Annotated in this window: 99 protein-coding genes and 2 pseudogenes (2 of these 101 cut by a window edge); 57 read left to right on the top strand and 44 right to left on the bottom strand. The window is 62.1% G+C overall.

What is annotated here, in order from left to right; all coding sequences use genetic code 11:
- Both A3AC_RS0112920 and A3AC_RS0112910 read left to right on the top strand, forming a co-directional pair.
- Nucleotides 1–1214 carry the 3' portion of a DHA2 family efflux MFS transporter permease subunit gene (locus A3AC_RS0112920; protein WP_025599317.1) on the top strand. Its footprint begins 298 nt before the window's first position, so the window shows 1214 of its 1512 coding nt (coding positions 299–1512); its start codon lies off the left edge, out of view; its stop codon occupies nt 1212–1214.
- A gap of 181 nt (nt 1215–1395) precedes the next feature.
- Nucleotides 1396–2229, top strand: coding sequence for an AraC family transcriptional regulator (locus A3AC_RS0112910; RefSeq protein ID WP_025599316.1), 834 nt, complete (start codon nt 1396–1398; stop codon nt 2227–2229).
- 109 nt (nt 2230–2338) lie between these two features.
- Here A3AC_RS0112910 and A3AC_RS0112905 read toward each other — a convergent pair whose 3' ends face one another.
- The 3 genes from A3AC_RS0112905 to A3AC_RS0112895 form a co-directional block, all read right to left on the bottom strand.
- Entirely contained in the window at nt 2339–2806 is a 468-nt protein-coding gene (locus A3AC_RS0112905) for a hypothetical protein (protein ID WP_025599315.1), read from the bottom strand.
- A 603-nt stretch (nt 2807–3409) separates the two neighbouring features.
- Nucleotides 3410–3877, bottom strand: a complete 468-nt coding sequence (locus A3AC_RS29950) for a hypothetical protein (RefSeq protein WP_156924606.1) — start codon at nt 3875–3877, stop codon at nt 3410–3412.
- Between the two features lie 8 nt (nt 3878–3885).
- A complete protein-coding gene (locus A3AC_RS0112895) occupies nt 3886–5292 on the bottom strand; it encodes an AAA family ATPase (RefSeq protein ID WP_025599313.1) in 1407 nt (468 codons plus the stop codon).
- 430 nt (nt 5293–5722) lie between these two features.
- Here A3AC_RS0112895 and A3AC_RS0112890 point away from each other — a divergent pair, with 430 nt between their 5' ends.
- A complete protein-coding gene (locus A3AC_RS0112890) occupies nt 5723–6250 on the top strand; it encodes a GNAT family N-acetyltransferase (protein ID WP_025599312.1) in 528 nt (175 codons plus the stop codon).
- Here the strand turns inward: A3AC_RS0112890 and A3AC_RS0112885 are convergent.
- The 3 genes from A3AC_RS0112885 to pdxR all read right to left on the bottom strand — a co-directional run bounded on the left by A3AC_RS0112885 (nt 6157) and on the right by pdxR (nt 8939).
- Complete coding sequence (locus tag A3AC_RS0112885) at nt 6157–6756, bottom strand: flavin reductase family protein (protein ID WP_025599311.1); 600 nt, start codon at nt 6754–6756, stop codon at nt 6157–6159. The two genes, A3AC_RS0112890 and A3AC_RS0112885, sit on opposite strands and share 94 nt — an antisense overlap.
- Nucleotides 6757–6824: 68 nt before the next feature.
- Nucleotides 6825–7220 carry a hypothetical protein gene (locus tag A3AC_RS0112880; RefSeq protein ID WP_025599309.1) on the bottom strand — a complete coding sequence of 132 codons (396 nt, stop codon included), beginning with the start codon at nt 7218–7220 and terminating at the stop codon, nt 6825–6827.
- Between the two features lie 198 nt (nt 7221–7418).
- Entirely contained in the window at nt 7419–8939 is a 1521-nt protein-coding gene (gene pdxR / locus A3AC_RS0112875) for a MocR-like pyridoxine biosynthesis transcription factor PdxR (RefSeq protein WP_025599307.1), read from the bottom strand.
- Between the two features lie 114 nt (nt 8940–9053).
- Here pdxR and A3AC_RS0112870 point away from each other — a divergent pair, with 114 nt between their 5' ends.
- Nucleotides 9054–9791, top strand: a complete 738-nt coding sequence (locus A3AC_RS0112870; protein WP_025599305.1) for a GNAT family N-acetyltransferase — start codon at nt 9054–9056, stop codon at nt 9789–9791.
- 56 nt (nt 9792–9847) lie between these two features.
- On the opposite strand, the gene A3AC_RS0112865 is transcribed toward A3AC_RS0112870, so the two are convergent.
- A complete protein-coding gene (locus A3AC_RS0112865; RefSeq protein WP_025599304.1) occupies nt 9848–10387 on the bottom strand; it encodes a GNAT family N-acetyltransferase in 540 nt (179 codons plus the stop codon).
- A gap of 286 nt (nt 10388–10673) precedes the next feature.
- Between A3AC_RS0112865 and A3AC_RS0112860 the strand changes: the two genes are divergently transcribed.
- Together A3AC_RS0112860 and A3AC_RS0112855 are read left to right on the top strand one after the other, a co-directional pair.
- Nucleotides 10674–12866, top strand: coding sequence for a GNAT family N-acetyltransferase (locus A3AC_RS0112860; RefSeq protein WP_035475070.1), 2193 nt, complete (start codon nt 10674–10676; stop codon nt 12864–12866).
- Nucleotides 12832–13269 (top strand): transcriptional regulator, encoded by a 438-nt coding sequence (locus A3AC_RS0112855; protein ID WP_025599301.1) that lies wholly within the window; start codon nt 12832–12834, stop codon nt 13267–13269. Before A3AC_RS0112860 ends, A3AC_RS0112855 begins: the two co-directional genes overlap by 35 nt.
- Nucleotides 13270–13306: 37 nt before the next feature.
- On the opposite strand, the gene A3AC_RS0112850 is transcribed toward A3AC_RS0112855, so the two are convergent.
- Nucleotides 13307–14173, bottom strand: coding sequence for a LysR family transcriptional regulator (locus A3AC_RS0112850; RefSeq protein ID WP_025599300.1), 867 nt, complete (start codon nt 14171–14173; stop codon nt 13307–13309).
- Between the two features lie 139 nt (nt 14174–14312).
- On the opposite strand from A3AC_RS0112850, the gene A3AC_RS0112845 reads away from it, so the two are divergent.
- From A3AC_RS0112845 to A3AC_RS0112835, 3 genes are all read left to right on the top strand, one after another.
- Nucleotides 14313–15257 carry an AEC family transporter gene (locus A3AC_RS0112845; RefSeq protein ID WP_025599299.1) on the top strand — a complete coding sequence of 315 codons (945 nt, stop codon included), beginning with the start codon at nt 14313–14315 and terminating at the stop codon, nt 15255–15257.
- A 127-nt stretch (nt 15258–15384) separates the two neighbouring features.
- Entirely contained in the window at nt 15385–15963 is a 579-nt protein-coding gene (locus A3AC_RS0112840; protein ID WP_025599298.1) for a DUF4337 domain-containing protein, read from the top strand.
- Between the two features lie 12 nt (nt 15964–15975).
- Complete coding sequence (locus A3AC_RS0112835; protein ID WP_025599297.1) at nt 15976–16593, top strand: LysE family translocator; 618 nt, start codon at nt 15976–15978, stop codon at nt 16591–16593.
- A gap of 89 nt (nt 16594–16682) precedes the next feature.
- Here A3AC_RS0112835 and A3AC_RS0112830 read toward each other — a convergent pair whose 3' ends face one another.
- The 4 genes from A3AC_RS0112830 to A3AC_RS0112815 form a co-directional block, all read right to left on the bottom strand.
- Nucleotides 16683–17957, bottom strand: a complete 1275-nt coding sequence (locus tag A3AC_RS0112830; RefSeq protein ID WP_025599296.1) for an RNA polymerase sigma factor — start codon at nt 17955–17957, stop codon at nt 16683–16685.
- 4 nt (nt 17958–17961) lie between these two features.
- Nucleotides 17962–18369, bottom strand: coding sequence for a VOC family protein (locus A3AC_RS0112825; protein ID WP_025599294.1), 408 nt, complete (start codon nt 18367–18369; stop codon nt 17962–17964).
- A gap of 30 nt (nt 18370–18399) precedes the next feature.
- Nucleotides 18400–18813, bottom strand: coding sequence for a YciI family protein (locus A3AC_RS0112820; protein WP_025599293.1), 414 nt, complete (start codon nt 18811–18813; stop codon nt 18400–18402).
- 142 nt (nt 18814–18955) lie between these two features.
- Nucleotides 18956–19309: a YciI family protein gene (locus A3AC_RS0112815; RefSeq protein WP_025599292.1), complete on the bottom strand. Its 354-nt coding sequence runs from the start codon at nt 19307–19309 to the stop codon at nt 18956–18958.
- Between the two features lie 407 nt (nt 19310–19716).
- Between A3AC_RS0112815 and A3AC_RS0112810 the strand changes: the two genes are divergently transcribed.
- A complete protein-coding gene (locus tag A3AC_RS0112810) occupies nt 19717–21642 on the top strand; it encodes a hypothetical protein (RefSeq protein WP_232231935.1) in 1926 nt (641 codons plus the stop codon).
- A 58-nt stretch (nt 21643–21700) separates the two neighbouring features.
- Here A3AC_RS0112810 and A3AC_RS0112805 read toward each other — a convergent pair whose 3' ends face one another.
- Nucleotides 21701–22174, bottom strand: coding sequence for a hypothetical protein (locus A3AC_RS0112805; RefSeq protein WP_025599289.1), 474 nt, complete (start codon nt 22172–22174; stop codon nt 21701–21703).
- 897 nt (nt 22175–23071) lie between these two features.
- Nucleotides 23072–23341: a DUF1488 domain-containing protein gene (locus A3AC_RS0112800; RefSeq protein ID WP_013342254.1), complete on the bottom strand. Its 270-nt coding sequence runs from the start codon at nt 23339–23341 to the stop codon at nt 23072–23074.
- 894 nt (nt 23342–24235) lie between these two features.
- On the opposite strand from A3AC_RS0112800, the gene A3AC_RS0112785 reads away from it, so the two are divergent.
- Together A3AC_RS0112785 and A3AC_RS0112780 are read left to right on the top strand one after the other, a co-directional pair.
- Nucleotides 24236–24709: a GNAT family N-acetyltransferase gene (locus A3AC_RS0112785; protein ID WP_025599285.1), complete on the top strand. Its 474-nt coding sequence runs from the start codon at nt 24236–24238 to the stop codon at nt 24707–24709.
- A gap of 35 nt (nt 24710–24744) precedes the next feature.
- Nucleotides 24745–25095: a DOPA 4,5-dioxygenase family protein gene (locus tag A3AC_RS0112780; protein ID WP_025599284.1), complete on the top strand. Its 351-nt coding sequence runs from the start codon at nt 24745–24747 to the stop codon at nt 25093–25095.
- A 19-nt stretch (nt 25096–25114) separates the two neighbouring features.
- Here A3AC_RS0112780 and A3AC_RS0112775 read toward each other — a convergent pair whose 3' ends face one another.
- Nucleotides 25115–25426, bottom strand: coding sequence for a high-potential iron-sulfur protein (locus tag A3AC_RS0112775; protein WP_025599283.1), 312 nt, complete (start codon nt 25424–25426; stop codon nt 25115–25117).
- Between the two features lie 65 nt (nt 25427–25491).
- A complete protein-coding gene (locus tag A3AC_RS0112770) occupies nt 25492–26205 on the bottom strand; it encodes a nitroreductase (protein ID WP_025599282.1) in 714 nt (237 codons plus the stop codon).
- Between the two features lie 206 nt (nt 26206–26411).
- Between A3AC_RS0112770 and A3AC_RS0112765 the strand changes: the two genes are divergently transcribed.
- Nucleotides 26412–27407 (top strand): aldo/keto reductase, encoded by a 996-nt coding sequence (locus A3AC_RS0112765; protein ID WP_025599280.1) that lies wholly within the window; start codon nt 26412–26414, stop codon nt 27405–27407.
- A gap of 49 nt (nt 27408–27456) precedes the next feature.
- On the opposite strand, the gene A3AC_RS0112760 is transcribed toward A3AC_RS0112765, so the two are convergent.
- From A3AC_RS0112760 to A3AC_RS0112730, 7 genes are all read right to left on the bottom strand, one after another.
- The gene (locus tag A3AC_RS0112760) at nt 27457–28026 is read right to left on the bottom strand and encodes a YbhB/YbcL family Raf kinase inhibitor-like protein (protein WP_025599278.1); all 570 of its coding nucleotides are present in this window, start codon (nt 28024–28026) and stop codon (nt 27457–27459) included.
- Between the two features lie 35 nt (nt 28027–28061).
- A complete protein-coding gene (locus A3AC_RS0112755) occupies nt 28062–28862 on the bottom strand; it encodes an ROK family protein (protein WP_025599277.1) in 801 nt (266 codons plus the stop codon).
- A gap of 35 nt (nt 28863–28897) precedes the next feature.
- Nucleotides 28898–30517, bottom strand: a complete 1620-nt coding sequence (gene zwf, locus A3AC_RS0112750; protein WP_025599276.1) for a glucose-6-phosphate dehydrogenase — start codon at nt 30515–30517, stop codon at nt 28898–28900.
- 100 nt (nt 30518–30617) lie between these two features.
- A complete protein-coding gene (locus A3AC_RS0112745) occupies nt 30618–33461 on the bottom strand; it encodes an MGH1-like glycoside hydrolase domain-containing protein (RefSeq protein WP_025599275.1) in 2844 nt (947 codons plus the stop codon).
- A 51-nt stretch (nt 33462–33512) separates the two neighbouring features.
- On the bottom strand, nt 33513–35492 hold the full coding sequence (locus A3AC_RS0112740; protein ID WP_025599273.1) for an amylo-alpha-1,6-glucosidase: 1980 nt from the start codon (nt 35490–35492) through the stop codon (nt 33513–33515).
- Nucleotides 35493–35568: 76 nt separating this feature from the next.
- The gene (locus A3AC_RS0112735) at nt 35569–36684 is read right to left on the bottom strand and encodes a succinylglutamate desuccinylase/aspartoacylase family protein (protein ID WP_025599272.1); all 1116 of its coding nucleotides are present in this window, start codon (nt 36682–36684) and stop codon (nt 35569–35571) included.
- Between the two features lie 40 nt (nt 36685–36724).
- Nucleotides 36725–37492 carry a transporter substrate-binding domain-containing protein gene (locus tag A3AC_RS0112730; protein ID WP_025599271.1) on the bottom strand — a complete coding sequence of 256 codons (768 nt, stop codon included), beginning with the start codon at nt 37490–37492 and terminating at the stop codon, nt 36725–36727.
- A 166-nt stretch (nt 37493–37658) separates the two neighbouring features.
- Between A3AC_RS0112730 and A3AC_RS0112725 the strand changes: the two genes are divergently transcribed.
- Nucleotides 37659–38579 carry a LysR family transcriptional regulator gene (locus A3AC_RS0112725; RefSeq protein ID WP_025599270.1) on the top strand — a complete coding sequence of 307 codons (921 nt, stop codon included), beginning with the start codon at nt 37659–37661 and terminating at the stop codon, nt 38577–38579.
- 235 nt (nt 38580–38814) lie between these two features.
- Nucleotides 38815–39663: an oxidoreductase gene (locus A3AC_RS0112720; RefSeq protein ID WP_025599268.1), complete on the top strand. Its 849-nt coding sequence runs from the start codon at nt 38815–38817 to the stop codon at nt 39661–39663.
- On the opposite strand, the gene A3AC_RS29940 is transcribed toward A3AC_RS0112720, so the two are convergent.
- The 4 genes from A3AC_RS29940 to A3AC_RS0112695 form a co-directional block, all read right to left on the bottom strand.
- Nucleotides 39660–40067 carry a rubredoxin gene (locus A3AC_RS29940; protein WP_025599267.1) on the bottom strand — a complete coding sequence of 136 codons (408 nt, stop codon included), beginning with the start codon at nt 40065–40067 and terminating at the stop codon, nt 39660–39662. The two genes, A3AC_RS0112720 and A3AC_RS29940, sit on opposite strands and share 4 nt — an antisense overlap.
- Before the next feature lie 325 nt (nt 40068–40392).
- The gene (locus A3AC_RS0112705; protein ID WP_025599266.1) at nt 40393–41601 is read right to left on the bottom strand and encodes an aromatic ring-hydroxylating oxygenase subunit alpha; all 1209 of its coding nucleotides are present in this window, start codon (nt 41599–41601) and stop codon (nt 40393–40395) included.
- 158 nt (nt 41602–41759) lie between these two features.
- A complete protein-coding gene (locus A3AC_RS0112700) occupies nt 41760–43211 on the bottom strand; it encodes a glycosyltransferase family 2 protein (protein WP_025599265.1) in 1452 nt (483 codons plus the stop codon).
- A 53-nt stretch (nt 43212–43264) separates the two neighbouring features.
- Nucleotides 43265–43864, bottom strand: coding sequence for a cytochrome b (locus A3AC_RS0112695; RefSeq protein WP_025599263.1), 600 nt, complete (start codon nt 43862–43864; stop codon nt 43265–43267).
- 351 nt (nt 43865–44215) lie between these two features.
- On the opposite strand from A3AC_RS0112695, the gene A3AC_RS0112690 reads away from it, so the two are divergent.
- Both A3AC_RS0112690 and A3AC_RS0112685 read left to right on the top strand, forming a co-directional pair.
- Nucleotides 44216–44419: a DUF3562 domain-containing protein gene (locus tag A3AC_RS0112690; protein ID WP_025599261.1), complete on the top strand. Its 204-nt coding sequence runs from the start codon at nt 44216–44218 to the stop codon at nt 44417–44419.
- 169 nt (nt 44420–44588) lie between these two features.
- Entirely contained in the window at nt 44589–45692 is a 1104-nt protein-coding gene (locus tag A3AC_RS0112685) for an NAD(P)/FAD-dependent oxidoreductase (RefSeq protein ID WP_025599259.1), read from the top strand.
- Between the two features lie 95 nt (nt 45693–45787).
- On the opposite strand, the gene A3AC_RS0112680 is transcribed toward A3AC_RS0112685, so the two are convergent.
- Nucleotides 45788–46138: a DUF4148 domain-containing protein gene (locus A3AC_RS0112680; RefSeq protein WP_025599258.1), complete on the bottom strand. Its 351-nt coding sequence runs from the start codon at nt 46136–46138 to the stop codon at nt 45788–45790.
- A gap of 451 nt (nt 46139–46589) precedes the next feature.
- On the opposite strand from A3AC_RS0112680, the gene A3AC_RS0112675 reads away from it, so the two are divergent.
- The gene (locus A3AC_RS0112675; protein ID WP_025599257.1) at nt 46590–47102 is read left to right on the top strand and encodes a GNAT family N-acetyltransferase; all 513 of its coding nucleotides are present in this window, start codon (nt 46590–46592) and stop codon (nt 47100–47102) included.
- Nucleotides 47103–47299: 197 nt separating this feature from the next.
- Here the strand turns inward: A3AC_RS0112675 and A3AC_RS0112670 are convergent, their stop codons facing one another.
- Nucleotides 47300–48268 (bottom strand): Tim44 domain-containing protein, encoded by a 969-nt coding sequence (locus tag A3AC_RS0112670; protein ID WP_025599255.1) that lies wholly within the window; start codon nt 48266–48268, stop codon nt 47300–47302.
- A 234-nt stretch (nt 48269–48502) separates the two neighbouring features.
- Between A3AC_RS0112670 and nhaR the strand changes: the two genes are divergently transcribed.
- The 3 genes from nhaR (at nt 48503) to A3AC_RS0112655 (ending at nt 51022) form a co-directional block, all read left to right on the top strand.
- Nucleotides 48503–49399 (top strand): transcriptional activator NhaR, encoded by an 897-nt coding sequence (gene nhaR, locus A3AC_RS0112665; protein WP_025599254.1) that lies wholly within the window; start codon nt 48503–48505, stop codon nt 49397–49399.
- An 848-nt stretch (nt 49400–50247) separates the two neighbouring features.
- Nucleotides 50248–50832 (top strand): RNA polymerase factor sigma-70, encoded by a 585-nt coding sequence (locus A3AC_RS0112660; RefSeq protein ID WP_035475065.1) that lies wholly within the window; start codon nt 50248–50250, stop codon nt 50830–50832.
- Complete coding sequence (locus tag A3AC_RS0112655; RefSeq protein WP_025599252.1) at nt 50819–51022, top strand: zf-HC2 domain-containing protein; 204 nt, start codon at nt 50819–50821, stop codon at nt 51020–51022. Before A3AC_RS0112660 ends, A3AC_RS0112655 begins: the two co-directional genes overlap by 14 nt.
- Nucleotides 51023–51065: 43 nt before the next feature.
- Here the strand turns inward: A3AC_RS0112655 and A3AC_RS0112650 are convergent, their stop codons facing one another.
- Both A3AC_RS0112650 and arsC read right to left on the bottom strand, forming a co-directional pair.
- Nucleotides 51066–51356: a DUF1272 domain-containing protein gene (locus tag A3AC_RS0112650; RefSeq protein WP_025599251.1), complete on the bottom strand. Its 291-nt coding sequence runs from the start codon at nt 51354–51356 to the stop codon at nt 51066–51068.
- Nucleotides 51357–51517: 161 nt separating this feature from the next.
- Nucleotides 51518–51877, bottom strand: coding sequence for an arsenate reductase (glutaredoxin) (arsC, locus tag A3AC_RS0112645; RefSeq protein ID WP_025599249.1), 360 nt, complete (start codon nt 51875–51877; stop codon nt 51518–51520).
- A gap of 1123 nt (nt 51878–53000) precedes the next feature.
- Between arsC and parA the strand changes: the two genes are divergently transcribed.
- The 3 genes and pseudogenes from parA to A3AC_RS0112630 all read left to right on the top strand — a co-directional run.
- Nucleotides 53001–53663 (top strand): ParA family partition ATPase, encoded by a 663-nt coding sequence (parA, locus tag A3AC_RS0112635; RefSeq protein ID WP_025599248.1) that lies wholly within the window; start codon nt 53001–53003, stop codon nt 53661–53663.
- Between the two features lie 24 nt (nt 53664–53687).
- A pseudogene (locus A3AC_RS31285) lies at nt 53688–53805 on the top strand (ParB/RepB/Spo0J family partition protein); the annotation flags it as partial.
- A 65-nt stretch (nt 53806–53870) separates the two neighbouring features.
- Nucleotides 53871–54746, top strand: a pseudogene (locus tag A3AC_RS0112630) (ParB/RepB/Spo0J family partition protein); the annotation flags it as partial.
- An 82-nt stretch (nt 54747–54828) separates the two neighbouring features.
- Here A3AC_RS0112630 and A3AC_RS0112625 read toward each other — a convergent pair.
- A complete protein-coding gene (locus A3AC_RS0112625) occupies nt 54829–56178 on the bottom strand; it encodes a replication initiation protein (RefSeq protein WP_025599246.1) in 1350 nt (449 codons plus the stop codon).
- A 1836-nt stretch (nt 56179–58014) separates the two neighbouring features.
- Between A3AC_RS0112625 and A3AC_RS0112615 the strand changes: the two genes are divergently transcribed.
- Nucleotides 58015–59220 carry a DNA-binding protein gene (locus A3AC_RS0112615; protein ID WP_025599244.1) on the top strand — a complete coding sequence of 402 codons (1206 nt, stop codon included), beginning with the start codon at nt 58015–58017 and terminating at the stop codon, nt 59218–59220.
- 59 nt (nt 59221–59279) lie between these two features.
- On the opposite strand, the gene A3AC_RS0112610 is transcribed toward A3AC_RS0112615, so the two are convergent.
- The 3 genes from A3AC_RS0112610 to A3AC_RS0112600 form a co-directional block, all read right to left on the bottom strand.
- Nucleotides 59280–60362, bottom strand: coding sequence for a tyrosine-type recombinase/integrase (locus tag A3AC_RS0112610; RefSeq protein WP_025599242.1), 1083 nt, complete (start codon nt 60360–60362; stop codon nt 59280–59282).
- 51 nt (nt 60363–60413) lie between these two features.
- Entirely contained in the window at nt 60414–60812 is a 399-nt protein-coding gene (locus tag A3AC_RS0112605; RefSeq protein WP_025599240.1) for a DUF2471 family protein, read from the bottom strand.
- A 122-nt stretch (nt 60813–60934) separates the two neighbouring features.
- The gene (locus A3AC_RS0112600) at nt 60935–61573 is read right to left on the bottom strand and encodes a helix-turn-helix domain-containing protein (RefSeq protein ID WP_035475062.1); all 639 of its coding nucleotides are present in this window, start codon (nt 61571–61573) and stop codon (nt 60935–60937) included.
- 129 nt (nt 61574–61702) lie between these two features.
- On the opposite strand from A3AC_RS0112600, the gene A3AC_RS0112595 reads away from it, so the two are divergent.
- Nucleotides 61703–62917 carry a glycine C-acetyltransferase gene (locus tag A3AC_RS0112595; RefSeq protein WP_025599238.1) on the top strand — a complete coding sequence of 405 codons (1215 nt, stop codon included), beginning with the start codon at nt 61703–61705 and terminating at the stop codon, nt 62915–62917.
- Nucleotides 62914–63945, top strand: a complete 1032-nt coding sequence (gene tdh / locus A3AC_RS0112590; RefSeq protein WP_025599237.1) for an L-threonine 3-dehydrogenase — start codon at nt 62914–62916, stop codon at nt 63943–63945. Before A3AC_RS0112595 ends, tdh begins: the two co-directional genes overlap by 4 nt.
- Before the next feature lie 40 nt (nt 63946–63985).
- On the opposite strand, the gene A3AC_RS0112585 is transcribed toward tdh, so the two are convergent.
- Nucleotides 63986–64636, bottom strand: a complete 651-nt coding sequence (locus tag A3AC_RS0112585) for a YceI family protein (RefSeq protein ID WP_025599235.1) — start codon at nt 64634–64636, stop codon at nt 63986–63988.
- A 132-nt stretch (nt 64637–64768) separates the two neighbouring features.
- On the opposite strand from A3AC_RS0112585, the gene A3AC_RS0112580 reads away from it, so the two are divergent.
- The 10 genes from A3AC_RS0112580 (at nt 64769) to A3AC_RS0112530 (ending at nt 79430) form a co-directional block, all read left to right on the top strand.
- Entirely contained in the window at nt 64769–65470 is a 702-nt protein-coding gene (locus tag A3AC_RS0112580) for a TetR/AcrR family transcriptional regulator (protein WP_025599234.1), read from the top strand.
- A gap of 30 nt (nt 65471–65500) precedes the next feature.
- Nucleotides 65501–65980, top strand: a complete 480-nt coding sequence (locus A3AC_RS0112575) for a nuclear transport factor 2 family protein (protein WP_025599233.1) — start codon at nt 65501–65503, stop codon at nt 65978–65980.
- Between the two features lie 219 nt (nt 65981–66199).
- Nucleotides 66200–66838, top strand: coding sequence for a hypothetical protein (locus A3AC_RS0112570; RefSeq protein WP_025599232.1), 639 nt, complete (start codon nt 66200–66202; stop codon nt 66836–66838).
- Between the two features lie 716 nt (nt 66839–67554).
- On the top strand, nt 67555–69267 hold the full coding sequence (locus A3AC_RS0112565) for a DUF1302 domain-containing protein (protein WP_198017990.1): 1713 nt from the start codon (nt 67555–67557) through the stop codon (nt 69265–69267).
- 31 nt (nt 69268–69298) lie between these two features.
- On the top strand, nt 69299–70675 hold the full coding sequence (locus A3AC_RS0112560; protein ID WP_025599230.1) for a DUF1329 domain-containing protein: 1377 nt from the start codon (nt 69299–69301) through the stop codon (nt 70673–70675).
- Between the two features lie 112 nt (nt 70676–70787).
- Entirely contained in the window at nt 70788–71966 is a 1179-nt protein-coding gene (locus A3AC_RS0112555; protein ID WP_025599229.1) for a WD40/YVTN/BNR-like repeat-containing protein, read from the top strand.
- 25 nt (nt 71967–71991) lie between these two features.
- Complete coding sequence (locus tag A3AC_RS0112550) at nt 71992–74424, top strand: efflux RND transporter permease subunit (RefSeq protein WP_025599228.1); 2433 nt, start codon at nt 71992–71994, stop codon at nt 74422–74424.
- 69 nt (nt 74425–74493) lie between these two features.
- The gene (locus A3AC_RS0112545; protein WP_025599227.1) at nt 74494–76182 is read left to right on the top strand and encodes an AMP-binding protein; all 1689 of its coding nucleotides are present in this window, start codon (nt 74494–74496) and stop codon (nt 76180–76182) included.
- A 387-nt stretch (nt 76183–76569) separates the two neighbouring features.
- Nucleotides 76570–78552, top strand: coding sequence for an acyl-CoA dehydrogenase (locus A3AC_RS0112535; protein ID WP_025599225.1), 1983 nt, complete (start codon nt 76570–76572; stop codon nt 78550–78552).
- Nucleotides 78553–78632: 80 nt separating this feature from the next.
- The gene (locus A3AC_RS0112530; protein ID WP_025599224.1) at nt 78633–79430 is read left to right on the top strand and encodes an SDR family oxidoreductase; all 798 of its coding nucleotides are present in this window, start codon (nt 78633–78635) and stop codon (nt 79428–79430) included.
- A 67-nt stretch (nt 79431–79497) separates the two neighbouring features.
- Here A3AC_RS0112530 and A3AC_RS0112525 read toward each other — a convergent pair whose 3' ends face one another.
- Nucleotides 79498–82200, bottom strand: a complete 2703-nt coding sequence (locus A3AC_RS0112525) for a LuxR C-terminal-related transcriptional regulator (RefSeq protein WP_025599223.1) — start codon at nt 82198–82200, stop codon at nt 79498–79500.
- A 185-nt stretch (nt 82201–82385) separates the two neighbouring features.
- On the opposite strand from A3AC_RS0112525, the gene A3AC_RS0112520 reads away from it, so the two are divergent.
- From A3AC_RS0112520 to A3AC_RS0112485, 8 genes are all read left to right on the top strand, one after another.
- Nucleotides 82386–83156, top strand: a complete 771-nt coding sequence (locus tag A3AC_RS0112520; RefSeq protein ID WP_025599222.1) for an enoyl-CoA hydratase/isomerase family protein — start codon at nt 82386–82388, stop codon at nt 83154–83156.
- A gap of 35 nt (nt 83157–83191) precedes the next feature.
- Nucleotides 83192–84433, top strand: coding sequence for a thiolase family protein (locus A3AC_RS0112515; protein ID WP_025599221.1), 1242 nt, complete (start codon nt 83192–83194; stop codon nt 84431–84433).
- A gap of 23 nt (nt 84434–84456) precedes the next feature.
- Entirely contained in the window at nt 84457–85599 is a 1143-nt protein-coding gene (locus tag A3AC_RS0112510) for an acyl-CoA dehydrogenase family protein (protein WP_025599219.1), read from the top strand.
- 170 nt (nt 85600–85769) lie between these two features.
- Nucleotides 85770–86951, top strand: a complete 1182-nt coding sequence (locus A3AC_RS0112505) for a lipid-transfer protein (RefSeq protein ID WP_025599218.1) — start codon at nt 85770–85772, stop codon at nt 86949–86951.
- A gap of 11 nt (nt 86952–86962) precedes the next feature.
- Complete coding sequence (locus tag A3AC_RS0112500; protein WP_025599217.1) at nt 86963–88162, top strand: acyl-CoA dehydrogenase; 1200 nt, start codon at nt 86963–86965, stop codon at nt 88160–88162.
- A gap of 14 nt (nt 88163–88176) precedes the next feature.
- Nucleotides 88177–89331 (top strand): acyl-CoA dehydrogenase family protein, encoded by a 1155-nt coding sequence (locus tag A3AC_RS0112495; RefSeq protein WP_025599216.1) that lies wholly within the window; start codon nt 88177–88179, stop codon nt 89329–89331.
- Nucleotides 89328–89783 carry a MaoC family dehydratase gene (locus tag A3AC_RS0112490; protein ID WP_025599215.1) on the top strand — a complete coding sequence of 152 codons (456 nt, stop codon included), beginning with the start codon at nt 89328–89330 and terminating at the stop codon, nt 89781–89783. Before A3AC_RS0112495 ends, A3AC_RS0112490 begins: the two co-directional genes overlap by 4 nt.
- Before the next feature lie 36 nt (nt 89784–89819).
- Nucleotides 89820–90722 carry an SDR family NAD(P)-dependent oxidoreductase gene (locus tag A3AC_RS0112485; RefSeq protein WP_025599213.1) on the top strand — a complete coding sequence of 301 codons (903 nt, stop codon included), beginning with the start codon at nt 89820–89822 and terminating at the stop codon, nt 90720–90722.
- 185 nt (nt 90723–90907) lie between these two features.
- On the opposite strand, the gene A3AC_RS0112480 is transcribed toward A3AC_RS0112485, so the two are convergent.
- A complete protein-coding gene (locus tag A3AC_RS0112480; protein ID WP_025599212.1) occupies nt 90908–92053 on the bottom strand; it encodes an acyl-CoA dehydrogenase family protein in 1146 nt (381 codons plus the stop codon).
- 49 nt (nt 92054–92102) lie between these two features.
- Nucleotides 92103–93215: a CaiB/BaiF CoA transferase family protein gene (locus tag A3AC_RS0112475; protein WP_025599211.1), complete on the bottom strand. Its 1113-nt coding sequence runs from the start codon at nt 93213–93215 to the stop codon at nt 92103–92105.
- 215 nt (nt 93216–93430) lie between these two features.
- Between A3AC_RS0112475 and A3AC_RS0112470 the strand changes: the two genes are divergently transcribed.
- The 3 genes from A3AC_RS0112470 to A3AC_RS30675 all read left to right on the top strand — a co-directional run bounded on the left by A3AC_RS0112470 (nt 93431) and on the right by A3AC_RS30675 (nt 96249).
- On the top strand, nt 93431–94177 hold the full coding sequence (locus A3AC_RS0112470; RefSeq protein WP_025599209.1) for an SDR family NAD(P)-dependent oxidoreductase: 747 nt from the start codon (nt 93431–93433) through the stop codon (nt 94175–94177).
- 358 nt (nt 94178–94535) lie between these two features.
- Nucleotides 94536–95687, top strand: coding sequence for a diguanylate cyclase domain-containing protein (locus A3AC_RS0112460; protein ID WP_232231934.1), 1152 nt, complete (start codon nt 94536–94538; stop codon nt 95685–95687).
- A 397-nt stretch (nt 95688–96084) separates the two neighbouring features.
- Nucleotides 96085–96249 carry a hypothetical protein gene (locus A3AC_RS30675; protein ID WP_198017989.1) on the top strand — a complete coding sequence of 55 codons (165 nt, stop codon included), beginning with the start codon at nt 96085–96087 and terminating at the stop codon, nt 96247–96249.
- 52 nt (nt 96250–96301) lie between these two features.
- Here the strand turns inward: A3AC_RS30675 and A3AC_RS0112450 are convergent, their stop codons facing one another.
- Together A3AC_RS0112450 and A3AC_RS0112445 are read right to left on the bottom strand one after the other, a co-directional pair.
- Nucleotides 96302–97549, bottom strand: a complete 1248-nt coding sequence (locus A3AC_RS0112450) for an ATP-binding protein (protein ID WP_025599207.1) — start codon at nt 97547–97549, stop codon at nt 96302–96304.
- Nucleotides 97533–98273 carry a response regulator gene (locus A3AC_RS0112445; RefSeq protein ID WP_025599206.1) on the bottom strand — a complete coding sequence of 247 codons (741 nt, stop codon included), beginning with the start codon at nt 98271–98273 and terminating at the stop codon, nt 97533–97535. The genes A3AC_RS0112450 and A3AC_RS0112445 overlap by 17 nt, the downstream gene beginning before the upstream one ends.
- A gap of 336 nt (nt 98274–98609) precedes the next feature.
- Here A3AC_RS0112445 and A3AC_RS0112440 point away from each other — a divergent pair, with 336 nt between their 5' ends.
- From A3AC_RS0112440 to A3AC_RS0112430, 3 genes are read left to right on the top strand one after another with little or no spacing between them, the layout of a single operon-like run.
- Nucleotides 98610–99875: an efflux RND transporter periplasmic adaptor subunit gene (locus A3AC_RS0112440; RefSeq protein WP_025599204.1), complete on the top strand. Its 1266-nt coding sequence runs from the start codon at nt 98610–98612 to the stop codon at nt 99873–99875.
- 12 nt (nt 99876–99887) lie between these two features.
- Nucleotides 99888–103079, top strand: coding sequence for an efflux RND transporter permease subunit (locus tag A3AC_RS0112435; RefSeq protein WP_025599203.1), 3192 nt, complete (start codon nt 99888–99890; stop codon nt 103077–103079).
- Nucleotides 103076–104521 carry an efflux transporter outer membrane subunit gene (locus tag A3AC_RS0112430; RefSeq protein WP_025599202.1) on the top strand — a complete coding sequence of 482 codons (1446 nt, stop codon included), beginning with the start codon at nt 103076–103078 and terminating at the stop codon, nt 104519–104521. The genes A3AC_RS0112435 and A3AC_RS0112430 overlap by 4 nt, the downstream gene beginning before the upstream one ends.
- A 128-nt stretch (nt 104522–104649) precedes the next feature.
- Here A3AC_RS0112430 and A3AC_RS0112425 read toward each other — a convergent pair whose 3' ends face one another.
- On the bottom strand, nt 104650–106422 hold the full coding sequence (locus A3AC_RS0112425; protein WP_025599201.1) for a phospholipase D-like domain-containing protein: 1773 nt from the start codon (nt 106420–106422) through the stop codon (nt 104650–104652).
- 289 nt (nt 106423–106711) lie between these two features.
- Between A3AC_RS0112425 and A3AC_RS0112420 the strand changes: the two genes are divergently transcribed.
- From A3AC_RS0112420 to A3AC_RS0112405, 4 genes are read left to right on the top strand one after another with little or no spacing between them, the layout of a single operon-like run.
- On the top strand, nt 106712–109102 hold the full coding sequence (locus tag A3AC_RS0112420; protein WP_025599200.1) for a HAMP domain-containing protein: 2391 nt from the start codon (nt 106712–106714) through the stop codon (nt 109100–109102).
- Between the two features lie 55 nt (nt 109103–109157).
- Nucleotides 109158–109892, top strand: a complete 735-nt coding sequence (locus A3AC_RS0112415) for a methyl-accepting chemotaxis protein (protein ID WP_025599198.1) — start codon at nt 109158–109160, stop codon at nt 109890–109892.
- Complete coding sequence (locus A3AC_RS0112410; protein WP_025599197.1) at nt 109889–110431, top strand: hypothetical protein; 543 nt, start codon at nt 109889–109891, stop codon at nt 110429–110431. The genes A3AC_RS0112415 and A3AC_RS0112410 overlap by 4 nt, the downstream gene beginning before the upstream one ends.
- Nucleotides 110432–110462: 31 nt before the next feature.
- A complete protein-coding gene (locus A3AC_RS0112405) occupies nt 110463–110828 on the top strand; it encodes a response regulator (RefSeq protein WP_007178665.1) in 366 nt (121 codons plus the stop codon).
- A 692-nt stretch (nt 110829–111520) separates the two neighbouring features.
- Here A3AC_RS0112405 and A3AC_RS0112400 read toward each other — a convergent pair.
- Entirely contained in the window at nt 111521–112279 is a 759-nt protein-coding gene (locus A3AC_RS0112400) for an SDR family oxidoreductase (protein ID WP_025599194.1), read from the bottom strand.
- A gap of 77 nt (nt 112280–112356) precedes the next feature.
- Nucleotides 112357–113319, bottom strand: a complete 963-nt coding sequence (locus tag A3AC_RS0112395) for a GlxA family transcriptional regulator (protein WP_025599193.1) — start codon at nt 113317–113319, stop codon at nt 112357–112359.
- Between the two features lie 245 nt (nt 113320–113564).
- On the opposite strand from A3AC_RS0112395, the gene A3AC_RS0112390 reads away from it, so the two are divergent.
- Both A3AC_RS0112390 and A3AC_RS0112385 read left to right on the top strand, forming a co-directional pair.
- On the top strand, nt 113565–114203 hold the full coding sequence (locus A3AC_RS0112390) for an HD domain-containing protein (RefSeq protein WP_025599192.1): 639 nt from the start codon (nt 113565–113567) through the stop codon (nt 114201–114203).
- Between the two features lie 72 nt (nt 114204–114275).
- Nucleotides 114276–114466: the 5' portion of a LysR family transcriptional regulator gene (locus tag A3AC_RS0112385; RefSeq protein ID WP_025599191.1), read on the top strand. The gene runs 748 nt beyond the window's last position; only the first 191 of its 939 coding nucleotides appear in the window; its start codon is at nt 114276–114278; the stop codon falls past the right edge of the window.

Genomic DNA, 114466 nt, shown 5'->3' with positions numbered 1-114466 from the left:
AGGTGCTGCTGGTGTGCGCGCGCGCCGTGCAGGGTCTTGGCGGCGCCATCGTGTCCGCGGTGTCACTCTCGCTCATCATGAATCTGTTCACCGAGCCGGGCGAGCGCGCCAAAGCGATGGGCGTGTATGGCTTTGTGTGCGCGGGCGGCGGCAGCATCGGCGTGTTGCTCGGTGGATTACTAACGAACCTGCTGAGCTGGCACTGGATCTTTCTCGTCAATCTGCCTATCGGCATTGCGGTGTATGCGCTGTGCGTCGCGCTGCTGCCGTCCGCGCGCGGTCATGCGCACGGCGAACGGCTCGACGTGGCCGGCGCCGTGTCGGTCACTGTTTCGTTGATGCTCGCCGTGTATGCCGTGGTCAACGGCAACGAAGCCGGCTGGACTTCGGCGCAAACGCTCGGCCTGCTGCTGATTGCGCTTGCGTTGCTCGCTGCGTTCCTCCTCATCGAGTCACGCGTTCAGCATCCGTTGATGCCGCTTGGCCTGTTCCGCCTGCGCAATGTGGCGACCGCAAATGTGGTCGGCGTGCTGTGGGCCGCTGCAATGTTCGCGTGGTTCTTCATATCGGCGCTGTATTTGCAGCGCGTGCTTGGATATCGGCCGCTGCAAGTGGGACTCGCGTTTTTGCCGGCGAACCTCATCATGGGATTCTTTTCGCTGGGACTGTCCGCGCGCGTGGTGATGCGCTTTGGGCTGCGTATTCCGCTCGCGGTGGGTTTGCTGGTTGCCGCGTGTGGACTTGCGCTCTTCGCGCGCGCGCCGGTGGGCGGTAGCTTCGTCGTCGACGTGCTGCCCGGCATGATGCTGCTCGGCTTCGGCGCGGGCATCGCGTTCAATCCGGTGCTGCTCGCGGCAATGAGCGATGTCGATCCTGCCGATTCCGGGCTCGCGTCGGGCATCGTCAATACATCGTTCATGATGGGTGGCGCGCTCGGCCTCGCGGTGCTCGCGAGTCTCGCGGCCGCGCGCAGCGGCGACATGCTGGCGACGCAAAACGCGCTCGCCGCGCTCAACAGCGGCTATCACGTGGCGTTTGCGTTCGGCGCGATCTTCGCGGCGGCGGCGGGCTTGATTGGCGGTCTGATGTTGCGCGCGGGGCGGCCAGGCGGTGCGGATGCGGCTGCTCACGCGGATGCGGACGATGGACACAGCGTGTCCGCCGCCGAGCGCCCTCGCCCGACGGGCAACACGGCGGCGACGGAGAACGTCTGATCGTTGCGCCGGACGCTCGTTGCTGGCGAGGAGCGCTGTCGCACATGCGTGCGCTTCTACGGAAGCGGTTACGCCGCGCGCATGAATTGCTTGCCTTGCGTCGATTGCAAAACCGCAAGCGCGATCAAACGCACGCGTTTGCGGCCGGCTATGCTGGCTTCGTGCTGACATGAGAGCCGTTATGAATCCGGTTAAAAAAGCGCTGTGGTTTATCGAAAGTCACTTTGCCGAAGAACTGACGCTCGACGACATCGCCAACTGCGGTTGCGTGTCGCGCTTTCACCTCGCGCGCGCTTTCCAGGCCGCGACCGGCATGCCGGTGATGCGCTATGTGCGCGGGCGTCGCCTGAGCGAGGCGGCCCGCAAGCTCGCGGCCGGCGCGCCGGACATACTGACGGTTGCGATCGACGCCGGTTACGGTTCTCACGAAGCATTCACGCGCGCGTTTCGCGAGCAATTCGGACTCACGCCCGAAGCGCTGCGCGCGCGTGGTCATCTCGACAACCTTGTCATCGTGGAGCCGATCAGAATGGACGAAACCCATCTCACGCAACTCGAGCCGCCGCGCTTTGAGGACGGCAGGCCGTTTCTCGTCGCCGGTCTGAGCGAGCGCTATACGATGGAGAGCACTGCCGCGATTCCATCGCAGTGGCAACGCTTTAACGAGTATTTCGGCAAAGTGCCCGGCCAGGTGGGCGAAGTGGCGTATGGCGTCTGCTACAACGCGGACGACGCCGGCAATATGGACTACCTGTGCGGCGTGGAAGTGAGCGACTTCTCGGCCTTGCCCCCCGAACTCAGCCGGTTGCGGATTGCCGCGCAGCGCTATGCGGTGTTTAGCCATCGCGAGCATGTGTCGACGGTGGGGCGCACGTGGAACGCAATCTGGAACACGTGGCTGCCGACATCGGGACACCTTCCCGCCGATGCGCCCAGCTTCGAGCGCTACGACGAGAAGTTCGATCCGCTTAGCGGGATGGGCGGGTTCGAGATCTGGTTGCCTTTGAAGGCGTGATTCTGGTTCAGTCGTGGGCGGGCGGGTCAGGCTGAGGCGGGCGCTTTTTGCTGCCCGCCTTTGTCTTTGTGGCTCGGTGCTGAGGTGGGTGTTCGGCTCGGTGTTTGGCTCAGTGTCGCGCGACGAGCGGGCGCGATGCGAGGTCCACTGTCAATGCCGCGGCGTTTTTCGCGGACGGACTTTTGCGGCGTTTGCCGTTTGCCATTGCCTGCGACGCGCCGCCTTTCTGCGATGCCTGGGCCAGCAGGTTCGCCGCGTGACGCGCGGTGATGCGGCTATGCGGGACGCCCTTTGCATCTAAAGCGATGACCTGGAATAGCTCGCGGTCGCATTCTAGTTCCTGCTGATATTGCTCGGCTGTGTCGACCAGCAATTCGAGCAGCTTCTGACGACGCTGCCGCTCGTCGCGTGTAATGGCAGGATTCCTACATATCGACGACGCGAGTGTGATCAGTGTGTCGAGTTGGGTCAGACTCCGGTCGCAGAGGTCGAACGCGGAGAGGGCGAGCTTTTCGTATTGAAGGGCGTCGACGGGCGGCCGTGAGGGCGTTGCTTCGGGCTTGGTTGACTTGGTCATGGTGCGATCTGCCTGTGGTTTGGTGGGTCGCCCGGGCACGCTTTTTTTGGGAAGGGTGAGCGGGCATGTGATGTGGTTGACAGACCGGCGTTCCAACAATCCGGCGAGCCTTGCGGCTCCCTCACCACCGCCCGCCCATTGATATATAGACGTGCAGAGATAGACGCACGACCCGCATGAGCGGGTGTGCGGTTGGAACGTCAGGCTGTCAAACCTGGTCGCGGGTGTCTCCCGACGACTCGATGATTATAAGGGAGGGGATTGAGAGTGCTGCAAGTGTCTCGGCTTGTGTTTTTTGATTTGGCCGAAGGGCATAGGACGGATGGAAGGCCGCCTCCCAAGCATGAGAAGCGAGTTTGTCAATGGGCACATTGTTGGGCGTCTCTTAATTGCCGCTGCGGGCAACGACGCGTTACGCGAGGATCATTCGGTTTGTTAGTCATATTAGTTGTCGGTCGGGAACTTTAGACGCCTGCGCCGCCTTATGAGCAGAGTTACCCGTCGAGGATGAATGATCTCTCACGGCCTCAAACGTCCAGCAATGCGCGCTCAGGCTACTATTCAGCCATTCATATCGGCCGATCTCCGTCGGGCCACCACGCCCTATTTGCAACACGGCGCAATATTATCCTTGCACAGTAAGTGGGAGTTTTTCGCCCGCGTGTACAAGCGCGGTCGAAGTTTGGCATTTTCATAAAATTTCTGATTTCTCAGAAAGCGATGTGCACGCGGGTCTCGGATACAGATCAATTTACATCCACTTAGGTTGACTAAAGCTACAAGATGAGGATCGTCAAAATCCTTGCATGGCTCGATCTTCTTAATTCGCTCAACGTCTCGATCGACATCGGCGTCATTTTTTTTGATAACCTTTCCTCTGCGCTCCAGTTCTTTGACAAACTGAATAACGCTAACGACATCTAAAAGTTCCTTCTTATACTGCTTGCCGCCAATAATTATTTTTCCCGGGCCATCGACGATCCACTTCCAAACTGGCAAGAATTTTCGATGTTCAATGTCACCATTTTTGAACATGGGAATCAAGGCCGGTGGGTCAATTACGATGCACATCTTCCACCTCACAGAAGAGAAAGACTTTCATGCAGGAAAAAGTCTCTGTAACTTTCGGGCTGGTCATCGCTTACCCGGCCATCTTTCAGAATGGGGATCGCGACGGCGTGATTGCCGTTCTGCACCCGCTCGAAGAAGACTATCTGGGCGAATCCGTCATCCATATCCTCGTTCGAGCTAGAAAGCGAAAGCTTTTCACCGAGACTATCTGCCGTACCGCCGTCCGCTGGAAGGTTAACCGCTGTGTCTTGTGGTGAGTTCGCGATAGCTTCAAATCGATTCCTGAGGTTTATGCGGAATCGATCAATAGTGAAGTCGCTGTGCGTCTCAACGAAGAAAATCTTATCTTCGTCTTTCGCCAGATTAGCGACGACGTCACCGAACGCGGCCTGCGCACGAGGATGAAGATGGACCTCCGGCTGCTGTATGGCAAATGCAAATTCATGTGGTCGCACGAAAGCTTCTACCAAAACCGGAAGCGCCTGAGATACTCCATAGCCAACGCTCGGTAAACCTAGCGCCACGTCGCCGAAATTCACTTTCACTTCGAATGGCGCGAGTTGTCCCGTGCCGAACTCATTGACGGTCACATTGTCAAACAGACCGCTGCTTTCACCGACTTGCTTCAAAAACTCCTTGAATTCTGCCTTATGTTTCGCGTTCGAGTGTGATAAGTTCTTTTTGAGCGTATACGGGATATGGTCGCCTTCCGGGCTAAATTCGGTTTGTGGTGCATCGTACGTGCGGCGCGGCTTCGACCGAATCGGGGCCAATTCCACAAAGTTTTTGGCGAATATACTCGGAACGGACACGGAGTTGCCGATGTTTTCGCCTTCTTGAAAAAAATCACCGAATTTCATAAAAAACGGCATTCGGCGCCGGTCTTCGGCGAGCGTAAACTCGGTAAAATCAGTTTGGTCATGGTGTCTTTCAGCGCATCGCGACAGGAAAATAGATGCGGTGATCCCATCTTCCCATCGGTGTTCAACGACGCGAGACTCGATTTTTTCATTCTTTGAGTCCGACGATAGGCCACCGACAAGCGTCCGCAATTTGTCGCCATCGAGAACAGAAACTCGGCTCGGCACGGGACGCCCGTCACGATTCACGTATGTAACTAACAGTCCGTCGACAGCGTCGCCCGTTCTGTCACCAATATCTACTGCGCCGATCGTGAACGATTCTTTATCGCTCGATGCGGCACTGACTAAGTCCAAGAAATGCTTTTGCGCTCCATTGGAGACACGAAAAGCCGGTATTAACATCCAAAACTGAAACTCGTAAAAGACGTTCACGAGATCTAGAAACGAACTCTTCCCCGTGCTGTTTTCCCCGACCAAAAAATTCACTTTGCGCAGCGGAATCCAGGCATCGGAAAATCCCCGATAATTATGCATGTAGACATTTGTTCTCATATTCGTTGTTCCATTCGAGATGCAAAGGGCGACTCTCTTTTTACCGGTCGCGTCGCAATCATAGACTACGTCAGTCAGACTTGCACGTCTGTCCTTCCGGGCGGAGTTTTGCTGAATCACGACCACACCATGTCAAGCCCGGAATCCAACAGGTGCGAAGCAAAGCGGCCACTGGAATGACGGTCTTTGAGGGGCGCGAACGACAACGATTGGCCAGACGCCGAACCACATGGCGAATCGCCATCTTGCTAGCAACCCGAAACCCGCACCGCGCCCTGCGACCAATCTCCACCAATCACGCTCGAATGAACCCCACTCGCGTCCCTGCTATGCTTAGGAACGTCACTCAGCCGAAACCGCGCCACCGGCTGCACACAAAACCCCGACCGACTCCCGCCCCCCAACGCCCAACCAACCGACCCAACCAGCCTTGACCACCCACCTCCGCCCCGCCACCGCCGCCGACGCCCCGCTCATCCTCCACTTCATCACCGAACTCGCGGTGTACGAGAAGGCCGAGCACGAAGTGGTCGCCACCGTCGCAGACATCGAAGCGAGCCTTTTCTCCGCTGCATCCACGGCAACGGCGCTCATCTGCGAAATGAACGGCGAGCCCATCGGCTTTTGCGTCTACTTCTTTTCTTACTCCACGTGGCTCGGCAAAAAAGGCCTGTATCTGGAAGACCTGTACGTGTCGCCCAAAGCGCGCGGCAGCGGCGCGGGCAAACAGATGCTGCGCCACCTCGCGGCCATCGCGTGCGAGACCGGCTGCGGCCGCTTCGAATGGAGCGTGCTCGACTGGAATGCGCCCGCCATCGGTTTCTATGAATCCATCGGCGCGAGCGCGCAAAGCGAATGGGTTCGCTACCGGCTCGCCGGCGAAGCGCTCAAGGCATTCGCCGCAGGCGACACCTCGAACGCTTCGCCCGTCGCAAAGAACGTCCCGCCCGCCACGTAATGGCAGGTGCGAAGGTCAGGGTCGTCGCCGAAATGCCAGCGGTTGTTCGAGTACACGCGGCTATCCGCGTACGCGGCCACCACCTCGCCGATAATGAGATCGTGCCGCTGGCTGTCATCCGGAATCACCTTGCATTCCATCCACGTGATACAGCCGGCCAGCATAGGCACGTCGATTTTTTCGGCGGCGAAAGTTTCCAGTTCGAAGGCCGAGAACTTGTCGATTTCCAGCCCCGCATTCGTGCCCACGGCCAGTGTCTGCGCGGCGAACTTGCGGCTCGGTAGTTGCAGGCCGAACACGCCGCTCGCTTCGATCAATTGCCGCGTCAGCGTGCGGCTGTCGACCACCACAACCACCTTCGGCGGATTGAAGTCGAGCGGCATAGCCCATGAAGCCGCCATCACGTTCGACCGCCCGCCGTGCGCGCTGGTAATGATCGTCACCGGCCCATGATTGAGTAACTGCGTGGCGCGCGGCAATGCCACGGGTTCGCGGGAAACCTGCATGCTTGATTTTTTGCCCGAAGGTCTGGTGTTGTGAGGGCGGCCGGCAAAACGCCGCCGCCCTTCATGCGTCAATGCGGCGCTTTTCCGTTGGGAACGGCGTCCACCGGTTTATGCTGCTCGTCCCCGAGGCCGGGGAAGAACGCGTTCCATGCGGCGCGTACGCCGTTCGCCGCGGTGGCTTCGGCATCGACAGGTTCGTCGGCGGCTTTCGCCTCAGTTGGGGCTTCCGCGCCGTCGCCGTCCACTTTCACTTCGTCTTGCGCCTTGCCCTCGCCCGCTTGCGATGGGTCGGCGGACAGCCCGCGCCAGTGCGTGAACGCGTCGTCCGGCTTCTCGGTCCACTCGCCATCGCCGTATTTCGCAAAGGCCGTGTCCCCGCTTGTCAGTTGCACCTCGTACCAGCCGTCGCGCGCGGGCGAGTGAGCGGCCAGTTCAAACCACGGGGTCGGTTCGATTTCCTTCATGTCATCTCCACTCGGATAAATCGTCATAGAAAACCACACCAAAGGGATGCTTCATGCCCGGACTGCGCAGCCATCCGGCAACGCGCACCAGGCAGCGCGCGGAACATGATGCGGGCAATCCGTCGACATGGCGTGTTCGGTCGCCGCGCATAAACGACACGATAGCGCGACATGCCCCGCGCGGACAAACGCAAAAACTTACGCGCGACGCCGACGCGGTTTTTCCATGCCGGCAGCCAGTTCGGCGAGCACTCCGACAGCCGGGGCGAGTTGCTCGGCAGCGGTGTTGCCATAGCCGATCACGAGGCCGTTCGTCCCGGCGCGCGGCGCGAGCGCGAAGCTCGACAGCGCGCGCGGACCGAGGCCTTTGTCGAACGCGCGCTCGGTCAGCGTCTGATCGTCGATGTGCGCGGCCAGGCGCAGCGTCAGGTGCATTCCGCAATCGCCGCCCAGAATCTCGGACGCGGCGAAGTCTGCGGTAAGCGCTTCGCGCAATGCCTGCTGCCGCTCGCGATAAAGCCGCCGCATGCGCCCGAGGTGCCGCCCGAATTCGCCGTTTTCCATGAAATGCGCGAGCGCGAGTTGTTCCAGCCGATGCCCGCCGCGCAGCATCTCGTACAGCGCCACTTCGGCATGCGCGGCGATGGCGCGCGGCAGCACCACGAAGCCGATGCGCAGCGCCGGAAACATCGTCTTGCTGAAGGAGCCGACGTAGAGAACCGGCGCGTCGTCCACGAGGCCCTGCATGCTCGCAATCGGCTCGCCGGAGTAGCGGAATTCGCCGTCATAATCGTCTTCGATCAGCCACGCGCCGGCGCGGCGCGCCTCGGCGATCAGCTCGAGCCGCCGCGCCACCGAAAGCACCGCGCCGGTCGGATACTGATGCGCGGGCGACGTGTAGACGAGCTTCGGCGGATGCGCGGCCCACGCGCCCGGCGGCACGCTGATGCCCTCGGCGTCGACGGGCATCGGCTGGATGGTCAGATCGCCCTGCCTGAAGGCCGCTTTTGCGCCGCGATAGCCGGGGTCCTCGATCCACGCGACATCGCCGGGATTGGTGAAAAGCCGCACGCACAGGTTGAGCGCCTCCTGCGCGCCCTCGGTGATTACCACCTGCGAGCCTTCGCAGCGCACGCCGCGCGCCATCCGCAGATGCGCGGCAATCGCGTCGCGCAACGCCGGTTCGCCGGCCGGCGTGCCGTAGCCGAGCGCGAGCGGCAGCGAGCGCTCCATCGCGCGTTCGAGTGCGCGCCGCCACGCGGCGAGCGGAAAGCGGTCGAGCGCGGGCGTGCCCGGCGTAAGCGGCAGCGCGTTATCGACGTGCGTGCGCGTCGCCGTGAACTGCCCGACGCGGGCCGCGTACGCCACTTCGGGCGCGGCGGGTTGGGCGGGCGGCTCGCCGCGCGCCGCCCGACTCGACAGCGGGCTTACGCGCGTGCCCTTCTTGTCCGCGACCACATAGCCGACCGCCGCAAGGTGCTCATACGCGATCACCACGGTGTTGCGCGACACGCCCATTTCCGCCGACAGCAATCGCGACGACGGCAGCAGGGATCCCGCCGGCAAGCGGCCGCCGAGAATGGCCTGCTGCAGGCGCTCGATCAACTGCTTTTGCAACGGCGCGGGTTTCTGCGCGCCGTCATGGGCGTCGGCGCTGGCGCGCTTCGCCTTGCCACGGTTCGCGGCCGTATGAACAAGCGGGCCTATGATCTCGATCATGACGGCTGGACCTATCGGATTTCGTTGTGGTGGATCTTTTTAACATACCACGATTGCCGTATCGTTCTTCAGATCCTGACCACTAACAATGACCACGACGCGAGGAGTAGAGACATGGAACCCCGACGCAACGCCTTCGGCCAGCCAATCGGCGTGCCGCTGCCCGACTGGAACGGCGCGAAGCCGCCCGGACGCGCGCAGCTTGCGGGCCGCTACTGCCGCATCGAGCCGGTCAACGTGGAAGCGCACGCGGCGGACCTATTCGACGCGTACGACTCGGCGGAGGATGGCCGCGACTGGACGTATCTGGGCGTCGGCCCGTTCGAGACCGCCGACGCCTATCGCGAGCATCTTGGGCGCCTCGCTGCATCGGCTGATCCGCTGCACTACGCGGTGATCGACAGCGCGAGCGGAAAGGCGGTCGGCACATTTGCGCTGATGCGCATCGACGCCGCCAACGGCGTGATCGAAGTGGGGCACGTGGTCTATTCGCCGCGTCTGAAACGCACACGCATCGCGACCGAGGCGATGTTCCTGCTGATGCAATATGTGTTCGATGAGCTCGGCTACCGGCGCTTCGAATGGAAATGCGATTCGCTGAACGAACCGTCGCGCGCGGCGGCGCTGCGTTATGGCTTCACGTTCGAAGGCGTGTTCCGGCAGGCGATTGTTTATCGTCAGCGTAATCGCGATACGGCGTGGTTTTCGATTATCGACAGTGAATGGCCGGCGCTGCGTGCAAGCTATCCTTTGTGGCTCGATGATACGAATTTTGATGCGGAAGGCCGGCAGGTTCACAAGCTCGCCGATCTGATCGCGCGACAGAGGGCGGAGTTTGAAGACGCGCGCTGACGCGAGCGTGTACGGTGACTGCAATTAGCCGGCTGGGCCAGGACTTGCCGGCTTTTTTATGTGGTCGCGGGTGGCGCGCGCCGCAACATGATGGTCGGCTGTCCTTTGTAGCTGGTGCGAACTTGCTCGCGATAGCCGGCCTTGTGCGCGACTCGCAGTGACGCTTCATTCTCGGGCGCGACGATGCAGGCCGTGGCCACGCCCGGCCACTTCTCGTCGGCCCAGGCCACAGCGGCGCGCACGGCTTCTGTCGCGTAGCCTTTGCCGTGCATGGCCGGATTCAAAGCCCAGCCGATTTCCGGCGTGCCGCTCAATGAAGGCTCGATCTCGCGCTGGAAATCGGCGAACCCGACTTCGCCGACAAAGCGCCCGCTGTCCGTTTCGCGCACGACCCAGTAGCCATAGCCGAGCAGCGACCAGTGACCGACGTAGCGCAGCAGACGCGCCCACACTTCTTCACGCGTGAAAATCTTGCCGCCGATAAAGCGGACTACCTCGGGATCGGACCACATGGTCAAGCTCTCGGGGAAATCGTCGCGAGTGTGGGCGCGGAGTGTGAGGCGGGCGGTGGTGAGGGTGGTGGGTTGTTTGGACATTGCAGAGGACATCTCGCTTGGGTGAAGTGCGTTCATTCAACCCCGTGACTTTCACTTATCATCGCTTGTCGTAAGAATTTTTCTACACGAGTCGCGGAATTCGTGTGTCGAGGCTTTGCTTCAGAAAAATATCCGTTGCCTCCAAAGTATTACGCTTACCTAAATGATAATATCTTTTCCGCTCATCGCGACCAATTGTATCGTCGCGTAAAGAGGGATGCGACTTTGTCTGTCCACGACAGTCGCGAGTTCGTTGACGGCGACGCTGTGGAGGCGAGGCACTGAGATGGTGGAAAATGAGCAAGCTATTCGCATATTGGACCGTTACGCGGACGTTGCGCCGTTCGTTGGCTCCGCCATCACAGCAGCGGATAGTGATAAAAACGCATTGGGCTTCTTCCCCGCAGGTGTCTTCGAAGACTTTGCTCGCAAAGAACAGCTTTTCATAGCCGTTGAGCGTAACACTGACGCGCTGTCGTACGTCGGCCATCTTCTCTTCGAGGCACGGCATCCGAAAGGGCGAGTACTACAGATGTTCGTCAGGCCGGCGTTCAGGAAGCGCGGCATCGCGACCCTTCTATTGAGCCATCTTAAGCAACACTTGACGGACCACGCTTTCATTTCACTGTATGCGCGGGTGGCGGAGGATCTGACAGGCGCAAACAGGTTCTGGGGAAGCCAAGGGTTTTATGTGCAAAGCATTGCACGCGGTGGGGAAACAAGAAACCGGACGATTCTAGTACGCAGCCATGAACTCGACACTCCACAGCTATTTGCGTCGAGCGGTGTCAGCGCCAGCGATCCGTTAGGCCTTTGCTCCACATCCCCGGCGGAGGTTCCGCTCTTTTTGCTCGACCTAAATGTGCTATTCGATCTCGGCCCTCGGAGAAGCCGAAACGAGCAAGTCTTGGATCTCTTCAAATCAGAGAGGGCTGGTTCTTGCCAACTGGCCCTGAGCACCGAAATTACAGCGGAACTCGAGCGGACCGCCACTGTGGGCGTGACTGATCCTATGTTGGCCTATGCCCGAATATTTCCTTCATTTCCCGCGCCGGTCACGGATGAGTCGGAAACACTGTCTGCTGACCTGGCAAGCATTGTGTTTCCTGAAAGACAGTGCGCCAATGCACTTAGCCGCAACGACCTTTCGGATCTGCGGCATTTAGCGACAGCCGTATATCATCGGCTAACCGGCCTCATCACCAACGACGGATCCATTCTCAACGCGGCGGCGGAACTGAGCGAGCGTTACGGCATTCAAGTAGTCTCGCCGGCCGCGTTTAAGACATTGAACACGGGGGCGGCGAAAGAGCAGTTACTCGATGCCGGTGAAACGATCTCGTTATCGCTCACGGCCATTTCGCGTTCAGAAGAACCTGCGGTACACCGTCTGTTATCCCAACTGGACGTTCCTGTCGCCGCCGTCGTTGAGGAGTGGGCCGCTGTCGATTCAAACGATAGAGTCAGCAATCGATACGGAGTATGGTCAAAGGACAGCTTAATCGGATATGTCACGTGGTCAAGGGCGTTCAGCCCTGGCATCGTCAACGTACGAGCCGCTGTGGACGAAAGGCAGGCCGCCGCGGCAAGTGCCGCGAGGCTTCTCCTGGGGTGTGTCGTGGAACAGGCTACGGTAGCGACCACTTCGCAGATCAGGCTCAACTTTCCCAAGAAGCAGGCCCAGATTCGGGAAATTGCAGCGGAACTCGGATTTGGCGGGTTAGCTGACGACACATGGTTGACCAAGCTTGCTGTCCCCGACATCATCACGCCGGCAAATTGGACGGAACGGGCTGCGGAAATCTTCACAATTGGCCGAGTGCGCCTTCCGGACAGTGCCCCAGCCTACCGTAGCATCGATCAACAGATTCGCGTAGTCAGGCCTGACGGCAATGTGACATATGTTCCCCTGATGGCGCTCGAAACGTTGCTCTCGCCTAGTCTCTTTTGTCTACCCGGCCGACCGGCCGTAGTCACGCCTGTGCGGAGGGCTTTCGCCGAGCACCTGCTGGCGCATTCCCCCCAGAAAAGCCTGCTTCCACACGCCCGAGCACAGTTGTATAACGAGCGGCATTACGTGAGCGGCGCCGCGACCTTGAAGCAATTTAAGCGTGGTAACCTCATCCTGTTTTACGAATCTGGCAAGGGCGGAGGGATAGGAGCGATTGTCGCCATCGCGCGCGTAAAACACGCGTATCTGAAGTCGCAAGATGCCATGAAAAACGCCGACCTGGATCCCTCGGTGCTCGACACAGCGGGACTGCAAGCGATAGGAGAATCGATCGTGAAAACAGTGGCCGCGTTCGACAATATTGTGTGTCTCGAACGTCCCGTGCCCCGTGCGACGCTTGAAAAGCTAGGCTGCGGCAGTGCCACTCAACTCCTTACAACCCGGGCAATTAACGAAACACAGCTTATGGGAATCATTCAAGAAGGGTTTGCTTATGGAACAGCCAGAACATATACTGATCTCTCTTGAAGAGCGCCACGCTGACAATATTTTTGCCGGGACCAAGCACGTAGAGCTTCGCCGGAGGTCGATGAACGTCAAGGCGGGCACGGTGGTGTGGATTTACGTGAAGCTTCCCGTTGGCCGTGTCGTCGGTTACGCCAAGGTAAGCGCCGCACACACGCTCGCACCCGCAACATTGTGGCGACGGTTCGCGAACGTGTCCGGAATTACACGCAAAGAGTTTTTTCAGTACTTTGATGGAATTTCGACGGGCTTTGCCTTGGGTTTGCACGATGCGCGCCGTCTTGCCGGCACCGTTTCCCTCACGGAACTAAGAGCAGTATCAGCGGGGTTCCAACCGCCTCAATTCTTCATCCGTATAGCGCCTGACAGTCCATTGTTACGCGCGATCGAAGGTAAGCAAACGTAATTGCGCGATGGCGCGAATGAGACTCGCGCGCGCCGCCCTACGCCAACTCCAAAAACCGCATCAAACAAGGATTCCGATTCGCCGGCGACCACGCCAGCACCTGCTCGATCAAAGGTGCGTCGACGAGTGGCTTGAACACCACGCCCGCAAGCTGCGCCTTGCTCATTGACGCAGGCACGAGCGCGACGCCCACACCTTCGTCGACGAGATTCAGCACCGTCTGTTGCAATTGCACTTCGAAGCGAATGTCGGGCTCGAAGCCGCCCGAGCGGCAATGATCGAGAATCGTCGCGCGCAAGGTGGGCGCCACTTCCTCGGATGCCAGCACGAACGGCTCACCGGCCAGTTGCGCGATTTCGAGCCGCCGCGCGCGGGCTCGCGGATGCGAGCGCGATAACGCGACGCACAGCGGCTCGCGCAGAATGGTGCGCATGTTGAGCCCCTTGTCCGGCAGATGCGGAAACATGATGGCGGCGTCGATGTGCCCCGCCACCACTTGCGCGGCGAGATCGTTCGAGACGACCTCGCGCAGATTCAAAGCAACCTCGGGATATGCGGCACCGAACGCCCGCGCATAACCCGGCACGACGCTGTACGCGGCGCACATCGTGAAGCCGATGGCGAGCTTGCCCGCGTCGCCGGACGCCGCTGCTTGTGCATTGTTCACGGCCTGCTCGACTGAAGCAAGGATCGCCTTGGCATCCACGTAAAAGCGCTCGCCGGCGGCAGTCAGCGTGACGCTGCGAGGACTGCGCTCGACCAGCGTTACGCCGAGACTTGCTTCAAGTGCGGCGAGTTGCCGGCTCAACGGAGGCTGCGACAGATTCAGGCGCGCCGCCGCGCGGCCAAAATGTCGCGTCTCGGCCAGCGTCACGAAGTAGCGCAGCGGCTTGATGTCGATCACGGTTGAGTCCACCCTTTTCGACGATGCACAAAAAGTATCGACGAAGCTATAAAACGGTATTGGATTGTATCAACGCAAATCACTACGCTGACGGGTCGCCATTCCTCCGCGCGCCGTGTTGCCGGCGCGTTTCATACCGATGTTAGCCACTTTCGAGATTCTGCTTCCCGTCTTCGGCCTCATATTCGCGGGCTTTGCTTGCCGTCGGCGCGGCGTGCTGGGGCCGAACTCGGCATCGGAACTCAATCGCTTCGTGGTCTGGCTGGCGCTGCCCGCGCTGCTCTTCGACACCATGGCGCGCGCCACGTGGGAGCAGTTGTATCAGCCGGCGTTTGTCGTCACGTTTTCGCTGGCGTGCGCGGGGATCTTCGCGCTGATTCTCGTCCTGCGCCTGCTCAACGGACGCCATCTCGCCGACGCAAGTGTCGACGCCATCGCCGCGTCCTATCCGAATACGGGCTACATCGGCTTTCCGCTCGGCATGATCGCGTTCGGTCAGGCGAGCCTCACGCCCACCACCATCGCGACAATACTGGTGGCGTGCGTGCTGTTCGCGGGCGCCATTGTGTTGATCGAAATCGGCCTGCAGACGGAACGCGCCCCGCACAAGCTCGGCCTGAAAGTGCTGGGCTCGCTGGCGCGCAATCCGCTGATCGTGTCGCCCATTGCAGGCGCGCTGTTTGCAAGCACGCACGTGGCGCTGCCAGCTAGCGCGGAGACGTTTCTGAAGCTGCTGAGCGGCGCCGCCAGTCCGTGCGCGTTGGTGAGCCTCGGCCTATTTCTCGCGGAAAAGCGTCCGTCCGAGTCCGGCACGCGCGGCATTGCGTGGCTGCTAACGTTCGTCAAGCTGATCGTGCAGCCGGCGCTGACATGGTGGCTCGCCGCGCGCGTCTTCGGGCTGTCGCCGGCGCTCGTCGAAATGGCCGTGGTGCTGGCCGCGCTTCCGACCGGCACGGGCCCGTTCATGCTGGCCGAGTTCTATGAGCGCGAAGCGCACATCACGTCGCGGACCATTTTGCTGTCGACGCTCGGCTCCGTCGTCACGCTCTCGCTCCTCTTGCTATGGATGGGCCATCGCACCTGAATCGAAGCGCCGTCGCGCCCCGCCGAACTCACGCTTTTTCAGGCACACCGCATCACACGCTAATATTGAGGCCACCGGGCACACGCGACGCCCGGACACGACAAGAGAGTTTGCCTCGGAGAATCTGATGTCTGAAGAGTATGAAGTGCATGGTCCGCACGACCACGCGGTGCAGCACGCCGGCCACCACGACGCGGACTCCTTCGGGAGCCGCATGGCCGTCATCACGGCAGTGCTCGCGACAATCGGCGCGCTGTGCGCCTATCAAAGCGGGAATAGCGAAAACCTCGCGCTCTACTACAAGAACGAGGCCGCGATCAAAAAGACCGAAGCGGCGAATCAATGGAGCTACTACCAGGCCAAGGGCGAGAAACAGAACCTTGCCGAACTCGGCGCGGCGCTGTCTACCGATAATTCCGAGGCGCACGCAAAATTTGTCGCCGACGTGGACAAATACAAGCAGCAGAAAGAGCCGATTCGCGCGAAAGCCGAAGCAATCGAAAAAGAAGTGCTCGACAACGACGGGAAAAGCGAAGCGCTGCTGCATGGTCACCATCGCTGGGCGCAGGCCACCACGCTGATTCAGGTCGCCATTGCGTTGTGCGCAATCACCTTGCTGACGCGCAAGAAGTGGCTTCGCAACGTTTCTTTTGTGGTCGCGCTGGCGGGCGTCGCGACCGGCGCACTCGCCTTTTTCTCAGCTTGATAGGAGCCTGGCGTGGTTGATAGTGCAGCCGTTCTCGGCGTGTTGTCCGTATATGTGGCCGGCGTGGTGATTCCCGGCCCGAACTTCGTCGCGGTCGCGCACAAGGCGGCGTCGGCCACGCGCGTCGAAGCGCTCGGGGTAGTGGCGGGCATTGTGCTCGTCAATCTCTTTTGGGCGAGTTGCGCGATTCTGGGTGTCGGCATTGTGTTTGCAGCGTTCCCCTGGCTCGCGTTTGCCGTGAAGGTGGCAGGCGCGGCTTATCTGCTGTGGTTCGGCGGGCGGCTGATCTTCAAAGCTTCGGCAGGCAAGCCCCAGCAGACAATTCAAGCACCCGCCGGCAGCATCCGTCAGGCGTTTGCGCAAGGCTTCGCGACCAATATTGCGAATCCGAAGTCGGTTGCCTTTTTTGCCGCAGTGTTTTCGTCGGCGGCGCCGCCGCATGAGAGCGTCGGCACCTTTCTCGCGATGCTCGGCATGGTGTTCGTCGTGGCAAGCAGCTGGTATGGCTTTGTCGCGCTAACCTTGTCGCATGTGCGCATCGCGTCGGCATATCGGCGCAGCAAGGCATGGGTCGACCGCGTGTGCGGCGGCGTGATTATCGCGCTGGGTGTGCGCCAACTCGTTCGGTAACGGCTTTCGCAGGACGCTCGCTGGTCCATGCCGGTTGCCGCGCGCCAGCCCGGCGCGCGGCGAGTTTATGCGCACAAACTGGCCGGGGCCTACTGCATCACTGACCGCGCGCGTTCAAGCAGCAACTCGCGTTCGCGTGCATTGCGCGTCATCGCGGCAGCGCGTTGGAACTCCGCACGCGCTTCATCCATGCGACCGAGCTTGGCGAGCAGATCGCCACGCACGCTCGGCAGCCAGTGATAGTTCGCGAGCGTGGCATCGGCGGCGAGTGCATCCACGATTTCAAGTCCAGCCGCCGGCCCGAATGCCATGCCCACCGCGACCGCGCGGTTCAATTCGACAACCGGCGAAGGCGCCACCTGCGCCAGCGCGTCGTACAGCGCGACAATCTGCGCCCAATCCGTCTCTTCCGCCTGATGCGCGCGTGCATGACACGCAGCCAGCGCCGCTTGCAACGCATACGGCCCGCTCGCGCCGCCCAACGCGTGCGCCGTGCTGAGCGCGGCCAGCCCGCGGCGAATCAGAAGCGGGTTCCACCGGCTACGATCCTGGTCGAGCAACAGCACCGGGCGCCCCTGCGCGTCGGTGCGCGCGTGCATGCGCGAAGCCTGAATCTCCATTAACGCGACGAGGCCGTGCACTTCGCTTTCGTCGGGCACCAGGCCGCTCAGCACGCGCCCAAGCCGCAGCGCTTCCTCGCAGAGCGCCGGACGCATCCAGTCGTCGCCGGCCGTTGCGGAATATCCTTCGTTGAAAATCAGATAGATCACTTGCAACACCGACGCGAGCCTCGGCGCGCGCGCCTCGGCCTGCGGCACCTCGAACGGCACCTTCGCCGCCGACAGCGTGCGCTTCGCCCGCACGATTCGTTGCGCGATGGTCGGCTCGGGCACGAGGAACGCGCGCGCGATTTCGTCGGTCGTCAGGCCGCCGAGCAGGCGCAGCGTGAGCGCGACGCGGGCGTCCGTCGACAACACCGGATGACAGGCGGTGAACACGAGCCGCAGCAGGTCGTCGCCGATGTCGTCGGCACGCGCGGCGTCGAGTGCATCCACGAAATCGGGCACGAGATGGGCCTCGAGCGCGTCCATGTCGTGGCCGAGTTCCTGGCGCTTACGTGCGTGCAGCGCTTCCTGCCGCAAGCGGTCGAGCGCGCGATTTTTTGCGGTCGCCATCAGCCACGCTCCGGGATTGTCGGGTACGCCCGCGTCGGGCCAGTGCTCGAGCGCCGAGACCAGCGCGTCTTGCGCCAGTTCTTCGGCAAGCCCGACGTCGCGCACCATCCGCGCGACGTGGGCGATGACCTTGGCGGACTCGATCCGCCAGACAGCCTCGATAGCACGATGAGTGGCCAGTTTCGTCACAGGGTCAGCCCGCCGCCTTGGCGTTCGGGTCCATATAGATCAGTTCCCAGATATGGCCGTCGATGTCTTCAAACCCGTGGCCGTACATGAAGCCGTAGTCCTGCGGCGCGCGCGGCACGCTGCCGCCCGCGGCGACCGCTTTTGCGACCAGCGCGTCGACTTCGCCGCGGCTTTCGCAAGACAGGCCTACGAGCGCTTCCGTACTTTCCTTCGGATCACAAAGCGATTTGCGCGTGAACGACTTGAAGAGATCTTTCACCAGCAGCATCGCGTAAAGATTCTCACCGAGGACCAAACACGCCGCCTGCTCGTTAGTGAATTGCGGATCGAAGCGGAAACCGAGCGAGCTGAAAAATGCCTTCGATCGTTCGAGATTGCCGACGGCGAGATTCACGAAGATTTGTTTGTGCATGATTAAATCCAATAATCGGTTGGCGGCAAATCAGCGACGACCCGCTTCAAGCTCGCGGAAACGCTCCAGTTCCGGGCTCGGCTCAAAGTCCTCCAGTTCGAAGAGTTGCCGCACTTCGATTTCGCCATCGGCGTATTCGCCGAACGGCGCGGGAAAACGCCGCGCCCATTCCATCGCTTCTTCGCGCGATCGCACCTGGATCAGCGTGTAACCGGCGATCAGCTCCTTGGTTTCCGCGAACGGGCCGTCGATCACCGAGCGCTGGCCGCCGCTGTAGCGAACGCGCCATCCTTTCGAGCTCGGCTGCAAGCCGGTGGCGTCGAGCAAGACGCCGGCTTTCGCGAGTTCTTCGTGATATGCGCCCATTGCGGCCATCAAGGACGCTTCGGGCATTTCGCCCGCTTCGCTTGCGGCAGTCGCTTTAACCAGGATCATGAATCGCATCGCCGTTACTCCGTTTGTCGTGAGTGTTGAGATTGAGCGCGGCGCGTTGGCCGCTCTTACTCACACGACGGGCAATGCAGAAGCGATTCGACAAATAGGTCGCGCCGCCTGGGGAAAACCCCGAGCAAAAAGAATCCCTCGCTTACATGAAGCACGGGCCGAGCTTGCGTACTTCGACGGTGCACCATGTCGCCGCCGGACAGGCTTGCGCAATGGCCACGGCTTCTTCGCGTGAATCGCAGTTGAGCAGGTAGAAGCCGCCGATCATTTCTTTTGCTTCGGCGAACGGCCCGTCGAGCAGTTTCGGCTGGCCGCCGCGGACCTGGACGCGCACGGCGTCGTTTGATGAAGTCAGCGCCTCGGCCGCCAGCAGTTTGCCGCGCTCCTTGAGGTCGGCGGCGAAGCGCACCATCTGGTCGTAGACTTCGCGGCCCTTTGCCTCGCCACGCTCGGCGCGTTGTTCCGGGGGCTCGACGATCAGCAGCATATAAGACATGGTGTCTCCAATCATTACGCTGCGGACCGGTAGCCCGGCAGTCGTACAGCAGGGATTGATGGCGCCCAGCGTGGGCGCGAAAAGCCAGTCTAACAAGCGCAGATCGGTCCGGTAAAGCTGCTGCGGCGATTAATCCGCGCTTAGTCACGCGGTTTTACGAGGACTCGTAACCGCTTCGCGGCATGCGGATTTCCATTTGACGCGCGGCACAATTGCGCGGATTCAAGTATTCTCCCAACGCGCCGAGAGCCGCGATAAAACACAGAAGACTTGCACGATTCATCGGGGCAGAAACGCGAATTCAAAAACTCATACCGGCATAACCAGCCGGTTTCAAAACAAAACAAATCACATCATCGGGGAAATACATGCATCGAGTGTCAGCGCGCAGCGCCATTGCGGCCGCCGTGGCTTTTGCTTTCCTTCAACTGGGCGGGTGCGGCGGCGGCGGTTCGGGCTCAGCGTCCGGCTCGTCGACCACGCAAACTGTGACGCCGACTTCCGTGACCGGCACGGTGGCGAGCGGCAGTGCGTGGGTCGGCGCGAGCGTGACCTTGATGGACGCCACCGGGGCGCAAGCCACTGCTACCACGGACGCGCAGGGCGCCTACACGCTCGCAATCAAAGGCATGACCGCGCCGTTCCTGCTCAGCGCAACCGACGCTAGCGGCCTTTCGAGCCCGCTCGTCTCGGTGCTCGCGAAGCTGCCCAACGGAACCGCGCCCGCCGTCGCCAACATCACCACGCTGACCACCGCAATCGCCGCGATGCTGACGGCCTCGGGTAATCCGTCCGATCTCGCATCGAGCACCGCGCTCGCGAAAGTCACACTGTCGTCGGTTCAGATTGCGATCATCACGCTCGACGCAATCCTCGCGGACGTCCTTGCGGCGAACGGCGTTCAGGCAGCCGGCTTCAATCCTGTCGGCACGGCGTTCACGCCGAATCACACGGGCGCCGACGCGGTCATCGACACCGTGTCGCTCGTCGCCGGCGCCAACGGCGGCTTGCTGCTCGTTTCGAATGCCGCGCCGGGCATGACCATCGCATTGAACAAGCAGACCGGGCTATCGACGAAACTCGCCGCGCCATCGGCCGCGGCCAATTATCTGGAACCGCTCGCGTCGCTGCTGACGGCGTGCGCCGCGACGGGCACGCTGAATACGTCGTGCTCGCCCGCCATCGATGCAACTTTTCTCGAGAACGGTTCGAGCGACCTTGCAGTCGGCCACGGCTTGTCCGACGCATGGCTGACCGGCGCGCGTTTCGGTTCGCCAAAAACCCTCGCCTTCTTCACGCGCAACGGCAAGCAGCAAGCGCTCGTGCAGATTCCGTTCACGCTCGCGGACGGCACGGCAGCCGCTGTCTACAGCATCGCGCAGCAAATGGCAGCGCCGGTCGCGCTGGCTAACGGCACGCAGCTCGCCTGGGACCTGGTCGGCAATCAGTCGCAATTCGCGGTGTCGATCAATTCGCGGATTCAGCGCCGCACGTTTCTTGACATCCGGCTCAACGATGTGAACCGCTACGAGTCCGGGCTCGACATCACGATTCCGACGTCGACGAACCCAGGCGTGTACTCCGCATCCGTCAGCGGTCCGGGGCTCGCCGCGCCGGTTTGGCTGCTGCCGCGCAGCGCCACGGGCAACAGCACCCTTGCCCTCGCCGATACCGCGTTGAGCGCCGCGCCAGTGTCGCCGGCTATGAGTGCAAGCGGCACGTCCATGTATCGCTGGTCGTGGCAATCGCTGTCGTCGACGGCAAGCTTTGCGCCGCCCACTTCAAGCGGCGTGTACGCGGCGCAAGCTGTCGACGTCAGCACGGTCCAGCTCTATGCAACCTACACGGTCACGTTCTACGACAGCAACGGCGCGAAGCTCGGCCAGTCGCAGGTGATGAATCCGGGCAGCCCGCTCGGCGCGGCGGCGGGCGCGACAGTCTCGTGGCCGTCCTTGCTGTCGGATTTCACGACGCAATTTCTCACGCCTGGCGGATCGCTCGCCAGCATTCAGTACGCGATGAGCGTGAGCTGGTCGGGTCTCGTCAATGGACAGAACGTGGCTTATCCGGTGAATTCGGTGCAGATCCAGGCGTCCGGGCTGACGCTGGCGGGCGCGAGCGGCGAGATCGACGGCTTTGCGGTCGGCAAGCCGAACAACACGACGCTTGGGCAATATCAGACCACGGTCAGCGCGGGCATTGATTCGTTCGGTGCGCGTACATGTACCAATTGCCCGTTCCCCGCGTTGACGTCGGGTGCGTCGCGCGCCGTTGAACTCGGCGGTAGTCAGCAGGGAATCGGGTACTACGCCGTGACGCAATACAACAATTAACCCGCCGCGCAAAAAAACGCCCCATGTGGGGCGTTTGATCATCTTGAGCGAGCCGAGCTCACAGCACCGCGTCGGCAATCGCGTTCGTGCGCGCGGAGCGCATCAAGCCTTCGATCATGCGCGCCTGCGCGTTCGCAATCTCGCTCAACGAGGCAACCGCAAGTTGCCCGTCGAGGATCGCCAGTGCCGCGCACAGGCGTGAATATTCGTCTTCGCTCAGCGTCCAGGCGCCGGTCCGCTGCTCGCGTTCGTCGAGATGAACCATCGCGGCGTGCCCGCGCTGGATGTCGTCGAGTACATCTTCGCCGAGACCAAGACGCGCGAGTTCCTGCGACACCAACAAATGCCGGCTCAACGTCATGTGCAGATCGCGCGAGCCGTGGCCGCGCCGGAATGCGTCGAGCGCCGCATAGCACTGCAGGATCAGCGTGGCGGTGACCGGCTCGTGTGCGGTACGGCTATGGGTCAGCGCACGCAAGAGCGGCGACATGGCCGGCGAATTGTATTTGCGGACTCGCGATTTACTGGACATACGTTCAACCTCCTTCGCTAACTCCCGGCTTCATCGCCAGATCGGTACGATTTTCCGGCGACGAATGCCGCCGATGCGCCGGCGGCTCGACAGCCTCTAATGTGAGTCTGTGTAAGCATGATGGCAAGCCTTTATTAAGACCGACTTAAGCGGCGAAATTCCCGGTCGTGCACCGCACCGACAAAAAAAAGCCCTGTTCCCGCGAGAGAACAGGGCCGGACAGGATGGAAGAGTCGTGCTCGCGCGTGGATGCTCGCCGACCTGTAGCCATCGAAACCGATAGAGCTTTTGCTGCTTCTGTTGTTGCTGCTGCGAAAAAAACTTTGTTGTCAGCTTTACTGCCACTGCGAAGACTTTGGTTGCGACGTCAACTGCTACTGCGAATGCGGTTACTGCTGCTACTGCAAAAACGCTGTTGCTGGTTCAACCAACTGCTCGGACTGCAAAAACTGCGAAAAACGATTTGCTGCTGCTTCACCTGCTACTGCGCCAATTACGTTGCTTCTACTTCATGTTGCTTACTGCACTGCCGCGTCGACCACCACGGCGAACTGCCATCAACGGTACGGTTCAAAACGACGCGGGGGGAAGACCGCATCGATGGGCTCGGTGATTTGTCGCTCCATGGAAAACAGTTTATTCGAGCGAGCGCTCATGCAATTGGGCAAAAGGAAGGGATTTGCCACGCCTGTTTGACGAATGGGCGTAACAATCGGGGACGCATGTGGGAGAGCACTGCAGGAGAAGAACCGCGAGACGGGCAAGCAGGCAGCAATGCGACTGCGGCGACCACGCGCCGCCGCGCAAACTCAACGCAACACGAGACGACACAACGAAAGCGCACACAACGTCATGCCGACGCTGTGTGCGCACGCATTAATCGACATCGGCGCGACATCAGCGCGCGGCAAAGTCGCTGATGGTCAGCAGGACTTTTTCGCCCGGCCGCGCCAGCATCTTTCTTTCGGCTACGGCGGTGATGCGTTTGCGGCCATCGGCGAACGTCTTCAGCATGCGGTCTTCGGCGGCACCGCGTTGCAGCCAGAAATGCTGCTCCAGCGCTTCACGCGTGACGGCGCATTCAAGGTCCCGTCCTCGCGCCGAAAGCTGGAAAATCACCGCGCGCCCGTCTGCCGAGACGCTAGGTTCAAGCTCGATAATCTCCATGGCCCACCTCGCAAAGTTGGTTATGCCGTCCGCCCTGTTCAACGAACGACACCGAACAAAACTGAATAGACACACAAGCCCGCATGGCGCTTTCCGCTGATGAATCCGCTACTGCGCGGCCATTACATCCATCCTAAGCGAACGTGAGAGCGCGTGCATGTCTGCGTGATTTAATGGGCGCGTCGACGAAAACGCACACGCGTGCGTGAGCGCCGTCGTGCGCGGCGCGTTGCTCAACCGGCGCGACCGTTTCACACAGAAGTCATGCAATAGCGTACTCAAACCAGCGGACATCGCGTGTGTCCCGCCGCGCACTCCGCGCGACGCGGACGCAATCGCAAACCAGGAATGCGGCGGCCGCAATTCGTCGCACACCACACCGCGCGAATCGGCGAAACGCAGACAGCCTGTGTCGGGATAGAACACAGGCGTCGTCACGTCGCCGTCTATTGCGCGCGTCAGAATGTGTGGCTTCGTATTCAGCATTGTTCGTCGTGGCCAACTAGCGCCGTTGGTGGCGTTTCATACCGTTTTATGGGTCTCGGCGTGTCGCGCCGCGAGGTCCCGGACCTGCGCGCGTATCGATTCGCGGGTAGGACAAAAGCAAGGCACATGCCAATGGACGTGAAGCGCGCTGCACTCGGCTTCAGGCGCGCGCGATACAACGTGCTGGCGACGCGGCGCGCAAGCGGCAAGCATCGGCGGCGCCTGATGCATCGCGGGTAAAACCGCAACCGTGCGCGTGACTTTGGCCCGCCGCACGAACCACGACGGGAATCCATTCACTGTGCAAGCCCGCCCGCTCAAAAGCCGATGCATGGTAAAAAAGCGCTGCCGGCGTGACAATTCGCGCCCATTATTACTAACGGGCCGCGCCTCCGACACCGTCTCGACATGCCCGATCAACACCCAGCGATAAGCTTGCGCCCTGCCACCACGGACGACGAAGCGTTTCTCTTCGAGCTGCGCAAGGCGACGATGACCGGGCACCTCGCGCGTGTCGGCGAACCCACGGACGACGCCGAGCATCGCGCGCGTCTGCTGCACCGTTACGACGCGGCGCGCGTGATTTGTGTCGACGGCATGCCTGCCGGTTTGCTCAAGGCGCATCGAACAGATACCGAATGGCTGGTCGTTCAATTGCAGATCGCGCCGGCGCTGCAAGGGCGCGGCATCGGCGAGCACGCGCTGCGCACGGTGTTGCGCGCCGCCGACGCTGCCGCATTGCCCGTCGCGCTCAAGGTGCAGAAAGGCAACCCGGCGCAGCGCCTTTACGAGCGGCTCGGCTTCGAAATCGCGGGCGAAGATGAAAGAGAGTTTCACATGAGGCGTGCGCCGCGCGCGTCGGCGGAAACTGAAGCAGAATGAATGGCGGATAACTACTGACACCTCACGGACACAGCATGACTCCACGTCACATTTCAGCCATTCACAGCTGGCACGCGCATGTCTATTTCGATGCGGCGACTCGCGACCAGGCGTGGGCCTTTCGCGAGCAGATCGAAGCGCACTGGCAGGGCAAGCTGCAAATGGGCCGCTTTCACGAGCGCCCGGTCGGGCCGCACCCCATGTGGTCGTATCAGTTGGGGTTCGCGCACGAGCAGTTCGGCGACCTGATTGCCTGGCTCACGCTCAATCACGGCGCGCTCGACATCTTCGTGCATCCCAACACCGGTGACGCGTTGCGCGATCATCGCGACGCCGCGGTATGGATTGGCCGCTCGCACGAGCTCGTGCTCGATGCGTTGATCTGACGAATCCACGGCACGCCGCTCACATGTTCGTGTACGAGCTGCACCATCCGCGCGCCGCAACCTGTTTGTCGCCAAACAGCGTGCAGCCGCCGTACGTATCGGTCGCCTTGCCCTGAAACAGCGAACAGTTGCTGCACTTCTGGTCCGCTGCGTACTGCGGATATCTGGTCTTGTCGACCTTCGCCGCGTCTTCCTTGTAACCGAGCGCCCGCGCTTGCGGATCAGTTTCGCTGAGCGCATTCGCGCCGGCGCCGAACGCCACGCGTGAAAGCGCGAGCGACGAGCCGGCGCTCACGCTCATCAATAGAAAATGGCGGCGCGAAGTTTTCATTATTTTTTCTCCGATGCAGGTTGTGGGGGCATGCGCGAAAGACAAGCGCGTTTGATGGCGACGGCTCAGTCGAGGAACCGCGTGAATCGTTCAACCGGCTCGCGCTCAGTGCGAAGCGCGTTTACCGGTGCGCTTTCGTCCGCGAAACCGAGCGACATGCCGCACACCAATTGCTCCTCAGCCGAGAACCCGAGCTGCGCGGCGATCACCCGATGAAACGGGGTGAATGCAGCCTGCGGACAGGTATCGAGGCCGCGCCCGCGCGCCGCCGTCATGATGGCTTGCAGGAACATGCCGTAATCGAGCCAGCTGCCGCGTTCCATCACACGGTCGATGGTAAAGAACAGACCCACCGGCGCACCGAAGAAGCGGTAGTTCTGCGCATGCTGTTCATGCATGCGCGCCTTGTCGCTCCTGCCGATACCGAGCAGGCCGTACAGATCCCAGCCGATCTTGCGGCGGCGGTCGATATACGGCGACACCCAGTCGCGCGGGTAGTACGCATATTCCTCGCGATACAGTTCGTCGCGCTGCGGATGATCGTGCGCCGCAAGCAGCGCCTGCGACAGCCGCGCGAGCGAACCGCCCGTCAGCACATACACTTTCCACGGCTGCGTGTTCGTGCCCGACGGCGCGCGGCTTGCCACTTCGAGAATCGCCTCGATGTCGGCGCGCGGCACCGGCGTTGGGAGAAACGCGCGCACCGAGCGGCGCGTGAGCAGCGCGGCGTCAACCGGGTTGGCTGCGTGATGTGCGGCTTCGTGCGTGGGCTGTGTCATCGTTGGCATTCCGCCTGAGCGGCAGACGTATAGACTGCAACGATTCTAGCGCGAGCGGCCATCCGCACTCGGGCAAGCATGCAGCTTACGATTTGAATGCACCTTGCAGCGCCCGCGAACGCGACTATCGTTTTGCGTTTATCCTCTTTGCAGGCTTTTCGAACTGTTCTCAATCGCAATCGTTTCGTCCAATTCCGGAGTTGAGTATGCAATACCGCAAATTCGGCCGCACCGGCCTGACTGTTTCCCGCCTGTGCCTTGGCACCATGACCTTCGGCCTGCAAACCGAAGAAGACGCTTCGCGCCGCATTCTCGACACGGCTGCGGATGCCGGCGTGAATTTCATCGATACGGCCAACGTCTATCCGCTCGGTGGCGGCGAAGACATTGCGGGACGCACGGAGGAAATCGTCGGGCGCTGGCTGAAGGGCAAGCGCGACCGCTTCATTCTCGCGACCAAGGCAGTGGGCAAAATGGGCCCTTCCGCATGGGACCAGGGCGCGTCGCGCAAGCATCTGCTCGATGCAATCGACGCCTCGCTGCAGCGCCTCGGCACCGATTACGTGGACCTCTATCAACTCCATTCCGACGATGCGAATACGCCGCTCGACGAAACGCTCGAAGCGCTGGACGTGATCGTGCGCTCGGGCAAGGCGCGCTATATCGGCGTGTCGAATTTTCTTGCGTACCGGCTCGCGCGCGCGCTCGGCCGCGCGGACGTGCTGCGCGTGGCGCGCTTCGTGTCGGTGCAGCCGCGATACAACCTGCTGTTCCGCCAGATCGAACGGGAACTGCTGCCTCTCGCCGCCGAGGAGCAACTCGCCGTGATGCCGTATAACCCGCTGGCGGGCGGCTTGCTGACCGGCAAGCACAAGCTCGATGCAACGCCCGCGTCGGGCCGCTTCACCGAAAGCGTCGGCAAGGCGGGTGCGATGTATCAGGAGCGCTACTGGCATCAACGCGAGTTCGAAACCATCGAGCGCCTCAAAGCGATTGTCGCGCCGACCGGCGAGTCGCTCACGCGCGTGTCGCTTGCGTGGGTGCTCGCGAATCCGCTCATCACGTCGGCGATTATCGGTGCGAGCCGCGCCGAGCAACTGAGCGATACGCTCGCGGCATCCGAATTCGAGCTGGACGCCGAGCTGAAAGAACAGCTCGACGAAGCCAGCGTCGAATACCGTTGGGGCGACGCGGCGCGCTGATTGCCGCACCGCAGTGCATGGCGACTGGGCGCGACGCAACGTGCCGCGGTCATCGCCCGTATCTGAGCACCGTGCTGGTGGCCGCAATCACATGATCCTTCATCGCGGCCAGCAACGCGTCTCTGGTGAGGCCGGCTGGTAGCGCATCCGGCGCGAGATCGAGCGCATACACCTGCACGACATAGTGATGCGGCACGTCGCCGACCGGCGGGCACGGCCCGTAATAGCCTTGGCCGCCGGTCCGGTTGGTTCCCGCGACGCTGCCAGAAGGCGGCGCGGCACCCGCGCCCAGTGCGGTAACCGAAGGCGCAATGCCATACAGCACCCAATGCACGATGCCAAGGCCCTTTGCGCCATCGGGGTCGAAGATCGTCACGGCGTAGCTCTTCGTGCCCGCGGGCGCGTTGCGCCATTGCAGCGCGGGCGACACGTTGCCGCCGCCGCAATTGTTGGCACTGGCCGCGTGCGTCGATTGCAATGTGCCGCCATCGGCCAGACCAGGCGATGTCAACGTGAACGCCTCGGCGGCATAAGCATGCGTCACGGCGAGGGCGAGCAACGCGCCCACAGTCACGGAAACAAGGCGCCATGCCGCGCCAAGGTAAGCCCTTCGGATCATGATGCTTTGCTCCAGCTATCGCTGCCAGTCGAGGTCTATTTGAACTTGCCCGTGCGTGCATTCGCTTCGGGTAACTGCCGCGTTTCGCGCACCGACCGCGGATGCCACAGCCGCGCCCCGCCTTCAATGCCCGCGTCGTTCGAAACGGTCGCCACGTTCGCGGGCAAATCGAATTGGAGGCGCGCTGCATTGCCGCCGCCGATCCACAGCCGGTCGTAGTTCACGAGCGATTCGAGAATGCCGATCACCTTGTGAACACGCCGGTTCCAGCGTTTATTCCCGGCTTTCTCGCGCGCCGCTTCGCCGATGTACTCGTCATAGGCCACGCCCTTCTTGCTGACCGGATGATGCGCGAGTTCGAGATGAGGCATCAGTTCGCCGTCGCGAAAGAGCGCCGTGCCGGCTCCAGTGCCGAGCGTCAGCACGAATTCGATTCCCTTGCCTTCTATTGCAGCGAAGCCCTGCATTTCGGCGTCGTTGATCATGCGCACAGGCAGGCCGCCGAGTTTTTGCGCGAGCAGGTCGGCAAGCGCAAAGTTGCGCCAGCCTTCCACGCCGAAATGCGGCGCCGTCAGAATGACGTTGTTGCGGACCACGCCGGGAAAGCCGATCGACATCAACTGTGCGGGCGCCTTTGCGATGAGCGGCTCGACGAGTGTGGCCAACGCATCGACCAGTTGCTCCGGCGTGCAAGGGTGCGGCGTCGCCACGCGTACGCGCTCGGTTTGCATCTCACCGTTTGCGTTGATGATGGCCGCTTTCAAGCCGGTGCCGCCAACGTCGATTGCAAGAATCCTTTCGTTACTGGTTGCTGCCTTATCTTTGGATGTCGCCACGGTTACCCCCGTTGGTGTGGTTATGCTCAGGGCTTTCACTTCTTCTCGACTGGGTTGGTGACCAATGGCCGCCATGCGCGGCCGTCGCGTGCGAGGAGTGCATCGGCTTCCACAGGCCCTTCACTGCCGGCAGCATAGCCGTGCACTGCAATCGCGCCACCGGTTTCTGGATGCAGGACGTCGTCGACCGCGCACCAGCCCGCTTCTATGCTGTCGGCGCGCTGAAACAGTGTCTCGTCGCCGAGCATGCAGTCGTAGAGCAGCGTTTCATAGCCGACGTTCGCCCGCTCCGCGAAAAAGTCGCCATAGTCGAATGAAGACTGCACCGGGCCAATCTGCATCACCGGACCCGGCGTCTTGACGTTGAAGTCGAAGCTCGTGCCATGCGCGGGATCGATACGCAAAGTCAGCACATTCGGCGTGAGTGCGTCGACCGGCGTGTCGCGAAACAGGCGGAACGGCACGGGCTTGAGTTGCACGGAGATTTCCGTGCGCCGCGCGGCAAGCCGCTTGCCTGTGCGCAAGTAGAAAGGCACGCCGGCCCAGCGCCAGTTTTCGATGAACACGCGCGCGGCGGCATACGTTTCCGTGTTGCTGTCCGGCGCGACATCGGGCTCCTCGCGATAAGCCACGCCCGCAGGGCCCTTTTCATATTGACCGAAAACGACGTCGTTCGGTGTGAGCGGCAAGATGGCGTCGAAAATTTCGGCTTTCTTGTCGCGCACCGCTTCTGCGTCGAACGAATTGGGCGGCTCCATCGCGACCATGCCGAGCAGCTGGAACAGGTGGTTCGGCACCATGTCACGGAAGGCGCCGGTCTGCTCGTAGAACTTGCCGCGCCCTTCCACGCCGATGGTTTCGGCCGCCGTGATCTGCACGCTGTCGATATACTCGCGCCGCCACACCGGCTCGAAGAGCGCGTTGGCGAAGCGCACGGCAAGAATGCTTTGCACCGTGTCCTTGCCGAGAAAATGGTCGATGCGATAGATCTGCGATTCCTGCGCGTACGAAAGAATGTGCGCGTCCAGATCGCGCGCCGATGCGAGGTCGCTACCGAACGGCTTTTCGATCACGACGCGGCGAAAGCCACCGCCTTCTTTCAGCAACCCCGTATCGCCCAGATGCTCGACGATCGGTTTAAAGAAGCGGGAGCCGACTGCCAGATAGAAAATCACATTGCCGCCGGGTGCCTGAGCGAGCTTCTGCTGCAAACGTGCAAAGGTGTCGGGCGTCTCGAAGTCGCCGGCCATGTATTCGAGGCGTTGCGCGACCCAGCCCCACGCGTTGTCATCCAGCTTACCGGCGTGAAAGGTGCTCGCTTTGTCGGCGGCAAATTTTTGCAGCGACTGGTGCAGGTCTTCGACCCACTCGCTCGTCTCGCGCTCGCCATGGTTCACGCCGACAATCTGCATACCGCCGTCTAGCAGGCCATCAACCGCGAGGTTGTAGAGCGCGGGCATGAGAAGGCGTTTCGTCAGGTCGCCGCCCGCGCCGAAAATGACCAGCGTGCAAGGCGGCGCCGGACGTTTGCCCGCAGGCGACGCCGGCGCGCCGTGCGGACTCGCACTCACTTTGCAACTGCGCTCCGCGGCAACATTGCCGTTAGCGTCTGTCTTCGAAGGATGAGCGGCTTGAGGGTTCGGTGTAGTCGACATGGGATTCACTTGAAAAAGCCAATGAAACGGCCAATGAAACGGACGTGGCAATACTGGAAAGACCACGCCCGCACCCACACAGTTCAACCACAATACAGCTCTATTTCACCGGACTACTCGCCAATGCGGAGGCCGCCTCGTGCTCAGCCGCTGGCTCGAGCGCGGGCTCGCGCGTTGGCTCGCGCGTTGGCTCCGTGGGCCGCGCCGGAGTGGACGGCGCCATTGGAATCGGTGCGCGCCCCGGCTCGCCCGCGAGCGGCACGCTGCCCGACGCGGCCATCTCACGCGGTTGCAGCAACAATGCGACGAGCCCCGTCCAACCCGTTTGATGCGAGGCACCCACGCCGCGTCCGTTGTCGCCGTGAAAGTATTCATGGAACAGAATCAGGTCGCTGGAGCGCGGGTCCGCTTGCAGCAGCGGGTATGCGCCCATTACCGGACGCTCGCCATTCCTGTCCTTGAGGAACAGTGTCGTGGCGCGGCGCGCGAGTTCGTCGGCAATTTCGCACAATGAGAATTTCTGTCCCGAGCCTGTCGGATATTCGACGCGAAATTCGTCGCCGTAGTAGCGGTGAAATTCATAGAGCGATTCGATCAACAGATAGTTGACGGGCATCCACACCGGACCGCGCCAGTTGGAATTGCCGCCGAACACGCGGGTGTCCGATTCCGCCGGCAGATATTTGACCGTGAAGCTGTTGCCATTGTGATTGAACACAAACGGGTGATCGCGGTGGCAGCGCGACAGCGCGCGCACGCCATGATCGGAGAGAAACTCGCTTTCGTCGAGCGCACGCCGCAGCAGCGCTTTCATCCGATGTCCGCGCAAGACGGATAGCAGCAGTGCATTGCCCTTGCCGGGCTCGTTCCAGCGCGAGACCAGCTTCGCAAGGTCCGGCCGATGCTTGAGGAACCACACGAGCCGGTCGCGCAGTCCAGGCAATTCGCCATGCAGGCGCTCTTCGAGCACGTGTACCGCGAATAGTGGAATGAGTCCGACAATCGAACGCACGCGCATTGGAAGGCTGGTTCCATCGGGCAGGCGCAGCTTGTCGTAGAAGAACTCGTCCTCGCTGTCCCACAGTCCGGTATCGCAGCCGTCGTCGCAACTCACGGCTTGCGCGATGTACAGGAAGTGCTCGAAAAACTTCACGCCGATATCGACGAACACATGGTTCGCATACGCAAGCTCCAGCGCGATACGCATGAGGTCGAGCGCGTAGGCGGCCATCCACGCGGTGCCGTCGGCCTGATCGATGTGGCCGCCGGTAGGCAGCGGCGACGAACGGTCGAAAATGCCCACGTTGTCGAGGCCAAGAAAGCCGCCCTGAAAGATGTTGTGGCCGTCGGCGTCCTTGCGGTTGACCCACCACGAAAAGTTGAGCAGCAGCTTGTGAAAAATCAGCTCGAGAAAATCGCGGTCGGCCTTGCCGGTAAGTGCGCGGTCAATCTCGTACACGCGCCACGCGGCCCACGCGTGAACCGGCGGATTGGCGTCGCCGAGCGCCCATTCGTACGCGGGCAGTTGCCCATTCGGATGCTGATAGCGGTCCTTCACCAACAGCAGCAATTGACGTTTCGCAAACGCCGGGTCGATCAACGCGAACGCCGCCGCATGAAACGCGAGATCCCACGACGCGTACCACGGGTACTCCCACTTGTCCGGCATCGACACGATGTCCGCGTTGCACAAGTGCATCCAGTCCGCGTTGCGGCCACGTTTGCGCGCGGCCGGCGGTACAGGCTGCAACGGGTCGCCCTCCATCCAGCGGTGCACGTCGTACCGGTAATACTGTTTGGACCACAGCATGCCCGCGAGCGCCTGGCGCTGCACGAGGCGCGCGTCCGGGTCGTCCATGTCGCGTTGCAGCGCGCCGTAGAATTCGTCGGCTTCCGCGATACGCTTTGCAAAGAGCGCGTCGGCGTCGAGCGGCACTTCGTCAGGACTCGCCTCGGGGCGCCAGCGCATGTACACCACCGCGCGCCCATGCGGACCGAGTTCGATCGGCGCATGCGCGCCGGCCTTCGTGCCGCGATCGCGACGCACCGCTTGCTGATCGTCATGCACGAGGTAATCGTTAAAGCCGTCCTTGAAGGGCCCTTGCGCTTCCATGTTGTAGAGGCGCTTCACATTGGTGTCGTTCTCGCAGAAGAGCCATGTGATTTGCGGCGCGTCGTTCGACCACGCTGTTACGACAATCGGCGCATGTCCACGCTGATGCCCGATCAATTGCGCGTTGCCGTCATGGTCGGTGCTCGCGACAAGCGACGGCTTCTCGGTGTTCTCTTTCCACGACCACGAATTGCGCGCCCAGATCTGCGGCAGCACATCGATCGATGCGGACTCGTCCGCGCGATTCTCGATTGTCACGCGCATCACGATGTCGTCTGGCGCGTGCTTCGCGTATTCGACCTGCACGTCGAAGTAGCGCAAATCGTCGAACACGCCGGTATCGAGAATTTCGTACTCCGGCATGTCGCCCCCGCGCCGCGCGTTTTCCTCGATCAGATCCTGATACGGATAAGCGCCGTGGGGGTACTTGTAGAGCATGCGCATGTACGAATGCGTCGGCGTGCCGTCGAGATAGAAGTACAGCTCCTTCACGTCTTCACCGTGATTGCCCTGCGAATTCGTGAGACCAAAGAGCCGCTCTTTCAGGATCGGGTCCTTGCGGTTCCACAGCGCTAGCGACACACACCAGCTCAGTGTGTCGTCGCCGAAACCGGCAATGCCGTCTTCGCCCCAGCGGTACGCGCGGCTACGCGCATGATCGTGCGGAAAGTACTCCCACGCAGTGCCGTTTGCGCTGTAGTCCTCGCGCACCGTGCCCCACTGACGCTCGCTGAGATACGGGCCCCAGCGCTGCCAGTGAGCACAATCCGCCGAATGCAGACGTGAACCTTCAGTGGTGGCGAACAGATTCGCAGCGCGCAGCGGTGGCATGACAGCTTCCTTGCGTCGGGCTTGGCGGTGGGACACACATCGTAGCGCGGTTTACGCGATGTGGCGATCCAACCCGGCAAGCAGATGCTCGATGCGCAGCAGTTCACCGAGCGACCACGCCTGAAACGGCGTGCCGGCGGGCGTGTGCGGCGCGTCGCCGTCCGCGATTTCGGAAACGTGATCGAGCCCGGCGTGATCGAGATGCGCATACAGCGGATCGAGAAAACGCGTTCGAGCTTGCCTGCGGACGTCGTCCGTATTACCGCGCACGCGCAGCCACGCTTCGACGAACGGTCCGAGCAGCCACGGCCACACCGTTCCCTGATGATAGGCGCCATCGCGTTCGTACGGCGCGCCGCTGTAGCGGCCGCGATAAGCCGGGTCCGTCGGCGCGAGCGTGCGCAAGCCGAGCGGCGTCAGCAAATGCGATTCGACATGATCGACCACCGCGCGCGCCGCCGCGCCTTCGAGCAACGCAAACGGCAAGCCGCCCACCGCAAAAATCTGGTTCGGACGAATCGAGCAGTCCACCGCGCCGCTCACATGGTCGACGTCGATGTTGTCGAAAAGCGCTTGTGTCGACGGGTCGAGGAAACGTTCATGGAATGCTTGCAACGCTCGCCCGGCCGGTTGTTGCCACTGCGCGTTCCACGTTGTTGCAATGCGCAATGCGTTGATCCACAGTGCCTGCACTTCCACCGGCTTGCCGATGCGCGGCGTCACGACCCGATCGCCGACCTTTGCGTCCATCCACGTGAGCTGCATGCCGGGGACGCCAGCACAGAGCAAGCCGTCTTCCGTGGATGCCTTGATGTTAAAGCGCGTGCCTTGCGTATATCCTGTGAGGATTGCCTCGGCGGCTGCCTGGAGGCGCGCCCTCGTTGCAGCGCCCGCGTGACCTGTCGCGAGGTAGTCATGCACGGCGACAATGAACCATAGCGATGCATCCACGGAGTTGTATTCGGGCGCGTCGCCGTAATCGGGAAAGCGATTGGGCAGCATGCCCTCGGATAACGTGCCGGCCCATTCGAGCAGGATCGCTTCGGCGGCGTCGAGCCGGCCCGCTGCTATCAGTAAGCCGCGCATGGCGATGAACGTATCGCGGCCCCAATCCGTGAACCATGGAAAGCCTGCGAGTATGGTGCGGCCCTCGTTACGCTGCACGACGTATGCATCGGCGGAACGTTGCAGGCGCGAGCCGAATGCATGGCGGCGCTGCTGTTCGATTTCGCTGAGTGTTGCGGCGCGACTCGCCGCCGAAACGTTCGCAGAGATCGTATCGGATACGCTCAGCATCATCACCGCTTCGCCATCCGCCAGATCGAAGCTGAACACGCCGGGCGTCGCGAGGTCCTCGCTGAAATCGAGTCCGCGTTCGCGCTCTCGAACGTAGCAGAAGTTGCGATACCAGTCGGGCGCGTGCGCGTAGCTGCCGTTGGTCGCGACGTGAATACGCGGCACGTCGCCGTACGGTTGCCAACTCGCGCAACTCGCGTCGCTGCTGATTTGTGCGCTGAAGTTGAACGCCGCGTTTTCGTGATGCAGCGCGTGGTAGTCGCGGCCCGACAGCAAAGGCCTTACCTTCAGGATTAGCGCGCCAGGTTGCGATGCCGTTTGCGATACGGCTGGCGCACGTTGCCATCGCCAGCGCAAAAGCGTTTCGCACGTCGCCTTGCTGACGAACACTTCCGCCGTGACGAGCGTTTGCGCATTGAACTGAAAGAGCCACGTTGGCCACGGTTCGGTGGTGAATTCGAGCAGGTTCTCAGTGACGTCGGGATACAGCACGTCGGGCTCATAGCGTTGCATGCTCAACGGATAGCGCTCGCCATCCGCTTCGAGCCATGCTTCCACGCCGTTGACGAGCACCATGCGGCCACCTGGCGCGCGCGTGGCCGTCAGCAGCAACGCGTGATAACGGCGCGTGCGCAACGTGCCCACGGTGCCCGACGCAAAGCCGCCGAAGCCGTCCGCCTCCAGCCATTCATCTTCGAGGCGCGTCGTGTCCAAAGGTCGTTCAATGCGTGTCATGGCGTGAGCAATGGTGCAAGAGAAGGCGCTGCGGTGCCCATTCTCCTACTTATCACCTCCACGAGTTCAGCTCATATCATGCGCCCAACAACACGCCCGTCCTGAAGGGCCGCGTGCCCGTCACGCGTCCTAGCGGCGCGCCCGCCGTCACGAAGCGAATCGCGCGGCGCATATAGAACACGCCTTCGGTGTTACTCGTGAGCGTGATGGTTTCGTCTGTCAACGGATCGACGATATCGAACAGCGGCTGCCCGACGCTGATCGTGTCGCCAATCTTCGCACGATGCACCAGAATGCCGCTCACGGGCGCATAGAACTGCTCGCTGCCGGCAAGCGGCGTAGCGGCCGTCAACAACGGCGGCAGCGGCTTCGCTTCAAGCACAACGGCCTTGCGCCACGCGAGATAAGCGAGGATAGCGTCGGCATCCTGCTGCGCCGCTTCGTATGAAACGTCGCGCTGGCCGCGGCATTCCACGGTCACCGCAATGGCGCCGTTCGGCACCGGCTTGTCGGCGGGCATCTCCTGCTGAAGCTGCCACCACAGCAGGCTGTGCGTTTCGTCGAACGCCTCGCCGCCGGAGTTGGTTGCGAGCAGCGACGCCTGCGCGCCGAGATAGCGCGCCAACGGTTCGAACTGTGGCCACGCCGCCTCGCTCGTGTAGAGATGCATTGCGGCTTCAAGCGAACAGTGCAGGTCGATTACCACGTCGGCGTCGAACGAAAGCTTCAGCAACGACAATTGCAACGACTCGAACTCGGTCAAGGGCTTTTGCGCAGCGAGTTCGTCGGCGATCAGCCGGCGAACAGTCCGCACGTTTTCCGCCGCGTTTGAACCTAATGCTTCGCGAGCCTTCGCCACCAGTTTTGGAAACTGGAGAAAATGCCGGTTGAAGTTCTTGCCGCTTGACAGATCGAAGCGCCCGACAAATTGTCCGAGCACGTATTGCCCCAGTCCGACCGGGTTCGCAACCGGCACGAGCACGATCTCCGCATTCAGCGCGCCCTGCTTTTCGAGTTCGAGCAAACGACGCTTCAACAGAACCGTGGTCAGCATGGCGGGCGTTTCGTCCGCATGCAGCGAGGCCTGGATATAGATCTTTTCCGCGCTGCCGGCCGCGCCAAAGTGAAACGACACCAGGTCGCGATGTGTGCCGACAGCCGGTGAAAGAAGCGGATACGATTGCCTGTTCATGAGAGAAGAGCTTGTGGTTGGAGAGCAAGACGCGCGAGCATCAATTGCCGTATGGGTCGAAGTCGAAGTACTTCTTTGCGATCTGCGCGTACGTGCCGTCTTTCAACATCGCAGCAATCGCGGCGTTCATCGACGCTTGCACAGCCGTCTCGTCCTTGCGCAAGCCTATGCCTGTGCCGCGGTCGCCCATGGAGAGCGGCTCGCCGACAAACGCAAAACCCTTGCCGGCCGGCGTGCGCAGAAAGCCGAAATCCGCTTCTACCGAGCCGAGCAGCGCGCCGTCGAGACGTCCGTTCTGCAAGTCGGCGAACACTTCGTCCTGGCTCTTGTACGCGACGACGTGCGCGCCGAGCGGCGCCCAGTTCTTCAGCGCATAGCCTTCGAACTGGGTACCCGATTGCACTCCGATCTGTTTGCCGGAAAGCGCCTGCAGGCCTGCGGCGAGCGGTGAGCCTTGCCGCGCGATCAGCCGCGATTTGAATTGAAAGAGTTTCGACGTGAACAGAATCTGCTGCTCGCGCTTTTGCGTGATCGCCATCGAGGACAGAATCGCGTCGATCTTGCGTGCCTGAAGCGCGGGAATCATGCCTGAAAACTCGAGCTCGACCCATTGGCAACGCGCGTGAATGCGGCGGCAAATTTCATTGCCGAGGTCGACGTCGAAGCCTTTGAGGCTGCCGTCGGGCGCCTTCGAATCCATTGGCGGATAACTCGGGTCGATGCCAAGGCGCAGCGTGTCGGTTTCAGCGGCAAACGCGCCGCTGCTGAATATCAGCGCAGCGCTCAGGATCATCAGCGGAAGTTTCATGAGAGCGGAAGTTTTCTCGATGTGAACGGAACAGGGCGAGCCCATCGTATGCCCCGGCCGCGCTCCGCAATAGTCAGGTTCGGACTATCATGATCGCTTTTGCCGATCACTGACGCTGACGCGGCAGCGACTCAAACATTCCGCCGACCACGACACGGGCGCTCCCATGGCGTTGACGATCTCCCAGTTACGAGCCTTCAAGGCAGTAGCCGAACATGGCAGTCTGCGCGCCGCGTCACGTGCCCTCGGCGTCGCGCAAAGCGGCATCACGCAGCAATTGCAGAACCTTGAATCGATGTTGGGCGCGACGCTCTTCATCCGCACCAATCGCGGCATTGCGCTCACCGCGCTGGGCCAGCGGCTCTTGCAGCGGGCCGGCGCGATCATCGGCGAATGCGAACGCGCGGAGCAGGAAGTGCAGCAATTGCGCGGCGACTACGCTGGCGAGGTCACGTTCGGCTTGACCACCGAGCCGCTGGTCGATGCGCTGGCGCCGGTGCTGATGGACTTTCGCGCGCGCTTCGAGCGGGTGGCGCTGCATCTGCGCACCGGCACATCGCGAATGATGATCTCGTGGATTCGTGAAGGCACGCTGGACTTTGCGGTCGCGCTCGTTTCGGAGCGCACTGACACGGCCGATCTTTCCGTCGTGCCGCTCTATCCGTCGGATCCGGTGATCGTCTGTCGCAAGGGTCATCCGCAAGCGCGGGCGCGCTCGCTTGCCGAGCTTGCCGATTGCACATGGATCGCCACACGCTCGCCGAATCTCACCGACGATCCGCAAGCCCATCGCCTGAATCATCTGTTCGCAAGCCACGGTTTGCCGCCGCCAAGAATCGTCGCAACGGTAGAAGGTTTGTACGAGGCACTGCATCTGGTGGGCGCGACGGATTGCCTGTCGCTGGAATCGTCGATTGTCGCGAGGCAGGGGCCGTTTGCCGGCGCGCTGTCCACCATCGAGGTTCGCGAACGCGCGATCGAGCAGACCGTCTGCCTGCTGCAACGTGCAGCCATTCCGCTCACGCCCGCCGCGCAGGAACTTGCGACGATGCTCGCGTCGTACACGCGAACAGTGCAAGGGCGTTGAGAAGAGACGGGAGAGACGAGGTGCCGCCCTCGCTGCCGTTTCGGGTGAGCATCGTGCATCCGGAGCATCGGCCGGGGCCTCCTCTGGCTGACGCGTTCGTCGAGGCGCTGCAAAGCGAGGCCGCCGCGCTGCGACTACAATTGGAGCCCCCTGCCCGGCGCAAACAAGATTCACGGCGTTAGTCACAAGAATAGCGCGAGGCAATGTCGCAGACCATCAACAGGAGTTTTCCCACATGATGAATCGAGACAATCCCGTCTGGCTGATTACCGGCTGTTCGACAGGCTTTGGCCGCGAACTCGCAAAACTGGTGCTGGAGCGCGGCTGGCGCGCCGTAGTCACGGCGCGCGACGTATCGAAAGTGAAAGATATTGCGGAGCCGCACGGCGAGCGCGCGCTGGTCCTTCCGCTCGATGTCACGAACCGCGAGCAGATCGCCAACGTCGTCGCACAGGCCAGGCAGCGCTTTGGCCGCATCGACGCTCTCGTCAATAACGCGGGCTACGGTTACCTCGCTGCAATCGAAGAAGGCGAAGATCACGAAGTGCGCGCCATGTTCGAGACCAACGTGTTCGGTCTCGTCGACATCACGAAGGCCGTGTTGCCGATCATGCGCGAGCAACGTAGCGGCCTGATCGTCAATGTATCGTCGATCGGCGGGCTCGCGAGCTTTGCGGCAACCGGTTATTACCACGCGACAAAATACGCGGTGGAAGGCTTGTCGGAATCTCTTGCCACCGAGGTCGCACCGCTCGGCATCGGCGTGCTTATCGTGGAGCCGGGCCCGTTTCGCACCAACTGGGCCGGACCGTCGATCAAGCAATCGGCCACCGTCATCGACGACTATGCGGCCACGGCCGGCGAGCGGCGCAAGCAGACCGAAGCGCGCAGCGGCAAGCAGGCGGGCGATCCTGTGCGCGCCGCGCAAGCGATCATCGACGCGGCACTGTCCGACAAGCCGCCTCTGCGCTTGCTGCTCGGCAAAACCGCGCTGGAACTTGCGCGCAAGAAACTCGACTTCATGCGCGGCGACTTCGATGCGTGGGAAGCCACTACCGTAGGCGCCGACTACCCGGACGCCTAGAACTCCACCAGCGCGAAGTCTTCCTTGCCCACGTCGCACAGCGGGCAACGCCAGTCGGCGGGAACGTCGGCCCAGCGGGTGCCCGGCGCAATGCCCTCGTCGGGCAAGCCGGCCGCTTCGTCGTAAATCCAGCCGCAGATCACGCAGACCCACTGCTTCAGGTCGTCGGCCGCAGCGGCATTCGCGGCCGGCGCGCTTTGCTGTTGGGAAGTCGCCGTCTCGTCAAGACTGACGACGAGCGGCGCCTCAGTGCTCGTGCCATGACGAGCAAGGCGCGCCTGCAGGCTTTCCAGCAGGCGTTGCGCTTCGTCTTGCGTCAGGTCGATCCAGTACGGGTCGCCAGCGCCGTCGTTGAGCCGTTCGGGAGAAAACTGGATTTCCAGCGCTACGCCCTTCTTGTACATGACGCGTTATACGAACAGATTCAGCACGATGTCGGCGATCACACCAGCGGCGCCGATCAGGCCAAGAATTTGAAGCAGAGTGAGCGATTTGCGCGTTGCGGTGGGGAGTTGTTGCGTGGTCACGGGGCGGTCTTCAGAAGTCGAAAAAAGCGAAATGGTACACGGGTCGCGCCGCGGCGCATGCCGATTCGCGCAAACCCGCTTGCATCAGTTAGCAAGGTGTTGCCAACTGAGTGCCATTATCGCCGCCCGCCCGCGCCAGATTATTCACGACACGGAGATGCACTAATTCGCGGCAAGGCGGAAAGCCTCCCCCACTTTGCGCTCAGCTTTTCGCCAAAGGGCTTCCCTCACGAGAGTCCCAGAAGCGGATCACTTCAGTGTGCGCCGTGCCCGCGCCGACCACCTGGTCCGGCGCCCCGCTTTCGCGCAGCAGCGCCCGCAATTCGTTGATGACCGGAAACACCTCATGATTCCAGTCCGCGCCCTGCGAATCGTGCGCGCGTTGCTCGGCCTCGACGATCTCGCGGTCTTCCTTGAAGATGCGCTCGGTGAACCACACCAGCAGCGGCCATGCGAGATTCAGCGCGCCCGGAATGCCCGGCTTGCGAATCGACAGCAGTCCGAACGTGCGATTGGTGCGCTGCTCCCGGTCGAGCGGCACATAGACAATCCACAGATCCATCACGAGCGTCTTTTCCGACGTGCGGATCTGCAGCGTCTGATACGGATACTCGGTGCGGATCGTCATTACGTCCTTGTCGTTGTCGCCGCCCGTCTTGCGGCTCTGGCCGAACACGATGGCCTCGCCGATAGGCTGCTGGCCGGCCATGCGCGCAAACGTGTAGTCAACCTCGACCCAGCCTTCGCCGCGCCGCCGCCCGAGCGAACGCGCGCGCATCTGACCCATTTGCCGGCGATGCAGGAACTGATGGTTCATGTCCATCAGATTCTCGTGCATGAAGGAGTAGTGGCAATTCACCGGACGCCCGAAGCGCCGCGTCTTGTATTTCTTGTCCGACACAGAGCCGAGCTTGGGCAGCGGACGCACCTCGGCCATGGCCGGATCGCCGGGAAACACGAAAATCAGCCCTTCCACTTCGCGGCACGGATACGAGCGCACGCCGTTCGGCAAACGCTCGCGACCGAGGTACGGCACGTCGACGCATTTGCCCGAGCAATCGTAGGTCCAACCGTGGTAGCCGCAACGAATCGACTCGCCGTCGACCACCCCCTGGTGCAACGGCACCTGCCGATGCGCGCAGCGGTCTTCAAGCGCGAACACCTTGCCGGACTCTGTACGCGCGAGCACGATCGGATCGCCCGCGAACGTGACCCCATGCGTCTTGCCCCGCTTCACTTCATGCGACCACGCAAGCGGATACCAGTAATCGGGATGGATGCCGACGCGGCGCAAGTCGCGCACGGGCGCGTCGTTGGCAGCCTGGCTTTGCGTGGGAGCGGCTTTCGGCGATGCCGCATGCGTTGGCGACGCCTCGACGGTGCTTTGTTCGAGCGGGGGAACAGCATGCATAATGTGGAGCCTCCGTGCACGTGCGGATAGAGTAGGCGGTCGCGTTGCGCGGCCATTATCGTCGTCAGTCTACTCGAAGCGGGCAGGGCATGGGTCCGGCGGGGTCATAACGCCGCGCTGCGGGCCTTGAAAGCGAGCCTTGTATGTGGCCCCTCGCGCTACGCCTCGTCGTGCGTCACGAGGCCTGTGCGGCGTTGCACGCCCCACGCGCGGCCGCCGCGCAGGAAGTGCAGCCAGCCGAGCGCTGCGCCCGCGTGCCGCAGCAACTGGAAGGTGAACGGCTCCGCCACCGCCGCGAGCATTGCCATGCCCATGCTGGCGCCGCTGCGCCTGCCGGTCCAGCGCCGGTAAAGATGGATGCTCCACAGGTAGAAAGCGAGGTCGATCGCTGTTTTGACGCCGATCACGCTGAAGATCGACACGACAATCGCGCCATGGCCGCCGAACAGAAAAGCGAGCAGCAAGCCGAAAGCGGTCAGGCCGTAGATTGGCTGCATCGTGTCGAGCGCCTTCACGGGCAGCATCAGCATGCCGAGCGTGCCGTAACGCGGGTTGCCCGTCATGTCGCGATTCCAGTACTGCGTTTGCAGGAAGCCCGCAAACCAGCGGCGGCGCTGGCGCAGAAAACCCGCAAGGTTGTCGGGCGCGTCCGTGTGTGCATGTGCGTCGCCGATTACGCGCACGTCCCAGCCGAGGCCGTGATCGACGGAATAGCGGCGCAGCCGGTGAATCAGCTCGTAGTCTTCAACCAGACATTGCGGATCGAAACCGCCGACGTCGAGCAGCGCCTCGCGCCTGAACGAAGCGAAGGCGCCCGAAACCAGCAGCAGACTGTCGGCGCGCATCCACGCAAAACGCGCGATGAAGTTGCGCATGTATTCATATGTCTGAAACCATTGCAGCACGCGGCCCGACGCCGACTTGCCGCAAACCGGCACCAGAATGCCGGCCGCGGCGACGAGTTTCGGGTCGCTCGCGAACGCGGCGCGCATCGCGTAGGTGGCGTCGTCGTCGAGAAGCGTGTCGGCGTCGACGGTCATCACGGTGTCCGTGGTCATCAGCGTGATCGCGGCGTTCAGCGCGCGCGCCTTGCCGCCGTGCGGCATGCGCAGCCAGAAGAGATTCGGATGAAGCAAGCTCGGCGCGCTGAGTTTGCCCTCGGCGGGCGCGATGAGACCGAAGCGTTCGGTGAGCAGCGCATGGGTCTGATCGGTTGAGCCGTCGTCGGCAATCACTATTTGAGCGGGGCCGTGCACCTGACGAAGCAGCGCCGCGATAGTAACCGGCAGCACTGCCGCTTCGTTATGCGATGCCACGATAACGCCCATGCCCGGCAAACTGCGCTGGTCGTAGTCGGGCTCGAGCGGCGGCGCACGGCGCATCAACGGCAAGGTTTTCCATGTGACGAACGCAAGCAGCAGAGTGTCGTAGACGACATAGGCGATGCCGGTGGACCATGCCACCACGCCGTGCAGAAAGAATGCGCGCGCGAACAACAACAACCACACGGCTACCACGGTCGCATGAATCAGCGTGCTCAAAAACGTCGTGCCGCGCGGCACGAGGCGAGGCGATGCAAGCGCGAACGCCTGTTCCAGGGTCTTTTTCAAAGTCGCGATGGGCCGGTCGTCGTTGCGGTTTCGGAACGTGAGTAAAGCGGCGCTCAGGGCAGCATGCGCTTAAGAACAGATTTCCGATCGATCCACTCGTGCTTCAGCGCCCCGCCGATGTGCATGGCAAGCAACGCGTACAGCGCATAGCCAAGCCAGGTATGCAATGCGCCGAAGCGGTCATGCAGCGTTTCCTTCAATGTCGGCTCCAGGTTCATGACGTAGCCGATGCGCGGCCACTCGAACAGATCGAAGAGACGCATGGGATGCGTGGCCGCGTCCTTCCATGCCGAGTCATGCAACCAGCCGGAAATCGGCAGCGCGATCATCAGCAGATAGAGCAGGAAATGCGCGGCATGCGCGGCAATTTTTTCCCACGATGGAAATTCGCGCGGCAGCGGCGGCGGCTTATGCGATACGCGCCATAAGATGCGCATCAGCGCAAGGCCGAGCACCGTGATGCCGATGGACTTGTGCGTGTTGATCACAGGCCGCACCCAGTCGTCCGGCAGCGACTCGGCACTCAGGCCAAGCGCGACGTTGCCGACTATCAGCAGCGCGATGAGCCAGTGCAGCGCAATCGCCGTGCGCGTGTAGCGCGAGGGCGTGGGAATCCTGGTCGCTTTGGCCAGGCGGTCGGCGTGCGTGTTCATAAGTCGTGCGGTCGGCAAGAGAATCGTTAGCAGGTGTTCAGGAAAATGTTGGGCAAGTGTCGGCGCCGTGTTGCTGGCGGCTTTGCAGCAGCGCCCCATTCACAGACAAGAACCGCTGAGTGTGCCCTTTTATTCCATGACGCGCTTAATGAGCTGTTTCCGTTTATTTCACGCGCCCGGTCGGCAAGCTGGCGGTAGGCCCGCGAGATTCGGGAGGCAAGAAAAAATCTCTGTGGCGCATAACACGCGATAGACCGATTCAATTGGCATCGGAGCATATCCCATCCTCTAATAAAAGCCCTGTGTCTGGCCACACTCGCCCACCCAACGCCGCTTAACTGGAGAGATCCAATGCCGCAGCCCCAGACAAATGTAGACGAAGTGGTGAGAAGCATCGCAGAGGAAACCGATACGCCAGCGGAAACCGTCTCGAAGATGTATGAGGACACCTTGGCCGACTATCGCCATGACGCGCGGGTGTTGGATTACGTGCCGCTTTTCGCGGCGAAGAAAGTGCGCAACAAGCTTCGCGACGGATCGCATCGCAAGCACTGACACGGACGCTGCCTTGGCGCAATCAACGTTGCGGCGCCCGAGACCATCGCTATCTGCAACATTTCATTCGTCGGCTGATTGAACCGATACGAGCGCCGTGGCACGGAACGCACCGCTTATTTTTTCCCGCTGCTAGACTGGACCCCGTTCAACCGACCGGGGGATTGGCATGCGTGTGGCAATCGTTGGCGCGGGAATCGCCGGACTCAGCACGGCGTGGTCGCTCACCAAACTGGGGCATGACGTCACGCTGATGGAGCAGGCCTCGATCCCGAATCCGCTCGCCGCGTCGGGCGACCGGCATCGCATGATTTGCCGCGCGTATGGCGACGCCGATAATTACGCCCAGGCCATTGCGGAAGCCTTCGATAGTTGGGACATGCTGTGGGACGACCTCGGCGTGTCGCACTATGCGAATTGCGGTGTGCTTGGCATTTCCCAGTTTGCCGGCGACAGCGCCGAGCAATTTCGCCTTGGCCTCGACCGCCTCGGCATCGAATATGAACGGCTCGATCCGCGAGAGGCCGCGAAGCGCTATCCGTTTCTCGATGCCTCCACGTTTCGTTATGCGTACTTCGATCCCGAAGGAGGCGCGCTTTTTAGCGAGCGCATCGCACACGATGTCAAAGCGTGGCTGCGCATGCGCAGCGTCGACATTCGCATGCATGCGCAGGCCGTTGCAATCGATCCGCACACGGCGAGCGTGCAGCTCGCAGATGGCAGCACGGTCCACGCGGACAGGCTCGTCGTGACGGCCGGCGCCTGGACGCTGCGGCTCTTTCCCGCGCTCGCCGAAAATCTCACGATTTATCGCAACGCCGTCGCTTATATGACGCCGCCCGCGGACCTCGAAAACGCGTGGTCGAACGCGCCGGCAATCGTCGACATTGGCGGCACCAGTGAAGGCTATGTGCTGCCGCCCATCGACGGTATCGATCTCAAGTTTGGTGCGGGCGTGCTCAAACGACCCGTGCCGGATGCGGAAACCGATCGGGCCGCCATGCGAGGCGAAGGCGACCGTTTGAGACAGCTCTTTGCGCCGCCGTTTAGCCGCATCGACGAATACACGGTGACCGAGGTGAAAACCTGCGTGTACACCTGTACTGCGGATCAGCGGCTGTTTTCGAAGCGCATCGGCAAGACGCTTGTGGTGTCGGCATGTTCGGGGCACGGCTACAAGTTCGGCGCCGCGGTCGGGCAGCGAGTCGCGCAGGCGCTCGAAACCGGCGACGACACCGAGCTCGTTCAATGGCTGCGAGCCGAAACGGTGTGATAACCCAATGTACGACGCAAACGCCGCGCAACACGTGCAGCAGATGGAAAGCAGGCTCCGGCTTCGGTGATCACGGAGCCGCCGGCTCGCGTCGCTCAACTGCCGGCGTAGAGGTTGCAGAAGCTGACCGGGCCCACACAGACGGACGGCATCGTAGTGCGGGATGCAGCGCCCGAGGCGAAGCTGCCGCCCTGCGCGACGCCGCCCATTGCCTGCATGGCCAGCGGTTGATCGTCTTGTGCGGCGAGTTTTGCTTCGGCAGCCTGAATGTCCGCGGGATAGTTCACATCGTCACCGCTGCCTGGCCGATAGCCGGCCTGCTCTACTCGCACGAGGTCGGATCGAACTTCGGCACGCGTAAGCGGAGCGCTCGATTGAGCGAGGCTGAGAGCCGGTGCGCCAAAGGTGCAAGCGACGAGAGTGAGGCCCATCAACATTTTCGACATGGTGAATACTCCTTCAATAAGATATGTTGGCTGTGCGGGACGTGCCGCGAATCATGCTGTTTCGCACGCACCCATGTGATCGACGTTCCGATGCCGCTTTATTCAGTCGGATTCCTAACTATTAGACGATCGATAACGACGAGTCAGTGCGACTTCCTTTGAACTTCGTTTCTTGGGCAGTCGCCGATCAACGCTTTTGAATCAGACTACATAGGGGCGAACACGAGGCTTCGGCGTTTATTCCAGCGGATTTTGCAATCGACATAATGCAGCGCTCGCAAGCCGGCAAACCATTGCCGGTCGGGACGCATCGACGCGTAAGGGAAAATGCAAGGAGCCGATCGAGCCTGACAGCGCGGGCGAGTCAGCCCGCGGCGTCATGCGCCCCGTGAGGTTTTTCGCGTCACTCCTTTTTCGCTTACTGTCTTTGCTCTTCACTGAGGTTGCCAGATTGCTTGTTCGCCAACTGACTCCGTCCGATGCCACGTCCTTTCAAACATTGCGCCTCGCAGGGCTGAAGGAGACGCCCACATCGTTTGCATCGAGCTATGAGGAAGAAGTGCATCGCTCGCTCGACGAGATAGCAAAGCAGTTAGCCGCGAGAGACGATCGCGGAGTTTTTGGGGCTTTCGAAGGCGCACGGCTGATCGGGATGGTGGGACTGGGGCGCGAGAACCTGACAAAGCTGCGCCATAAGGCGTTCCTCTGGGGCGTCTATGTCGCCGCGGATAAAAGAGGCTATGGCGTGAGCAGAATTCTGCTCAGCGAGGCGATCCGTTTTGCCCAGTCGGTGCCGGACATCGCGCAGATACACCTGAGCGTCAACGCATCCAACGACGCGGCCATCCGGCTCTACTCATCGCTCGGATTTCAACAGTTCGCGCTGGAGCCCGCCTCGATGATTGTCGAAGGAAGGCTATACGACGAAGTGCATATGTCGTTGCGGTTCGGGCTGCGCTCATAACACTATGAGCGCGCGGTCGAGCGGCAAGATCGCTTGGTGACTCGACGCGGCGCATCGCCAGCCATGCATCCAACTGGCACGACCCAAACCGCCGTACATCGCCCAACGGCACGCGCGAGGGCGTGCATATATTGGTGCATGTCCTCGCGGACACGCGTGACCGGTTGCCTGCGGTCACGCGCCATCTCTTCACTCGCTTAGCGGTCCAACTGCTGAATGCCTGCGAGTCGCCACGCGTTACCTTCGTGCGCGCTGCGGACAATGTTCCAGACTTCCTGGAACGGCTGGGCAGCCGGCGCATCGTCTTCCCGCATCTGGCCGTAGAAGCGCACGCTGACGAATGTTTCGTCCGCCGTGTTTTCGACGCCCAGCACTTCCGCCTCGAGCTGCGGCACCTCCGTACGATTCGGCTGGCTACCGCGGCCTTCCAGATCGCGCTTGAGCTGCGCGAACATCTCGGGCGTCGTCAGTTCGAACAGGTCGCCTTGCTCGTTGCGGTCCCATGCGCTTTGAAGACGCATAAACATGCTTTTCGCCGCCGCCACAAGCTCGGCCTGGTCGAGCCCAAGCGCTTGCACTGGCGCATTGAATGCGCCCGCTGCTGCGCTTTGGTTCGTGGCCGTGCGCTGTGTGCCGAACAAGCTCGTCTCGGACCGCGCCTGCCCGTTCTGGTTCAGGAACGGCGAGCCGTTGTTCTGCGACCGGCTCACGGCGCCATGCCCATACGCCAGATCCGGACGACGCCGATTGGCGATGAAACGGAACAGCATCACCCCGGCAACGACCACGAGGCCGATGAGCAGCATGTTCGACAGCATTTGCGCGAGCCCGGCGCCGAGGCCGAGTGACGACAGGAGCGCGGCAATACCCAGGCCGGCGGCGAGACCGGCAAGCGGGCCGAGCCAACGGTTGCGCGCGGGCGTTGCGGCCGGCGTCTGCGCGGCCTGCGGCGCCGGCTGCGCCTGCTGGCTGCGCTGCGCGGGAGCGGACGGCGACGCCATCTGCGACTGTCGCCCGATACTTTGACTGCCGCCCACGCGCTTGGCTTCGGCGTCATTGGCCGCGAGCGCGCCGAGCGCGAGCACAGCCGCGAGACCGAGCGCCGCGGTACCGCGTGTCACCTTGCTGGCGACGCGCCGGAACTGATTGATGGCTTGCGTATGCATATAAAACCTCTCGTGATGAATCGGAGCGTCTGCACCGCGCGTCATGCTTCGCGCGCGACGACCTTACGGACGGTAATTTTCTTCGGTCATCCATCTTGCCGCTGGTCTACCGGCAATCTGCGATGCGTAACCTGCGAGGCTTCAATCTAGCCGAACTCCGGCTGACGGAAAACTCGTATTTTTATTGCTGATCCTTCGCAAAAACCGTAACGTTGGCGAATCGACGGAGGACATGTGAATTTCAAGCATCTCTATTACTTTTGGGTCGCCGCACATGCAGGCGGGATTGTCCGCGCGGGCGAGCAATTGCACGTCACGCCGCAAACGCTGAGCGGTCAGATCAAGCTGCTCGAGGAAGCGCTGGACAAAAAGCTGTTTAAAAAAAGCGGCCGCACGCTCGAGCTGACCGATGCGGGGCGGCTCGCGCTCGACTACGCGGACGAGATTTTTTCGCTAGGCTCGGAACTGGAAAGTGCTGTGCGCCGGGAGAAGGAGGTGGGCACGCAATCGCGGTTTCGCGTCGGCATTGCCGACTCAGTGCCCAAGGCAATCGCATACCGGCTGCTGGAACCAGCGCTGAGTGCGCCGGCTTCGCTTCGCGTGATCTGTCACGAGGGCAAGCTGCACGCGTTGCTCGCACAGCTCGCCGTGCACCGTCTGGATCTGATAATCGCGGACGCCCCCATTCCCGCGGACGTGAACATCAAGGCGTTCAACCACCGGCTCGGCCGTTCGACGCTCAGCTGCTTTGGCGCGGAATCGCTACTGCAGGGCGCTCCAAAACGCTTCCCGATGTCGCTCGGGCAGTTGCCGCTGCTGCTGCCCGGCATCGAGTCGGCGGTGCGACGCAAGCTCGACCACTGGCTTGCGTCGCGGGCGATTTCACCGCGCATCGTCGGCGAGTTCGACGACGGAGCCATGGCGCTCGCGTTCGGCCGTGAGGGCCGGGGCCTGCTGTTCGCCCCGACGGTGCTGGAGAATCAGCTACAGGCGGAACATAAACTGACGACGGTCGGGCAGATCAGCACCATCGTCGAGGAGTTCTTCGCTATTTCTATCGAGCGCCGGATCAGCCATCCGGCTGTTGCGACGATTATCGACGCAGCGCGCAGTGAGCTGTTCAATGCGTAGGCGGGTGGGTTGCGCTGGGTCGTACTGGTGGGCACTCGGGACTGTGTCTCGCCGTGTGCGCGTGGGGGCTGTGGGTTTGGCGAAGCGTGAGAGACGCCTGCTGCGTGCTGGCTCTGGGAAGCCCGGATTGAGTGATCACGCCGTCGGCATCGAGAAACGCCTTGCGGCCGGGCTTGGGGTTCGACGTAGCAGCGACGAACGCGCTGTGGGTGGCAGACCTTACCTACATTCGCGACGGATGAGGTTTCGTGTATGTGGCCGTGGCGCCCGCCCGGTATGTTCAGCTGCCGCATCGTCGACTGCGCAATGCTCGATCGCCCTTATGCGCAACTGATGCTGCGCGCGCAACGTCGCGCTGGCTGGGTTATGCTCCATTCCGGTCACGGCTGTGGATACACGTCGATTGCATTTCGGCTCGCGCTTTCGCGAGGCGGGTGTGCAGCCTCGATAGTTACGCCCTTGTGACTGGTATCGGACGAGAAGGTGAAAATTCTCTTCGGAATACTCGAATTGGAACTGCTCAGTAAGACCGCTTCTATGCACATGAGCACTTGAGCATGCTTTTGTGGTTGCAGGAAGGCTGGTACAACGTGCGCCGCCTACCCGGCAGCACAGGCTGCCGCTCGCCACGCGAAATCGCAGCCGAATACACGAAAATTGGGCCATGTCTCTCGTGCATATTTTCTATCGTCAGGCAGCCTCGGTCGTTGAAAGGCGACCCGCCGCCCGCCCGTCGATAGCGCGCGGCTTACCGCATAACGGAGGTTAAATCGCATTTCGATCGCAACCGCAGATCTGCCCGTCCAAGCGGCTCGCCTCCCGGCGTCGCGCATGCCGGCGGCCCGGCACTGGACGACCCGGTCTATCTGACGCAACTCCGTCGCGATCTCGTGCGTTTTGCCCGCTTACAACTGCGCGATGCCGCGGCGGCGGAAGATGCCGTACAGGAAGCGCTGGCCGCCGCCTGGACGCAGGCGGACCGGTTTGCCGGGCAGTCCGAGCACAAGACATGGGTATTCGGAATTCTTAGGCACAAGCTCGTCGATACGTTGCGTGCGCGGCAACGAACGGTCAACCTCTCGGCCCTGGAATCCGAACTCGAAGACGAGGCGCTGCTCGATCGCGAATTGTTCAAGGACAACGGCCACTGGTCGCAGCACACCAAGCCTCGGCCCTGGCCAACACCTGAAACGGCGCTGCGTCAGCAACAGTTCTGGATCTTGTTCGAGACGTGTCTGGAACATCTGCCGGAGCATATCGGCCGCGTTTTTATGATGCGCGAATTTCTCGATCTCGACACAGACGCGATCTGCTCTGAATTGCAGATGACCGCCAACCATTGCAGCGTGCTGATTTACCGCGCGCGACTACGCTTGCGCACATGCCTGAGCGAGAAGGGTTTATCCAGCGAGGATGCCAATGGGGAAGTGTAAGTACATTACCCGCCTGCTGTCCGACGCGCTCGACCGCTCTTTGACTACCGGCGAATGGGTCGCCATCCGGCTGCATTTGCCGACATGCAGCGGCTGCCGCAACTATCGCAAGCAGATCGGTCTGCTTCGCGACGCCGCCCACGCAATGAGCGCTATTTCCGCGCCCGACACCGCAAGCCGCGACGATTGAAGTCGCGTTGCGTTGCTACGGCCGTGTCGTTGCCTGCCGAGCGTTAGCGCTCGACAGGCGGCGTGTTGCGGTAGCGTTCGAAGAAGCTGGCGTGCGAGACTTCATCGATTGCGATGGGGTTCCGCTCGGTGCGGGCCGGATGTTTCGCTAACTGCGCGCGGGTACGTATCGGTCGATGCTGGAAATTGCCGCCGCAGTTCGGGCAGACATTTCGCAAAGTGGTAAGTGCGCACATTTCGCAGAAGGTGCACTCGTAGGTGCAGATCATCGCGTCGGGCGCGTTAGGCGGCAGCGACTTGCCGCATCCTTCGCAGGACGGTCTTAATTCAAGCATTCGGACTCCGCATTGTGGTCGGCTTTGGGCGCGCTCGACGGTGAAAGGTTTCGCCTCGAGCGCTACCGAGTGTAAGTGGTGCGCGAAGTGGGCAAGCGACACCGGTGCATCAATTGCTGCCAGTGGCGTTGGCTGCTCCATCGACTTTGCCGTGGCGCGTATCAGACGAATAACGTTGCTACCGTTTCCGGCGGCCGGCCAATCACCGCGCGCCCGTTTCGCACGACTATCGGCCGCTGCAGAAGGACCGGGTGTGCGGCTAATGCTTCGTATAACTGAGCGTCGGATAGAGTGACATCGGAAAGGCCAAGTTCTTTGTATTCCGGCTCCGAGTCGCGGATCATTTCGCGGACCGGACAGCCCAATTGTCTGTTTAGGTCGTGTAGCTGCTCAATCGACAGCGGCTGCTTCAGGTATTCAATGATCTGTGTAGGTTCTTCGTCGCGGTTGTAAAGGGTAGCGATGAGTTCGCAGGTCGAGCGCGACTTGGAGCAGTGCGGGTTGTGGTAGATGGTGATCATGGCCAGATTCGTTATGGTAGCTGGGGAGGCGCTCAGGCGACTTGTGGTTGCGCGTAGGCGGATTTTATCCGGTCGCCGATGGCCACTAAGTAGCTTCCGGTTCGCGGGTTCGCTACTGGGCGGCATCGCCTGCCGATGTTTAATGAAAGTGCCTTCGGTGGCCGCGTGCACGCATCGTCGCGACACTATCGCGGGGATCTGGCGAGCGGGCGGCGTTGAGGCGCTGACGTACGCGCGGCGGCCAAAGCAGCTGGCAGAGTGCCTGCTATCGCGGCAGCAATTCGTTGCTTCCTTGTAGTCGACAGACGGAGGGTGGGCGCTTTCCTGTCTGTATCGCGTGGCCTTGCGAGGGCGAGGCAGTGCATCTCGCTCAGCAACACTGCACTGCGCGGCGTCCAAAGCGAGGCGGCGGCCAGATGGCGGTTTATGCGCATAAACCGCTCCTGCAGGAAGCGACGGATGCTCCCGTCTTGGTTGCACTGCCCACACTGAGTGGGGACTATCCAATGGCTCGGGCAGTTTCAACGGTGCTCAGTTCGTCGTTAGAACGGCGAGAAAGGCACACTGGTTCGCTCGTCGCAGGTGTGCCGAAAGGATGACGAGTTATTTGCCACTGGTCTAGTCTCAGCCCTCGAAGACCTATGCAATGCGCCGCGAGGACCAGACTTTATGCGCATAAACCGCTCGCAGTGCTTGCGAAGCCAATCGTGCAAGCCATCACGCGCACTGGGGCACCTAGGCTCTCAACGCTCTCAATTGGGAGATAAACCGGAGAGTGCGGCGTACCCTTAAACGCCTGTCGTATTCGTCGCTTCCATTTGCCCGGGAATCTCGTTGCCTTCTCCTTGTATCGGGCGCCTCGTCGTTCGCGTACTTGACGCGATGGGTACCCGAAGAAACGCTCTGAGACCATCCGCCTCCCGCCTCCCGCCTCCCGCCTCCCGCCTCCCGCCTCCCGCTTCACGCTTCACGCGTCACGCCTCACGCCTCATGCCCCACCCGCCGTTTCTTTATGCGCATAAACCTGGCCGATCGGCTATTTCCATCTCGTTTTATACAAAAACGATTGAAACGAGGAATCATCCAGGTAAAATCCATCTGCGTCTAAAAAAGGAGGTGAACATTGGCAGCTGAAATCATCGCGGTAACTCAGCAAAAAGGTGGTGTCGGGAAGAGCACAATCGCGATGCACCTCGGGGCGGCTTTCCATGAGAGGGGCAAGCGAGTCCTCGTCGTCGACGCGGACGGTCAGAACACCCTAATCCACTGGGCCAGCGCGTCATCCGATGGCGACACCGGTATCCCGTTCCCCGTCGTCAATCTCTCTGAAGCCGGCAGCCAGATTCACCGTGAGATCAAGAAGTTTGTAGCCGACTACGACATCATCGTCGTCGACTGCCCGCCGTCCATCACGGAGAAGGTATCGGGCGTTGTACTGCTGGCGGCTAGCGTCGCCGTGATACCGACGTCATCGTCACCGGCCGATTATTGGTCGAGCGTCGGCTTGGTCAAGCTGGTCCAGCAAGCGCAGGTAATGAATGAAGACCTGCGCGCCGTGTTCCTCCTTAACAAGACCGAAGAAAAGCGGATGCTGACGCGCGAACTGAAGCGCGCATTAGAGGAACTTGGATTCCCTCTTCTCAAGACCCAGATCCCGACACGCGAAGCCTACAAACAGGCAATGGCGTTGGGTCAAACAGTGCTACAGATGAGCGATCGCGGCGCCAAGCTCGCCGCGATCGAAGTCAGGGCGTGTGCGAATGAGATCGCCGCCTTGCTCCCGTGAGTTTATGCGCATAAAGGACCCTGAATGAAACCCTCCCAATTCGCCAAAGGCTTTCAAGCACGTCCTGACACGACCAGCAGCGAGAAACGAACGGCACTGGACCGTCTGAACGCAATCGACGGTCTGGTCAAGAACAATGCTCCCAAGTCGTCGGACGGAACCGCGCGAACCCTGTCGTCCGTCATCCCTCAGGTGTCTTCGGACCTCGACACCGCGGACACGGAAAATGAGTCCGCCGCCTACCGTGCATGGAGAATCGAGCACGGCTATCGCCCCGGCCAGGTCATCGAACTCCCATTGAAGACCATCAAGCCGAGCCCGTTCAATCCGCGGCACTTTTATCTCAAGTCGTCGATTGCCGAGCTTGCCGTCAATCTCGCGAAGCAAGGGCAACAGCAGGCGATCCACGTCATTCCGGACTACGACAACCCCGGCACCTACTTCGTCAGTGACGGCGGCAGACGCGTGCGCGCGCTCAAGGAAGCGAACAAGGAAGCCGTGAAGGCGATCGTTATCGATCTGCCGATCGGCATGGAGAGCTACAAGCTCGGCTACGATCTCAATGTCCAGCGCGACTCGCAGACGGTGTTCGACAACGCCGTCGTTTGGAAACGCTTTCTGGAAGATCGCCATTTCCAGAGTCAGAAGGAACTGGCCGAGCATCTCGGACTGGACGAGTCCACGGTCGCGGTCGCCTTGTCGATCGCCAGGTTGCCGGAAACCGTCATGCAGGAGATGGTCGCTCGGCCCGACCGCTTCGGCTCTAACATGGCCTATCAGGTCGGCCGGTACCACGCCGCACGCGGCGCAGACGCGACGCTGCGCCTCATCAACAAAATTCTCTCCGACGACCTAAGCACGCGGCAGGTCGCCGACATCGTCAAGGGCAGGGCCACCACGCAGGAAAGCACCAAAGCCGCGGGCCGCCAGCGCTACGCGCAACGGCTTGAAATCGAACTGGACGGCGTGTCGGTGGGCGACCTGAAATCGTACGGAGATGACCGGCTCGAGCTGCGCCTGAAGGGCCTCACGCGTGAGAAGCGCGACGACATTCTTCGTCAGATCGAGAAGATCTTGAAGTAGCAGATGCACAACCATCGCGGCGGCACAGCCGGCTCAACCCGGTCCCGCCGCCTAAAACCGCAACCCGCCACCAGCCTGACAATCAGGCCGCGCGCGACTGGCTCAATGTGAAGGCGAGCAGATCCCCATCGGTCGGCTCGCCCCACGTCTTGCGAGCGAGCCAATCGAAGAACGCGGTCTCGACAATCTTCGACTCCAGCCCCCGCCGGCGCCAGTCGTCGCGCATATGAGCGCCAAGCCCGGGCAACTCTTCTTCCTCGAACGACTGCCGCGCGATCTCCCGTTCCGACTCACCCTGTTCGTCGTACAGCTCGCGTGCCTCCCGGCGGCGATATGCGGAATATTCGCCCAGCAGGCGCGCCTTGAGGTCGTCGGCAGGCGCCGCCACCGCGGCCTTCGCACCGCCCACGGACGGAACCGTCTCGACCGGCGGGGCATAGCCCTTCTTCAGCGCGTCCTTGAAGAGCGCCGGCGCGCTGCGGACCGGCGGCAGTGACGTGCTGCGCATGCGCTGCTCGGTCATCTGCAAAGCGGCGCGAATACGGTTTTCCTCGCTATCGGCATACAGCGTTTGTGCCTCTTTCAGCGGGATGCCGATCTTGACCATCCGGTCCACCAGCGTGCTGTCGAACACGTTCGGATGCTCGTCGAGCGCCAGCATCGGCTGCTTGCGCTCAGTCACGCGAAACTGGATTTCGGCCACACGCCGACCTTCGCGATGCTCGATCAACTCGACGAAAATATTCGTGACGGCATTCACCTCGGCGATGGCCGGTCGCAGATAGTCGCGCTTGAAGTACTTGTACTCGCGCTTTGCTTCGTCGCCGGCTTCCGTGTCAGGGGTGCCCGACAGGATAGGGCGCCACCATTCCCACGATTCGCGCATCGTCAAATGGCTCGGATTGGTCAGGTAGCGCACGCAGATTTCGTACAGCGCGAGGCCCGCGCTGCTGCGCAACTGACTCTGGAACTGCAGGCTCAGACGTGCATACTGGACCGGGTCGAGCAGCTTCTTCTTGATCTTCGGCGCAAACGAAAACTCGACCCAGACCCGGCGAGTCGTGGGATCTTCGAGAATTTCCGCGTCGGCGATCAGCGTGGAGATTCCCCACTTGCGGCCGGGCTTCTGGCTGGATGTGCCAGTGCTCCATTCCACCTGAACCGAAACCATACGGCGCAGGTGTTCCTTGACGAGAGCGGTGTCGTTGGAGTCGAACGCGGAATTGGCCACGATGTCGGACAGCAACGCGCGATAGGTATCGCCCGACTCGTCCGCCTGCTGCGCAACGGCGAGCAGCACGTTGAACAGCTTGCGTGTCAGCAACGTGATCTTGCCGCTCTTGGGCTGAATGGCGATCGCCTCGACGGCCTTGCGCAACTCCGCCGAGCTGGGGCTGACTACATCGGTTTTCTTGGCGCGCTTCGTGGCCATGCGTCTGGTCAAGGAGGGATTTGCCGAGAGCATACCGACTGTGGTGATACGCGTCTATAGCGTGGCTCTCACCGTTGCGGGTGATGGCAGTTTACGCGACGCGACTCACCTCGAGCGACTCCCGGAAACCCTCACCTCATGATTCCACGCTGGATTGCAGCTTTCCTTTGGCGTCGCGGGTTCGAAAAAACCCGCCGGTTTTGGCCGTCGCTCCAACGGGGAAAGACTTATCCCGAACCTTCTCACCATAAAATTTTTTTGCGTTTGGCACCTGCAGGCTTGTGCTTCCGGTCCGGACGACCAGGAACGCACACGCAGACAGTCTCGCGAAAAACTAGCGACCTCAACGCGAACGCACCCCTGTCGCGCACATCCTCGTGTCGCTCCGGGACAGACCCATCAGGCAATCAAGCCGAGGAGGGCCAGCAATACGGCCCGCGACTTCCTGTAAAAGCTCACCGTTGAGCAACTTGAAGGCTCGGAACGGCGCGGCTCCGGGAAATTCAACGTATCAGAACCCGTCCCAAAGAGTCCCGAAAATGCTCACCTTTACTATTGAGACGACGTCGACTGTGGTGGCAAATGCAGCTCCCGAAAACGCTCACCTTTCGTCGAACCGCCAGTTTTTCCTTTTTGTTTTCAATTGGTTATATCCCGTTCCCCTTCGGCGCCACGTCCAATTACCCGTTGCCGAACCTCCCGTAAAACCTCACCTTAACGGTGGACCACTACCAACTTCGACCCCTGCCCCGACACAAACCCTTCCCGCAAAGTCTCACCTTTGGGTTTCACATGGGCTGACGGCGAGAGAAACTGAGCCCCGTCCAGACTGGCTTTGCGGACCATAGGCAGCGCGAAGCTCCTGCATCTGCTCACTTTTGCGCCCAAAAACCGCCCAAGAATCTCCCGGAAAGTCTCACCTTTTCGCACTCAGGGTGGGGATTCCGGCGCAAGCGACAGGGAAAGACCGGAAGGTCCCGCATTTCCTCACCTTTGCCAGGATGCGGGCCGTCGGCCATCGTCGGGATTGCGGACAAAGCGCCCTGGGAACCGGAATACTCCCGCAAAAGCTCACCTTAGAGGTTCGACTGCACAAAATTGAGGCAAAACAGACCGGCAAGCCCCGAAAAGCCTCACCTTGGGTCGGCGTTTTCTCCCGTCTTCGCTCACCTCGAGGCTTTTTGGCCGTCAAACATGGATAAAAACAGGACGTCGCGATAATCCCGAAAACGCTCACCTTAGCGCCGGCAGCGTGGGGAACGGCCCGCGCGTCGGGCCGGGCTCTTGCCGACGATCTGCTCCCGCAAAATCTCACCATCGACCGATTCACGCTGGAGGAACGCTTCCCGAACCCGCTCACGATCTGTCCCGCACCCGCTCACCGGTGTCCCCGAACCTCATCACTTCAGTTTCCCGCAGGACCTCACCAAGACTCCCGGAAAGCTTCACCTTCGTGGCCGGAAACGCCCGCCAGTTAAGGTTTTGCCATGGCGTTAACGTTTTTAACATGGGTTCAAAGGTGTTTATATTTATTACTCTCAAGCCCGAAACCCGCGAGTCCTTCGGACAACAACTTCCCCAGACCCCAAGCAGTGGCTTGCGCATCGTGAAACAGTGCGAGAAGAATGGAACCGCAGTAAATCCCATTTGCACACAATGACTTATACGATGTTCTTAGTTTTGTTTCACGGAAAAAACCCCACTGGCACAACGTAGCGAGGGTAAAGTGAAGCGGATAGGTGCTCAACCGTCCAAACGCACAGCTGCACCAGAAAACTGTAGCGTTCGATACGTAAATTGTTATGATTCGTCCAAATTCCCGCCCGTGAGGCCTATATGAATCTGGACGACGAACGTCGAGCCATCCGCGAAGAACTCGACACGATGCGCAATGCCGGCGCGCGACGGCAGGATTTGTCGTTGCACGCCTGCAAGCGATTGTTCTTCGATCTGGGCATCCGCCCGTCGATAGCAGCGGTGCGTGATCTCACGCAAACTGGCAGCGCCAGCGACATACCGAAGGACATCGACCACTTCTGGGAACGCATCCGCGACGTTTCGCGTATCAAGGTCGGCGCAGGCGCCATCCCGAAAGCTCTGGAGGAGCGCGCTGGAGAACTGCTGGGCGCACTCTTCGAGGAAGCCCTCGCGCAGGCGCGAACGTTGTTGGACGTCGAGCGCGAGGAAGTGCGCGCCCAGATCGCAGCGGCCGAGCAGCGCGCTCGCGACGCGGAAATCCGCCGCGACGCCTGCGAGGAAGCCATAAATCGCAGCGAGCAACGGGCGCAAAGCGCGTGGGAGCGGGTCCGCGCGCTGGAAACCGAGCTCTCCAGCGTGGCCACGCATGGCACAGCTCATCAGGAAGGCCTTCAGGCGGCGGTTCGCCGGCTGGAACAGGAAAACGAAACGCTTCGCCAACGTGTCGACAGCGAACAGGCGACGAACGCGACGCTGCGCGACCGCATTGACGCCTTGCATATCGAGTTGCGCCAAAGCACGGAACATTATGCGCAACAGATCAAGGACGCCGTCGCGGAAGCCGAGCGCCGCGTCAAGCCGATGCTTGTCGAACTGGATTCGTTGCGCAGCATGGCCGCGACTTATCAGTCCGGCGTGCGCGACGCCAGCCGCAAGGAGTTCGAGTTCATCCAGCAAGTGGCGGCGGCCAAGGCGCGCGGCGACCGGCTCGATGCCCAACTGCGCGAGCAATCGGAAGAGCTCGACGCGCTAACCAAAGAACTGATGACGCTGCGCAGCCAGCAGGGCATCGATCCGGCTATCGGCGGTTTGCTGTACTCGCTCGTGCAAGCCGGTCGGCTCACGAGCGACGAATTGCGGATGATCGGTACTGCGGCGGATGGCCACGTGAGCTTGCCGCTGCGTTGTCCAAAGTGCGAGGAAGGTGAGCCGGAGCTCTCACAGGTTGATCACCGGTTCGAATTGCAATGTCCGGAATGCGACCACAGTTCGGGGCCTGGGGATTCACGGCTCGAAGCCGTGAGCCGGTTCCTGTCGCGCGGCTCTCTTTCCGCTACGGCCTGAAACGGGGCTTCAATAAGTGCGAAAGGTGAGGAAATTCGGGACCCGAAACGTGAGAAGTTTCAGGATTTCACCGATCCTCTCTTCGCCGTAAAACGCCCGTCCGTGCGAGCTTCTGGAAGAAGCGGCGCGGCCGGATCCGGTTCGTCAATGACGCGCGAATTCTGCTGATCCATCCACGTCTGCCACGCGCGATACAGCCGATTCGCAGACACGGCCTGGACGAATCCAAGCCATTGTCCGACGAGTTCGGCCTCGACCCCGCTTTCGAACAGATCCGCGGCAAAAGTGTTGCGCAGAGTGTGCGGGCTGGCGCGCGAGGTGCGCGACGCCGCGATGCCGGCCGCGTCGACCTGCGCATCCACGGCGCGCAGCATCGTGGCTTTATGCATGGGCCTGCCGGAAGGCGACGCCGCAAAAACGAGATTGCCAGCCAGTCCTACCAGCCGTCGCTCTGCCAGCCAGGCGTCGAGAATCGCCGAGGCGAAAGGCGCGAGCCGTGTCCGGCGGACCAGCATGGGATTCGTCGAGTCGATCGTCACCCATGGCGAGCCCGGCGTCGCGCAACTAACCGTGAGTGCGGCCGCTTCGCCGGTTTTCAGTCCGCCGCCGAGAAACACGGCGACCAGCGCGCGGTCGCGCCGTTCTTTCCAGCGCTGCGCCCTTGTGAGGCCCTGCACCGGCGAAAACAGATGCGCGATCAGTGCGGCTCGCTCCGCATGATCGAGGAACCCGGTCGGTTCGTTGTCGCGTGCATTGCGCCATGCCGCTTCGCCGTCTTGCGCAATGAAGCGGGCCGGATTAGTAGACGATGCCTCGACTTCGCGCACATGATCCAGCACCCGCTCAATGAGCCGCAGATAGCGCACGCGTTGCGGCTTGCGAACATCGAGCCCGGCGACGAAATCGGCGATGGTCCGTGTATCGACCGTGACGAGACTCTTTCCACGCGCGGCCAGCCACTCGAGAAAGAGCCCCCACTGCGCCTGATAGACCTGTGCTGACGAGCGTCGGAAATGCTGTTTCGCCAGCCACGCATCGAAAGCGATTTGTGGATCGCGGCGCCAGTCTTCGCGTTGCTGATCGAAGAGATCGGTGGACGGTTGCGGGCGCGGAACCGGGTCGGACAAGTGAGGAGGCGACATGCGCATTCGATCGGTTAGTTGCGCACATTGTAGATCGGCGACGAGCCGGGCTTAGTCGCCCCAGGCCTGCACTCGCCTCGGCGCGGCATCTTGCGACGCCTGTTGGGCCGCGCCGCGAGCCGCCTGTTCATAAGCGGAGACCGCGAACGCGAACACGGCGGGTAGCGCGGTGGACATGCCGAAGTCCACGGTCTCGTCGGTTTCCGGATAAGGAAGGTCCGACGGACGTTGAAAGAGGCCAAGCATGAGCGCGTCGTGCCGGCTGGCGAAGCCAAGGTCTGCGAGCGCTTCGGCTTCGATCGCGTGAAGCAGGCGCCAGGTGAGGGGAACCTGCTGCACGATGTAGCGCGCGGCGATGTTGTGGACGACATGTTCGAGATCGCGCGCCGCGGTTTGATAGCGCAGCGCGGTCAGAGCGCGGTCGGTCGGGGCGGTTTTCGGGTCGTTCATTATCGGCTCCAGTCGATAACCTATACTGTACAAACATACAGTATCCGGCGCAACCTCGAGCAAGCCCCGATGCCGCGAACGGGCGTCTCGCTGCCTGACGCGACGCCAGCTGAGGCCGCAGCTCAGCCGTGAATCACCACCAGCAACGCTTTCGCCTCGCCCTTACCCGCATTGCGGATGGCGTGCGGCTCATCCGCGACATACCGCGCGGTGTCCGCTGCCTTGAGTCGTTTCCTCGCACCGGCTGCCTCGATTTCGATCGTGCCGTGCAACACCGTCAAATGTTCGCGCGTGCCGGGTTCGTGCGCGTTCGACACGAGTGCTCCGCCCGGCTGCAGCGTCAACTCGTACCACTCGAATTTGCCGGCCAACTCGATCGGCCCCCACACGCGCAATTGATATTTGGCGTCGTGGCCACTCAACGTGGGAATCTCGTGCGGACCCGCCACGGCGATCGCCTCTGGCGTTTTCTGCGGCGCGAACAGCGAATCGAGGCTCACGCCAAGTGCATTGGTGAGCCGCCACGCGACTGCAATCGTCGGGTTCGCCTTGTCGCGCTCGATTTCGGACAGCATCGATTTCGACACCCCCGCCGCACGCGACAGGTCGTCGAGCGTCATGCGCCGTTCGGCGCGCAAACGCTGGATCTGCTCGCCGACGCGCGGCGGCGCCGCGACTGCCGGAGTCGCTACTACACTTGGAGTGGGTGCCGCGCCCGCCGCCCCACGGCGGATACCCGAACTTGCCATTTCCAGACCCATCGTTTAGAGTTGTTCGATATACCGGATTTTAGTTCGAAAAAACGAAAATATCCGATAAAACTGACAGCCGACTATAACAGGCCGCACCTGTTAGTCTGCGGCAGTCTCACCTGTTCAGGAGCCCGGTTCATGCGTGACACATTTTTCGCCCATCTGCGCGGCACGCTCGAGCAGATTCGCGCCGACGGCTTTTACAAAAGCGAGCGCGTGATCGCCAGCCCGCAATCGGCCGACATTCGTCTTGCCAACGGCACCGAGGTGCTGAATTTCTGCGCGAACAACTATCTGGGCCTTGCCAACGATGCCCGCCTTATCGAGGCCGCCAAACAGGGGCTCGACACGGACGGCTTCGGCATGGCATCGGTACGTTTCATTTGCGGCACGCAGACGGTCCACAAGCAGCTCGAGCAGGCGATCGCCGAATTCCTGCAGACCGACGACTGCATTCTCTATTCGAGCTGTTTCGACGCGAACGGCGGCCTCTTTGAAACGCTGCTCGACGAGAACGACGCAATCATCAGCGACGAGTTGAATCACGCGAGCATCATCGACGGCGTGCGGCTCTCCAAGGCCAAGCGCTTTCGCTACAGGAACAACGATCTCGCGGACCTCGAGGCGCGCCTGAAAGAGGCGGACGCCGCCGGCGCGCGCTACAAGCTGATCGCCACAGACGGCGTGTTTTCCATGGACGGCATCATCGCCGACCTCGCCGGCATCTGCGATCTGGCGGACCGCTACGGCGCGCTCGTCATGGTCGACGATTCGCACGCGGTCGGTTTCGTGGGCGAGAATGGGCGCGGCACACCCGAACATTGCGGCGTGCTCTCGCGCGTCGACATCATCACCGGCACGCTCGGCAAGGCACTCGGCGGCGCCTCGGGCGGCTACGTCGCCGCACGCAAGGAAATCGTGGACTTGCTGCGCCAGCGCTCGCGTCCCTATCTGTTCTCGAACACGCTTACGCCGAGCATCGCGGCGGCGTCGTTAAAAGTGCTCGAATTGCTGGCTAGCGACGAAGGCGCGCAACTGCGTGCGCGCGTGCGCGAAAACGGCGCGCACTTTCGCAGCAGGATGAGCGCGCTCGGCTTTACGCTCGTGCCGGGCGAACATCCGATCATTCCGGTCATGCTCGGCGACGCGCAGCTTGCTTCGAAAATGGCCGATGCCTTGTTGAACGAAGGCGTCTACGTGATCGGCTTTTCGTTCCCCGTCGTGCCGCGGGGCCGCGCGCGCATCCGCACGCAAATGAGCGCGGCGCATACGACCGAACAGATCGACCGCGCCGTGGATGCGTTCGCGCGCGTCGGCCGCGAACTTGGCGTAATCCAGGCGGAGGGCGCATGAAAGCACTGGCAAAACTCGAACGCGCGCCTGGCCTCACGCTGACCGACGTCAAGGTGCCCGAAGTCGGCCATAACGACGTGATGATCCGCATCACGCGCACCGCGATTTGCGGCACGGACATCCACATCTGGAAATGGGACGACTGGGCGCAAAAAACCATTCCCGTGCCGATGCATGTCGGGCACGAGTATGTCGGCGAGATCGTCGAAATGGGCCAGGAAGTGCGCGGCTTTTCGATCGGCGACCGCGTGTCGGGCGAAGGTCACATTACCTGCGGCTTCTGCCGCAACTGCCGCGCGGGACGCCGGCATCTGTGCCGCAACACGGTGGGCGTCGGCGTGAATCGCGAGGGCGCGTTCGCCGAATATCTTGTGATCCCGGCATTCAACGCGTTCAAGATTCCGCCTGAAATATCGGACGACCTCGCCGCGATCTTCGATCCGTTCGGCAACGCCACGCATACGGCGCTGTCGTTCAACCTTGTGGGCGAAGACGTGTTGATCACCGGCGCGGGCCCGATCGGCATCATGGCTGTCGCGATTGCGAAGCACGTCGGCGCGCGCAATGTCGTCATTACCGACATCAACGATTACCGGCTCGAACTCGCGCGCAAGATGGGCGCGACGCGGGCCGTGAACGTGTCGTGTGAATCGTTGCGCGACGTGATGGCGGATCTGCACATGGCCGAAGGTTTCGACGTCGGTCTGGAAATGTCCGGCGTGCCCAGCGCTTTTACCAGCATGCTCGAAGCAATGAACCACGGCGGCAAGATTGCGCTGCTCGGTATTCCGCCAGCGCAAACTGCCATAGACTGGACGCAGGTGATTTTCAAAGGCCTGGAAATCAAGGGCATTTATGGCCGCGAGATGTTCGAAACCTGGTACAAGATGGTGGCGATGCTGCAAAGCGGTTTAGACCTCTCGCCGATTCTCACGCATCACTTCAAGGTCGACGATTATCAGCAGGCGTTCGCGACCATGCTCTCCGGCGAGAGCGGCAAGGTCATTCTCGACTGGACCGCAGCGTAGACCTGACCTGGCTTGTCAAATCAAAACGCCCGCAGTGCGCTCAAGCGCCTGCGGGCGTTCTGCTGAATTCGGCCTCGATACGCACATGAATCTCGTCGCCGACCGCCGGGTACCACGTCGCCAGACCGAACTTGGCGCGGCTGAAACGACCTTCAGCGGAAAAACCGAGCGTGTCTTTTTTCGTCAGCGGATCCAGTGCGAAGCCGTTGAAGGTGACATCGAGCGTGACGGGCTGCGTTACGCCGTGAATGGTCAGATCGCCCGTCAACGTGCCGCGCGAGTCGCCGGTGCGTTCGAACTTCGTACTAGCGAAACGGATCTCCGGGTACTGCTCCACGTCTAGCAGGCTCGCGCTTTTCACCATCTTGTCGAGCAGCGGCACGTTCGTGTCGATACTCGCGGCGTCGATCGAGACGGACACGCTGCTGTTCGCGAGGCCGCCTTCGTTCCAGTTCAATTGCCCTTTCTTGCGGTCGAAGCGCATTGCGAAGCGCGAATACTTGAAGTGCTCGACGTCGAACGTAATGCTGCAATGGTCCGCGTCGAGGTCGTAGCGGCCCACCGGCACGCGCGCCTCGTTCTGGCTGACCGAGTGCGTCAGCACTTGCAGCGGTGTGCAGGCCATCGGAGTCACGAGCGTTGCGGCGAGTAAAGCGCGTACGACGACGGCGCGGGCAGTAAACGCGTTCATCAGGTGAGTTCCGGTTGTTTGCTCGCCACGAAGATAACAGTTGCGCCGCGACTGACGCAAAAACCCTGGCAAAACCCGCCCAAAATCCGATAAAAAGTTGACAAGGTAGAATGATCGTTCTACCCTTCGCACATGGCTACGAATACTTCCATTGAACAGGCAGCAGCGCCGGGCGCACGCGAGCGTCTGCTCGACGCTGCCGAGGCATTGATCTATGCGGGCGGCATTCACGCAACCGGCGTGGACGCGATCGTCCGGCAGTCCGGCACCGCGCGCAAAAGCTTCTATGCGCATTTCGAATCGAAAGACGCGCTCGTGGCGGCCGCGCTCGAGCGGCGCGACGAACGCTGGATGAACTGGTTTATCGCGGGCACGCAGCAGCGTGGCACGACCGCGCGCAAACGTCTGCTCGGCATGTTCGACGTATTGCGCGAATGGTTTGCGTCCAAGGACTTTCACGGTTGCGCATTTCTGAACGCGGCCGGCGAGATTGCTTCGGCCGAAGACCCGATTCGCGTGGTCGCGCGCCAGCACAAGGAACGTCTGCTCGCCTTTGTCCGGACGCAATTCGACGAGTTCATCGCCGAAAGTCATTTGGACGCAAGGCGCGCCGCGGGTTTGTCGCGGCAGTGGCTGGTGTTGCTCGACGGTGCGATAGCGGTTGCGCTCGTAAGCGGCGAGCCAGATGCCGCGCTCGACGCCCAGGCCGTCGCGCGAACCGTGCTCGACGCTCAGTTCGCTGCATCTTCCGGCAAGCGCGACGCGCCCGCAGGCAACAAAACTTCCCGCCGATCTTCAAGCAAGCCTCCGCCGACGAGGCGGACCACAACGTGACCACAACCTGACCAACAAGCGAGGTATCTCATGGCCGATCCGATCGAAACCCGTCCGCCGCTGCCGCCGTTCACGCGCGAAACCGCGATCCAGAAAGTGCGCGCCGCTGAAGACGGCTGGAACACGCGCGACCCCGAACGCGTGTCCCTCGCGTACACGATGGACAGCGTATGGCGCAACCGCGCCGAATTCACGCATGGCCGCGCGGAAATCGTCGGCTTCCTGCGCCGCAAGTGGGCGAAGGAACTCGACTATCGGTTAATCAAGGAGTTGTGGGCCTTCACCGAGAACCGCATCGCAGTGCGCTTTGCCTATGAGTGGCACGACGATTCGAACAACTGGTTCCGCTCGTACGGCAACGAGAACTGGGAGTTCGACGAACGCGGCTTGATGGCGCGCCGTCACGCCAGCATCAACGATCTGCCGATCCGCGAAGCCGACCGCCTGTACCATTGGCCGCTTGGCCGCCGTCCCGACGATCATCCGGGCCTCTCCGAGCTCGGCTTGTAAGCGCTGAGCATTTTGACGTGAAGGCGCGCGCTGCGCCTTCACCGCTTTGCCATCGGTCCTCCGTTATGGTTGTGTTGCCGCTTGCCGGCACGTCTTGTGCCCGCAGGCCCGAGTGCGTCTTCAACATCGCACGAGTGGCTTGCGGTACAGTGCGCGACGGGCGGCACGCGCCAATACCAAACAGCGTCACGCCGGCGCTCGACCGGCGATGGAGAGGACATGCATCTTCGGCAGATCGGCAGGCTCAGCAGCAGGGACGAGAGCGGAGGCTTCAGCGGTGACCTTGGCGGCAAGGTCAGCCGTGAGCACAGCAGCAACCTCAGCTGCCGCCTCAGCAGCAACCTCAGCGGTCAGCTCAAGAAACACCTTGCACGCGCATTGTTCGCGCTTGCGGCGGGCCTGGCGGGCGCATCCGCCGCGCATGCGGGCAACTGGTGCGAAGGCGGCATATGGGTCGACGCGATGCTCGGCTCCTATCACATTCGCCCGGACCCGGATAAGCATTTTGAGCAGTTCAATCCGGGCCTGGGTGTCGAGTGCTGGCTCAACAATCAATGGGCATTGACGGCGGGAGGCTTTCGCAATTCGCTGCGCCGGCCGTCGTATTACGGCGGCGGTGTCTGGGCGCCGGAGTTCCTGCATTGGGGCATCGTGCGAATCGCGGCGATGGGCGGCATCATCTCCGGATATAACTACGGCAACTGGGGACTCGGCCGCGACCACACCATAGGACCGGTGCTCGCACCGCTCGTCATGGTCGAATACAAACGCGTCGGCGCGAACTTCATCGTGATTCCGCCGATTCCGTCCGACGACCTGCCGTTCACCATCGGCTTCCAGCTGAAGGTCAAGTTCTAGCGACCATGCCCTCGCGTCAGAAACGGTGGCCGCCTGGTCAGCGTTCTTCACGTCGGGCGCGTGTGTGGGCTCCCGCAAAGTCTCACCTTCCCCGGAGCCGGCTTTCTTCTCGTGCGCTCCACTTCCGCCCGCTCGATGAAAAACGCCGCTTGCGAGTCCACGTTTTTCTGATTGTTTGAGCTTCTGCTGCTGAACCTCCTGGAAGTCCTCACCATCCCGAAATAGCTCACCTTGACAGGCATCTGCCAACTCGTACAGAAACTAAAGGTGAGACTTTGCGGGAAGAGGCTTCTTGTGCGCACGGCTTTCACCGTATGCCGTAGCGACTCTCAACCGTCCACACTCCCCAACAGAAAGTTCTGACACCCAGGCGTCGCACGCCCTGTCAGTCCGCGAGCGGGCGCGCTTGCCACGTGCCTCTTCTCTGTGACCCGCAGCTACGCCGCCGCGCCGATGGCCGCGCCGGTCGTCACCCGGTAAACCCGAACCCCCTCTTTTCAAGGGGGCTGCGCGCAGTTTGTCTGCTGGCAACCTTACGACCAGGTGCTTCAGGCGGAAACACCGCACGGAACGCCAGACGCCAGGACGAGGAGACCAGGGCCGGCTGATTGGCACAAACAATCAGGCATACCTGAAAAAGCATGGCCGGCCATAACGGAGGAGGGAGAACCAAGATGTCTCGCAGCACACGAGCAGGAAACAGGACGCCACATCGCGTGACGATTCTTGCAGGGATGATTGCAGCCGTCGTGGGATCGAACGCGCACGCTTTCAAGATCAACACGCCCTCGTCCGACTGGGACGTGAACTGGGACAACACCGTCACGTACAACCTGGGCGTTCGCGCGCGCGGCATCGACCCGATGATCGGCAACAATCCGAATTTCGATGACGGCGACTACAAGTTCAGACATGCCGGCGACGTCGTCACTAATCGCCTCGCGATGGTTTCGGAATTCACGGCTGCCTACAAGGGATATGTTGGCTTCAAGCTGTCGGGCTCGGCGTGGAAGGACTTCGCCTATGGCAGCGGCGACGCGACGAACCCCGGGGTTTTCGCACCTGCTGGAGGCGGGTTGCCGGCCGTTACTTACCGCTCGCTGGCCGCGTATCCGAACGGGCACTACGGTTCGTTCACGAACCGCTACTACGTTCAGGGCGCCCAGCTGCTCGACGGCTTCGCGTTCTACAACACCGAGGTCGGCGGCAAGGCGATCTATCTGAAGGCGGGCCAGTTCACCGAGTACTGGGGCAACTCGCTGCTGTTTCCGTTTTCGGGCATTTCGGTCGCGCAAGGCGCGCTCGACAGCATCAAAGGTCTGAACTCGCCGGGCACGCAGACCAAGGAACTGCTGCTGCCGCGCCCGCAAATCAGCATGACCGCGCAGATCACGCCGGAACTCTCGCTGTCCGGACAATACGCGCTCGGATGGACGTACAACCGGCTTGCTACGGGCGGCACCTACCTGCAGGCAAACGACGCCATCGCGCAAGGCCCTTCAGGACTTCTCGCGACGACGCTACCGGGCGCTGCGACCGGTCATCCTGGCGGCTTCGTGCCGGTGTTCGTGCCGCAGGGGGCTTCCAATACGCCGCCGCAGATCGACAACAACTTCGGCGTGAAACTCGGCTGGACCCCGAGTTTCTTTACCGGGCAGATGGGCTTTTACTATCGCCGCTTCGACGAGTCGCAGCCGTGGGTGTTGACCAACTGGTCGCGCGGCCTTCCTACCGACTATCACCTCGCCTATAACCGTGGCGCGCAACTGCTCGGCTACAGCCTCGACACGACCCTCGGCAACGTAGCGACCGGTTTCGAACTGTCCTGGCGGCATAACACCGCGCTCAACACGGCGCTGAGCTCCAACATCGCAAGACAGACGGAAGGCGCCAAAGGCGACGTGCTCAACCTGATTGCGAATGCAATCGTTCCGTTGTCGAGCTCGCCGTTGTGGCAGACCGGCTCGCTGGTCGCGGAACTGTCGTATTCGCACCTGCTGTCTGTCACGCAGAACGCGTCGATCTACAACGGCGTGGGCTACCGCGGATGTCCGAGCAACAACAAGTGGAACGGTTGTTCGACCAAAGACTACGTGGGCGCAGGTTTCGTGTTCACGCCGCAATGGCTACAGGTATTGCCGGGCGTCGATCTCAGCATGCCCACCTCGATGACGGTGGGTCTGTACGGCAATAACCCGCAGAACCCAGGCTCGTCCGCAGCGGGCCAGGGCTTTTTCACTTATTCGGTCGGCCTGCAGGCGCTGGTTCGCCAGAAGGCAACCGTGACGCTGGCCTACAACGGCTATCACGCACACGTGAACACCCGGTCAGTCACGCCGAGCGGCTTGCCGTACGCGTCCGGCGGCAACGGGCTGATCGACCTCAATGACCGTCCGTGGATCTCGTTGACTGTTCAATCGTGGTTCTGATGCGGACTTGGTAACGACTGGAGACAAGCACATGAAGACTTTGTTTCATCTGGTAGCGGCTGGCATCGTGACGCTGAATGTGGTCGGCGCACTTGCCGCCGTCCCGGCCGACGAGGCCAGGCAACTCGGCACCACGCTCACCGCGTTTGGCGCGGAGAAGGCGGGCACGAGCGACGGCGTGATCCCCGAATACGCGGGCGGTTTGACAAAGCCGCCTGCCGATTTCGTGCAGAACAGCGGCGTGTGGCCGGACCCGTTCAAGAACGAGAAGCCCGTGCTTCGCATCACGGCGTCGAACATGGCGCAATACGCAGAACAGCTGACGCCGGGCGTGCAGGCGCTGCTGCAGCGGTTTCCCGACTATCGGATCGACGTTTATCCGACCCATCGAACGATGCATTATCCGCAGTGGGTGCTCGAGAATACGCTGAAGAACGCAACCCAGGCGAAGCTCACCGGCAAGGTCGAAGGCGATGGCGTAGAGGGCGCATTCGGCGGCATTCCGTTCCCGATTCCGAAGAACGGATATGAGGTCATGTGGAACGCGCAGTTGAGCTATCAGCGCACCCAGTACGAGGCGCAAAACGTTGGAGCGTATCTCGTCGACACTTCCGGCGCGCGCACGGAGCTTCCCATCATGAATGTGATCGAGTACAAGCCGTACTACGATCGCAGCCGCGGTGGCGACAAGTTCAAGGGGCCGCACGACCGCATGTGGCTGACGCTGCTCACGCCCGCCACGTCCGCGGGTACGTCGAACCTGGTCGACTATTCAATCAACTACTCCGAGGCTGACCAGGTGAGCTGGGCGTACTTCCCGTCGCAGCGGCGCGTGCGCATGGCGCCCGATTTCAAGTACGACACGCCGACAGCCGCCTACGGTGGCGTGTTGTTCTGGGACGAAGCCAGATTGTTCGCCGGCCGCATGGACAAATTCGACTTCAAGCTGATCGGCAAGAAAGAGCTGATCATCCCGTATAACAACTACAGGTACTCGCAGCTTCCCGTCGACGAGGTGTTCGGGCCCAAGCACATCAAGCCCGATGCGCTGCGCTGGGAGCGGCATCGCGTGTGGGTGGTGGAGGCAAGCCTGAAGCCGGACGCACGCCACGCGTATTCGAAGCGCGTGTTCTACGTGGACGAAGACGGCTGGACGCTCATGGAAGCGGACGGCTACGGTCACGACGGCAAATTGTGGCGCGTGGGTCTCGACTATCCGATCAATTATTACGACGGCAGTGGCGGCGTGTTCATCAGCGCGAACACGTTCTACGACCTGCAAAAAGGCAATTACTTCTCGTTCTTCACCAGCAGTTCGCGCGGCAGCCCGCAGCTGCGTGTAGCGGACAAGCTCGAAAAGCCGAATCTGTTCACGCCGGCAGGGATGGCGGGAACAGGACTTCGCTGAGGCGTGCCGGTCTGCCGCACGGCAGACCACAAGAGGTACGGACCGACGGGCGGGGGAGCTGGCACCGCCCGTCGGATGCACGAGACAGGATCTGAATCACCGAGGGCGGGAAATGTTTCAGCAAAAGTATCCGGGCCTCGCCTGGAGGCGCGCCTTCGTGGCCGCGTTGCTAGGCACGCTGCTGGCCACGCTGACAGCAACGGCAACGGCAGCGGCAGCGGCAGCGGCAGCGGCAGCGGCACTGGCCGGTGCGCAGACGAGCGTCGGCGCGGCGTTGCCCAACACCGCGCCGAGCGATCCTTTCATCGATCCGTTGGATGCTGCGGCGGTGATGCATCCAGACCTGGCAAAGCGGCCATTGATGTCTGTCGTGCGCGTCGGGCAACGTCTGATTGCGGTCGGCATGCGCGGCCTGATCGTCGGCTCGAGCGACGGCGGCAAGACGTGGTCGCAGGTGCAGGCGCCCGTCAGAAGCGACTTGCTGGCCTTGAGTTTCCCAGACACCGGGCACGGCTGGATTGCCGGTCACGACGGCGTGATCCTGCATTCGGCAGACGGTGGCCGCACGTGGAACAAGCAGTTCGACGGACGCGTCGCACAGAAAACGTTGATCGACAACTACAGGACGCGCATCGCCGCGGGCGATGCCGCGTTAAAGCCGTATCTCGACCAGCTGCTGCTCAACTACAAGGCCGGTCCATCGCTGCCGCTGCTCGGCGTGTGGTTCAAGGATGCGCTGCATGGCATCGCAGTTGGACCGTTCGGCATGGCCATTGTCACGGACGACGGCGGAAAGCACTGGGCGCCCATGCTCGAGCGCATCGAGAATCCCGCCTTCCTGCATCTGCAAGCGATCAGCGAAGTAGCGGGCGACGTTTTCATTGCGGCCGAAAAAGGAACCATCTTCAAGCTCGATCAAAGCACCGGCGTTTTCCGCCCGGTCGAAACGGGGTACGCGGGCAGTCTCTTCGGCGTGACCGGCAACGACAACGTACTGATCGCGTACGGGTTGAAGGGCACGGTCTATCGGAGTGCCGACCGCGGCGCGAGCTGGACCCGCGTCGATAGTCCTTTGCACGGCCTCGTCACCGCAGCGGCTTACGTTGCGCAGCGGCGCGCCTTTGTGCTGGTGACGGCGGCCGGAGAAATCGCACTCGCCGACGAAACCGCGCGCGAAATTCATGTTCTCAAAGCCGGCCGGCCCGTCGCCGCCACCGGCGTGCAACCGCGTTCCGCGCACGAGATCGTGCTCTCTGGACTGGACGGCGTGCATGCCGTCGCGCTTCCGTAAATTCGCTCGCTTCGGGAAGATCAACATGGGAATTTCATCTGACGGCGAACGCGTCGACGCCATGCCGGTCATCCGCAATCTTGCGGATTTCGACCCGGCGTCCGGATCGCGGCTCGAACGGCTGATTTTCAATCACCGGCGCTGGATCGTGGCGGTGTGCGCACTGCTCACGGTCGTGCTTGGATTGCTCGCCACGCAATCCACCATCAGCGCGAGCTACGAAAGGATGATGCCCAGGTCCAGTCCTTTCATCCGCAACTATCTCGCCAACACGAGTTCTTTGCGGGGGCTCGGCAATTCGGTGCGTATCGTCATCGAAAATCCCAAAGGCAATATCTACGACGCCGCGTACCTGAAGACGCTGCGCGAGATCAACGACCGTGTTTATCTGATTCCGGGTGTCGACCGCTCGTTCGTCAAATCGCTGTGGATGCCCGTGGTCCGCTGGACCGAAGTCACGGAAGAAGGCTTTCGCGGCGGCCCCGTGATGCCGGACAACTACGACGGGTCCGCGGCGAGCATGGCTCAGTTGCGGGCGAACGTGGCGCGCTCGGGCATAGTCGGCGCCCTTGTCGGCAACGACCAGCGCTCCAGCATGATCTTCGTGCCGCTGCTCGACCGCTACGCGGACACAGGCCGGGCCGTGGATGCGCGCGCCGTGCACGACGAAATCGACAACATTCGCCGGCAGTATTCCGGCCCCGATGCGCGCGTGCATGTGATCGGCTTCGCGCAACTGGTCGGCGATCTGATTCACGGCCTGATGCAGGTGGCCGTGTACTTTGCGATTGCCGCGGCGATCGCGGCCGCCGTGATCTTCGCCTACACCCGCTGCATGCGCAGCACGGCGCTCGTCATCTACTGTTCGCTGACGGCCGTGCTGTGGCAACTCGGCATCGTGCATCTGCTCGGCGTGGATCTCGATCCGTATTCGATCCTCGTCCCGTTTCTGATCTTCGCGATCGGCGTGTCGCACGGCGCGCAGAAAATGAACGGCATCATGCAGGATATCGCGCGCGGAACGGATCGCTACGTCGCCGCGCGGTACACGTTCAGACGGCTTTTTGTCGCCGGGCTGACCGCGCTGCTCGCCGATGCCGTCGGCTTCGCGGTGCTCATGCTGATCGACATTCCCGTGATTCGCGGCCTCGCGCTCTCGGCGAGCGTCGGTGTCGCTGTGCTGATCTTCACGAACCTGGTGTTCCTGCCGGTGCTGCTCTCCTACACCGGCGTCAACGCAAAGGCGGCGGCACGCAGCGTGCGAGCGACCGACCATCATCCGTTCGTGCGATTGCTCACACCCTTTACGCGGCGCGGCCCGGCGACCGTGGCGGTGCTGTGCGCAGCGGTGCTGACCGTGGGCGGTCTGATTGTCGGGCAACATCTGAAGATCGGCGACCTGGACCCGGGCGCACCCGAACTGCGCCCCGATTCGGTCTACAACCGCGACACCGCGTACATCACCGGGCACTACAGCCTTTCGACGGACCAGTTCGCCGTGGTCACCAAAACGCCGCCCGGCCGGATCAACGACTTCAGGACGCTGGTCGAAATGGACAACCTCGAACAGGAACTGCGCGATTTGCCGGGCGTTCAGACAACGCTGTCCATCAGCGGCCTGAGCCGCCGCAATACGGCGGCGGGGTTCGAGGGAGACCCGCGCTGGATGACGCTCAGCCGCGATCCCATTGTGTCGACGGATGCTGTCAATAACGCCTATGTGGCCAACCCCGAACTGGTAGACGACACTCGCTCTGTCGCGCCCGTCGTAGCTTACCTCGCGGACCACCGCGCGGAGACGCTCGAACGCGTGGTCAAAACGGTCGAGTCGTTCGCCGCGCGGCACGACGGGCCTGAACGGAAATTCCTGCTTGCGGCGGGCAGCGCGGGTATCGAGGCCGCGACCAATATCGCGGTGGAAAAGGCAAATCGTTCGATGCTGCTGCTGGTCTACGCGGCCGTGATCGTGTTGTGCTTCATTACGTTTCGTAGCTGGCGGGCGGTCGTCGTCGCCGTCGTGCCGCTCGTGATCACGTCGGTTCTGTGCGAGGCGCTGATGGTCGTGCTCGGCATCGGCGTAAAAGTCGCAACGCTGCCGGTTACCGCGCTCGGCGTGGGCATCGGCGTCGACTATGCGCTATACCTGGTGAGTGTGCAGCTGTCGTTGCAGCGGCGTGGCCGCTCGCTTGGCGATGCATATCGCGAAGCCCTCAATTTCACAGGAAAGGTGATTGCGCTGATCGGCGTGACGCTGGCGTCCGCGGTTCTGACGTGGATATGGTCGCCCATCAAGTTTCAGGCGGATATGGGCATCCTTCTCACGTTCATGTTCGTCTGGAATATGGTCGGTGCGCTCGTGCTGATTCCCGCGTTGTCCCACTTTTTCCTTTGCCCGGGAAAAGCGGCAGCGAAAAAAAAGGCGCTCGCAGACGGTGGCATGGCGCAGAAGCCGCAGTGAAAATGTGCAGACGCTCGCGGCGCGAGTCGAAACATGTATCCAAGCTAAAGATAAACCGTGGAGACACAGATGAGCGGTAAATACACAAGCACGCTGGTGCACCGGTTTCTGCACTGGGAGAACGCGCAGCCGGATTCGGTCTATTTCACGGAATCGCTGCCGGACGGCCGGATGGTCGACTATACGTGGCGGCAAGTGGGCGACGAGGCGCGGCGCATGGCAGCATGGCTGCGCTCGCAGGACCTTCCGCCGAACAGCGCGGTGTCGATCGTGGGAAAGAACAGCGCCCATTGGATCATCGCCGACGTGGCGATCTGGCTGGCCGGCCACGTCTCCGTGCCGCTGTACCCGGGCATTGGCGCGGCGACGGCGCGATACATTCTCGAGCACAGCAACGTGCGCCTGCTGCTGATCGGGAAGCTCGATGGCATGACCGATTGCTGGGACACAGTCCGCGACATCGTACCGCCGCACGTGCGCCTGGTAAGCCTGCCGATGTCGCCGCCGGTGCCGCAGGCGCTGGCCTGGGAAACCATCATGGCGCAGCACTCACCGCTGCGCGACGTGCATCTGCCCGAGCCGGGCGATCTGGCCACGATCATCTATACATCGGGCACGACGGGTCGGCCGAAAGGCGTGATGCACAGCTTCGGCACGATCTACGCGTACGCGCTGGAGGGTGGCGAATTCTGTGGCTACCACCCGGGCGACCGTGTGCTCTCCTACCTGCCGCTCGCGCATACCGCGGAGCGCTCGTTTGTCGAATCGAATTCGCTGTGTTACGGCTTTCGTGTGTTTTTCAACGACAGCCTCGCGACCTTTGCCCAGGACCTGCAACGGGCGCGGCCTACGGTGTTCATCTCGATGCCGCGCTTGTGGACGAAGTTCTATCAGGCGGCATGCGCGAGACTCGGCGCGAGCGACGAGGCGCTGTTGCATACGGAGTCGCCCGAAGCCGCCGCCCTCAAGAAGCAGATCCTCACGATGCTCGGACTTGACGAGACGCGGCTGGCGTTCACTGGCTCGGCGCCGTTGCCTGCGGAGATTATCGACTGGTATCGCGCGCTCGGGCTGGAACTGCTCGATGTCTATGGCATGACGGAGAACTTCTCGTACTCGCACTACAGCCGGCCGGGTCAGGTCAGATTGGGATACTCGGGTCAGGCGATGCCCGGCGTCGAATGCCGCATCGAGGAGGGCGGCGAAATCGTCCTCAAGTCGCCGACGATGATGCTTGGCTATTACCGCGAACCCGAGTTGACGGCCCAAAGCATGACCGCGGACGGCTTCTTCAAAACCGGCGATCGCGGCGAACTGGACGAAATGGGTCGGCTGAAGATCACGGGCCGCGTGAAGGAAATCTTCAAGACGAGCAAGGGCAAGTACGTCGCGCCGTCGCCGATCGAGAACCGGCTGAGCCATCCGAAGGTAGATGCCGCGTGCGTGATGGGCCATGGCCATGCACAGCCGTTCGCGCTGCTATTGATGTCACCCGCCGCGCGCGCCGAGCTCGAAGACGACGAGGCGCGTCGAGCGCTGTGCGGGGAGATGCAGGCGCTGCTCGATAGTGCGAACGCGGAACTGGAAAACCACGAGAAGCTCGACTTCGTGGTGCTCGTGAAGGAGCCCTGGACGACCAGCAACGGCCTCCTCACGCCGACGATGAAAACGCGCCGCGGAGCGATCGAGGAGCGTTACCTGCCGCTCGCTAAAGCATGGGTTGAGCTTGGGCAGACGGTAGTCGTGGAAGAAGACTGACGCGAGGCGCGGTGCGGTCGCCTTTCGTCTGCCGGGTTTGCAGGATAGGGCGCACGCAAGCGCGGAAGTCCCCTCGCAACGAGGGGGAGAAGCCGCAACCGAAAGGTGTTTAACTTCATTGCCATGCATCGAGGCCGGGCACTGTTCAGTGCGGCTCGTATGCGAGGGCCGGCAATATCACTGAGAGATGGAGAAAAAAAGCGTGAACGACTACATTGCGGGCGAACGCAACGCGTATCGCAGTCCGGAGTTCGGCAAAATGATCGTTCAGCGTTCACAGGAACGCGCCGCTGCGGGCCGCATCCGCAGCGGCGTGCAACACTTCGCGTCCCGGCTTGAATGCAAAGGGCGCGGGCCGGTTTTAGGCGCTGCACGCGGGAGGGCGGCATGTCTCTGATCCTCTCGCGGCGCGACCTGAACTTTCTGTTGTACGAATGGCTCGAGGCTGACGCGCTCACCCGCATTTCGCGCTACGCCGATCACTCTCGCGAGACCTTCGACGCGGCGCTCGATACCTGCGAAAAGATCGCGACTGATCTCTTTGCGACGCACAACAAGAAGAGCGATCACAACGAGCCGCGCTTCGACGGCGAGACGGTTCACATCATTCCCGAAGTCAAGACAGCGCTCGACGTGTTCTGCGCAGCCGGCCTGATGGCGGCCGGGCAGGACTATGAGTTCGGCGGCATGCAATTGCCGCTAGTGATCGAGAAAGCAGGCTTTGCATACTTTATGGGTGCGAACGCCGCTACGGCCGGCTATCCGTTTCTGACTATCGGCAATGCGAATCTGCTGCTCGCACACGGCACCGCGGCGCAGATCGAGGCGTTCGTGCGGCCCGAAATGGAAGGTCGGTTCTTCGGCACGATGTGCCTGTCAGAGCCGCAGGCGGGCTCGTCGCTTTCGGACGTGGCCACGCGCGCCGAGTACGAATGCGAGTCGCGGCTCGGCGTACAGTACCGTCTGCGCGGCAACAAGATGTGGATATCGGGCGGCGAGCATCGGCTGTCGGAAAACATCGTCCATCTGGTGCTCGCAAAGATTCCGGGGCCCGACGGCAAGCTGACGCCAGGCGTCAAGGGAATCTCGCTTTTCATCGTACCCAAGTACCTGGTCAATGAAGACGGTTCTTGCGGTGAACATAACGACGTGGTGCTCGCCGGACTCAATCACAAGATGGGGCACCGGGGCACCACCAATTGCCTGTTGAATTTCGGCGAGGGCGCGCGCTATCTGCCGCGCGGCAAAGCGGGCGCGGTCGGCTATCTGGTGGGCGAGCCCGGCTCGGGCCTTGCGTGCATGTTCCACATGATGAACGAAGCGCGTATCGGCGTCGGCCTCGGCGCGGCGATGCTCGGGTACACCGGCTACCTGCACGCGCTCGACTATGCGCGCAACCGTCCACAGGGCCGCGCAACGGGCCCCGGCGGCAAGGACCCCGCGAGTCCGCAGGTCAAGCTCGTCGAGCATGCGGACATACGCCGCATGTTGCTCGCGCAGAAGAGCTATGCGGAAGGCGCGCTGGCGCTGAACCTCTATTGCGCGAAGCTCGTCGACGAAGAGCGTGCGGCACACGCGGCCGGCGACGCTGCATCGCGTGAATGCACTACGCTGCTGCTCGACATTCTGACGCCGGTTGCGAAGAGCTGGCCATCGCAATGGTGCCTGGAAGCTAACAGCCTCGCGATCCAGGTGCACGGCGGCTATGGCTACACACGCGAATATAACGTCGAACAGTTCTATCGCGACAATCGCCTCAATGCCATTCACGAAGGCACGCACGGCATTCAGGGGCTGGACCTGCTCGGCCGCAAAGTGACGATGAAGGAGGGCGCAGCGTTCCGCCTGCTCATCGGGAAAATCGAGTCGTGCGTTGCACGCGCTGCACAGCACAGTGGCACGCGAGCGGGCACACGGGCGGACACGCAAGGTGACACGCAAGCGGATACACAAGCGGGCACGCAAGGTGACGCGCAATCGGACACGCAATCGGACACGCAATCGGACGCACAGGCCGGCACGCAACTCGCGAGCGAAGCGCGCAGCCTGAAACAGGCAACCGCGCGGCTCGTGTCGGTTACGCACCGGTTATGCGCGGCCGCCGATCCGGCTTTGACGCTCGCCAATGCATCGCTCTATCTGGAGGCCTTTGGCCATGTCGTGATGGCCTGGGTCTGGCTCGAGCAGGCCTGCGTCGCACAACGCGAGATAGACGCGGGCGCGAGTGGCGATAACGAGGCGTTCTATCGCGGCAAGCTCGCGGCCGCTGCGTACTTTTTCCGCTGGGAACTGCCACGCGTGTCGGCGCAGTTCGATCTGCTCGCCAGCCTGGACCGCACCACGTTCGACATGCGCGACGCCTGGTTCTGATCCGCACGTCGAGCGGCTTCGCGCTGCATGGCAATTCGAGGCGCACGCCTCACACATCATTTGTCGGATGGGGAAGCAACATGGAAAAGTCAACACGTTCGGTTCAACAACTCTTCGACCTCGACGGCAAGACCGCACTCGTGACGGGAGGCTCGCGCGGACTTGGTCTGCAGATAGCCGAAGCGTTGGGTGAACAGGGCGCACGCGTCGTGCTTTCAGCGCGCAAGTTCGACGAACTCGAGCAGGCCACTGCGCACTTGCGCGCGCGTGGCATCGAGGCGCACTGGATCGCCGCCAACGTCGCGCACGACGAAGACATCGCGCAACTTGCCGACAAGGCGCTTGCGCGACTGGGGCACGTCGACATTCTCGTGAACAATGCGGGCGCGGCATGGGGTGCGCCGGCGGAAGACTATCCGGTCGAGGCGTGGGACAAGGTGATGAACCTGAACATCCGCGGGCTTTTTTTGCTGACTCAGCGAATCGGCAAGCTCTCCATGATTCCGCGCCGTTATGGCCGCATCATCAACGTGGCGTCGATTTCGGGGCTTGCCGGCAATGTTCCCGGTACCATGGAAACCATTGCCTACAACACGTCCAAAGGCGCCGTCGTCAACTTCACGCGCACGCTCGCGAGCGAATGGGGCGAGCACGGCATCACGGTCAACGCGCTTGCACCTGGCTTCTTTCCGTCGAAGATGACGCAAGCCTCGCTGGACCGTTGGGACGTCGACAAGATGTGTGCCCGAGTGCCGTTGCGCCGTCTGGGCGACGATGAAGATCTGAAGGGCGCGGCGCTGCTGTTCGCGAGCGATGCGGGCAAGCACGTCACCGGACAGATTCTCGCGGTGGATGGCGGCGTGAGCGCGGTGGTGTGAGCCAACACATCCAGCAACACATCCAGCAACGCCTCCCGCGCAAGGTCCCGCCCCACAACCACGACCTCTATTGAATCAGGTCATGCTTGCGTGCCCACACCATCGCGTCATAGCGGCTCGATACACCGAGCTTGCCAAAGATGTTGCGAAGATTCCATTTGACCGTTTCGAGCGTGATATTGAGCGAGAGCGCGATGCGCTTGTTCGACATGGCCTGCGCGACGAGCCCGAGTATTTCCACTTCGCGCTGCGTCAGGACCGGCTGCAGCTTCGACGCTCCATGCCGACGGACGCTGCCTGCCGTACCGTCCGCAACCGCAGCCTCGGGAAATTTTTCGAGCAGCTCGGTCGCGTAGCGCAGCGTGGAACCGTCGAGTTTCCTCTCGCGCACCATGCTGGCCAGCAGCTTGCCGGCCGCCGGCCCTTCGTCGATGAACGTGCGCACTATGCCAAGGCGCTGCGCGGCTTCCAGGCTTCTTATGAGACACACCTGGGCGTCGTCGGTGCTTTTCTGGTCCGCGAAAATAATGGCCGAAAGCAGGTCGGTCAGCGCCGCCAGCCTGCCCCTGCCGAAGGCCTCGGCGTGGCTGCGCGTCACCTGTAGAGCGCGCAATGCTGTCTCGGGCTCCTCGTCGCATAGCAGACGTGCCTTTGCCAGTGCCGCGATGGCGGGGATTTCTGCCTTGAAGCCCTGTTCCGCCGGATAAGCCAGCGCCAGTTCCTCGAGCGACAGGTAAGTCTCGCGCGCATGCGTGTGGTCGCCCTTGACGAGCAGCACCTTGACCTGTTCTGCCAGCATGTGAACGACAGCGCGCATCTGACGCATGCTGCGCAGATGCGCCACCTGGTGCTGCAAGAAGGTCAGAGCCGCATCCGCGCTTTCCTGAAGCAGATCGAGCCGCGCACGGCACAACGACGTGCGGATCATCACGTCCGGCCCCGACGATTGCAGCAGGCCCCGGCGATTGGCGATGGTTTCGCGGGCGTCGTCGATACGGTCCAGTTCGTAGTAGACATCAGCGAGTACGCTCGCACAGATGTTCGCGCTGATCGAATAGCGGCCGACAGCCTGAATGGAGCGTGTGAGCAGCGCCGAGCCCACTCGCTCCGCTTCGCGCACATTGCCTTGCAGCAGCAACGCGGAGGCGCGTGTTGCCTGCGCAACGAGAGCCATGTCGTTGTGCTCGTCGGCGGGCGGAATGGGGTGCGTTTCAAACAGATGTTTTGCATCCGCATATCGCCCCGCCGCGCCGTAGGCAGCGCTCAGCTCGGCGAGGCGCATGTATTCGAGAAACGGATTTTCCAGCGGCACATCGCGATGCGGTTCGAGCAGATCGATCATGTGCTGCGAGTCGTCCTGCTGAAATGCAATTGCCGCACTGATCAGCGGGATGCTATGCGCAACCTCGGGATCGCCTGACGACGCCCGCGATTGCAGTTGCGCGAGCCACGCCTTGGCTTTCGCGGGCCGCGTAGTCAACGCGACCGCGAGGCACGCGATGAAAAGCAGCCGTTGGTGCGTGAGCAAGGTTTCTTCCGGCAGATGTTCCAGCAAATGAAGCGTTGGACCGAGGTATGCGAGGCTCCACGTAGCAGGCGCGGCCCGTTCTATGACGGAGGCCGCGAACTCCGCGTCTTCGCCCGCGCTTGCGTGCCGCACGGCTTCCACGAGCAAACCGTGGTCAGCGAACCATTGGGCCGCCCGCCTGTGCAGTTCGCGCACCGCAGCCGGGTCGCGGCCCGCGAGCCGCGTTGTCAGATACTCGCCGAATAGCGGGTGAAAGCGGAACCAGGTCAGGCGGTCGTCCGAATCGACGCGCATGATCAGCAGATTCTCGTCTTCCATGCGTTTGAGCAGTTCGGCCGTATTCGCGTTGTGCGTGAGGAAGCGCGCGAGCGGCGCGCTAAAGCGGCGGAACAGGGAGAGCGCTTCTGCGAATTCGGTCAGTTCCACCGGCAGGTACGCCATCACTTCTTCGCTAAGGTACGTTTGCAGATCACTCGAGCGCCACACGAGATCGTGCAGTGTGGCCCGCGTTTCCGGCCGGTTCTTCAGCATGATGGCGATGAGCTGGATGCACGACGGCCAGCCGCTCGTCAGTTCGTGGATCAGCGTGAGCTCGTCTGCGTTGAGCTTGCCGGTCCCGAGATTCTCGTCGACGAAAGCGCGCGTTTCCGCGAGATCGAACGGTAGTGCCGCGCTGTCGACCTCGACGATCTGATCCATCATGCGCAGGCGGCTCAGGCCAAGCGGCGGCGTGACGCGCGAAGCGATCACGAGATGCAGATTGCCCGGCCCATGATCGAGCAGCTTCTGCATGAACCGGTGCGCAAGCGGTGCCTCGACGTAGTGGTAATCGTCGATGATCAGATAGAGGTCTTTGGGCAGATCGACCGCTGCCTCGACGATCGTGGCGATGGAGGCGTCCATGGCCGGGGCGCTCGCTTCTTCAAGCGGCAGATCCATTTCGACAGGAATACCGCCGCGCTGCATGGCCGCGAACAGCGCGGTGCAGAAAGCGACGTAGCCCTTGTCCTCCGCAGTGAGCGATAGCCACGCGACTTCCGCACCTGCCTTCAGACACGTCTGGCGCCACTGCGCGAGCAGCGTGGTCTTGCCGTATCCCGCGCTGCCGGTGACGAGTGCGAGCCGGCAGTGCTGCATGCGCTGCAGCTGCGCGAGCAGATCGGTGCGCGCGACGTGCTTGGCGCCGATGCGCGGCGGCGAGAACCTGGTGGAAACCAGATGTTTGGTGAAGGGCGTATTCAAAGGGTCACAAAGTCGATGCATGGCGGCAGACGGACGGCGCCTGGCTCCGTCTTTGCCCTCAACCTTCGCCTATCTGCGGGCGGAAGTGCCCCCCTCACAACGAGGGGTGATTAATGGGGTGGCCGCACCTAACTTATCACAACCGCAACGTCAGGCAATGGCGTTCGTCAATATCCGGAGGGGAGATGAGTTATTCGCAGACGGTGGTGGGTTCGGTCGGCTGGTTGACGATGGACCGGCCAGCCGCAATGAACAGTCTCAATCGCGACATGGCGACGGGCCTGACCGCGCAACTGAATGCATGGCGCAATGACGACGCAGTGCGCGTCGTCGTGCTCACGGGCAACGGGCGTGCGTTCTGCGCGGGCGCGGACCTGATCGAGGCGGCCGAGCCACCCCGTCCGGACAAGCGCGAGTTTCTGGAACTCATTGTCGAGTTCTTCGACACCTTGCGCGCCTTCCCGAAACCGGTCATCGCGGCCGTCAACGGCATTGCGCTGGCGGGCGGCCTTGAAGTCGTGCTCGCATGCGACCTCGTGCTCGCCGCAGACTCCGCGCGTCTTGGCGACGCGCATTCGAATTTCGGCGTGTTTCCCGGTGCGGGCGGTGCGGCCATCCTGCCTCGCAAGGTGCCCGCCAATGTCGCTCGCTATCTGCTCTTCACCGGCGATGCAATGAGCGCCGCCGAATTGAAGATTCACGGCCTCGTGAACGAGGTGCTGCCCGACGCGGAATTGAAGCCGCGCGCCCAGGCGCTCGCAGACCGTCTCGCGAGAAAGAGTCCGCTGGTGCTTGCGCGCATGAAACGTGTCGCAAACGAAGCCGCCGACAAAACAGCGGCGGACGCGCTGCGCCACGAGTTGCTGGAACTGCGCAATCACCAGCGCTCGTACGACATTCAGGAAGGACTGCGGGCATTCGCCGAAAAGCGCGAGCCGCAATTCAAAGGGTGCTGAGACCCGCTAACCGATACGGACGCGAAGCAAGGACCATGGAAAACATCTACATCGTGGGCGTCGGCATGACGCCGTTTGGGCGCCATCTGGACAAGTCGGTCAAGCAGCTGACGGCCTGGGCCGTCGAAGACGCGCTCAAGGATTCCGGTTGCGAGCGCAAATGGATCGAAGCCGCGTATTTCGGCAATACGACGCAAGGGCACATGCAGGGGCAGCACATGATCCGCGGGCAGGTCGCGCTGATCCCGCTGGGCCTGGGCGGCATTCCAATCCACAACGTCGAGAGCGCGTGCGCGTCCGCGAGCAGCGCATTTCATCTCGCGGTGACGCAGTTGCGCGCCGGCATGGCGGATGTGGTGCTCGCGGTGGGTGCGGAAAAAATGTACTCGCACGACAAGGCGCGCATGTTTTCCGTGTTCGACTCCGCATGGGACGTCGAGACAGCCGAGGCGAACGCCGCGCAAATGGTCGAACTCGGCAAGGGCGTCACGCCGCCGCCGGGCACGACGTCGGACAAGCCGTATAGCGTGTTCATGGACGTGTACGCGGGCATCGGCCGCCAGTTGATGGCTCGTCACGGCATCACGCAGCGGCAGTTCGCGGCGGTCTCGTCGAAGAATCACGGCCATTCGGTGCACAACGAGCGCTCGCAATACCGCAAGGCGATGTCCGTCGAAGAAATCCTCGCGGCGCCGCCCATCACCTATCCGCTGACATTGCCAATGTGCTCGCCCATTTCGGACGGCGCGGCCGCGGCGATCCTCTGCACGGAGTCCGCTCTCAAACGCCACGGATTCAACCGCAGCCGCGCAGTACGTGTGCTGGCGACGATCGTGCGCTCGGCGTCGCAGCGCGCAGGCGACGATCTGGCGAACCACATCACGGTCCACGCCGCAAAGCTTGCATACGACGAAGCGGGTATCGGGCCCGACGACATCAACGTCGCGGAACTGCATGACGCGTCGTCGATTGGCGAAATCGCGCTGTGCGAGAACCTGGGCTTGTGCAAGCCGGGCGAAAGCGGAGTGATGGCCGAGCGCGGCGACTCCAGCCTGGGCGGTCGTCTGCCGATCAATCCTTCAGGCGGCCTCGAATCGAAGGGACACCCTATCGGCGCGACAGGACTCGGACAGATCTTCGAACTCGTCGAGCAATTGCGCGGCGAATGCGGTCCGCGTCAGGTGCAGGGCGCAAGATTCGCCATCCAGGGCAACGGCGGCGGTCTTTGGGGTGTCGAGGAAAGCATCGACCACATCGGTATCTTCGGGCGCGCTTAAATCAAATAATCGAGAGACACGACATGCCGTTCCATTTGCCCAGTGAAGAACAGAACCTGGCTGTAGAAAGCTTCCGCAAGTTTCTGCAGTCGGAAGTCAAACCCGTGGTCAAGGAGTACCGCGACCGTTTCATTCCTAAAGAGCGAATGCGCGAACTGACGCAGCGCATTGCCGAATTCGGCCTGCCGGGCTGCACTATTCCCGTCGAATACGGCGGCATGGGGTGGTCGTTCACCATGCAAGGCATGCTGTTCGAAGAACTGGTGGCCTGTTCGTGCGACGTCGCGTTGTGCGTGATGCTCAACATGGGCCTCGCGTCGATGCTGACCAACGCCCGGCCGGAGGTCCGCGAGCGCTATATGCCCGATTGCCTTGCCGGCAAAATTTTCGGCTCGATCGGCATCAGTGAACCCGACGTGGGCTCGAACGTAGCGGAGCTCAGGACGCGGGCCGTGCGCGACGGCGATCATTTCATCATCAACGGTGAAAAGACGTGGATCACGAACGGCGTGTACTCGGACGTACTGATCTGCACAGTGCGAGGCGACAAAGGTCTCTCGCACATCCTGATCGACCGCAAGGAGCACGGCTACGAGTCGCGCAATATCGAGAAGATCGCGCTCAGCTCGCAGTCCACCGCGCAGATTTTCATTACGGACGCGCGTGTGCCCGCGACCAACCTGATCGGTGAAGAGGGCGAGGGTCTGCGTAATACGATGAAGGTGTTCGAGGTTGCGCGTGCACACGTCGGCACGCTGTCGGTCGGAATCATGCGCGCGGCGCTGGAGGAGTCCATCGCGTACGCGACGCAGCGCAAGCAGTTCGGCAAGGTGATTGCCGCGCACCAGCTGATCGCCGCGAAGATCGCCAACATGGCGATCATGGTCGATGCAGCGCGCTTGATGTGCCAGCGCGTGTTCGGCCTGATCGACGCTGGAGTAAGGTGCGACATGCAGGCGTCGATGGCCAAGGCGTTCGCGACCGAGGCGGCGGTTCAGGTGTGCCGCGACGCGGTGCAACTGCACGGCGGCAATGGCATCACCAAGGAATTCAACGTGGAGCGTCTGCTTCGGGAAGCGATCATCATTCCGATCCCTGACGGCACCACCGAAATCCAGCAACTGATCATCTCGCGCGCGCTGACGGGCGTTGCGGCATTCGTCTGAGCGGGGACCGGTGGCATTGCATTGACCGCGGCACAACGTCGCGACCGGATAACGGCGAGCGTGCCGCCGTTGCCCCTTGAAACGAGGGGCGCGGCAGCCGGCGCCGCTGCGTATCATGAACTGATACCGATTCGCTCAATCGGCGTGCATAACAATTTGGAGGAGAACGTATGACGCGCAAAGTCGTCGTTGCGGGAGTGGGCATGGTCCCATTCAGGAAGCCTGGCGCCAGCGAAACCTATGACCTGATGGGCGCACAGGCCGCAAGGCTTGCACTGGCGGATGCCGGCGTCTCATATCAGACGATTCAGCAGGCCTATGCGTGCTTCGTTTATGGCGACTCCACGGCAGGACAACGCGCGCTCTACCACGTCGGCATGACGGGTCTGCCGATCATCAACGTCAACAACAACTGCTCGACCGGATCGACGGGACTATACCTCGCGCGTCAGGCGATCGAAGCGGGCGCGCTTGACATCGCGCTCGTGGTCGGCTTCGAGCAGATGAACCCGGGCGCGCTCGGCAGTTACTTCAATGACCGGCCGTTGCCCTCGGAGCTTTTCCTCAAGCAGTGCGACCGTCTCGGTGTGCCAACGGAAATCGCGCCGGCTCTGCGCATCTTCGGCGGGGCGGGCGTGGAGCACATGAAGCGCTTCGGCACACCGCTCGAAAGCTTCGCAAAGATTCGCGCGAAGGCGAGCCGCCACGCGGCCAACAATCCGCTCGCCGTATTCCGCAAAGTTGTTTCAGCTGAAGAAGTGATGGCCGACCAGGTCGTGTGGCCCGGCGTGATGACCCGCCTGATGGCCTGCCCGCCAACCTGCGGCGCGGCGGCGGCCGTTCTCTGTAGCGAGGACTTTGCGCGCAGTCGCGGCCTTGATTCACGCGTCCGGATTGCAGCGCAGGCGCTGACGACGGACGGCCCCGAATCGCTCGAAGGCGACGACTTGCGCGACGTGGCCGGATTCGGCATGGCGAAGAACGCGGCGGCCCAGGTGTATGAGGCAGCGGGCATCGGCGCCGAAGATCTGGACGTCATCGAATTGCACGACTGTTTCGCGCACAACGAACTCATCACGTACGAAGCGCTTGGGCTGTGCCCGGAAGGCGGGGCGGCCAGGTTCATCGACGAGGGCGATAACACCTACGGTGGGCGCTATGTCGTCAATCCGTCGGGCGGACTGTTGTCGAAGGGCCATCCGCTTGGCGCGACAGGCCTCGCGCAATGCACCGAACTGGTCCAGCAGTTGCGCGGCGCTGCCGGCGAGCGGCAGGTCGGCAATGCTCGCGTTGCGCTGCAGCACAACGTCGGCATCGGCGGTGCCTGCGTGGTGACCATGTATCGCAACTGAGGGAGACATCGATGGATTTTCAACCCGATCCCGGGCTCGATGCTTTCCGCGAGGAAGTTCGTGCATTCTTGCGTGAGCATCTGCCGCGCGACCTGGCGGGCAAGCCCGTCGGAAGCGTTCGCTCCATGCGCCCGGACCTCGTGCGCTGGCAGAAGATTCTCAACGGCAAAGGCTGGGGCGCGCCCTACTGGGCGAAGAAAGACGGCGGCACAGGCTGGACCGTATTGCAGCGTCTTGTATTCGACGAAGAGTGCGTGGCGGCAGGTGCTCCAACGCAGGACGGCTTCGCGCAGAAGCTGCTCGGGCCGGTGCTGAACGAATTTGCGTCTGAAGAACAGAAGCTCGCCCATGTGCCGCACATTCTGAATGGCGAGCGTCTGTGGTGCCAAGGCTTCTCGGAGCCGGGTTCAGGATCGGACCTGGCGTCGCTGCGTACGCGCGCCGAGCGCGACGCCGATTGCTATGTGGTCAATGGCCAAAAGATCTGGACGAGCTATGCACACGAGTCCGACTGGATTTTCCTGCTCGTGCGCACCGACACCGAGGTGAAGAAGCAGGCCGGCATCAGCTTCCTGCTGGTCGACATGAAGACGCCCGGCATTACTGTGCGTCCCATCCGCAGTATCGACGACTGTCATCACCTGAACGAAACGTTCTTCGACAACGTGCGCGTGCCGGTCGCCAATCGCGTTGGCGCGGAAGGCGACGGCTGGAACATCACCAAGTTTCTGCTCAACAACGAGCATGCGAGTGCGGCCGAGCTGCCCATGCTGCGTCGCTATCTGATCCAGTTGCGCCAACTGGCCACAGTGCAACGTTTCGCGGGTGAGCCGCTGATCGCACAGCCGGCATTCGCGTTGCGGCTCGCCCGTCTGGAAGCGGAGGTCAACGCGATTGCGATGATGGTTCAGCGTGTCGCGGCGATGGAGCAGGATCACAGCCCGGCGGCGCATGCGCTCGGATCGATTCTGAAAGTGCGCGGCACGGAGTTGCAGCAGCGCATCAGCGAGTTCATGGTCGAGGCGCTTGGAGACTACGGCGCGGTTGCCTACCCCGAGCCCCACGATCCTTGCCATAGCGAGCCGTTGCCGTTTCAGGACCTTGGCCGCGGTGTGGCCAACGAGATGTTCTTCCGCCGCGCGTCGACGATCTACGGCGGGACCAGCGAGGTCCAGCGCGGCATCATCGCGAAGATGCTGTTTCAACTCTGAGCCGCCTGCCGATCATGAACTTCAATCTCAATGCAGAGCAGCAACTGCTGCAGGACAGTGTCCGTCGTTTCGTGGGAAGGGCATACAGCTTCGAGGCCCGCACCGCGCTCATCAACGCGCGCTCCACATGCGACGCGACGCATTGGCAAACTTTCGCGGCGAACGGCTGGCTGGCGGCGGCGCTGCCGGAGGCATACGGCGGTCTTGGCGGCACATTGATCGATACGGTGCTGATCGCGCAAGAATTCGGGCGTGGACTCGTTACGCAGCCGTATCTCGGCTGCGCCGTGCTCGCTGCGCAAACGCTGCTGGCGGCGGGCACGCCGTCGCAGAACGAACGCTGGCTGCCGCAACTCGCTGACGGCTCGCGCAAGTTCGCGCTTGCGTACAGCGAAGCTCAGTCGCGCGGCTTTCCGGAAACGGTGAGCTTGCGTGCGAGCGCAACGTCGAATGGCTATTCGCTTGGCGGCAGCAAAACGCTGGTGCTGGGCGGCGCGGATGCGGACAGCTTCATCGTGTCGGCAATCACGCCGGACACAGACGGCATCACGCTCTTTCTCGTGCATGCGGAAACGCCTGGAGTCTCGCGCCGCGTGCTTGCGCTGCACGACGGAAGTTTCGCCGCCGAACTGGCGTTCGAGCAGGTACACGTCACGCGCGATGCGGTGCTGGGCGAACCCGGCAAAGGCTTGCTGGCGCTGCGCCACGGTCTGGCGCATGCGACGGCTGCGCTATGCGCGGAACTGATCGGCGGAATGGAACGGGCGATTGAACTCACGGCCGAGTATCTGAAAGTGCGCAAGCAGTTCGGTGTGCCTATCGCCACGTTCCAGGTGTTGCAGCATCGCATGGCCGACATGGCCGTCGAAATGGAACTCGCGCGCTCGATGCTGTACGCGCTTCTTGCGTCGATCGAAAACGGCGACGAACCGGCGCGGCTGCGTGCCGTCTCGCAGGCCAAGTCGATCGTCGGACGAGCTGCTCGCTTCGTCTGCGCGCAAGCCATCCAGTTGCACGGCGGCATCGGCATGACGGAAGAATACCAGGTGGGTCACTTCTACAAACGCGCGGTTGTGGCCGACGTGTTATTCGGAAGCGGCGACGCGCATGACGCCGTATGCGCGGCACAGCTGCAAAAGAATCTGCTTGAAAAGGAAAACCACGCATGAAGAGTTTCGAGAAGATTGCAGACTTGCAGCCGCTTGTCGGTGAACGGATCGGCACCAGTGACTGGCTGTTGATCGATCAGCAGCGCATCAACCAGTTCGCGGACGCAACCGGCGATCACCAATGGATTCACGTAGACGTCGAGCGTGCGAAGCAGGGGCCGTTTGGTGGCACCATCGCGCACGGCTTTCTGACGCTAAGCCTGCTGCCCGCGTTTCTCGCTACCGCTTTCGAAATCAAGGAAACAAGGAGCGGCCTGAATTATGGGCTCGACAAGGTGCGCTTCATTGCGCCGGTGCCGGTGAACAGCCGTCTGCGCGCGCACTTCAGGCTGATGGATTGGACCGCGCTGAACGGCGGCGGCGCGCAGCTGAAGACTGAGATGACCGTCGAATGCGAAGGCGCGCAAAAGCCTGCGTGCATCGCGGAATCGATCACACGGCTCTTTCCCTGATGTTCCCTTATTGACAATGAATCAGGAGATATACGCATGAGTATTCGTTTCGACGGAAAGGTCGCGATTGTGACGGGCGCGGGTGCTGGGCTCGGTCGCGCTCACGCACTCGCGTTCGCCGGGCGCGGGGCGAAAGTCGTCGTCAATGACTTTGGCGGCGCGCGCGATGGCACGGGTGGATCTTCTGAAGCCGCGCTGGCCGTGGTCGAGGAAATCCGCAAGGCGGGCGGCACCGCCATTGCGGACGGCGCAAACGTGGCCGATTACGAGCAGGTGCAGGCGATGGTCAAGCGCGCCGCAGCCGAATTCGGGCGTGTCGACATTCTCGTGAACAACGCTGGCATCTTGCGCGACAAGAGCTTTGCGAAGCTCGAAATGCGTGACATCAGCGCGGTGCTGGACGTGCACCTGATGGGCTCGATCAACTGCTCGAAGGCGGTGTGGGAAATCATGCGCGAGCAAGGCTACGGGCGCATTGTGATGACCACGTCTTCGTCGGGCATGTATGGCAATTTTGGCCAGGCGAACTACGGCGCGGCCAAGATGGGCGTAATCGGGCTGATGAACGCGCTGACCACCGAGGGCCGCAAGAACAATATCAAGGTGAACACGATTGCGCCGGTCGCTGCGACGCGCATGACGGCCGATATTCTGCCGGAAGCAATGTTGCAGCGTATCCAGCCGGAGCGCGTGACGCCCGCCGTGCTATTCCTCGCGAGCGACGAAGCGCCGTCGAAGACTATCGTTGCGGCCGGCGGCGGCGCGTTTGCCGCTGCGACGGTGGTGGAAACGAAACCGGTGCTGCTGCCCGATGAAGAAATCACGCCCGAAGGTGTCGCGGCGCGCTTCGGCGATATCGCGAACTGGAGCACGGCTCGCGCTTACGATGAATCGGGCCACCAGGTGCAGGCGTTCCTCAAACTGGTCTGCGACCAATAAATAAGCAACCGCACAAAGCTAAACGGTCGCCGCGATGTGCGGCGACTTTTGCATTGGTAGGGTTGCGAATTCATTTGCCTCGCGCGAGCGGTCAGGCCCAACGTTGCCCGCGAACGAACGGCATGCACGGCGCGCAATGCACCGTGCGCGATGATGGGCGTCGGCACAAGCCAACGCCGCCGCCCTCACCCAAGATGCCGCGAAATGATCAGCTTCTGAATGTGGCTCGTCCCTTCATAAATCTTGCAGATGCGCACGTCGCGCAAATAGCGCTCGACAGCGAAGTCAGTCAGATAGCCGTAGCCGCCGTGGATTTGTAGCGCGTCCGAGCAGACCTTTTCGGCAATCTCACTGGCGAACATCTTTGCAATAGAGGCTTCCTTGATGCAGTCCACCCCCGCATCGCGCAAGCGCGCAGCGTGGACGCAATACTGCCAGGCAACCTCCACTTGTGCCGCCATGTCAGCGAGGTCGAACGCCACGCCCTGGAGCTTGATGATGGGCGCGCCGTAGGCTTCGCGTTCGCGCGCGTAGCGAACCGCAGCGTCCAGTGCCGCGCGCGCCACACCCGCCGCGATAAAGCCGATACCGATCCGGCCATCCGAAAGCCCGCTCATTACGGTGCGATAACCGTCGCCTTCGCCGCCGAGCAGGTTCGCCGCCGGCACGCGATAGTCCTCGAGCGCGATCTGCGCGGTATGCGCGGTGTGCTGACCGAGCTTGTTTTCCACGCGCGTCACGTGATAACCGGGCGCTTTGGGGTCGATGATGAACGTGCTCGCGCCGCGCTTGCCGGCCGTTTTGTCCGTGATGGCGAACGCGACGCCGACTCCGGCCTCGCTGCCGTTCGAAATGAACTGCTTCGTTCCGTTGAGCACGTAATGGTCGCCTTCGCGGCGCGCGGTGGCGCGCAGCGCCGCGGTATCGGAACCGGCGTGCGGCTCGGTCAACAGGAAAGCGCCGATCGATTCGCCGCTCGCCATGGCGGGCAGATAACGCTGCTTCTGTTCTTCCGTGCCATGCTTGACGATGCTCATCGCCGTGAAATTGTGAACGTGCACGATAGTGGCGAGGCCCGCATCCACTGCGGCAATTTCGTGTTGCGCGAGGCAGAAGTCGAGCACGCCAGCCTCGGTGCCGCCGTATTGCTCGGGGATCAGCATGCCGAGAAAGCCGAGTTCGGCGAGGGCCTTAAGCTCGTTGCGCGGCCACGCGGAGGTGAGGTCGCGTTGCGCAGCGGTCGGCGCTACGATCTCGCTTGCCACGCGCCGCGCGGTATTGCGAATCAGCGTCTGCTGCTCGGTGAAGAATGCGTTGGAGGTGTCAGTCATGGGGTTCTGCCTTCGCGTTGGTCATGCGTTTCAGGTGATGAGTTGCGGATCAGCCGCCCGACCAGTCGCGCAGCACGGCTTCGTTGTGCTCGCCGCGTCGTGGAATCGGCCCGGGGCGTCCAGCGGGCGTCGCGGAAAAGCGTGGAGCAGGCGACGCTTGCAGCACGCCGTCCTCGCGGATGTAGACGCCGCGCGCGCGCATGTGCGGGTGATCGGCTGCTTCGTCGGGAGTCAGTACTGGCGCGAAGCACGCGTCCGTGCCTTCGAGCAGCGCGCGCCATTCATCGCGGCTGCGGCTCGCGAAGAGCAAAGCGAGCCGCTCGCGCAAGCGCGGCCATGCAGAGGGATCGTGGGGTTGGTCGAACTCGGGGTCGCTGCCAAGACCGAGCTTCTCGCGCAACTCGCGGTAGAACTTCGGCTCCAGAGAGCCAACGGAGATATATGCGCCGTCCGCGCATTGGTAGGTGTTGTACCAGTGCGGTCCGTCCAGCAGGCTCTGGCCGCGTTCTGTGCGCATGTGTCCGGATGCCTGCAACGCCAGCAGTAGCGACGTCATATGCGCGCTGCCGTCGACAATGGCCGCATCGACGACCTGGCCCGTGCCCGTGGCGCGTGCATTCATGATGCCCGCGAGCAGGCCCACGGCAAGGTACATCGAGCCGCCGCCCACATCGCCGACAAGGCTTGGTGGAGTGATCGGCGCCTCGCCGGGTTGGCCTGCGTACCAGAGGGCGCCGGACAGCGCGATGTAATTCAGGTCGTGGCCCGCGGCGTGCGCGAGCGGGCCATGCTGACCCCAACCGGTCATGCGTCCATAGACGAGGCGCGGATTGCGTTGCAGGCAGACGTGCGGTCCGAGACCCAGCCGCTCCATGACGCCTGGCCGCATGCCTTCGATCAGCGCATCGCACTGCTCGACGAGACGCAGCACCGCTTCGACGCCTTCGGGTGTCTTCAGATCCACGCTCACCGAACGCTTGCCGCGATTGGCGATCTGCGCGCTGCCGAGATCGAGCGCGCCGGGATCCGCCTCGGCGCGGTCCACCACGACGACATCCGCGCCGAGGTCCGCAAACAGCATGCCGCAGAACGGACCCGGTCCAATGCCCGCGATTTCCAGCACCTTGAGTCCGGCTAGCGGACCTTGTCTCTTCGTTGTCATGGGTGGCTACGTTTTATGGGATGCAACCAATGATAGTGAGCACCCGTAGCCGCGGCTCCCCCTATTCTTGAGGGGGACAATGGTCATAAACCATCGCCTATCCTTCTACGGAACCGCAATGCGAATGAACCTGTTGATCGAGTGACTGCGTCTTTCCGAGGGACGTAAGTTGCTGTCACAGCGTCGCGCATTAACGAAAAAAGTGAGGATGGCAGATGAATTTGAAAAACGCGGTAGCAATTGTGACAGGCGCCGCATCTGGTCTCGGTCTGGCGACTTGTCAAAAACTTGCGGCAGCGGGCGCACGTGTAGTCGGCTTCGATCTGGACCAGTCGAAACTCAGTGAGGCACTCGGCCCGGACATGACCGGTATCGCCGTCGACGTCGCCAACGAGTCGAGCGTGAAAGCTGGCATCGACGCCGTTCTCGACAGGCATGGCGCTGTCCATGTAGCAGTCAGCTGCGCTGGAGTCCTCGGTCCCTGCAAGACCGTCTCCAAGGGCCAGTTGTTTCCGTCCGATGTATGGAATCGGGTGCTGTCCGTCAATCTCACGGGCACCTTCAACGTGATTCGCCACGCGGCGCTTGCAATGACGAAGAACGCGCCTGCGGATACAGGCGAACGCGGCGTCATCATCAATACGTCGTCCGGCGCCGCGCGCCAGGGGCAAATGGGCCAGGCTGCGTATAGCGCGAGCAAGGCAGGCGTGATCGGCATGACGCTTCCCATCGCGCGTGACCTCGCCGAGCATGGCATCCGTGTGGTTACGGTGGCGCCCGGTCTATTTGAGTCCGGCATGTCCGCCGGTATGCCGCTGAAGGTCTCCGACGCGCTCGTCGAAAGAATGCTGTTCCCGCGCCGCATGGGCAAACCGGACGAGTTTGCGGCTCTCGTCGAGCACATCATTGGGAACGCTTACATGAATGCGGTGACCATCGATATGGATTGCGGCACGCGCTGAAGGCGTGCCTGATGATTGACCGGGGCGTCGCAACGCCGCGAATCGCGGCTATCTTGACGCTTCCCAAGCGTCAAGGCGGAAGAAACGTCGCAGACGCAAGATGTAAAGCGAGGCGATAAAAGTACGGAGCCCAAGGCGTTGCAGAGCCGTTCGACATAGCCGGATTTTCCGCATTGCAGTTCATGCGCGACATCAAGCCGCTGGCCGGCATCGGCCACACCTGGCGGCGTGTAACGAACGAATCGCAGCTCTCCAGTATCATTCGGCTTCCTACACCGCTTTGGAGCCGCTTGTGCCCGCGCGTCTGTTCCGCTCTGCGAAAGCTGACCGAAACCGTTTCATTGCGCTTTACGTCAGCATGGCCGTTGGCTTGCTCGTCGCGGCTGGTCTGTTTGTGTACGAAGCGAAGGTTATCGTCGCGGACGGTCTGCGCGACGAGGAAGCGTTCACCGTGCTCAGCGCCGCGAATCGGGTGCTGCACGATCTCGAGAACGCGGAGACCGGCCAGCGCGGCTATCTGCTGACAGGCGACGAAAGTTACCTCGTGCCCTACCGCCAGGGCATTCGCGATCTGGACGACACGATACTGCACCTGCAACAGGCGGCAGGCAGCGACGAAAAATCGCTCGAACTCGTGCGCCGTGTCGAGCATGCGAAGACCGACAAGGTGACGGAACTCGCGCGTACCATCGAACTGGCCCGCAGCGGCAACAGCGCGGCCGCCATCGCGCTCGTGCAGACGAATGAAGGCAAGCTTTACATGGACGGGCTGCGCCAGAATCTCGGCCTGTTGCTGAACGACTGGCGCGAAAGACGCAGAGCGGCCATGCAGGACGCTCACGAGCGCCTCGTGTTCGGAAGCGCCGCGCTCGTGGCCATGGCTGTGCTCGTGTGCTGCCTGATGACGTACACGGTTTATATTCAGCGCCGCGCGTTCGCGAGGGTGCATGCCTATTCGAATGCGCTCGATCAACAAGCCGCGCAGGACACGCTGACGCAACTTCCGAACCGCCGTCGGCTGCTGTCCGCCATCGACGAGCTGGCGGGTAAGGCAGACGAATCCCGGCGAGTCGCACTCCTATACCTTGACATAGACGGCTTCAAGAACGTCAACGACGCGATGGGCCATAGCGCCGGCGACGTGCTGTTGCGCCGGCTTGCCGAATCGTTGCGGGCGGCGACGCGCCAGAACGACATGCTGGCCCGCGTGGGTGGCGACGAGTTCGTCTTGCTCGCAGCCGATTGCGGCGACGACTCGCAATTGAGGGATCTCGCCGAACGCCTCCTTGCGAGCGTGCGTGCAGTGGGCGAACGCGAGTATGGCGAGCGTTTCCCTATTGGCGTGAGCATCGGCATCGCCACGTTTCCCGACCGGGTACAGAGCGTGGGTGGATTGCTCGATGTCGCCGATGCAGCCATGTACGTAGCCAAGCGCAGCGGCCGTTCGACGTATAGCTTCGGCACCTCGCCTGCAGCGGGGCTTTCGAACGTAATCAGGCTGACGCGATAACACGTCGCCTCAGTCCGCAAGTCGCGCTCGAATATCGCCAAAGGTGAGCCGTTCCAGGATGGTGAGGACTTCCAGGAGGTCACCGCAAAGGTGAGCTCTTCCAGGAGATGAAGCATGGCATGCCGCCGCGTGCTTGCTCGCGGTACCCATCTCCTTACATGTGCTTCCATATTTGAACAAAGCGTTAGCGCCCAGGCGCCACGCTCGCCCGCATCAAAATGCCATGCGATACGCATGCAGCGCGAATTCCGACCTTGATACTCGACACGACGCGGCGCATTTCACGCGCGGTTTGTAACGGCTCGGTAAAACATCATCTTCCGTGGATTGATAACTTCGCTACTGACACGCAGCGCGACAACGCTTGCGTGACCATCCATCCACCGAAGGAGTAAAAATGAAGAAGCTTTTGGCAATCGCCACGTTAGCCGCCTTGAGTGCAACTTTGAGCGGGTGTTGGTGGGGACCGCCTCCCGGCTGGGGCGGCGGCGGTCCCGGCGGCGGCCATGGCGACGGTCCGCATGGGGCAATCGTCGTTCCGGGCCACGTCGCGCAGGGCTGATGAGCCGGTGAAGTGATTGTTGCAAAGGGCGGTGGCCGGACCGCCCTTTTGGCTACGCAGGGAAAGTCATCGAAACCACAAGCCCGCCGTCCGCCGCGTTGTCCACGTGAAAGGCGCCGCCGTTATATCGCACGAGACGCCGCACGATCGCAAGACCCAGGCCGCAGTGCGCGTCGCCGCTGCGTGCTTCGTCCAGCCGTACGAACGGTTGCAGTGCGCGCTCCAGTTGAGCGCCCGGAATACCGTTGCCGTGGTCGCGAACCGACAGCAGGTACTGTCCGTTGCGCCGCGAAGTCGAAATTTCGACCGGCGGCTCGCCGTACGTGAGCGCGTTCTCGATCAGATTGCCGAGAATCCGGTCCAGGTCGACGAGCGGCAGGCCAAAGCCGTCGCCCGCCTGCAGGTCGAGACGAATCAGCGCGTCGTTGTCGAGACTCTCACCGTAATGGCGGCGGCAATGCGCATCCACGCCCGTGCGCGGCGAATGGTCGGCGCTCTCGCGCGCGAAATCCAGAAACTGCGTGACGATGCGCGACAACGACTCCGCGTCGCGAAGAAAGCCGCTGCGGTTCGCTTCATCTGGCAGCAAATCCGCGCGCACCTGCATCCGCGTGATCGGAGCGCGCAAGTCGTGCGCGACGCCAGCGAGCATCACCGCGCGCTCCTGCTCGGCCTGCGCGAGTTGATGCACCATCTGGTTGAAATCGTCGACGAGTCCCTTTACCTCGCGTGGACCGCTCGCCGGCACGACCGGTGCGCGATGTCCGAGGCGAAACTCGCGCGCGGCAATCGCGAGGCGATGCAACGGCCGTTGCAGATGCCAGGCGCCGAGCAGCGCGAGAATCACGGCGGACGCGAGCATCATGGCGGATGCCCCGATAAAGCGGCGCGCGGGCAGCATCGAGTTCTCAAGTTTGAGCCAACCCGGATTGCCCGCATAACGCACCCAAACGTTCCCGTTGTCCGGGTCCGCGACCACTGCGCTTCCGGGTGGCAGCTTTGCCCGCAGCGCGTTCTGGAACGGACCTGACGTGTCCCGGCAAGGCGCGGGGCAGCCATACGGAATGGCGTCGCTCGCATTGATCGGCACGACGCCGAGCGTGGCGGAGATTTGCGAGGCAGTCACTGCGCCGTTACATTGCGCCTCGACGGCGAGCAGCAGCGCGCGCTGCGCATGCGCGGTGTCGAGCTGGCCACGATCACGGTCCACCAGCAACAACGCGGTGACGTGGACGATAACGATCAGGCCAACCGTCATCAACGCGAGCTGGCCGAATAGCGTGTTAAAGGGATTCTTCATCGCCACTGCTGCCGGGCACGAACATATAGCCGATGCCGCGTACCGTCTGAATGCGTCTCGGGTTGGCGGGGTCGTCTTCGAGCAGCCGGCGCAGGCGCCACACCGGCACGTCGATGCCGCGCTCGGTCACCTCCGAGTGCGGGCCATGCAGCAGGTCCACGAGTTTCGAGCGCGACAGCGTTTGCATCGGATGCTGCGCGAGCACTTCCAGCAACGCATATTCGCTGCCGGTCAGTTTGAGCGGCTCGCCGTCGCGAAACAGAGTGCGGCTCGCGAAGTCGAGGCGGAATCTGCCGAAGCGCAGCGCCTCGCGCTTCTCCACTGGTGCCGTCGCCGATGCCCCCGGGTGCGCGTGCCGTCGCAGCACGGCGTGAATACGCGCGAGCAATTCCTGCGGCATGAAGGGCTTGCCGAGGTAGTCGTCGGCGCCCAGTTCGAGGCCGATCACACGGTCGACGCCTTCCGCGCGCGCCGTCAGCATGATCACCGGAATCGTGTCGCCGCTCGCGCGCAGTTGCCTCAGCGCGCTGAGTCCGTCCACGCCCGGCATCATGAGATCGAGCACGACGATGGACGGCCGTTCGCGTTCAAGCCGGCGCGCGAGCTGATTCGCGTCGTGCAATACGGAGGTCGCGATGCCGCGTTGCTGGAAAAAGGTCCGCAGCAGGTCGCGAAGGTCGGCGTCGTCGTCGACCAGTAAAACCTGGATGGGCATGTCTTGCATGATTGAGCCCTGCTGGATTGGGACATTGGCGGCGGGCGCGGCGCGCCCTGCCACCGTAGCCGAATATAGCGAATCGCCCGGCACCCGCGCTTTCGGGTTCTTTTCCAAGCTTACCGTTTATTACGGCAACCCCGCCGATACGCGGCCGTGCTGCACTCGCGAGGCAATCGCCCGCACGGGGTTACAGCTCGTAATGCTTGCCTAAGCCACTGTAAGACGCCTTTCATTATTGTGGGCCATCCGTTGCCGCTGGCTCGGCGTTGTGTGGCTCCTTCCTGAACCGGCGACGCATGCCAGACGGTCCTTTGTCGAATCCAGTCGAAGGATGCCCAGAGCATGCCAACCTTGTCCAATCCGTTCGCATCCCCGACGCGTGCGCCCTGTTCCGCACTTCTCGCCGCGGCTGTTGCGGCCGCCGCGCTGATGCTGGCGGCGTGCGGCGACAACACGCGTCAGGGCCCGCCGCATCAGACGCCCGAAGTCGGCGTCGAAACCATCAAGCCGCACACCGTCGTCTCGAACACCGAACTATCGGGCCGGCTGTCGGCCATTCGCGTCGCGGAAGTGAGGCCTCAAGTCGAAGGCATTATCAGGAAGCGCCTGTTTACCGAGGGCTCGCAGGTCGCGGCCGGCGCGGTGCTTTATCAGATCGACGCGTCGAGCTACCAGGCCACCTACGATCAGGCGGTCGGCACTCTCGCGAAAGCCGTCGCGACGGCAAACGCGGCCCAGACCAAGGCCACGCGTTACGCGGAATTGTCGAAGATCCAGGGCGTGAGCCGGCAGGATTACGACGACGCCGTGGCCGCGCTCGAGGAAGCAAAGGCTGACGTGGTCGCTGATAGGGCCGCGCTAAAGACTGCCGCGATCAACCTCGGCTATACGAAAGTGGTTGCGCCTATCGCAGGGCGCGTCGGCAAATCGAGCGTGACCGAGGGCGCGCTCGTCACCGCGGAACAGACCACCGCGCTCGCCACCGTGCAGGCGACGGGCGAAATGTATCTCGACGTGACCCGTTCTTCGGCCGACTGGCTGCGCCTGCAGAAAGAGTTCGCAAGCGGCCGGCTGCAACAGGCGGGCGCCGACGGCGCCGTGGTTCATCTGGTGATGGAAGACGGCAGCACCTACGCACAGCCAGGCAAGCTGCTGTTCTCCGACATCACCGTCGACGCTACCACCGGCTCCGTCACGCTACGCTGCGTGTTCCCGAACCCGGACGGCGTGCTGCTGCCCGGCATGTTCGTGCGCGCGCGGCTCGAGGAGGGCGTGAATCACGAGGCGATTACCGTTCCGCAACTGGCTGTTACGCGTGCGTCCGACGGCTCGGCCAGCGTGCTGACAGTGGGCGCCGACAACAAGGTCGTGCAGACGCAGGTCACCGCCGACACCGCGTCGGGCTCCGACTGGATCGTCACGAGCGGCCTGAAGGCAGGCGACCGCGTGATTGTGTCCGGTTCGCAGAATGCGCGCACCGGCGCCGTCGTGAAGCCGGTAGAGACGCCTGCGACTTCCGCCGCGCCGGCCGCCGCCAGCAACGCAGACGCTCAGGCACACGCACCGGCAGACGCAACGGCAGACGCAACGTCCGCCGCCCACAGCTAAAGCGAGAATCTCATGGCAGGTTTCTTTATCGACCGACCGATCCTCGCGTGGGTCATCGCGATTGTCATCATGATGATTGGCGGCGCTTCCATCACGACGCTTCCGGTCGAGCAGTATCCGAGCGTGGCGCCGGCTTCCGTGCAGATCACGGCAACCTATCCGGGCGCGTCCGCCCAAACTGTCGCGACCACCGTGACTCAGGTGATAGAGCAGAAGCTGAGCGGCATCGACCACCTGTTGTATATGTCGTCGACGAGCAGCTCGGTCGGCCAGGCGCGCATCACGCTGACCTTCCAGCAAGGCACCAATGCGGACATCGCACAGGTGCAGGTACAGAACAAGGTCGAACAGGCGACCTCGTCGCTGCCCGAGACCGTGCAGGAACAAGGCGTGCAGGTCGCAAAGGCAGCCAACTCTTTTCTGATGATCGTGTCGCTCTCGTCGAGCGACGGCAGCATCAGTTCCATCGACCTCGGCAACATCATTGCGACGCAGATAGAGGACCCGCTCACGCAGATCGACGGTGTGGGCGACGTCACGCTGTTCGGCGCGCAGCACGCCATGCGCATCTGGCTTGATCCGGTCAGATTGCAGGCCGTCGGGCTCACAACCAGCGATGTAACCACCGCGATCACGAACCAGAACGTGCAGCTTTCCGTCGGTCAGATCGGCGGCTCGCCGTCGACGAAAACCCAGGCACTGAACGCGACGATCTCCGCGTCGAGCCTGCTGACCACACCCGCGCAATTCGGCGCGATTCTGCTGCGCGTGAACAGCGACGGCTCGAAGGTAATGTTGAAAGACGTCGCGCGCATCGAGGTCGGCGCCGACGACTACAGCACCGACTCGCGCCTGAACGGCAAGCCGGCCGCATCGCTCGCGGTCAAGCTCGCGAGCGGCGCTAACGCGATGAGCGTGGCCAAAGCCGTGCGCGCGAAGCTCGAAGAATTGAGCCCGCAACTGCCGCGCAATGTCGTCGTCGATTACCCGTACGACACCACGCCGTTCGTGCGTATCTCGATTGAAGAAGTGGTGAAGACGCTGATCGAAGCCGTGCTGCTCGTCTTCGTCGTCATGTACGTGTTCCTGCAGAACCTGCGCGCAACGCTGATCCCGACTATCGTGGTGCCTGTCGCCTTGCTCGGCACATTCGCGGTGATGTCGGCGGTCGGCTTCTCGATCAACGTGCTGTCCATGTTCGGCATGGTGCTCGCAATCGGCTTGCTGGTGGACGACGCAATCGTGGTGGTGGAAAACGTCGAGCGTCTGATCGCGGAAGAAAAGCTATCGCCGCTCGAAGCCACCCGCCGTGCGATGAAGCAGATCACCGGCGCGCTGATCGGCATCACCACTGTGCTGATCGCCGTGTTCATTCCGATGGCGTTCTTCGCCGGAACGACGGGCGCAATTTATCGGCAGTTCTCGATCACAATCGTCGCGGCGATGCTGCTCTCGGTGTTCCTCGCGTTGACGCTCACGCCCGCACTGTGCGCGACACTGCTCAGGCGTTCGGACATTGAGCATCATGACAGGCGCGGCGTGCTCGGCTGGTTCAACCGCGTGCTCTCGCGCGGTACCGATCGCTATGATTCGGCGGTTGCGCGGGTAATCGGCAAGCCTATGCGCTATATGGCGATCTACCTGCTGATTGCGGGCGTGGTCGCGCTGCTGTTCATGAAGCTGCCGTCGTCCTATCTACCTGACGAAGATCAGGGAAGCATCATTACGTCGATCTCCGCGCCGGTGGGCACGCCTGCTTCGCAGACGCTCGAAGTCGTGAAAAAGGTCGAGGCCTACTATCGCAGCCAGCCGGAAGTGGATCAGCTCATTACCCTGACGGGCTTCAGCTTCAACGGTTCGGGGCAGAACAACGCGCTTGCTTTCGTCAAGCTGAAGGACTGGAGCGCGCGGCGCGGCAGCAACGGGTCGGCGGCCGCGGTGATCCAGCGCGCCAATATGCACTTTGCCGCCTTGCGCGACGCGCAGATCTTCGCGGTCAATCCGCCGGCGATTCAGGAGCTAGGCACGCAAAGCGGTCTCGACTTCGAACTGGAAGACCGCGCGGGCCAGGGACACGACAAGCTGATGGCCGCACGCCAGCAATTGATGGCGCTCGCAGCAAAAGACACCGCCATATCGGGCATGCGGCCGGGCGGGCTGGAGGACACGCCGCAATTCCACGTCGATATCGACCGTGAGAAGGCGAGCGCACTCGCGCTTTCAATCTCGGATGTGAACGATACGCTGCAAACCGCGTTCGGCTCGTCGTACGTGAACAACTATGTGGACACGGGGCGCATCCAGAAGGTGTATGTGCAGGCCGATGCGCCGTATCGGATGATGCCGTCGGACATTGGACGCTGGTACGTGAAATCGAGCACGACGAGCAGCACGTCCAGCAGCAGTTCGACGAGCAGCGGTTCGACGAGCAGCACGACCAGCGGCTACGACGGCCAGATGGTGCCCTTCTCCGCATTCGCGACGGGCAAGTGGACCTTCGGGCCGCCGCAGATCGAGCGCTTCAACCGCACGCTCGCGATGGAAATGACTGCGCAAACCGGCGCGAACGCCAGCACCGGCCAGGCGATGGCGGCCGTTGACGCGCTCGTGAAAAAGCTGCCGGCGGGCTTTGGCATCGACTGGACAGGGCAATCGTACCAGGAGCGCGTGGCTGGTTCGCAGGCGATTTATCTGTACGCCATTTCGCTGATCGTGGTGTTCCTCTGCCTCGCGGGTCTGTACGAGAGCTGGTCCATTCCCATCGCAGTGATTCTCGTAGTGCCGCTCGGCGTGCTCGGCGCAGTGCTCGGCGCGCACCTGCGCGGCCTGTCCGACGACATCTATTTCAAGGTCGGCCTGCTCGCGACCATTGGACTCTCTACAAAGAACGCGATTCTGATTGTCGAGTTCGCGAAAGACCTGCAAGCGCAAGGGCGCGGGCTGATCGAGGCCACTATCGAAGCCGCGCGACTGCGTCTGCGCCCGATTCTGATGACGTCGCTCGCTTTCGTGTTCGGCGTGCTGCCGCTCGTGATCAGCACGGGCGCGGGGTCCGCGAGCCGCCATGCGATCGGCACGGGCGTGATGGGCGGCATGATCGCCGCGACGGTGCTCGCGATCTTTTTCGTGCCGGTGTTCTTTGTCGTCGTGCGCCGCCTGTTCGGCGAACACGGCGGCGCGAGGCAACAGGAAGGTGTTGAATGACTAGACTCAAACTGAGTGTCTGCGCGGTCGCGTTCGCGCTGCTCGCGGCGTGCACGCTCGATCCGCACTATGAGCGGCCCGCCGCGCCGATTCCCGCAGCGTATCCGAAAGGCGACGCATATGAGAGCACGACCGCGGCGCGGGCCGCCCCGGACACGGGCGCAACAAGCGCAACAAGCGCAACGACAGCGGACACGTCCGCGCTTGCTGCTGACACCGCCTGGCGAAGCTTCTTTCGCGACGAGCGTCTGCAGCGCCTGATCGAGATCGCGCTTGCCAACAATCGCGACTTGCGCGTCGCGGCGCTGAACGTCGCGGAATACGAGGCGCAATACCGGATCACGCGCGCCGCGCTCGCGCCGACCATCGCCGCGACCGGCAGCATGACGCGCGAGCGGACGCAAGGCGCGATTGCGAGTTCGAGTGATGTGAGCGTCGGCACGACGTCGTGGGAAATCGACTTCTTTGGACGCCTGCGTAGCCTGAAGCGCCAGGCGCTCGAAAACTATCTGGCAACGGATGCATCGCGGCATAGCACGCAAATCAGCCTGATCGCGACTGTGGCGACCGACTATCTGACCTTGCTCGCCGACGAGCGTCTGCTGCAATTGACGGAAGACACGGTGAAGTCCGACCAGTCCACTTACGACGTGACGAGGCGCGTGCAAGAACTCGGCAATGCATCGCTCCTTGACGTGCAACAGGCGCAGAACTCGCTCGCGAGTGCGAAGGCAAGTCTCGCTTCGTACCGGCGCGCCGTCGCGCAGGACCGCAACAACCTGGCGGCCGTGCTCGGCGCGCCGATTCCCGACGACTTGCCGCCCGCGCGCGCCTTCGACGACGAATCGATGTTCGCGGACATCGGTGCGGGCGCGCCGTCGCTGCTGCTCACCCGTCGTCCGGATATCGTGCAGGCCGAGCATGCGTTGAAGGCGGCCAACGCGAACATTGGCGCGGCGCGCGCGGCATTTTTCCCGAAGATCGAATTGACGGCCACCGCGGGCGCGTCGAGTTCGGCGCTGTCGAATCTGTTCAAGGCAGGCACCGGCGCATGGGCGTTCGCGCCGAGCGTTTCAGTGCCGATCTTCGATTACGGCAGCAACAAGGCATCGCTCGACGTGGCGAAGATCGAGAAGCAGATCGAGGTGGCCGACTACGAAAGCGCCATCCAGACGGCCTTCAAGGAAGTGTCCAATGCGCTGACGGCCCGCGCCACGTATGTGGACCAGGTGCAGGCGGATCGGGAATACGTGGCATCGGCGCAGAACTACTACACGCTTGCCGAGGCACGCTACAAGGCGGGGACGGACAGCTTCCTCACTTTCCTCGACGCACAACGCACGCTCTACACAGCGCAACAGCAGCTCGCAACCGACATCCTTTCGCGGCAGTCGAATCTCGTCACGTTGTACAAGGTGTTGGGCGGCGGATGGGAGGGCTAAACGCGCTGAGGTGAGACTTTTCGGGAGCCGGCGAGGTGAGAATATGCGTACCTGTCCGCGCACTTTGAAGCTTTAGGTGAGCCAATCCGGGAGCGCGGCGCGATGCCTCGCTCCCTTTTTCCGCCCATTCAATCGCCACCGTGCGCGAGCGCCACACGCGCTTTTGCCTCGGGGCTATTCGCGACAAAGTACTTCTTCGACCACGTGCCGTCCGGTGCAAGCATGAGTGGCTGATGTGCGCTGCCCTGTCGCTCGCGTATCGCCAGGGCACGTGCACGATAGTGCTCATAGAGCCGCAGGAATTCCGCGAGATACGTGCTCGCGATGCGGCGGTCGCGGATCTCCAGCAGGTTCTCGTCGTTGAAATGCTCCGAGTTGTTGCTCATATTCGCCGAGCCGGTGTAGACGATCGGATTCGCGCCCTCAGCGTCGATCACGAGGAACTTGTGGTGAATGATCACAGGCGCATAGGCCGGCGCGCTTTCGCCAGGAAAGAGGCGCAGTTCCGGCTCGAAGCCTGCCGGCACTGTTGCCGGCGAGAAGTATTCCGCGTCGATAACGTCGCGCTTGTCGCTGCCCCGGTGATACAGATCCATGTTGGCGAGCGCGGTCGTCGTGACGATCTGTCCGTTCTCCTGCGCCTGTTGCGCCGCCTCCGCCGATTTTGGGCTGATGTGGTTGACGAGGCCGAACATCATCAAATCTCTGTCGGCCGCCGCAAAGCATGCGTCGCGCAACGGTTCGTCGGTCGGCATGAACAGGCAGAACACCACCGAGTGCTTGGCGTTCTTGATCGCATCGACGATGGTATCGATCTGTGTACGCGAGCTCTTCTGTTCCGGTGAGAAGCACACGCGCACCTTCGCGCTGCCTACCTTGATTGCCTCCGACCAACCCGGCGCGAGCTTCGCCGTCTCCGCAATGCTTGGGTTGTCCGCCAGCGCCTTCGCGCGGTCGCTGTATAGCGAGGCGAGCTCCGGCGAGTCGAACAGGTGCAGCACGTTCGCCTGTTCCGTGATGCCTTCGGTCGTGAAGTTCGCCGAGCCGGTCAGCACGCGCGTGGGTGCCGGTTCGCCGTTGCCGTCGTCGGTGACGATGAACTTGTCGTGCATGATGTGCGTCTTGTCGCGCGGCGCGAATGTGGCGACGGCGGCAAGCTGGTTGACCGCCGGTTGATTCGGCGACGGCGCCGGCGGCTTGCCCTTTTGCGACACTTCGTGCGAGTCGTACACGATCGCGAGCGAGGCCTTGCCCTGCTTCTTGCCAAACCCTTCGAATGCCGGAATCGCCCATAGCGGATCGGTCAGGTGATACACGGCCGACGCCGCGCGCCGCGCGTCTTTGAGCGTCAATGCGAACACATCCTGCAAATCGTTCGCGAGCCAGGTGCGCAGGCGCAACGCCTGTTCCGCAGACGGCGCCTCGTTCGGCGCAAGATGCAGCGCCGCGACCTTGCGCGCGAATGCCTGCGAGCTGACCACCGCGCGATTGAACCATGTGCCGATGTCCGCTTCGATATGCGACGGCAACGTCAACTTGCATTCGCCTTTCTGCGCGTCGAGCAGATGCAGCGCGTCCGGCTTACCGACCACCGGATAGACAAGATACGTGAACGACTTCTCGCGATCAGCTTCGTCGATACGCGCGTCCCACCACATGAATTTCTGAATCGGCGCGTCATTGGTCGGCGCGTCTTTCTGCGTATCCGGCACTGCGCCTTTAAAGGTGAGCCGGTTCGGCAGCCAGCTGCTCGCCTCGCGTTGCCGTCCGTCGGCGGAAAGAAAACCCGGGGTGCGCTTTATCGCGAAGCCGAGAAAATCGTCGCGTGTTCCGCCTTCGGGCCAATCGAACGCGAGTAATACGAGGGTTGGAGAAAGATAGCTGCGCACGCTGACGTTCATTGTCTCGCTCCACTGTGTCAGATGAAAGTTTCAGTCTGGACGCGGAGTTTGTTGGAATGGTGACAACGTAAAAATTAGCGGCCGTGAATTAACGGCATGGCTGCCGAAAACTTAAGAAATAAATTCGCGCTTTTGAACGCAGAGAGAAAGTTTTGTCGTCATCGCTTGGTAACACGCGTCAGCAATACTCAGCGGTGCTGCAAGCTCGATTTCAAGCGCGATTCATATCGCACGAAAAAGCGCGCCGCTCCAACGAGGGCGGACGCGAAGGCCAGAACCCGGGGTTCACATGACTATCCGTCATCGCATCACGCTATTGGTTGTTTTGATGTTCGTCGCCTTGTCGGCGATGGGCGGCTACGCCGTCTATCAAACGCGCGGCAGCGCAGCCGAAGTGCGCAAGGTCACCGAGGGCGTAGTGCCGAGCGCGCTCGCATCCGCCGATCTCGTCTCCCAGGTCAAGGACGTTCAGCTCGCCACCATGACGCTCGTCTACGCGCCCGACGGCAACGTGGTCGCGCAGGCGCAGGACGAACTGAAGAAGAAAAGAATCGCGCTGGAACAGGCGCTCGCGTTGCAGGCCAAAGACGCCGCCAGTCACGCGCAGAAAGGCCTTGTTTCGCAGGCTCGCGATAGTGTCGACAACTATTTCTCCGCGATTGCCGAGACGGCGAAAATGAAAGCCGACGGCAAGAACGAACTCGCGCAGGCGTATCTGTTCGCGAACGTCGCGCAGTATCGCGACGAGCTGGAAGGGATTGTCGAAACGTTGCGCGTCGAGAAAAACCGCGAGAAGGACGAAGCGATCACCGCGCTCAATGCGACGCTCGCGACCACGACGACGGCAATTGCTGCCGTGACCGGCATCGCGATTCTCCTGCTGACTTCGATCGGCGCATTGCTGTATCGCCAGATCACGCGGCCGCTCAGCCGCATGCAGGCAATGATGAGCGAAATTGCCGCGAGCCAGGACTTCACGCGCCGCGTGCCGGTTGGGCGGCTTGACGAGATCGGCCATTCCATTGTCGCCTTCAACGGCATGATCGAAAAGATTCAGGAAAGCTCGGCGCAACTGAAACAGAAAACCGCCGACATTCAGGCGATGTTGCAGAACATGCAGCAGGGCATTCTGACGGTGATCGACGGCGCCGTGATTCACGCGGAGTACTCGGCGTATCTGGAAGACATCTTCGAGACGAAGGACATTGCCGGGCGCGCACTCATGGATCTGGTGTTCGCGGACACAGATCTTGGCGCAGACGCGCTGTCGCAAGTCGACGCCGCCGCGCATGCATGCCTTGGCGAAGACTGCATCAACTTCGCGTTCAATCAGCATTTGCTGGTCGGCGAAATTTCAAAGCGCATGCCCGATGGCCGCATGAAAATTCTCGACCTGAGCTGGTCCGCGATTACCGACGAGAACGACGTCATCGTCCGCCTGATGCTGTGTGTGCGCGACGTGACGGAGCTGCGCAAGCTCGCCGCCGAAGCCAGCGAACAGCGCCGCCGCCTCGATATGATCGGCGAAATTCTTGCCGTCAGCGAAGAGAAGTTCCACCACTTCATAGAAAGCTCGGCGGGCTTTATCAGCGAGAACGAGCGCATCATTCGCAAGCATTCGGAAGCGGATCATGCGGCAATCGCTGAACTGTTCCGCAACATGCACACCATCAAGGGCAATGCGCGCACGTATAACCTGCAGCATCTGACCGATGTCGTTCATGAAACGGAGCAGAGCTATCACGAACTGCGCAGCGCGGATGCGGATCGCTCGTGGGATCAGGAGCATCTGATGCAGGAGTTAGCGCGCGTGCGCGAGGCCATCGAAGCGTACGCGAGCATCAACGAACACAGTCTTGGCCGCAAGGGCCAGCCTCGGGGCAACGACGCCGGCAACGCAGGCCGCTATGTGATGGTCGAGAAGGAGCAGATCCAGCGCACGCTGAATCTGCTCGACAGCACCGATGTCAGCGCGCTGCACGAGTTGCAAACCATGCACGGCATCTTGCGCCGGAACATGCGCGCGCTCGGCAGCGAAAGCATTCGTGACGCGCTCGCAGGCGTGCTCGGCTCGCTGCCCTCGCTCGCGGGCGAACTGGGCAAGCCGGCACCGACCGTGCAGATCGACGACAACGGCTACCGTCTGCGCGGCCATGCCGGCAGCCTGCTTAACGACGTCTTCATGCATTTGCTGCGCAACTCGATGGACCACGGCATTGAATCCGCCGAGGCGCGCGGCGCGCAAGGCAAGGCGCCGGCAGGCACGATTTCGATCGAGGTCGGCGTGGACAGCGGCGCGTTGCAGATCACGCTCAGCGACGACGGCCGCGGCCTCGCGCTCGAGCGGATCCGCGGCATTGCGATTGAGCGTGGCTGGATCGGCCCGGACGACGCCTTGAGCGATGAAGCCATTGCCGAATTTATTTTCCGGCCGGGCTTTTCGACGGCGGAAACGGTGACGGCCGTGTCGGGCCGCGGCGTCGGCATGGATGCCGTGCGCGACTTCCTGAAGCGCGAGAACGGCGGCATCGAACTGCGTTTCACCGACGATCATAAAGGCGCCGCGTTCCGTCAGTTCCAGACCATCGTGTGTCTGCCGGACAGCATGGCCGTCGATACGCTCGGCACTGAAGCTCGCGACGAAGACGGCGAACTCCGCGCAGACGCAATAACGCAATGACGCGTTGAGCAGTGACTTTGCGCCGGCACTTCGCGGCGCTCTTCAAGGAATGGTTGTGATCCAACAGTATCTATTGGCGGCGCTGGCCGGCAGCGCCGCGACGGCGTTGCTCGGGTTTGCCGCGCATCGGCTCCGCAGCGCAAGGCTCACGGCGCGGCTGCATGCGCAGGCGCAGGCGCGCATCGATTCGCTCAGGGTCGAGCAGGCGAGTCTCGACGTATCGGCTGAAGAACGCAAGCAGGCTGAAGATGCGCTGCTGACGCAAACCGCGCAGTTGCGCGCGGAACTGGCCGAGCAATCCGCAAGTGTGGACGAATTGCGCGCGGCGCTCAGAGCCGTCACTGAGGACAAAGCGCAGTGGGCGCAACAGGCGCGGCAACTCGCGAGCGAAGCAGCGCGTCTGAAAAGTCTCGGCGCGGCATTCGAGCGTTGGCACGAGCAAATGATTTCGCTGATGACGCAGAATCACGACATGCATGCGAAGAACCAGGAACTGTCGTCGATTGTGCGGCATGTGGTGATCGTGTCGCTCAACGCGTCGATAGAAGCGGCGCGCGCCGGCCCCGCGGGCCGCGGCTTTGCCGTGGTGGCGAGCGAGGTTCGCTCGCTCGCCGCGCGTTCCGAGGAGTTGTCGAAGAGCTATCGCGACAGCCTGCATCGCAACGATCTGACCACGACCTCGACGTTTCAGGATATTCAGGCGGGCGGCAAGATGATCGCGGCGTCGCTTGCCAGCGTGGAGTCGATGGCTAACCAATTTCACGCGAAGCTGGACGAGGTACCCGCGTGATCACGGCGCATGCAAAAGACAGCTTCGAGCGCATTTTTCGCAAGGCCGCGCAGGCGCGCTTGCCGGTGAATCCAGACGACTCGTGCGAGATCGTCGCCGTGGCGCAAGCGGACGCGAGCGCGGCGCAGGGCAGCCAGGTTGTCGTGCTGACTATTTCGTCGATCGCGTTCAGGCTCCTGCTGATCCTCCATTTCGACGAAGACGACAGCACGCGGCGCTACTACCTGAAAGACGAAGCCGACGAGCGGCCCTTTCAGGAAGCGTTCCTCGAAATCTGCAACCTGTGTTGCGGGGCGATGAACCAGGAACTGCTGCGCTATTTCCCGGACCTCGGCATGTCGACGCCTTACGTGCTGAGCGCGCGTTGCTTGCCGCATCTGCGTGAATTGAAGCCTGCGCTGCTGTCGTCGTATTCGGTGACGGCTGGCGGCACCGCCCGTCTTGGCGCGACTCTCTGTGTTTGCGCGTATGCGCCGGTCGACTTTGTCGCCGACACGAGCGCCATTGAGGAAACCAGCGGTGAGCTGGAGCTCTTTTGATCGTCTGATGGTTTGTGGTGAAGGAAACGATATGTCGAAAATTCTGGTAGTGGATGACTCGAGTACGGTGCGCGACGAAGTGGCCGGCTTCCTGAAGAAGAACGGTCTCGACGTGGACACGGCCGTGGACGGCAAGGACGGCCTCGCAAAACTGAAGGCGAGTCCCGGCATCAAGCTCGTGATCAGCGACGTCAACATGCCCAACATGGACGGCCTGACGATGGTCGAAAAGATTCGCGGCGAACTCGCGAACAAGACCGTCAACGTCATCATGCTCACGACGGAAAGCAGCCCGGCGATGAAAGAGCGCGGCAAGGCGGCGGGTGTCAAGGGCTGGATCGTGAAGCCGTTCAAGGGCGACGCGGTGCTCGAGACATTCCGCAAGCTCGCGAGCTGAGGCGCGGATACGCTCGTTAAAGGTGAGCGTTTTCGGGAGCGATTCCGTGCGACGATGTGAGCGCCGGATTGGCCGGTTTCTCTTCGCTGGAATGCGCGAAATCCGTTAAAAGTCCGCCCGGCGCGGGGGTAAATGCGGTAGCCGTCGCGCGTGGTGCGCCGTCAAAGGTGAGGAAATGCGGGAGCCTTCCGGCTGCTGTGGCTATCTGTGAGCCACTCCAGGCTGTGCGGCTCACCGTTCATATCAACGTGGAAGGCTGGGTGCGCACCAGTCGTCTTGCATCGACGATGCGTCAATCGCTTACCTGGGTATGCAGATTATTCGCACGCTTTCAAAGGTGAGAGTTTTCGGGAATCGCCTGTTGTGCGACTACGGCTCCGCGCCCAGCATAGCTTTGCGACCGGTCTGCAGGCGGTAAAGGTGAGGGTTTTCGGGAGGTGTGAAACCGCTTGCTTGCGCCGAACCCCGATCCCTGCGTGCTCGAAGGTGAGAATTTTCGGGAGGTCCCGGTTGCTCGCGCCAAGGCTTGGGCACCCGCGTCGCAATGAGGCGAACCGGGGACAAATCCCCGGCAAAACCGCTGCAAACAGAGCGCGATTTGCCGGATGCCCGCTGCAAAAGCAGGCAAATCATCGCCGCGTGCACTCAAAGGTGAGAGTTTTCGGGAGCCTCAACAGCAACACTGAGACGCCTTACGCCGGCTTCGCGATCTCGCGGATATCGGCCACCGGCGTTTCGCCGAATGCATCGCTGAATGCATAGTCGAGCAATTGAGCGGCAGATTGCTCAGGCGTGGAAAGCTGGCCGTTGCGCTTGAGGTCTTCGAATTTCTCGCGCATTGGAAATTGCTCGACGCCGGTGCCGCGAATCTCCGCCTGCATGTTCGTGTCGATCACACCGGGCGCGAGGCTGCAAATTCGCAGCGCGCGGGTGGCATCCATCGCGACGGCGCGCGCATGATGATCCAGCGCGGCCTTGGTCGCGCAATAGATGCTCCAGCCAGCGTACGCATTGCGCGCCGCGCCGCTCGAGATATGCATGACGCGCCGGTCAGTCACGTCCGGGCTCGCTGCGGCGAGCGCGCTTGCGAGCATGAGCGGCGCGGCGACGTTCAGGCTTACGGCGGTCGCAATGGCCGTCGCGTCTTGCCCTTCGATCGGGCCAATCGGCTGCACCATGCCCGCGTTGTTGATCAGAAGGACAGTGCGCGCGCCGCTGACGAATGCGTGCAACGCATCCGTTTCCAGCCATTGCGCAACGCGCGCCGTCTCGGCCAGTTCGAGCTGGATTTCTTCGAGCAGTGCGGGAAAGCGCTGTTTAAGCGACGCATGGCGCGAGCGCGACAGACCAAGCACCGCGACATTGCGTGCAAGCAGTTGCTCTGCGAGCGCCGCGCCCAGGCCGCGCGTATGGCCGGTGACGATGGCGCGAATCGGAGAAGAGGGGGTCATGTCATTCCTTGAGCGTTGGCTGATGCAGGGCTTTATCTTCTCACGCATGGTTCAGGCCCGCAGCGGCGGGGGCACTTTCAACTCGCGCGAAAGCGTTCCCTGTACTGCATCGGCGTGACGCCGATTCTCTTCACAAAGACGATTCGCATGCGGTCCGCCGTGCCGAAACCGCAATCGTAGGCAATTGCTTTGAGCGCGGCGCCCCCGCTCTCAAGCAGCTTGCGCGCCGCATCCACACGCGCGCGCTCGACGAATTCATGCGGCGTCACGCCGGTTTCCTGCACGAACACGCGCGCGAAGTTGCGTGCGCTCATGCCGGCGACATCCGCGAGTTGCTTCACGGTAAAGCTCTCGTGGACATGCTCCATCACATGCGCCTGAACTTTCGCAACCGGCGATGTTTCGTCGGCCGGCGCCGTGAGGTATGGACTGAACTGCGACTGCCCGCCCTGGCGTTGCGCAAACACCACCAGCCGTTTCGCCACCGCAAGAGCGATATGCGCACCGTGATCTTCGGCGACGAGCGCGAGCGAGAGGTCGATGCCCGCTGTCACGCCCGCTGAAGTGACGAGTTGACCGTCGCGCAGATAGATGCGGTCATAGTCGACGCGCGCCTTTGGAAACTGCGCGGCGAGTTGGGCCGCGTGCTGCCAATGCGTGGTGACGTTGCGTTCATCGAGCAGACCCGCGTGACCGAGCGCGAAGGCGCCCGTGCAAATGGAGCCGTAACGGCCGCATTGCGTCGCGACGTTCGTCAGCCAGTCGAGCAAGGGCGCGTCGGGCGGTTCGCCTTCCGGCAGGGCCGGGCCGCCTGCGATCAATGCCAGGTCGAAGGGGTCGCGAGCGCGCTCGAAGGCGGCGTCGGCGATCAGCGTCATGCCGTTGGACGCGCGCAGCGGCGCTTGCTCCGCACTCAGCAGCGTGACCTCGTAACGCGCGTCCGGCGCGATGAAGCGGTTCGCTTCGGAGAAAACGTCGACGGGGCCGGCGACGTCGAGGGCCTGCACGCCAGGAAAGATCGCGATCGCGACGGTGGGCATCGAATGATTCCTTTCTTCAAAGGCAAGCGCGCAAGGCACGGCAGTCAACGCGGTGCGATTGGCAGTGTTCGACGGCTTTGCGCGATTGTCCCGCAAAGCGCGTTGGCCAATACTGGGCTTCATCGGACGCGCCGCATCGACGGTAAAAGCCATACGAAAAACGCGGTGGTCCAGCATAGCAAACGCGCTGTCGCACTGCACCGCGAGCGCGTTCCGTTCATCCACGCATTCAAGGAATCAGGCAAATGACCACGATTGCAGGCATTCACATTCCCGACAGCATGATGGCGCGCGAAGCCACCGAACTCGTGCGCGATACCGAAACCGATCTGCTGTATCACCATTCACGGCGCGTATTCCTGTTCGGCGCTCTGGCCGGCCAACGCAAGCAGCTGAAGTACGATGCGGAGCTGCTGTATATCGGCGCAATGTTTCATGACATGGGGCTCGTTGCGCCGTATAGCACCGACCATGAGCGCTTCGAGGTGGACGGCGCGAACGCAGCGCGTGATTTCCTGCAGCGTCACGGCATCGGCGAGCACGACATCGAACAGGTGTGGACCTCGATTGCATTGCACACCACGCCGGGCATTCCGCAGCATATGAAGCCGGTCGTCGCGCTGGTAACGGCGGGCGTGGAAATGGACGTGCTAGGCATTGCCTACGACGAGTTCACCGAAGAGCAGCGTCACGCGGTCACGCATGCGCATCCGCGCGGCGCGCACTTCAAGGAAGGCATTATCGACGCCTTCACGCAGGGCATCATCCACAAGCCGCACACGACGTTCGGCAACGTGAAGGCCGACGTGCTCGAACTGAAGGATCCGCATTACCATCGGCAGAATTTTTGCACGATGATTCTCGGCTCTTCGTGGAAGGAATGATGCGCGCGTAACGGCGCGTGCGCGGCGGCATATGGGATGATTAGCGACTGACCGAACTTCCGGCGCCGCGCCATGGTGATCAAAAACCTTCTGCGAAAGCTCGACCTGACCACGCTTCAACTGTTTCTCGCCGTCTACGAGGAAGGCACGCTCACGCGTGCCGCGGAGCGCGAGGCCATTGCCGTGTCGGCGGCGAGCAAGCGTCTGCTCGAACTCGAACAGGCGGTGGGCGCCACGCTCTTTCAACGCAACGCGCGCGGCAT

Origin of the sequence: Burkholderia sp. WSM2230, from assembly GCF_000472445.1 — a bacterium.
Classification (GTDB): Bacteria; Pseudomonadota; Gammaproteobacteria; order Burkholderiales; family Burkholderiaceae; genus Paraburkholderia.
The sequence above is the reverse complement of the archived record's forward strand: the minus strand, read 5'-3'. Positions and strand labels throughout refer to the sequence as shown.

Excerpts from the sequence above, each read along its gene's own strand:
- A3AC_RS0112510 (WP_025599219.1), top strand. The coding sequence starts at position 84,457 with ATGCCGTTCCATTTGCCCAGTGAAGAACAGAACCTGGCTGTAGAAAGC.
- A3AC_RS0112530 (WP_025599224.1), top strand. The coding sequence starts at position 78,633 with ATGGAAAAGTCAACACGTTCGGTTCAACAACTCTTCGACCTCGACGGC.
- A3AC_RS0112655 (WP_025599252.1), top strand. The coding sequence starts at position 50,819 with ATGGGGAAGTGTAAGTACATTACCCGCCTGCTGTCCGACGCGCTCGAC.
- A3AC_RS0112570 (WP_025599232.1), top strand. The coding sequence starts at position 66,200 with ATGCATCTTCGGCAGATCGGCAGGCTCAGCAGCAGGGACGAGAGCGGA.
- A3AC_RS0112485 (WP_025599213.1), top strand. The coding sequence starts at position 89,820 with ATGAGTATTCGTTTCGACGGAAAGGTCGCGATTGTGACGGGCGCGGGT.
- tdh (WP_025599237.1), top strand. The coding sequence starts at position 62,914 with ATGAAAGCACTGGCAAAACTCGAACGCGCGCCTGGCCTCACGCTGACC.
- A3AC_RS0112600 (WP_035475062.1), bottom strand. The coding sequence starts at position 61,573 with ATGGGTCTGGAAATGGCAAGTTCGGGTATCCGCCGTGGGGCGGCGGGC.
- A3AC_RS0112435 (WP_025599203.1), top strand. The coding sequence starts at position 99,888 with ATGGCAGGTTTCTTTATCGACCGACCGATCCTCGCGTGGGTCATCGCG.
- A3AC_RS0112855 (WP_025599301.1), top strand. The coding sequence starts at position 12,832 with ATGGAACAGCCAGAACATATACTGATCTCTCTTGAAGAGCGCCACGCT.
- A3AC_RS0112450 (WP_025599207.1), bottom strand. The coding sequence starts at position 97,549 with ATGAAGAATCCCTTTAACACGCTATTCGGCCAGCTCGCGTTGATGACG.
- A3AC_RS0112775 (WP_025599283.1), bottom strand. The coding sequence starts at position 25,426 with ATGAAAACTTCGCGCCGCCATTTTCTATTGATGAGCGTGAGCGCCGGC.
- A3AC_RS0112470 (WP_025599209.1), top strand. The coding sequence starts at position 93,431 with ATGAATTTGAAAAACGCGGTAGCAATTGTGACAGGCGCCGCATCTGGT.
- A3AC_RS0112625 (WP_025599246.1), bottom strand. The coding sequence starts at position 56,178 with ATGGCCACGAAGCGCGCCAAGAAAACCGATGTAGTCAGCCCCAGCTCG.
- A3AC_RS0112765 (WP_025599280.1), top strand. The coding sequence starts at position 26,412 with ATGCAATACCGCAAATTCGGCCGCACCGGCCTGACTGTTTCCCGCCTG.
- A3AC_RS0112690 (WP_025599261.1), top strand. The coding sequence starts at position 44,216 with ATGCCGCAGCCCCAGACAAATGTAGACGAAGTGGTGAGAAGCATCGCA.
- A3AC_RS0112695 (WP_025599263.1), bottom strand. The coding sequence starts at position 43,864 with ATGAACACGCACGCCGACCGCCTGGCCAAAGCGACCAGGATTCCCACG.
- A3AC_RS0112430 (WP_025599202.1), top strand. The coding sequence starts at position 103,076 with ATGACTAGACTCAAACTGAGTGTCTGCGCGGTCGCGTTCGCGCTGCTC.
- A3AC_RS0112405 (WP_007178665.1), top strand. The coding sequence starts at position 110,463 with ATGTCGAAAATTCTGGTAGTGGATGACTCGAGTACGGTGCGCGACGAA.
- A3AC_RS0112650 (WP_025599251.1), bottom strand. The coding sequence starts at position 51,356 with ATGCTTGAATTAAGACCGTCCTGCGAAGGATGCGGCAAGTCGCTGCCG.
- A3AC_RS0112425 (WP_025599201.1), bottom strand. The coding sequence starts at position 106,422 with ATGAACGTCAGCGTGCGCAGCTATCTTTCTCCAACCCTCGTATTACTC.
- A3AC_RS0112500 (WP_025599217.1), top strand. The coding sequence starts at position 86,963 with ATGGATTTTCAACCCGATCCCGGGCTCGATGCTTTCCGCGAGGAAGTT.
- A3AC_RS0112610 (WP_025599242.1), bottom strand. The coding sequence starts at position 60,362 with ATGTCGCCTCCTCACTTGTCCGACCCGGTTCCGCGCCCGCAACCGTCC.
- A3AC_RS0112730 (WP_025599271.1), bottom strand. The coding sequence starts at position 37,492 with ATGAAACTTCCGCTGATGATCCTGAGCGCTGCGCTGATATTCAGCAGC.
- A3AC_RS0112460 (WP_232231934.1), top strand. The coding sequence starts at position 94,536 with ATGGCCGTTGGCTTGCTCGTCGCGGCTGGTCTGTTTGTGTACGAAGCG.
- A3AC_RS0112845 (WP_025599299.1), top strand. The coding sequence starts at position 14,313 with ATGTTAGCCACTTTCGAGATTCTGCTTCCCGTCTTCGGCCTCATATTC.
- A3AC_RS0112390 (WP_025599192.1), top strand. The coding sequence starts at position 113,565 with ATGACCACGATTGCAGGCATTCACATTCCCGACAGCATGATGGCGCGC.
- A3AC_RS0112815 (WP_025599292.1), bottom strand. The coding sequence starts at position 19,309 with ATGTCTTATATGCTGCTGATCGTCGAGCCCCCGGAACAACGCGCCGAG.
- A3AC_RS0112685 (WP_025599259.1), top strand. The coding sequence starts at position 44,589 with ATGCGTGTGGCAATCGTTGGCGCGGGAATCGCCGGACTCAGCACGGCG.
- A3AC_RS0112885 (WP_025599311.1), bottom strand. The coding sequence starts at position 6,756 with ATGCAGGTTTCCCGCGAACCCGTGGCATTGCCGCGCGCCACGCAGTTA.
- zwf (WP_025599276.1), bottom strand. The coding sequence starts at position 30,517 with ATGTCGACTACACCGAACCCTCAAGCCGCTCATCCTTCGAAGACAGAC.
- A3AC_RS0112740 (WP_025599273.1), bottom strand. The coding sequence starts at position 35,492 with ATGACACGCATTGAACGACCTTTGGACACGACGCGCCTCGAAGATGAA.
- A3AC_RS30675 (WP_198017989.1), top strand. The coding sequence starts at position 96,085 with ATGAAGAAGCTTTTGGCAATCGCCACGTTAGCCGCCTTGAGTGCAACT.
- A3AC_RS0112400 (WP_025599194.1), bottom strand. The coding sequence starts at position 112,279 with ATGACCCCCTCTTCTCCGATTCGCGCCATCGTCACCGGCCATACGCGC.
- A3AC_RS0112895 (WP_025599313.1), bottom strand. The coding sequence starts at position 5,292 with ATGAGAACAAATGTCTACATGCATAATTATCGGGGATTTTCCGATGCC.
- A3AC_RS0112820 (WP_025599293.1), bottom strand. The coding sequence starts at position 18,813 with ATGCGATTCATGATCCTGGTTAAAGCGACTGCCGCAAGCGAAGCGGGC.
- A3AC_RS0112575 (WP_025599233.1), top strand. The coding sequence starts at position 65,501 with ATGGCCGATCCGATCGAAACCCGTCCGCCGCTGCCGCCGTTCACGCGC.
- A3AC_RS0112705 (WP_025599266.1), bottom strand. The coding sequence starts at position 41,601 with ATGCATGCTGTTCCCCCGCTCGAACAAAGCACCGTCGAGGCGTCGCCA.
- A3AC_RS0112580 (WP_025599234.1), top strand. The coding sequence starts at position 64,769 with ATGGCTACGAATACTTCCATTGAACAGGCAGCAGCGCCGGGCGCACGC.
- A3AC_RS0112440 (WP_025599204.1), top strand. The coding sequence starts at position 98,610 with ATGCCAACCTTGTCCAATCCGTTCGCATCCCCGACGCGTGCGCCCTGT.
- A3AC_RS0112490 (WP_025599215.1), top strand. The coding sequence starts at position 89,328 with ATGAAGAGTTTCGAGAAGATTGCAGACTTGCAGCCGCTTGTCGGTGAA.
- A3AC_RS0112800 (WP_013342254.1), bottom strand. The coding sequence starts at position 23,341 with ATGGAGATTATCGAGCTTGAACCTAGCGTCTCGGCAGACGGGCGCGCG.
- A3AC_RS0112865 (WP_025599304.1), bottom strand. The coding sequence starts at position 10,387 with ATGTCCAAACAACCCACCACCCTCACCACCGCCCGCCTCACACTCCGC.
- A3AC_RS0112670 (WP_025599255.1), bottom strand. The coding sequence starts at position 48,268 with ATGCATACGCAAGCCATCAATCAGTTCCGGCGCGTCGCCAGCAAGGTG.
- A3AC_RS0112560 (WP_025599230.1), top strand. The coding sequence starts at position 69,299 with ATGAAGACTTTGTTTCATCTGGTAGCGGCTGGCATCGTGACGCTGAAT.
- A3AC_RS0112495 (WP_025599216.1), top strand. The coding sequence starts at position 88,177 with ATGAACTTCAATCTCAATGCAGAGCAGCAACTGCTGCAGGACAGTGTC.
- pdxR (WP_025599307.1), bottom strand. The coding sequence starts at position 8,939 with ATGATCGAGATCATAGGCCCGCTTGTTCATACGGCCGCGAACCGTGGC.
- A3AC_RS0112880 (WP_025599309.1), bottom strand. The coding sequence starts at position 7,220 with ATGAAGGAAATCGAACCGACCCCGTGGTTTGAACTGGCCGCTCACTCG.
- A3AC_RS0112420 (WP_025599200.1), top strand. The coding sequence starts at position 106,712 with ATGACTATCCGTCATCGCATCACGCTATTGGTTGTTTTGATGTTCGTC.
- A3AC_RS0112585 (WP_025599235.1), bottom strand. The coding sequence starts at position 64,636 with ATGAACGCGTTTACTGCCCGCGCCGTCGTCGTACGCGCTTTACTCGCC.
- A3AC_RS0112910 (WP_025599316.1), top strand. The coding sequence starts at position 1,396 with ATGAATCCGGTTAAAAAAGCGCTGTGGTTTATCGAAAGTCACTTTGCC.
- A3AC_RS0112720 (WP_025599268.1), top strand. The coding sequence starts at position 38,815 with ATGATGAATCGAGACAATCCCGTCTGGCTGATTACCGGCTGTTCGACA.
- A3AC_RS0112870 (WP_025599305.1), top strand. The coding sequence starts at position 9,054 with ATGGAACCCCGACGCAACGCCTTCGGCCAGCCAATCGGCGTGCCGCTG.
- A3AC_RS0112475 (WP_025599211.1), bottom strand. The coding sequence starts at position 93,215 with ATGACAACGAAGAGACAAGGTCCGCTAGCCGGACTCAAGGTGCTGGAA.
- arsC (WP_025599249.1), bottom strand. The coding sequence starts at position 51,877 with ATGATCACCATCTACCACAACCCGCACTGCTCCAAGTCGCGCTCGACC.
- A3AC_RS0112725 (WP_025599270.1), top strand. The coding sequence starts at position 37,659 with ATGGCGTTGACGATCTCCCAGTTACGAGCCTTCAAGGCAGTAGCCGAA.
- A3AC_RS0112780 (WP_025599284.1), top strand. The coding sequence starts at position 24,745 with ATGACTCCACGTCACATTTCAGCCATTCACAGCTGGCACGCGCATGTC.
- A3AC_RS0112535 (WP_025599225.1), top strand. The coding sequence starts at position 76,570 with ATGTCTCTGATCCTCTCGCGGCGCGACCTGAACTTTCTGTTGTACGAA.
- A3AC_RS0112555 (WP_025599229.1), top strand. The coding sequence starts at position 70,788 with ATGTTTCAGCAAAAGTATCCGGGCCTCGCCTGGAGGCGCGCCTTCGTG.
- A3AC_RS0112545 (WP_025599227.1), top strand. The coding sequence starts at position 74,494 with ATGAGCGGTAAATACACAAGCACGCTGGTGCACCGGTTTCTGCACTGG.
- A3AC_RS0112735 (WP_025599272.1), bottom strand. The coding sequence starts at position 36,684 with ATGAACAGGCAATCGTATCCGCTTCTTTCACCGGCTGTCGGCACACAT.
- A3AC_RS29950 (WP_156924606.1), bottom strand. The coding sequence starts at position 3,877 with ATGTGCATCGTAATTGACCCACCGGCCTTGATTCCCATGTTCAAAAAT.
- A3AC_RS0112515 (WP_025599221.1), top strand. The coding sequence starts at position 83,192 with ATGGAAAACATCTACATCGTGGGCGTCGGCATGACGCCGTTTGGGCGC.
- A3AC_RS29940 (WP_025599267.1), bottom strand. The coding sequence starts at position 40,067 with ATGTACAAGAAGGGCGTAGCGCTGGAAATCCAGTTTTCTCCCGAACGG.
- A3AC_RS0112445 (WP_025599206.1), bottom strand. The coding sequence starts at position 98,273 with ATGCAAGACATGCCCATCCAGGTTTTACTGGTCGACGACGACGCCGAC.
- A3AC_RS0112770 (WP_025599282.1), bottom strand. The coding sequence starts at position 26,205 with ATGACACAGCCCACGCACGAAGCCGCACATCACGCAGCCAACCCGGTT.
- A3AC_RS0112805 (WP_025599289.1), bottom strand. The coding sequence starts at position 22,174 with ATGTCCAGTAAATCGCGAGTCCGCAAATACAATTCGCCGGCCATGTCG.
- A3AC_RS0112905 (WP_025599315.1), bottom strand. The coding sequence starts at position 2,806 with ATGACCAAGTCAACCAAGCCCGAAGCAACGCCCTCACGGCCGCCCGTC.
- A3AC_RS0112825 (WP_025599294.1), bottom strand. The coding sequence starts at position 18,369 with ATGCACAAACAAATCTTCGTGAATCTCGCCGTCGGCAATCTCGAACGA.
- A3AC_RS0112860 (WP_035475070.1), top strand. The coding sequence starts at position 10,674 with ATGGTGGAAAATGAGCAAGCTATTCGCATATTGGACCGTTACGCGGAC.
- A3AC_RS0112840 (WP_025599298.1), top strand. The coding sequence starts at position 15,385 with ATGTCTGAAGAGTATGAAGTGCATGGTCCGCACGACCACGCGGTGCAG.
- A3AC_RS0112680 (WP_025599258.1), bottom strand. The coding sequence starts at position 46,138 with ATGTCGAAAATGTTGATGGGCCTCACTCTCGTCGCTTGCACCTTTGGC.
- A3AC_RS0112615 (WP_025599244.1), top strand. The coding sequence starts at position 58,015 with ATGAATCTGGACGACGAACGTCGAGCCATCCGCGAAGAACTCGACACG.
- A3AC_RS0112785 (WP_025599285.1), top strand. The coding sequence starts at position 24,236 with ATGCCCGATCAACACCCAGCGATAAGCTTGCGCCCTGCCACCACGGAC.
- A3AC_RS0112520 (WP_025599222.1), top strand. The coding sequence starts at position 82,386 with ATGAGTTATTCGCAGACGGTGGTGGGTTCGGTCGGCTGGTTGACGATG.
- A3AC_RS0112480 (WP_025599212.1), bottom strand. The coding sequence starts at position 92,053 with ATGACTGACACCTCCAACGCATTCTTCACCGAGCAGCAGACGCTGATT.
- A3AC_RS0112395 (WP_025599193.1), bottom strand. The coding sequence starts at position 113,319 with ATGCCCACCGTCGCGATCGCGATCTTTCCTGGCGTGCAGGCCCTCGAC.
- A3AC_RS0112505 (WP_025599218.1), top strand. The coding sequence starts at position 85,770 with ATGACGCGCAAAGTCGTCGTTGCGGGAGTGGGCATGGTCCCATTCAGG.
- A3AC_RS0112595 (WP_025599238.1), top strand. The coding sequence starts at position 61,703 with ATGCGTGACACATTTTTCGCCCATCTGCGCGGCACGCTCGAGCAGATT.
- A3AC_RS0112550 (WP_025599228.1), top strand. The coding sequence starts at position 71,992 with ATGGGAATTTCATCTGACGGCGAACGCGTCGACGCCATGCCGGTCATC.
- A3AC_RS0112760 (WP_025599278.1), bottom strand. The coding sequence starts at position 28,026 with ATGATCCGAAGGGCTTACCTTGGCGCGGCATGGCGCCTTGTTTCCGTG.
- A3AC_RS0112745 (WP_025599275.1), bottom strand. The coding sequence starts at position 33,461 with ATGCCACCGCTGCGCGCTGCGAATCTGTTCGCCACCACTGAAGGTTCA.
- A3AC_RS0112605 (WP_025599240.1), bottom strand. The coding sequence starts at position 60,812 with ATGAACGACCCGAAAACCGCCCCGACCGACCGCGCTCTGACCGCGCTG.